This is a genomic window from Anabaena sp. UHCC 0204 (assembly GCF_009711975.1).
In the GTDB taxonomy this organism is placed as follows: domain Bacteria; phylum Cyanobacteriota; class Cyanobacteriia; order Cyanobacteriales; family Nostocaceae; genus Dolichospermum.
On sequence record NZ_VIKW01000081.1, the window covers coordinates 1 to 113,687 of the forward strand.

Annotated in this window: 94 protein-coding genes, 1 tRNA gene and 3 pseudogenes; 46 read left to right on the forward strand and 52 right to left on the reverse strand. The window is 37.3% G+C overall.

Annotation, left to right across the window (positions count from 1 at the left end; genetic code table 11):
- The first annotated feature begins 76 nt into the window (after positions 1–76).
- The 5 genes from FJR04_RS24655 to FJR04_RS25985 all read left to right on the forward strand — a co-directional run bounded on the left by FJR04_RS24655 (position 77) and on the right by FJR04_RS25985 (position 4,146).
- Complete coding sequence (locus FJR04_RS24655; RefSeq protein WP_168499819.1) at positions 77–1,768, forward strand: transposase; 1,692 nt, start codon at positions 77–79, stop codon at positions 1,766–1,768.
- 135 nt (positions 1,769–1,903) lie between these two features.
- Positions 1,904–3,055 (forward strand): hypothetical protein, encoded by a 1,152-nt coding sequence (locus tag FJR04_RS24660; RefSeq protein WP_254445402.1) that lies wholly within the window; start codon positions 1,904–1,906, stop codon positions 3,053–3,055.
- 242 nt (positions 3,056–3,297) lie between these two features.
- Positions 3,298–3,588 carry a type II toxin-antitoxin system Phd/YefM family antitoxin gene (locus FJR04_RS24665; RefSeq protein WP_168499821.1) on the forward strand — a complete coding sequence of 97 codons (291 nt, stop codon included), beginning with the start codon at positions 3,298–3,300 and terminating at the stop codon, positions 3,586–3,588.
- Positions 3,572–3,898: a type II toxin-antitoxin system RelE/ParE family toxin gene (locus FJR04_RS24670; protein ID WP_168499823.1), complete on the forward strand. Its 327-nt coding sequence runs from the start codon at positions 3,572–3,574 to the stop codon at positions 3,896–3,898. The genes FJR04_RS24665 and FJR04_RS24670 overlap by 17 nt, the downstream gene beginning before the upstream one ends.
- A gap of 95 nt (positions 3,899–3,993) precedes the next feature.
- Entirely contained in the window at positions 3,994–4,146 is a 153-nt protein-coding gene (locus FJR04_RS25985; RefSeq protein ID WP_217359528.1) for a hypothetical protein, read from the forward strand.
- 52 nt (positions 4,147–4,198) lie between these two features.
- Here FJR04_RS25985 and FJR04_RS26750 read toward each other — a convergent pair whose 3' ends face one another.
- The 8 genes from FJR04_RS26750 to FJR04_RS24715 form a co-directional block, all read right to left on the reverse strand.
- Entirely contained in the window at positions 4,199–6,823 is a 2,625-nt protein-coding gene (locus FJR04_RS26750; protein WP_168499825.1) for a GUN4 domain-containing protein, read from the reverse strand.
- Positions 6,824–6,942: 119 nt separating this feature from the next.
- On the reverse strand, positions 6,943–8,454 hold the full coding sequence (gene trpE / locus FJR04_RS24685; RefSeq protein ID WP_168499827.1) for an anthranilate synthase component I: 1,512 nt from the start codon (positions 8,452–8,454) through the stop codon (positions 6,943–6,945).
- Between the two features lie 125 nt (positions 8,455–8,579).
- Positions 8,580–8,996, reverse strand: a complete 417-nt coding sequence (locus tag FJR04_RS24690) for a photosystem I reaction center subunit II PsaD (RefSeq protein ID WP_168499829.1) — start codon at positions 8,994–8,996, stop codon at positions 8,580–8,582.
- 221 nt (positions 8,997–9,217) lie between these two features.
- On the reverse strand, positions 9,218–9,883 hold the full coding sequence (locus tag FJR04_RS24695; protein ID WP_168499831.1) for a hypothetical protein: 666 nt from the start codon (positions 9,881–9,883) through the stop codon (positions 9,218–9,220).
- Positions 9,884–10,072: 189 nt separating this feature from the next.
- Positions 10,073–10,504, reverse strand: coding sequence for a hypothetical protein (locus FJR04_RS24700; protein ID WP_217359530.1), 432 nt, complete (start codon positions 10,502–10,504; stop codon positions 10,073–10,075).
- 22 nt (positions 10,505–10,526) lie between these two features.
- Positions 10,527–10,799 carry a hypothetical protein gene (locus tag FJR04_RS24705; protein WP_168499833.1) on the reverse strand — a complete coding sequence of 91 codons (273 nt, stop codon included), beginning with the start codon at positions 10,797–10,799 and terminating at the stop codon, positions 10,527–10,529.
- A 141-nt stretch (positions 10,800–10,940) separates the two neighbouring features.
- A complete protein-coding gene (locus tag FJR04_RS24710; protein WP_168499835.1) occupies positions 10,941–11,987 on the reverse strand; it encodes an ABC transporter permease in 1,047 nt (348 codons plus the stop codon).
- Between the two features lie 16 nt (positions 11,988–12,003).
- Positions 12,004–12,522, reverse strand: coding sequence for an adenine phosphoribosyltransferase (locus tag FJR04_RS24715; protein WP_168499837.1), 519 nt, complete (start codon positions 12,520–12,522; stop codon positions 12,004–12,006).
- 295 nt (positions 12,523–12,817) lie between these two features.
- On the opposite strand from FJR04_RS24715, the gene FJR04_RS24720 reads away from it, so the two are divergent.
- Both FJR04_RS24720 and FJR04_RS24725 read left to right on the forward strand, forming a co-directional pair.
- A complete protein-coding gene (locus tag FJR04_RS24720) occupies positions 12,818–13,444 on the forward strand; it encodes a DUF3038 domain-containing protein (RefSeq protein WP_168499839.1) in 627 nt (208 codons plus the stop codon).
- 18 nt (positions 13,445–13,462) lie between these two features.
- Positions 13,463–14,917: a DUF4335 domain-containing protein gene (locus FJR04_RS24725; protein ID WP_168499842.1), complete on the forward strand. Its 1,455-nt coding sequence runs from the start codon at positions 13,463–13,465 to the stop codon at positions 14,915–14,917.
- Positions 14,918–15,018: 101 nt separating this feature from the next.
- Here FJR04_RS24725 and FJR04_RS24730 read toward each other — a convergent pair whose 3' ends face one another.
- The 3 genes from FJR04_RS24730 to FJR04_RS24740 all read right to left on the reverse strand — a co-directional run bounded on the left by FJR04_RS24730 (position 15,019) and on the right by FJR04_RS24740 (position 18,586).
- Complete coding sequence (locus tag FJR04_RS24730; protein ID WP_168499844.1) at positions 15,019–17,289, reverse strand: transglycosylase domain-containing protein; 2,271 nt, start codon at positions 17,287–17,289, stop codon at positions 15,019–15,021.
- A 135-nt stretch (positions 17,290–17,424) separates the two neighbouring features.
- Complete coding sequence (gene lspA / locus FJR04_RS24735) at positions 17,425–17,886, reverse strand: signal peptidase II (protein WP_168499846.1); 462 nt, start codon at positions 17,884–17,886, stop codon at positions 17,425–17,427.
- 112 nt (positions 17,887–17,998) lie between these two features.
- Complete coding sequence (locus tag FJR04_RS24740) at positions 17,999–18,586, reverse strand: biotin transporter BioY (protein WP_168499848.1); 588 nt, start codon at positions 18,584–18,586, stop codon at positions 17,999–18,001.
- Between the two features lie 315 nt (positions 18,587–18,901).
- Between FJR04_RS24740 and pstS the strand changes: the two genes are divergently transcribed.
- From pstS to pstB, 4 genes are all read left to right on the forward strand, one after another.
- On the forward strand, positions 18,902–20,062 hold the full coding sequence (gene pstS / locus FJR04_RS24745) for a phosphate ABC transporter substrate-binding protein PstS (protein ID WP_168499850.1): 1,161 nt from the start codon (positions 18,902–18,904) through the stop codon (positions 20,060–20,062).
- 97 nt (positions 20,063–20,159) lie between these two features.
- Positions 20,160–21,113 (forward strand): phosphate ABC transporter permease subunit PstC, encoded by a 954-nt coding sequence (gene pstC / locus FJR04_RS24750; protein WP_168499852.1) that lies wholly within the window; start codon positions 20,160–20,162, stop codon positions 21,111–21,113.
- An 11-nt stretch (positions 21,114–21,124) separates the two neighbouring features.
- Positions 21,125–22,006 (forward strand): phosphate ABC transporter permease PstA, encoded by an 882-nt coding sequence (gene pstA / locus FJR04_RS24755; RefSeq protein WP_168499854.1) that lies wholly within the window; start codon positions 21,125–21,127, stop codon positions 22,004–22,006.
- 52 nt (positions 22,007–22,058) lie between these two features.
- Positions 22,059–22,865 (forward strand): phosphate ABC transporter ATP-binding protein PstB, encoded by an 807-nt coding sequence (pstB, locus tag FJR04_RS24760; protein WP_168499855.1) that lies wholly within the window; start codon positions 22,059–22,061, stop codon positions 22,863–22,865.
- A gap of 14 nt (positions 22,866–22,879) precedes the next feature.
- Here the strand turns inward: pstB and FJR04_RS24765 are convergent.
- The 4 genes from FJR04_RS24765 to FJR04_RS24780 all read right to left on the reverse strand — a co-directional run bounded on the left by FJR04_RS24765 (position 22,880) and on the right by FJR04_RS24780 (position 28,605).
- Positions 22,880–22,950, reverse strand: a tRNA-Gly gene (locus FJR04_RS24765).
- Positions 22,951–23,552: 602 nt separating this feature from the next.
- The gene (locus FJR04_RS26755; RefSeq protein ID WP_168500010.1) at positions 23,553–23,849 is read right to left on the reverse strand and encodes a pentapeptide repeat-containing protein; all 297 of its coding nucleotides are present in this window, start codon (positions 23,847–23,849) and stop codon (positions 23,553–23,555) included.
- A 508-nt stretch (positions 23,850–24,357) separates the two neighbouring features.
- Positions 24,358–27,828 (reverse strand): response regulator, encoded by a 3,471-nt coding sequence (locus FJR04_RS24775; RefSeq protein WP_168499856.1) that lies wholly within the window; start codon positions 27,826–27,828, stop codon positions 24,358–24,360.
- A gap of 627 nt (positions 27,829–28,455) precedes the next feature.
- Positions 28,456–28,605, reverse strand: coding sequence for a hypothetical protein (locus FJR04_RS24780; RefSeq protein ID WP_168499857.1), 150 nt, complete (start codon positions 28,603–28,605; stop codon positions 28,456–28,458).
- A gap of 252 nt (positions 28,606–28,857) precedes the next feature.
- On the opposite strand from FJR04_RS24780, the gene FJR04_RS24785 reads away from it, so the two are divergent.
- The gene (locus tag FJR04_RS24785; RefSeq protein ID WP_174763586.1) at positions 28,858–29,454 is read left to right on the forward strand and encodes a GNAT family N-acetyltransferase; all 597 of its coding nucleotides are present in this window, start codon (positions 28,858–28,860) and stop codon (positions 29,452–29,454) included.
- Positions 29,455–29,845: 391 nt separating this feature from the next.
- A complete protein-coding gene (locus FJR04_RS24790) occupies positions 29,846–30,388 on the forward strand; it encodes a hypothetical protein (RefSeq protein WP_168499858.1) in 543 nt (180 codons plus the stop codon).
- A gap of 43 nt (positions 30,389–30,431) precedes the next feature.
- On the opposite strand, the gene FJR04_RS24795 is transcribed toward FJR04_RS24790, so the two are convergent.
- Together FJR04_RS24795 and FJR04_RS24800 are read right to left on the reverse strand one after the other, a co-directional pair.
- Entirely contained in the window at positions 30,432–31,577 is a 1,146-nt protein-coding gene (locus FJR04_RS24795) for a histidinol-phosphate transaminase (protein ID WP_168500013.1), read from the reverse strand.
- 67 nt (positions 31,578–31,644) lie between these two features.
- On the reverse strand, positions 31,645–32,280 hold the full coding sequence (locus FJR04_RS24800; protein WP_168499859.1) for a YqiA/YcfP family alpha/beta fold hydrolase: 636 nt from the start codon (positions 32,278–32,280) through the stop codon (positions 31,645–31,647).
- A gap of 281 nt (positions 32,281–32,561) precedes the next feature.
- Between FJR04_RS24800 and FJR04_RS24805 the strand changes: the two genes are divergently transcribed.
- Positions 32,562–33,449, forward strand: a complete 888-nt coding sequence (locus tag FJR04_RS24805) for a hypothetical protein (protein WP_168499860.1) — start codon at positions 32,562–32,564, stop codon at positions 33,447–33,449.
- Between the two features lie 122 nt (positions 33,450–33,571).
- On the opposite strand, the gene FJR04_RS24810 is transcribed toward FJR04_RS24805, so the two are convergent.
- Positions 33,572–39,277 carry an alpha-2-macroglobulin gene (locus tag FJR04_RS24810; protein ID WP_168499861.1) on the reverse strand — a complete coding sequence of 1,902 codons (5,706 nt, stop codon included), beginning with the start codon at positions 39,275–39,277 and terminating at the stop codon, positions 33,572–33,574.
- 292 nt (positions 39,278–39,569) lie between these two features.
- On the opposite strand from FJR04_RS24810, the gene pbpC reads away from it, so the two are divergent.
- From pbpC to FJR04_RS24825, 3 genes are all read left to right on the forward strand, one after another.
- Complete coding sequence (gene pbpC, locus FJR04_RS24815; protein WP_168499863.1) at positions 39,570–41,939, forward strand: penicillin-binding protein 1C; 2,370 nt, start codon at positions 39,570–39,572, stop codon at positions 41,937–41,939.
- 102 nt (positions 41,940–42,041) lie between these two features.
- A complete protein-coding gene (locus tag FJR04_RS24820) occupies positions 42,042–42,188 on the forward strand; it encodes a hypothetical protein (RefSeq protein WP_168499865.1) in 147 nt (48 codons plus the stop codon).
- 224 nt (positions 42,189–42,412) lie between these two features.
- Positions 42,413–43,012, forward strand: a complete 600-nt coding sequence (locus tag FJR04_RS24825; protein WP_168499867.1) for an MBL fold metallo-hydrolase — start codon at positions 42,413–42,415, stop codon at positions 43,010–43,012.
- On the opposite strand, the gene FJR04_RS24830 is transcribed toward FJR04_RS24825, so the two are convergent.
- The 4 genes from FJR04_RS24830 to FJR04_RS24845 all read right to left on the reverse strand — a co-directional run bounded on the left by FJR04_RS24830 (position 43,009) and on the right by FJR04_RS24845 (position 50,170).
- Entirely contained in the window at positions 43,009–47,382 is a 4,374-nt protein-coding gene (locus FJR04_RS24830) for a hypothetical protein (protein WP_168499869.1), read from the reverse strand. The genes FJR04_RS24825 and FJR04_RS24830 overlap by 4 nt on opposite strands.
- Before the next feature lie 134 nt (positions 47,383–47,516).
- Complete coding sequence (locus FJR04_RS24835; RefSeq protein WP_168499871.1) at positions 47,517–47,855, reverse strand: hypothetical protein; 339 nt, start codon at positions 47,853–47,855, stop codon at positions 47,517–47,519.
- Between the two features lie 139 nt (positions 47,856–47,994).
- Positions 47,995–48,489, reverse strand: a complete 495-nt coding sequence (msrB, locus tag FJR04_RS24840; RefSeq protein WP_168499873.1) for a peptide-methionine (R)-S-oxide reductase MsrB — start codon at positions 48,487–48,489, stop codon at positions 47,995–47,997.
- Positions 48,490–48,664: 175 nt separating this feature from the next.
- Positions 48,665–50,170, reverse strand: a complete 1,506-nt coding sequence (locus FJR04_RS24845) for an FAD-dependent oxidoreductase (RefSeq protein WP_168499875.1) — start codon at positions 50,168–50,170, stop codon at positions 48,665–48,667.
- A 538-nt stretch (positions 50,171–50,708) separates the two neighbouring features.
- Here FJR04_RS24845 and FJR04_RS24850 point away from each other — a divergent pair.
- The 3 genes from FJR04_RS24850 to FJR04_RS24860 all read left to right on the forward strand — a co-directional run bounded on the left by FJR04_RS24850 (position 50,709) and on the right by FJR04_RS24860 (position 53,037).
- Complete coding sequence (locus tag FJR04_RS24850) at positions 50,709–50,954, forward strand: hypothetical protein (RefSeq protein WP_168499877.1); 246 nt, start codon at positions 50,709–50,711, stop codon at positions 50,952–50,954.
- Between the two features lie 9 nt (positions 50,955–50,963).
- On the forward strand, positions 50,964–52,145 hold the full coding sequence (locus FJR04_RS24855) for an acyl-CoA dehydrogenase family protein (RefSeq protein WP_168499879.1): 1,182 nt from the start codon (positions 50,964–50,966) through the stop codon (positions 52,143–52,145).
- Between the two features lie 118 nt (positions 52,146–52,263).
- Positions 52,264–53,037, forward strand: coding sequence for a class II glutamine amidotransferase (locus tag FJR04_RS24860; protein ID WP_168499880.1), 774 nt, complete (start codon positions 52,264–52,266; stop codon positions 53,035–53,037).
- 19 nt (positions 53,038–53,056) lie between these two features.
- On the opposite strand, the gene FJR04_RS24865 is transcribed toward FJR04_RS24860, so the two are convergent.
- On the reverse strand, positions 53,057–54,232 hold the full coding sequence (locus FJR04_RS24865) for a response regulator (protein WP_168499882.1): 1,176 nt from the start codon (positions 54,230–54,232) through the stop codon (positions 53,057–53,059).
- 626 nt (positions 54,233–54,858) lie between these two features.
- On the opposite strand from FJR04_RS24865, the gene FJR04_RS24870 reads away from it, so the two are divergent.
- From FJR04_RS24870 to cysW, 3 genes are read left to right on the forward strand one after another with little or no spacing between them, the layout of a single operon-like run.
- Positions 54,859–55,968 carry a sulfate ABC transporter substrate-binding protein gene (locus FJR04_RS24870; RefSeq protein WP_168499884.1) on the forward strand — a complete coding sequence of 370 codons (1,110 nt, stop codon included), beginning with the start codon at positions 54,859–54,861 and terminating at the stop codon, positions 55,966–55,968.
- A gap of 56 nt (positions 55,969–56,024) precedes the next feature.
- Positions 56,025–56,894 carry a sulfate ABC transporter permease subunit CysT gene (cysT, locus tag FJR04_RS24875; RefSeq protein WP_168499886.1) on the forward strand — a complete coding sequence of 290 codons (870 nt, stop codon included), beginning with the start codon at positions 56,025–56,027 and terminating at the stop codon, positions 56,892–56,894.
- On the forward strand, positions 56,881–57,720 hold the full coding sequence (cysW, locus tag FJR04_RS24880) for a sulfate ABC transporter permease subunit CysW (RefSeq protein WP_168499889.1): 840 nt from the start codon (positions 56,881–56,883) through the stop codon (positions 57,718–57,720). The genes cysT and cysW overlap by 14 nt, the downstream gene beginning before the upstream one ends.
- A 161-nt stretch (positions 57,721–57,881) precedes the next feature.
- Here cysW and FJR04_RS24885 read toward each other — a convergent pair whose 3' ends face one another.
- From FJR04_RS24885 to petJ, 3 genes are all read right to left on the reverse strand, one after another.
- On the reverse strand, positions 57,882–59,972 hold the full coding sequence (locus FJR04_RS24885) for a TonB-dependent siderophore receptor (protein WP_168499891.1): 2,091 nt from the start codon (positions 59,970–59,972) through the stop codon (positions 57,882–57,884).
- A 279-nt stretch (positions 59,973–60,251) separates the two neighbouring features.
- Positions 60,252–61,175 carry a tetratricopeptide repeat protein gene (locus FJR04_RS24890; protein ID WP_168499893.1) on the reverse strand — a complete coding sequence of 308 codons (924 nt, stop codon included), beginning with the start codon at positions 61,173–61,175 and terminating at the stop codon, positions 60,252–60,254.
- Between the two features lie 89 nt (positions 61,176–61,264).
- Positions 61,265–61,603, reverse strand: a complete 339-nt coding sequence (petJ, locus tag FJR04_RS24895; RefSeq protein ID WP_168499895.1) for a cytochrome c6 PetJ — start codon at positions 61,601–61,603, stop codon at positions 61,265–61,267.
- A gap of 530 nt (positions 61,604–62,133) precedes the next feature.
- Between petJ and FJR04_RS24900 the strand changes: the two genes are divergently transcribed.
- Both FJR04_RS24900 and FJR04_RS24905 read left to right on the forward strand, forming a co-directional pair.
- Entirely contained in the window at positions 62,134–62,907 is a 774-nt protein-coding gene (locus FJR04_RS24900; protein ID WP_168499896.1) for an ArpA protein, read from the forward strand.
- Positions 62,908–63,034: 127 nt separating this feature from the next.
- Positions 63,035–63,778 carry an iron-containing redox enzyme family protein gene (locus tag FJR04_RS24905; protein WP_168499898.1) on the forward strand — a complete coding sequence of 248 codons (744 nt, stop codon included), beginning with the start codon at positions 63,035–63,037 and terminating at the stop codon, positions 63,776–63,778.
- Between the two features lie 233 nt (positions 63,779–64,011).
- On the opposite strand, the gene FJR04_RS24910 is transcribed toward FJR04_RS24905, so the two are convergent.
- Complete coding sequence (locus tag FJR04_RS24910; RefSeq protein WP_168499900.1) at positions 64,012–64,965, reverse strand: DMT family transporter; 954 nt, start codon at positions 64,963–64,965, stop codon at positions 64,012–64,014.
- A gap of 109 nt (positions 64,966–65,074) precedes the next feature.
- On the opposite strand from FJR04_RS24910, the gene FJR04_RS24915 reads away from it, so the two are divergent.
- Positions 65,075–66,169, forward strand: coding sequence for an amidinotransferase (locus FJR04_RS24915; RefSeq protein ID WP_168499902.1), 1,095 nt, complete (start codon positions 65,075–65,077; stop codon positions 66,167–66,169).
- A 108-nt stretch (positions 66,170–66,277) separates the two neighbouring features.
- The gene (locus FJR04_RS24920; RefSeq protein WP_168499904.1) at positions 66,278–66,745 is read left to right on the forward strand and encodes a GNAT family N-acetyltransferase; all 468 of its coding nucleotides are present in this window, start codon (positions 66,278–66,280) and stop codon (positions 66,743–66,745) included.
- Between the two features lie 63 nt (positions 66,746–66,808).
- Here the strand turns inward: FJR04_RS24920 and FJR04_RS24925 are convergent, their stop codons facing one another.
- On the reverse strand, positions 66,809–67,300 hold the full coding sequence (locus tag FJR04_RS24925) for a GNAT family N-acetyltransferase (RefSeq protein WP_168499906.1): 492 nt from the start codon (positions 67,298–67,300) through the stop codon (positions 66,809–66,811).
- A gap of 109 nt (positions 67,301–67,409) precedes the next feature.
- Positions 67,410–68,579, reverse strand: coding sequence for an RpoD/SigA family RNA polymerase sigma factor (locus FJR04_RS24930; RefSeq protein WP_168499908.1), 1,170 nt, complete (start codon positions 68,577–68,579; stop codon positions 67,410–67,412).
- 1,324 nt (positions 68,580–69,903) lie between these two features.
- Between FJR04_RS24930 and priA the strand changes: the two genes are divergently transcribed.
- Entirely contained in the window at positions 69,904–72,372 is a 2,469-nt protein-coding gene (gene priA / locus FJR04_RS24935) for a primosomal protein N' (RefSeq protein ID WP_168499910.1), read from the forward strand.
- A gap of 220 nt (positions 72,373–72,592) precedes the next feature.
- Positions 72,593–72,826 carry a hypothetical protein gene (locus FJR04_RS24940; protein ID WP_168499912.1) on the forward strand — a complete coding sequence of 78 codons (234 nt, stop codon included), beginning with the start codon at positions 72,593–72,595 and terminating at the stop codon, positions 72,824–72,826.
- A gap of 241 nt (positions 72,827–73,067) precedes the next feature.
- Here the strand turns inward: FJR04_RS24940 and FJR04_RS24945 are convergent, their stop codons facing one another.
- The 3 genes and pseudogenes from FJR04_RS24945 to FJR04_RS24955 form a co-directional block, all read right to left on the reverse strand.
- Positions 73,068–73,460: a type II toxin-antitoxin system VapC family toxin gene (locus FJR04_RS24945; RefSeq protein WP_168499914.1), complete on the reverse strand. Its 393-nt coding sequence runs from the start codon at positions 73,458–73,460 to the stop codon at positions 73,068–73,070.
- Positions 73,461–73,524: 64 nt separating this feature from the next.
- Positions 73,525–76,522 (reverse strand): annotated as a pseudogene (locus tag FJR04_RS24950) (Tn3 family transposase).
- A 112-nt stretch (positions 76,523–76,634) separates the two neighbouring features.
- Entirely contained in the window at positions 76,635–77,096 is a 462-nt protein-coding gene (locus FJR04_RS24955; protein WP_168499916.1) for a zinc ribbon domain-containing protein, read from the reverse strand.
- Between the two features lie 88 nt (positions 77,097–77,184).
- Between FJR04_RS24955 and FJR04_RS24960 the strand changes: the two genes are divergently transcribed.
- Positions 77,185–78,078 (forward strand): tyrosine-type recombinase/integrase, encoded by an 894-nt coding sequence (locus tag FJR04_RS24960; protein ID WP_168499919.1) that lies wholly within the window; start codon positions 77,185–77,187, stop codon positions 78,076–78,078.
- A gap of 192 nt (positions 78,079–78,270) precedes the next feature.
- Here the strand turns inward: FJR04_RS24960 and FJR04_RS24965 are convergent, their stop codons facing one another.
- From FJR04_RS24965 to FJR04_RS24990, 5 genes and pseudogenes are all read right to left on the reverse strand, one after another.
- A complete protein-coding gene (locus FJR04_RS24965; protein ID WP_168499921.1) occupies positions 78,271–78,552 on the reverse strand; it encodes a DUF2281 domain-containing protein in 282 nt (93 codons plus the stop codon).
- A 122-nt stretch (positions 78,553–78,674) separates the two neighbouring features.
- Positions 78,675–79,088: pseudogene (locus tag FJR04_RS24975) on the reverse strand (type II toxin-antitoxin system VapC family toxin).
- Positions 79,079–79,348 carry a hypothetical protein gene (locus FJR04_RS24980; RefSeq protein ID WP_168499925.1) on the reverse strand — a complete coding sequence of 90 codons (270 nt, stop codon included), beginning with the start codon at positions 79,346–79,348 and terminating at the stop codon, positions 79,079–79,081. The pseudogene FJR04_RS24975 and the gene FJR04_RS24980 overlap by 10 nt, the downstream one beginning before the upstream one ends.
- 249 nt (positions 79,349–79,597) lie before the next feature.
- Positions 79,598–80,905, reverse strand: coding sequence for a serine/threonine-protein kinase (locus FJR04_RS24985; RefSeq protein ID WP_168499927.1), 1,308 nt, complete (start codon positions 80,903–80,905; stop codon positions 79,598–79,600).
- A 272-nt stretch (positions 80,906–81,177) separates the two neighbouring features.
- The gene (locus tag FJR04_RS24990; protein ID WP_217359535.1) at positions 81,178–82,548 is read right to left on the reverse strand and encodes a DUF697 domain-containing protein; all 1,371 of its coding nucleotides are present in this window, start codon (positions 82,546–82,548) and stop codon (positions 81,178–81,180) included.
- A 328-nt stretch (positions 82,549–82,876) separates the two neighbouring features.
- Between FJR04_RS24990 and FJR04_RS24995 the strand changes: the two genes are divergently transcribed.
- From FJR04_RS24995 to FJR04_RS25030, 8 genes are all read left to right on the forward strand, one after another.
- Positions 82,877–83,935: a PstS family phosphate ABC transporter substrate-binding protein gene (locus FJR04_RS24995; protein ID WP_168499930.1), complete on the forward strand. Its 1,059-nt coding sequence runs from the start codon at positions 82,877–82,879 to the stop codon at positions 83,933–83,935.
- A complete protein-coding gene (gene arsB, locus FJR04_RS25000) occupies positions 83,935–85,095 on the forward strand; it encodes an ACR3 family arsenite efflux transporter (protein ID WP_168499932.1) in 1,161 nt (386 codons plus the stop codon). Before FJR04_RS24995 ends, arsB begins: the two co-directional genes overlap by 1 nt.
- Before the next feature lie 16 nt (positions 85,096–85,111).
- Positions 85,112–85,762: an arsenical resistance protein ArsH gene (gene arsH / locus FJR04_RS25005; RefSeq protein WP_168499942.1), complete on the forward strand. Its 651-nt coding sequence runs from the start codon at positions 85,112–85,114 to the stop codon at positions 85,760–85,762.
- A 137-nt stretch (positions 85,763–85,899) separates the two neighbouring features.
- Complete coding sequence (gene arsC / locus FJR04_RS25010; RefSeq protein WP_174763587.1) at positions 85,900–86,301, forward strand: arsenate reductase, glutathione/glutaredoxin type; 402 nt, start codon at positions 85,900–85,902, stop codon at positions 86,299–86,301.
- Positions 86,302–86,894: 593 nt separating this feature from the next.
- The gene (locus FJR04_RS25015) at positions 86,895–88,526 is read left to right on the forward strand and encodes a sensor histidine kinase (RefSeq protein ID WP_168499944.1); all 1,632 of its coding nucleotides are present in this window, start codon (positions 86,895–86,897) and stop codon (positions 88,524–88,526) included.
- A 376-nt stretch (positions 88,527–88,902) separates the two neighbouring features.
- Complete coding sequence (locus FJR04_RS25020; RefSeq protein ID WP_168499953.1) at positions 88,903–89,691, forward strand: Nif3-like dinuclear metal center hexameric protein; 789 nt, start codon at positions 88,903–88,905, stop codon at positions 89,689–89,691.
- A 286-nt stretch (positions 89,692–89,977) separates the two neighbouring features.
- Positions 89,978–90,193 (forward strand): hypothetical protein, encoded by a 216-nt coding sequence (locus tag FJR04_RS25025; protein ID WP_168500019.1) that lies wholly within the window; start codon positions 89,978–89,980, stop codon positions 90,191–90,193.
- 608 nt (positions 90,194–90,801) lie between these two features.
- Positions 90,802–91,113, forward strand: coding sequence for a DUF6679 family protein (locus tag FJR04_RS25030; protein WP_168499955.1), 312 nt, complete (start codon positions 90,802–90,804; stop codon positions 91,111–91,113).
- Positions 91,114–91,130: 17 nt separating this feature from the next.
- On the opposite strand, the gene FJR04_RS25035 is transcribed toward FJR04_RS25030, so the two are convergent.
- From FJR04_RS25035 to FJR04_RS25045, 3 genes are all read right to left on the reverse strand, one after another.
- Entirely contained in the window at positions 91,131–92,804 is a 1,674-nt protein-coding gene (locus FJR04_RS25035; RefSeq protein WP_168499957.1) for an MBL fold metallo-hydrolase, read from the reverse strand.
- A 437-nt stretch (positions 92,805–93,241) separates the two neighbouring features.
- Entirely contained in the window at positions 93,242–93,754 is a 513-nt protein-coding gene (locus tag FJR04_RS25040; protein ID WP_254445412.1) for a sporulation/spore germination protein, read from the reverse strand.
- Positions 93,755–93,889: 135 nt separating this feature from the next.
- Positions 93,890–94,660 (reverse strand): lipase family protein, encoded by a 771-nt coding sequence (locus FJR04_RS25045; RefSeq protein WP_168499961.1) that lies wholly within the window; start codon positions 94,658–94,660, stop codon positions 93,890–93,892.
- A gap of 222 nt (positions 94,661–94,882) precedes the next feature.
- Here FJR04_RS25045 and FJR04_RS26540 point away from each other — a divergent pair, with 222 nt between their 5' ends.
- On the forward strand, positions 94,883–95,287 hold the full coding sequence (locus tag FJR04_RS26540) for a DUF5684 domain-containing protein (RefSeq protein WP_168499963.1): 405 nt from the start codon (positions 94,883–94,885) through the stop codon (positions 95,285–95,287).
- A gap of 84 nt (positions 95,288–95,371) precedes the next feature.
- Here FJR04_RS26540 and ureG read toward each other — a convergent pair whose 3' ends face one another.
- The 5 genes from ureG to FJR04_RS25075 all read right to left on the reverse strand — a co-directional run bounded on the left by ureG (position 95,372) and on the right by FJR04_RS25075 (position 100,291).
- Positions 95,372–95,968: an urease accessory protein UreG gene (gene ureG / locus FJR04_RS25055; protein ID WP_168499965.1), complete on the reverse strand. Its 597-nt coding sequence runs from the start codon at positions 95,966–95,968 to the stop codon at positions 95,372–95,374.
- A gap of 5 nt (positions 95,969–95,973) precedes the next feature.
- A complete protein-coding gene (locus tag FJR04_RS25060) occupies positions 95,974–96,660 on the reverse strand; it encodes an urease accessory protein UreF (protein WP_168499967.1) in 687 nt (228 codons plus the stop codon).
- Positions 96,638–97,078: an urease accessory protein UreE gene (gene ureE / locus FJR04_RS25065; protein WP_168499968.1), complete on the reverse strand. Its 441-nt coding sequence runs from the start codon at positions 97,076–97,078 to the stop codon at positions 96,638–96,640. The genes FJR04_RS25060 and ureE overlap by 23 nt, the downstream gene beginning before the upstream one ends.
- A 159-nt stretch (positions 97,079–97,237) precedes the next feature.
- Entirely contained in the window at positions 97,238–97,639 is a 402-nt protein-coding gene (locus tag FJR04_RS25070; protein ID WP_168499970.1) for a DUF2267 domain-containing protein, read from the reverse strand.
- 366 nt (positions 97,640–98,005) lie between these two features.
- Positions 98,006–100,291, reverse strand: coding sequence for a serine/threonine-protein kinase (locus FJR04_RS25075; protein WP_168499972.1), 2,286 nt, complete (start codon positions 100,289–100,291; stop codon positions 98,006–98,008).
- Positions 100,292–101,030: 739 nt separating this feature from the next.
- Here FJR04_RS25075 and FJR04_RS25080 point away from each other — a divergent pair.
- The 3 genes from FJR04_RS25080 (at position 101,031) to FJR04_RS25090 (ending at position 104,203) form a co-directional block, all read left to right on the forward strand.
- Positions 101,031–101,552, forward strand: a complete 522-nt coding sequence (locus FJR04_RS25080) for an NYN domain-containing protein (protein WP_104387051.1) — start codon at positions 101,031–101,033, stop codon at positions 101,550–101,552.
- Positions 101,553–101,755: 203 nt separating this feature from the next.
- On the forward strand, positions 101,756–103,348 hold the full coding sequence (locus tag FJR04_RS25085) for a 2-isopropylmalate synthase (protein WP_168499974.1): 1,593 nt from the start codon (positions 101,756–101,758) through the stop codon (positions 103,346–103,348).
- A gap of 192 nt (positions 103,349–103,540) precedes the next feature.
- Positions 103,541–104,203, forward strand: coding sequence for an ester cyclase (locus FJR04_RS25090; protein WP_168499976.1), 663 nt, complete (start codon positions 103,541–103,543; stop codon positions 104,201–104,203).
- A gap of 53 nt (positions 104,204–104,256) precedes the next feature.
- On the opposite strand, the gene FJR04_RS25095 is transcribed toward FJR04_RS25090, so the two are convergent.
- The 3 genes from FJR04_RS25095 to FJR04_RS25105 form a co-directional block, all read right to left on the reverse strand.
- Positions 104,257–104,679, reverse strand: coding sequence for a DUF29 family protein (locus FJR04_RS25095; RefSeq protein ID WP_168499978.1), 423 nt, complete (start codon positions 104,677–104,679; stop codon positions 104,257–104,259).
- Between the two features lie 151 nt (positions 104,680–104,830).
- Complete coding sequence (locus tag FJR04_RS25100) at positions 104,831–105,223, reverse strand: hypothetical protein (protein WP_168499980.1); 393 nt, start codon at positions 105,221–105,223, stop codon at positions 104,831–104,833.
- A gap of 56 nt (positions 105,224–105,279) precedes the next feature.
- Positions 105,280–105,597, reverse strand: coding sequence for a ribbon-helix-helix domain-containing protein (locus tag FJR04_RS25105; protein ID WP_168499982.1), 318 nt, complete (start codon positions 105,595–105,597; stop codon positions 105,280–105,282).
- Between the two features lie 317 nt (positions 105,598–105,914).
- Between FJR04_RS25105 and FJR04_RS25110 the strand changes: the two genes are divergently transcribed.
- On the forward strand, positions 105,915–106,466 hold the full coding sequence (locus FJR04_RS25110; protein WP_168499984.1) for a GNAT family N-acetyltransferase: 552 nt from the start codon (positions 105,915–105,917) through the stop codon (positions 106,464–106,466).
- A 14-nt stretch (positions 106,467–106,480) separates the two neighbouring features.
- Positions 106,481–106,987: a hypothetical protein gene (locus FJR04_RS25115; protein WP_168499986.1), complete on the forward strand. Its 507-nt coding sequence runs from the start codon at positions 106,481–106,483 to the stop codon at positions 106,985–106,987.
- A 78-nt stretch (positions 106,988–107,065) separates the two neighbouring features.
- On the opposite strand, the gene glmU is transcribed toward FJR04_RS25115, so the two are convergent.
- The 3 genes and pseudogenes from glmU to FJR04_RS25130 all read right to left on the reverse strand — a co-directional run bounded on the left by glmU (position 107,066) and on the right by FJR04_RS25130 (position 110,465).
- Positions 107,066–108,421 (reverse strand): bifunctional UDP-N-acetylglucosamine diphosphorylase/glucosamine-1-phosphate N-acetyltransferase GlmU, encoded by a 1,356-nt coding sequence (gene glmU, locus FJR04_RS25120; RefSeq protein ID WP_168499988.1) that lies wholly within the window; start codon positions 108,419–108,421, stop codon positions 107,066–107,068.
- A 153-nt stretch (positions 108,422–108,574) separates the two neighbouring features.
- Positions 108,575–109,144, reverse strand: a pseudogene (locus FJR04_RS25125) (HD-GYP domain-containing protein); the annotation flags it as partial.
- A gap of 433 nt (positions 109,145–109,577) precedes the next feature.
- On the reverse strand, positions 109,578–110,465 hold the full coding sequence (locus FJR04_RS25130) for a tRNA (5-methylaminomethyl-2-thiouridine)(34)-methyltransferase MnmD (RefSeq protein ID WP_168499990.1): 888 nt from the start codon (positions 110,463–110,465) through the stop codon (positions 109,578–109,580).
- 74 nt (positions 110,466–110,539) lie between these two features.
- Between FJR04_RS25130 and FJR04_RS25135 the strand changes: the two genes are divergently transcribed.
- Complete coding sequence (locus FJR04_RS25135) at positions 110,540–111,358, forward strand: sulfurtransferase (protein ID WP_168500023.1); 819 nt, start codon at positions 110,540–110,542, stop codon at positions 111,356–111,358.
- Between the two features lie 123 nt (positions 111,359–111,481).
- Here the strand turns inward: FJR04_RS25135 and FJR04_RS25140 are convergent, their stop codons facing one another.
- Positions 111,482–112,693, reverse strand: coding sequence for a hypothetical protein (locus FJR04_RS25140; RefSeq protein ID WP_217359533.1), 1,212 nt, complete (start codon positions 112,691–112,693; stop codon positions 111,482–111,484).
- A 106-nt stretch (positions 112,694–112,799) separates the two neighbouring features.
- On the opposite strand from FJR04_RS25140, the gene FJR04_RS25145 reads away from it, so the two are divergent.
- Positions 112,800–113,687, forward strand: an 888-nt coding sequence (locus tag FJR04_RS25145) for a FecR family protein (protein WP_168499992.1), incomplete at its 3' end; no start/stop codon positions are given.

Below are 113,687 nucleotides of genomic sequence, written 5' to 3' on the forward strand. Positions count from 1 at the left end.
GTATCGGCTCAATAAGTAGGGGTAACAGAGGAAAATAAGTGCAACGAGGTACACACAGTGTCATAGAATAGGAGACATGAAGCAAAAAAATATTGAGAGTGACAAATCAATATCAGATTTACTGCAAACCATCGAGCCAAAAGGGATTGCAGACGAATCAATGCGTCATACAGTAGAGGTATTACTGAATCTAATAGAGCAATTAGAATTAAAAGTCAAAGGCTTAGAGTCAGAAAATCAACGGTTAAAAGATGAAAACAACCGCTTGAAGGGAGAACAAGGTCAGCCAGACATAAAAGCCAAGAATAAGAAAGGGTTTGAGAATAAGCACTCATCAGAACAAGAAAGAAAAACCCCAAAAAAGCACTCCAAGGGCAGTAAAAATCAAGCCATTAAAATAAACAGAGAAGAAATATTAGAATACCCCCAAGACAAACTACCAGCAGACGCAAAGTTTAAAGGGTATGAAGAAGTAATCGTCCAAGACATCATCCTAACAACCGACAACGTACTATTCCGAAAAGAGAAATACTACTCACCCTTAGAAAAGAAAACCTATTTGGCAGAACTGCCAAGCGGTTATGAAGGAGAATTTGGTCCAGGAATAAAAACCTTAGTTATCAGCTTGTACTACGGGGGCAACATGACCCAAGGCAAGTTGTTAGAATTCTTAGAGGATATTGGTATTTCCATGTCAGCGGGGTATTTATCTAATCTACTGATTAAGAACCACACTGGTTTTGAAAGTGAGAAAACAGAGGTATATTCGGCAGGACTAGAGAGTAGTCCTTGGCAACACTTTGACCAAACTGCTGCCCGCGTTGGTGGGGTCAACCATACCACTAATGTCATCTGTAACCCTTTATATACAGTCTACTTGACAACTCCCAAGAAAGACCGATTGACCGTACTCAAAGGCTTGCAGAATAACAAAGAACTGGAGTTTATTTTCAATCAATTTACATACGAGTTGCTGATAAATTTCCCACTACCAAATAAATATAAAGACGCTCTCCAACTATTACCGCAAGAAACTGTGTTGAACTCCGAACAGTTCCATGCCCTACTGGATACCTATCTACCCAAACTGGGTTCTCAACAACGAACTCGAATCACCGAAGCAGCGGCTATTGCTTTCTATCATCAACAAACTAATTGGCCAGTGGTGCAAACTCTCGTCTGTGATGATGCTCCCCAATTCAAGTTACTAACTGATAATATTGCTTTGTGTTGGGTGCATGAGGGACGACATTATAAGAAATTAAGTCCGTTTATTGCTTGTCACCAAAAGATAATAGAAGAATTTCTGGATGATTTCTGGAATTACTACCGAGACTTACTCGCTTACAAAGATTCTCCCAGTCAACAAACCGCAGAAAAACTCCGGTCTGAGTTTTGGAAACTTTTTTCCCTTCAAAGTGGTTATGAACAGTTGGATGAGCGAAAACAATTAACACGGATGAAAATTTCTGAGTTGCTTTTAGTATTAGAGCATCCTGAATTGCCTTTGCACAATAATCCGGCGGAGTTAGCTGCTAGGACGATGGTGCAACGACGTAATATTAGTTATGCCACTCAAACTATTGAAGGTACTCAAGCTTGGGATACTTTTATGTCTCTTGTTGCTACTACTCGTCAGTTGGGAATTAGTTTTTTTGAATATATCCGTGACCGCATTTCTCAGGTGGGAAATATTCCTTCTTTGGCAACTATTATTCGGGAAAAATCTGCTCTCAATTCTTTTGGTTTGTCATGGATGCCTGAATAACTCTTTCCCCGATATATTGAGGGGATACAAGATAACTTTAGCAAAAATGTCCATTATCTAGAAATACACGCAAATATATCTGAATACGAAAAACAAGAAATTAAAAAATATCAAGAAACCGTTAAAGTCATTTTCATGACAGCTTCAGGAAGTCGCGGTTTATCTTTCCCCAAAGCTAAACATATCTTGGTAGAAATCCCCAAGTTTGAAATTGAGAAAAACCTCATGGAAATAATTCAGGTAATTTATCGAGGAAGGGGAAATGATATCATAGATGATCAAGATAAATACTTAACTTTCTATTTAGCTGAACGTTCAATTTATTATCAGGATAACCCCCAACTTTCTGTACAGGAAAGTGTTTTAAGTTTATTAAATCTTCTCTTAGTTCTCAAAGCATCAATTATGACCAGAATTCAAGGTTATGGGATAATTGGGAGGAAAAAATATATTCTCATTCCCATTGGGGGAAAATCGGTTTTAGCTGCTGGAGAAACCTTTTCTGGTCAAATTGCAAGTTTAATTAACCAACTTAAAAAAGAATATAATATCAACAAAAGTCATAAATTATTAAAACAAGTCTACATGAGTTTAGAAAAACTCATGGGAGATGGTGATTTTGAAGTTGAAAAAAATCACAATACAGCAGCAAGTTATTTAACTATCCGTGAAAATTTCAACAACAAATTTTTAGCTGTAGCGAAAACTTTTGATAAATTACTTGATTTCAAACCATTGGAGTTAGGTTATATTAGTGGTGGTTTATTAATAGTACCCAGTAAAAATATCGAAGAATCATATCAAATGCGATTATTAGATATGCAAAAATATGCAAATGCAGAATTATGGGAAAACCTGAAAAGCATCAGTAGAAATAAAACTTATCCAGAAAGTCTCACTTATGCGGTGAAAAATGCCATAGAATTAGTTGAAAGACTCAGAAATGCAACACCAAAAACGCAGAATTTTATCCAGAAAAGTCAACACACAGATCAATATTATGCTTTACCATTATTTGCATTTATTAGTGGTAAAGTCATGAAAAAATATTTTGAAAATGATCCAGAAGAACCAGAAGATCAACGTTTCAAAGATATTCTCTCTACCTACATCCGTTTATTATATCCTGTCAGTAACATTTTACCAATTGGTCACAATTATCAAGAATTTCCCTTTGTGGTATTTAGAAGTTATAGCTTAGAAGAAATTAGAAACAAAGTTTTTACAGAAAAGTATCTATTGAATTCTCATGAATTAAACGTTCTCAATTTAATTCTTTCTCGATAACCTCAATTAACAAAGAAAATATTTTCGCATTTTAAGAGTTAAGGGTATTGACTGGCATCCCAAAACCTGATAAGCTTAATCTTGATGAGGAAGAACCATCTTTGTCGCATAAGCATATTAAAACATAACAAATTTTAAATATAATTGACATACTTTTGCTTATATACTGATAAGATATCGAAAATTTTGATGCTTGTGTGATAACATTAAATTAGACGCAAATTTAGTGCGGAGTAATTCTCATGATTAATTTAAGTCGAGATATTCAGTCACTCTCAACCTTTAAACGCAATACGAATGAACTGATTAGTCAGATGAAAGAAACTGGAAATCCTATAGTTTTAACAGTTAACGGAAAAGCAGAATTAGTGGTACAAGATGCTGTTGCTTATCAACAATTACTTGATACTTTGGAAAAGTTAGAAACTCTCATCGGTATAAAGAAAGGATTAGAAGACATAGCAACAGGTAACACACAATCTCTAAATCAGTTTATTGAAGAAATGCACCAAAAACATGGAATTTCAGGTTAAATTAACTGGTAATGCCAAACTAGAAATAGAAGCTGCATATCTTTGGCTAAAACAAGATAATCCTGATTATGCGGATCAATGGTTTAGGAATCTAATGGATACTATTGCTACTTTACAAGATAAACCTAATCGTTGTGCTTTCGCTAGGGAAAATGATGATTTTCCTGAAGAAATAAGACAACTTTTATATGGAAAAGGAAGAAATAAATATCGTGTAATTTTTACTGTTGAAGAAGATATTGTCTATATTCTCTATGTTCGTCATAGCGCACAATCTTCAATAACATTCAATCCTCTTGATTTTGAGTAAAAAACTTGGTTTGTGCTTATTTCAGAGTTTATTGGGGAAGGTAGCAGCTAAAATCAGAAAAGCGTAACCACTGGGGAAGCAAGCTATTAGCAGGAATGAAGTTGAAAAGGAAGCCGAATAAAAAAAAGACATCACCAGGACAAATGAGTCTTCCTTGGAATGAGTGGGAAGCAACAGACCCAGAAATTAAGGAAGTAGCTGATAAATTTATCACAGGGGGGAGTGCCTCGACAACCCGGAAACCTTGAAACTTCGTAGGAAAGGCCTTGATAAGAAATGTTTATAGATTGGCTGAAAGCTTTATAGATTACACTTTACAAGTCTCTGCACAAGAGAAGAGAGACTTTTGTCCCGTTTTTGTACGTATCTGACTATATTACCATCTTTCAACAGAATTCGTCTCGTTTTTGCACTCGATGGGGCTGCATGGGGTAGGTGTCCACTAGGCGCTGTTATGCTATAAATTGCGCTTGACCACTTTAATGCGCTGTACATTTTTTCCCAGTCTTTCCCTTGCGCTTCATAGATACGCTTTTGGACACTAAAACCAAAGCGACCATCACTATATTGTACCCAAAGTTGGTCAATCGTGCGGAGGTCAGAACAAGGAAATTTTTCAATAGCATCAACATCTAAGTAGCCTTGACTTTCTCGGTTAGCTACATTGAGCATCATTTTTGCTGTTTCCTCATCAGCCTCACGCCAATTTCCAGCGGCTAAATGTTCTAAAAGTTGTCTGTATTGTTGTGGACATTGGTCTTTGCAAACTCTAATTCCTTCCCCATCATTTCTATTTTCCTGAGTCCAACAAGTAAGATGTTTATTATCATTTGCTGGATACTGTTTTGCTTCTGCTTCTGTTGGTAATCTATAACGAATTAGGTTGTTGTCAAAATTAGAATTTAAACTCAACCAAACACAAAACCTATTAGCAGCTTGAAAACTAATTCTAGTAACAGGTTGAGTAGGAGAAATATTATTGACATCAGCCGGTAAAAAACCTTGTTCAACAGTATTTGTTCCAAAGGTATCTTTGATAAACTCCTGATACTCTGCCCAAGTAATATAACTTTGATCGATTTCTTGGGTTTCATCAATTCTTAATAAGCCATTTAACCTTCTAACTATTTTCACCTGTGCTGCTAGTTGGGCAATTTTCGGATCTGTAGATGACAAACCAGCTTCCAGAATATTTTCTAGTTGGATCTGTGTTTGTGGTTCTACTCTTTTACTTTCTTTCAAACAATCATAAGCTAGAGTTAAGGAAGCAACAGTTGACCTTTGTAAAGCTGCTTGAATCAAACTTGTCGCATCACTTTGAGCAGCATAAAGGCGAATTGTTTCAGCCCACCAAGAATTACCAAAGTTATCAATTAATATTTTTTCTTGCTGCAACTCTTTCACCTCAGCCGCAGCTAAATATTCCTGAAAACTCAAATGAGCAAATTCAAAAATACCTTGTTCTCTTTCAACTATCAAACCACTAACATCTTTAATTTGTTCTAAAAATTCTTCTGGCGTTAGTGTAATATTCACTATTGTTTGTAGTTCACTAGCAATTAAAGTCTCAACTTCTGCTAGTTCAAAAGTGCGAGTTTCCTTTTGCATCAAATCCAGTGCCAAAACTTGCAATACTGATTTATTTTGTTCAGATGTCAGAGGCGCTTTAATTTTCTTAGCTGCTTGTCGTGTTCCCAAAAGTAAATCACAAATTTTCTGATACAGTTCTACTCTGCGTCCTGGTAATGCACTACCGCTATAATGAACAGTAGCAATCATTGTCACCAAAAGCGGATTTGTTGCCATATCAGCAATAGCACGATTATTAATAATCCGCTCAATTAAATCTTCTGCATTTTTCTTAGCTTCCGCCTTTACTGCTTGATTATTTTTGCCAGCGCGACTTCTGATTTCAGTTTGCAGATACCAACTATTAATAAATAGTTTCATCTGTTCTAGAGTGAAGGGTAGAACTTTCAGGATAACTCCTACCTCATCCACAGGCGCACTACTATAACCATAAGGACGAGAAGTAATGATAAAAGCTGTTTGGCGATAAGTTGCCATTTGCTTATTTACCCATTCACTTACCTGCAAACGTTCATGACTATCAGCAACTTCATCCAGTCCATCCAACATTACTAAACATTTGCCATTTTTTAACTGTTGATTAAACCAGTCTATTTGTGGATTGAGTTCAGCAAAAGCAGGTTGCGTTTTCAGGTGATTGGTAATTAATTCTGGCAGAGTAGGAGGTTGTGGACTGGTAATTTCTTCGCGGCTATCGCGCAGATACAATAACACTGGTAATAATTTGGGTGCTTTATATTTGCTATGACCATTTTTGGCATACGTCAAAGTCAAATGCTTTAACAGGGTTGTTTTGCCATATCCTGGGGGAGCAATAACAGCCATACAGCGATAACTGTCTTCTTTAGAAATAGCAGCTAAGAAATTCCAAATTTCTTGATTTTCAGTATGATGAATGGTGTGTTGATTAGAAACCATTGCACCAGAAATATTTTCTAAATTACCTGTTTCAACTTTTAGCGGTACAAAGACATCTTCTAAATCCAACACGGGTAAACCAAATCTAAATCCTTCTGTTTTATAGTCACAATAAATATCAACTAATAACCTTTCATATTTACTCTGAAATCCTGAAATACTTTTAATAACTTTACTCGGTAAATCGTCTACTTGTTTACCAACCCACTGTCCGGTTTGTTCACCTTTCTCCTCTGCCTTTTTTTCTACGGTTTCCATAAATTTGCCGCTAAACTTTACCCAGATAGAAGAAGCAGCGGTGAGAAAGGTAGAAATTCCAGCTTGTGTCCATTGGTGACTAAGGAGAAAATGACCCGTTACACCGATTCCAGTTCCTGTAGGTAGCCATTTAACTAATTCCTGTGTAATATTTCCCATCTACCGGACTCCAATTAAGTATTTATACAAATATAATTAAATACATTTTAATACAAAACTTTGCGTCTTTGCTCCTTTGTGCCTACCCTGCGGGATCTCTAAGAGAGATTGCGCGAAACTCACCTTAAACAACGAATTGCTTCTAATAACCCTCTAGCTTTATTCAGAGTTTCCTCATATTCCTTTTCCGGGTCAGAATCAGCCACCAAACCTGCACCAGCTTGGACAGTCACAGTCTGATTATGTAATACCATAGTTCTAATTGCGATCGCACTATTCAATTGTCCTTCAAAATCATAATACCCATACACACCAGAATACACACCCCGGCGACTCGGTTCTAACTCATTGATAATTTCCATCGCCCTGATTTTAGGCGCACCGCTGACAGTCCCCGCCGGAAAACAAGCTTTGAGTAAATCCCATGCAGTTTTACCAGGTGCTAACTTACCCACCACATTACTAACAATGTGCATAACATGAGAGTAGCGTTCAATCACCATTAATACATCAACCTTAACACTACCGCTGCTGCACACCCGACCCAAATCATTACGTCCTAAATCTACTAACATCACGTGTTCGGCGACTTCCTTGGGGTCTTGAAGTAAATCTTCCGCAAAAGCCGCATCTTCTTGAGTTGTCTTCCCTCTGGGTCTAGTTCCCGCAATGGGACGGACTGTAGCGATAATTTCCCCCTCATCATTGCATTCTGCCTTTACCATAACTTCGGGACTAGAACCGATAATTTGCCAGTCTTGGAAGTTAAAATAAGCCATGTAAGGCGAAGGATTGATTTGCCGCAGAGAACGATATAAGGCGAAGGGATTGCCAGTGTATTCTGTGGATAAGCGTTGAGAAATAACTACTTGGAAAATATCACCAGCTTTGATATGTGCTTTGGCCTTTTCCACACTGGCGCAAAATTCTGGGCGGGTAAAGTTGCTTATATATTCCTCTATTCCCGCTTTTGGCTTGTTTCCAGGGGCTGTCCAGGATAATTTGGTGTTTTCTGGTGATAAGGGCAAAGATAGCTTCTGCACCATTTCCTGAATGCGATCGCTCGCTTTTTGATATGCTACCTCTAACCCGGCTGGATCACGTAAATCTGCATAAGCGATCGCCCAAATTTTCCGTTTTACCTGGTCAAATACCAACAAATGATCTACCTGCATCCATAACCCATCAGGGATATTTCGCTCATCTTGGGCATGAATTGGCACACGCGACTCAATCCAATTTATTAATTCATAGCCCCAAAACCCAAATAAACCGCCAATTCCAGAAGGTAATTCTGGTAATTTTACTGGGTGATAAGGTGCTAAACATTCAGATAAAGTAATAAACGGATCACCTGTAAAAACTTGTTGAGAACCATCTCGATGAGTTTGGGTAGTTTGATCACCCCGTGCTTCCAAAATCCACAAAGGATCACAACCCAATAAACTATAACGTCCTACAGTTTCTCCACCTTCCACCGATTCCAGCAAAAAGCTATAAGGTTGATCTGCACAAACTTTATACCAAGCAGATACAGGTGTATCCAAGTCTGCTATCCATTCTTGGTAAACTGGCACAAAATTACCTTTTATAGCAAGTTTTTGAAACTGGTCGAAATCGGGGAAAATCATAAATAATTAAAAATAGACAATTAAAAATTAAACCGGAGTTTTTGGTAATGGGTAATTGGGCAAAGTTTTGTCTTCCCCATTACCCATTACCTATCACCCATTACCTATCACCCATTACCTAACGATTAAGCATCGTAAGTAGCTTTACCACTGAACTTGATTTGTGCAGGATTAGGGTTTTGACCAATTCTGCGGGGTACGAAACGAACTTGCTCACGACCAGCATTGACCTTTTCAGGGAAGACACCATCAGCAGGGTGAATCATTGAAGTTTCGCCACCAGGGAGAATGCGGTAAATCTTGTAGTCGGTAATTTTAAATTTGCGAAGTTGAGCGCCTAAAGCAATACCATACTCTTTGCGAGCAATGTAAAGTAGGTTTTCGCCTTTTACCATTTTAGCCGCGCCACCAGTGGGCATTTCAAAGACTTGCTCTTTGGGGCTTGTCCAGGTGATAGCGTACTTTTCTTCTACATCAGCTTTTGTGAGTAGACCACCAGTGCTGCCACCAAAGATTGGGGTTTTTCCAGTCAAAGTTGCCATAAACTCTCTCTCAAGGTTTTTACGGCATACTAACATTGGAACTTAACTTATGTTGCGATCGCGTTATAGACTGTAACAGTTTTTAGTGATTGCGTCTAGCATCATATTTCAAAACCATTCCCAAAATATCATCAAGCATCCATTATTTATAGCATATACGCATAATTGTATATACACGAAGTTAGGACAGAATTAATCACAAAACTGATTTTTCTGTTCATCTACTTAAATATTTGATTCCAGAGTTGAGAAATTAACTCATCAAATCCCAAACGGTAAAATAGACTGCGAATACATGTGTGAGGATTAATTGATTCAATATAATATTGAATCATTGTTGGTAACATGATCAAATAATACAGAGATAACGCAAAAATTGCCCCGGCTAGATAAAATAAACTAGCCACAGGATTATCTTGTATATAGTAAAATTGAAATGAGGACTTATTAGCATCATTAATTAAACTATTAATTTGTGATTCTACAGCTTTTAATTTAGGCTTATATTCTTCTTCATGTCCAAAATGAAATCTCCCATTACGAGAATGTAATCTAATTCGATAAGAGACTGTAGTCACGGTTCTATATTCTTCTTTATCTTTTTTACTACTATCTGTAGTGTCTCTCTTCTTCACACGCTCCTTACTGGTACTAACATGAGTGCGTATCGTAGCTCTTTCTAATCCTTGAATGTCTTCTTGCCAAATTCGCTTTTCATATAATATATGTTCTAAAACACAATTAAGACCAATAGATTGAACTCGTTGACAACTAAGATTTTTATCCGCAAACTCAAGCATGGTCACAAACACTGGGAGAATAATTAAGAAGACTAATATAATTGCAGCAATACAATCTATAAAACCTGAACGCAAAGATTTCCACATATATTTTAGCGATCATTAAAGTGAAGGCATTACTTTTTAAGGGAGATTAGAAAATATTAAATACACAATCAAGGAAGTTTAAAACATCCTCTGAGACTCTGCGCCTCTGCGTGAGGTAAAATCATATTCTTACTCAGCAACACCCGCAATTTAAGAATACCTGCCTCACGAGCATGATAACAGCTATACTTATAATATACTTACTTGTCCATCATTGCGAATATAAAGAGAGCGATCGCCTGGATAATTCCGACTATTAGGACGAATTTCTAAAACCAAAGTCCCAAAATTCGGTTTAGATACAACACCTTTTACAAACCTTCCCCCATCATCCCAAAACATGAGGGTAAACTCATCTAAATTTCCCCCCTCCAAGTCAAATTGGAATTTTTCTCCATGCTGTAAAGTCTTTTTTCTCATGACTGGTAACTGTTCTAATCTCACAGCCCCATAACTGCGATTTATAACTTGCACCCGTATATATTGCCCTGGTGTAAACTGAAGTGGAGCAGGACCACAATTAGAAGCACAAGTTTGGGCTAATGTTTCTTGAGAGTTAATTGGTGTTAATAGTAAAGTTGTAGTCAACAATGTGGCAGAAATAGCAAATTTAATATTCATTTTTTGCACCCTGTTGTATTCTTCAAATATTCTTTAAAAACTCAATTTCCGGTAATAAAGGATCATTAACAATCCCCACACCAGCAAAACCCCAACGTTTGAGTAAACCGCCTACCTGTGTACTAGGAACTGATTCTACAGTCAAGCGGCTGGCTAAATCAGCAGCATGGGTATTTAGATAACTCAAAGCCTCAAAATCTTCTTTAAACAATAATAAGTATCCTGATGTCCCATCATCCACACGGGCTGTAAGATATTTACCATCTGTCCTGGAACGGATAATATAATAAACCATTGGCAATTGGTGATTTTATTCTTAATTATTATTATTCTTTTTTCTCCTGTAGGGGCGAAGCATTCGGGCGATTAATTATCGGTTTTTTCCCAAATTTATCTTCCGAATGCTTCGCCCCTACTAATCCTGACTCCTTTTTCCTTAATTCAAATCTTCCAACTTAATTCTTGGATCTGCGGCTTTTAAGATCAAGTCAGCAATTAGATTACCAATAATTAATAATACTGCACTCATTACCAAACTCGCCATCACCAAATATTGATCTTTAGCTAAAACAGCTTGTAGCGTTAACTTTCCTAAACCAGGCCAGTTGAAGAAATTTTCCGTAATAAATGCACCACTCAACAAACCCGCTAATTCAAAACCTAATAAAGTAATTAATGGGTTAATAGCATTTCGCAAAGCATGAATATAAATAACGCGGTTTTCTGGAAGTCCTTTAGCGCGGGCAGTTTGAATATAATCTTGGCGTAAAACATCCAATAATTGACCACGCATAATGCGTTGTAAGCCAGCAAAACTGGTAATACTCAGAGCAATCAATGGTAAAATTGCGTGCCAACCGACATCTATAATTTTACCTAGCCATGTCAGTTCTGAATGATCAATACTAGTCATATTACCCACTGGAAAGAGTGGGGTAGTAATCTGAGCAAAAAATAGCAGAAATAAGACAGTGATAAAACTAGGAACACCTTGACCAGCATAACTAACTATCTGTAAAACCTTGTCAGTAGTACGATTTTGTTTCACAGCAGCGAGAATACCCAAAGGGATAGCGATCGCCCATGTTGTAATTAAAGAAGCGATCGCTAATAATAAAGTAGCTGGTACTCTCTCCCATAACAACGACGATACAGAACGTTGATAAACAAAACTTGTCCCAAAATCACCCCTCGTCACAATTCTCTGTAACCAAAACCCAAACTGTTCTGGCCAAGACTTATCTAAACCAAATTGTTGTCTAATTTCCTCAATGCGTTCCGGCGAAATTTTCGGATTTTGTCGCAAGGTATCAACATAATCTCCCGGAGACAACTTCATAATAAAAAATGACAAAGCAGACGCTAAAAAAATTGTCAACAGCGCCTGCAAAAGCCGTTTGATTACATAAACGAAAGTCTCACTTGTAACTAGCTTCATCAGCCAGTTGCGACTCGTTTCCAATGTCATTTTTGTATTGGTCATTAGTCAATTATATTTCCTAATATTCAACTAGGGAAATAATTGGGACATCAGGTAAATGCTTCCGTCCTTGCAAATCCCGTAGCTCGATGATAAACCCAAACCCAACAAGTTCACAGTCAATCTTCTGTACCAACTTTGCTGTTGCACTTGCAGTTCCACCAGTAGCAATCAAATCATCCACGATCAAAACCTTGCTACCAGGCACTAAAGCATCCTGATGTACTTCTAAGGTATCTGTACCATACTCTAATTGATATTCAATTGAATGAACTGCTGCTGGTAACTTTCCTTTTTTGCGAACAGGAATAAAACCAGCACCTAATTTATAAGCCACAGGCGCACCAAAAATGAATCCCCGCGACTCCATCCCAATAATGTAATCTACCTGAATTTCAATTTCTGAGCATTTTTGTGCTAAAAAGTCAATAGTATAACGCAATCCAGCCGGATCGCTTAACAAAGTAGTGACATCCCGAAATAAAATTCCCGGCTTAGGAAAGTCTGGTATATCACGAATCAGAGACTTTAAATCCATATTTGTGTCACATAAGAAAACAACGGTCAAGAGGCAATAATTTTCCCCAATCCCTGAAAAATCCTACACTATAATGTCATACCCTGGAGACTAGAACTTTTGATTGATCATCTTATTCCCAATCCCCAATCCCTGCTATAGATGAATTAACGCCTGAAAAATTTATGGTATGTGGAAACATTTGGGTAGAAAAACTAAGTAATGTATATAATTGAACTGCCATATCGCGCCAGCGATTAGCAAGTTGGAGGATAATGTTAATAACTTTATTGGAAACGCACAAGGTATTTAGAGAATGAATGTCTCCGCTAGTGTCACACCTTTGAACAGCCAGAATTTTCAGGGAACGCCCATGATTTTGGATACTTTACCAGATCCAGCGATCGCTGGGCAGGTATGTCCACCCAGAACAAGATTGCAAATAGACCTCATGTTATTAGCCATTGAAGCCTTAGAACTGGGCGGTTCTGAAGCATTCTTGTCCTTTGCTGAAGAATTAGACCTCAAAGGCATTATCAAAAATCGGGTAAACTTATGGCGGATGCGAGCCTCTAACCCCATGCGGAGAGCGCATAGTCGTCGCCCCCTAGATATTTTAGAAGCCAAAGCCTTAGTAGTCATCGCTTGCTACATCGCTCGGCGTTTAACAGTTGTCATTCGGCAACTACTCACCATATATCAACAACTGGCAGAAAAACAAATTCCCCCAGAACAAAATTTAAGATTAGCTAATTACCTAGAAAGGTTTAGAGCGCATTTTAAAAGTCGTATGAATTCTCGTCGCTCCGGTGTACTAGCATTAACTTCTGATGAAAAAATAGATGAACTAGCTATAGAGTTATTAGGAAAATTACTATTCTGTACAGGTACAGCGGGAATGCAGCGATACTGGATTTCTCTTTTTGATGGTGAAGTTGAGTAAAGTAAATAAAAATAAATAATGAATATCCAACGTAAGTATAGTTTACCGAATTGTACCCTGCTCCTAGAAGGGTTAAGTGACATGACACGAACTACTAACTTTCAAGAACTGCGTCCAGAACTATCTATATTAGTGAATGCAGAATGCTATTTATCTAGTTACACTCAACCCATAACTGGGGGAAGAGAATTTTTTGAAAGCTTAGTGAGAGCCGTCAGCACTTACGCCCAAGAAGTTTTAAGTAACATTCCCAACCCCGCCCAAAAAAAGGTTGAAAATCAAAATTACGAATCAGAATTAGTAGAATTACAGAAAATTGATAGCAACAGACATAGATTAATTGTTCACTCAGAAGTGACAGGAGAGAACATTGGGGGGAATACCAACCCAGAACAACAGTCAACAATTCAAATAGACTTAAATACAGTCCAATTATTTGATTTAGTTGAAGCCGTAGATCAGTTTTTTGCAGATAGCCAAACTTTACCAGAATTATCACTAGAACTACACCCAGTTACTCGCAGCTATGGTGGTTCAAATCAAGCCCTACTCAAACAAGCAATCCCCGCTACAGTAGGTGTATCCAGCCTAGCTGTAGCAGCCTTGGCCTTTAGTTTAATTCCTGCCCCCCAATTGCGTCCACCTGATACCCAACCAGAGGAACAGTCCAGCACTACCATACCTAGCGTCACACCAGAAGCATCAGCCTCTATTACTCCCACAGCAGCAGCAACCCCCACAAGCACACCTACAGGCACACCTGAAGCAGCAACATCTGTCGCAGTTAAAGATTTAGAAACACTTTTAAAGACAGTTCCAGAAATTACAGATCCATCCCAGTTACGGGCATTAAATCGCCAAGTTTATAATCAAATTCATCCAGTTTGGGAAAATCGCTCCGCACTACCAGAGGATTTAGTTTATCGCTTAGGCGTGGCTGCTGATGGTAGTATCGTGGGTTATAAAGCCGTCAATACAAAAGCCAGCGATGCGATCGCCAAAACACCACTACCTAAACTGCTCTATAATCCTGGCGATCGCACCACTAATGAACCCATTGCTCAATTCAAGGTCGTCTTTACTCAAAAAGGTGTTCTCGAAATTAGTCCTTGGCGAGGATACGCTAAAACACCAGAAGTAATTGGTGCAAAAATCACTGATGCCAGTAAAATCAAAGACCTAAATCAAAAGCTATATAGTACAATTCGTCAAAATTGGAGTGTTACTCCTACCTTTGCCAACGAGTTAAAATATCGGGTAGCAGTGAACAAAGAAGGTGTGATTGCTGACTATGAACCACTTAACCAAGTCGCTTTCGACTATTTCCGGGAAACACCTCTTCCCCAGATGTTCCAGTCGGTTTACGGCTCAAATATAGCTCCACCAGAAAATAAAGAACCCCTGGCACATTTTCAAGTAGTATTCACACCCAAAGGTGAATTAGAAGTTAATCCTTGGAAGGGATACAAATAATTGTCAGTTGTCAGTTGTCAGTAGAAAACATATTCTCCCCTGCTCCCCTGACTCCTGACTCCTGACTGGGCGCAGGCCCTGCGCCCCTACCTCCTCGACTCCTATTTAGCAATTTTCTTCATATAAGTACCCCATAGCTGTGCGGCTTGGGCGCTGCTGCCAGATGTAGGGGAATTATTGTCGTTTCCTAGCCAAATACCAGTGACAAGTTGACGACTGGGAATAAAGCCAATAAACCATAAATCAACATTTTTATCCGTTGTCCCAGTTTTACCTGCTTCCCCTAAACCAATCCTGGCACTGCCACCTGTACCATTAGTAATTACACCTTGCATTAAAGTCGTCATTTGATTAGCAATTTCTGTTTTTAGAACTTTTTTGTTACCATCGGGATCTTGATCAAAGGAATAAATCACACGACAGGTTTGTAAATCTTTGATATCTTTACAGTCACTACTATCTATAATTCTACTGATAGCATGGGGAGGATTCCACACTCCACGGTTGCCGATCGCCCCAAAAGCACCAGTCATTTCTAAAACACTAACTACACTCTGACCTAGTATCAAGCCTGGTACTGCCTCCAGATCAGATTTAACACCCAAACGCTGGGCCATCTCCACTACTTTATTTAAGCCCACATCCTGGGCTACTCTCAAAGCGATGGGATTTTCTGAAAGTGCCAAACCTGCTACGAGATTGAAACTACCACCAGCACCAGCACGACAGGGTTTATACGTAAAGCCTTGCCAGGTTAAAGGACTGCATGAATAACTTCTGAATTGGGAAATACCCCTTTCTAATGCGGCTGCGTAAGCAAAAATTTTAAAAGTAGATCCTGGCTGTCGTTTGGCTTGAACAGCGCGATTAAACTGGCTTTTTCGATAATCATTCCCCCCCACCATGGCCACAATACTCCCCGTTTTCGAGTCGAGAGTTACCATCCCCCCTTGAGAAAAACCAAAGGTTGAGCCAGCTTGAGTTATAGAATTTTTTAACGCGGTTTCAGCTTGACTTTGGATAGTTGGATCTAGTTGAGTTTCAATGATATAGTTACCTTCTCTGGCAGCTTCTGGTCCCAAAATTGATGTCAGTTCTTGAAAGACGTAATCATAAAAATAGGGCGCAATGGTATTGGCTTGTCTCTCGCAGACTTTGGGATTAACTTGGACGGTAGAACGTCGAGCGCGATTGGCTTCTTCTTGGGTGATTTTGCCCATTTCTAGCATTCGCTTAATGACTCGATTCCGGTAATCGGCTGCTCCGAGTTTCCGCGGACCATCCCCACAAAAATCAAAGGCATTGGGAGCAGGTAAAATTCCTACTAAGGTGGCTGCTTCGGCTAGAGTTAATTCTTTGGCTGATTTATTGAAGTAATATTTAGCAGCATCCTCAAAGCCGGAAGTATCTGCACCCAAAAATACCCGATTTAAGTACGTCAGCAAAATATCATCTTTGCTATAAAAGGTTTCTAGTTTGAGGGAGACGACTGCTTCTTTTACTTTCCGTCCGAGAGAGTCTTGACTACCTACATATTCACGGAATAAACTCCGAGCTACTTGTTGAGTAACTGTACTTGCTCCTTGTTGAACATCACCACTACGAGTATTAATCAGTACGGCTCGCAATACACCCAAGGGATCTACCCCAAAGTGCCAATAATAACGACTGTCTTCGGAAGCTATCACAGCAGAAGCTAAGTAGGGACCAAAGTCTGATAACTGTTTCAAATCTATGTGAGCGATATTTCGAGGTTCACGGAGTGGGGTTGAACCATCACGAGCATATATAACTACAGGGGCGCGAGTAGCTGTAGGTAAGGGTCTAACGGTAAATTTCAGCCATTGAACACCTATGGCTAAGGCAACAAGAGCAGTAACACCACCGATGGCCACTACTGAGACGTTAGCAGCTTTTACATACCAGGCTGGTGGATCAATGTATTGGAGACGGACAGAAGCTGCGAGTTCTGGCGGACCCAATGTGATCACATCACCATGGCGCAGTTCTAGCGAATTTATGCGTCTTTTGCCTAGATAAATACCGTTGGTGGAGTTTTCATCCTTGATGGTAAAAACGGGAGTGTGCTGGGTGGAATCCCGTGACAATGAGAGGTGAATTTGGCTGACTACTTGGTTACGGACGACGATATCACAGGATTTAGAGCTACGTCCAAGAATATAGCGATCGCCTAATAACGGATATTCTTCTGCCTGATTCGTCCCTGCATCATGTACTAATAGCTCTGGGACTTTGGCATTAGGCTTGAGCGCCAGTTTGGAAAAATCAACTCTAGCTTGAATGGTATTTACTGCTTGAGTCAGTTGACCAAGTAAGGTTTGTGGCTTTTGAGGAGGTTGGGGGGAACTCATAAACAATTCACAATTCAAAATAGTGCTTACAGCAGGCTACCGCCAACAAAATTCAAATTTTAAAAGGAGCAAGAAGGATGGAAAAATTCAAAATACTATTCACAAGTGAAGAAGTAATGATTTAATTTGGCATTTTTAATTATTTGGTGTTTTTTGCCAGGAGGCAATTAACAGGCAGACAATTCCTATACTAATAAAAGAATCTGCCATATTAAATACGGCAAAGTTAATCAAACGAAAATCCAGAAAGTCAATTACATATCCTAATGCAAATCTATCAATACCATTGCCTATCGCTCCTCCTAAAATCAAACCATAACCCAACTGATCCCAAAAATTTAACAGGGGTCCAAACCATGCAATACTCATTAATACTAAACTGACTCCCAAAGAAAGCCACCTTAACCACTCTACTTTGCCGCTTAATAGACTAAAAGCTGCACCTGTATTAGTAACATAGGTAAAATGAAATATCCCTGGTAGTAATGGCAGTGTTTGTCCCAAGGCGAAAGTTTGGACTACCCAGTATTTTGTCATTTGGTCGAATAAAAATGCTATCAAAGCAACAATCCAGAAAAGGCGATTTTTTATACGCATGATAAATTTGTCAGTTGTCAGTTGTCAGTTGTTCTTTGTTAGTTGTCAGGTGTTCTTTGTCAGTTGTTTTTGATTTGCTACTGACTATTAACTACTGACCAATGACCACTGACTAATAAAACATTATATGTCGTAGCACGTAAGCTATTATGGTGACAGCACAAACAACTACTAGTTGTCCTGGTAGTGCAAAGCAGGAGTATTTGAGGATGGCTTGAATCAGAGATAAATTTTCTGTTCTTGTCCAAGGCAAAACATAACTAATAATTAAATAAGCAATACCGCAGACGTGAACAGTGAACAAACCACAAATACAACTAAAAGCGAGAGTTTCTAGGCGAGGTCTAGCTTTAAAGGCTAAATAACCACAAATCCAAGCTCCGGGAATAAAACCCAGCAAATAGCCAAACTGAGATAGTTTAACATAACCAATACCGCCACCTTCGGCAAATACAGGTAATAGAGTTAATCCCATCACTAAGTAAGCAATTTGTGAGAGCGCCCCAGCATTTTGACCTCCTAAACAACCTACCAGTAGCACTGCACCAATTTGATAGCTGACACCCAATGAAAGGGTTTGAATTCCATGCTGACTCCAATTCCAAGGAGAGGTAACACCATAAGCTTCTAGGAAAGTACCACCCATTGTCAGGAGCAAGCCTATCATAGACCATAGTAGTTGATTCGACGCAGCAAACATTTATTAGGCGCAAGGGAAAAAGCAATAGGGAACAATAATAGCAATAAGTATAGGCGAATTAAGTGGGTAAATAGGGAGTGGGGAACAGGGAGTAAGGGACTTCAAAAAAAAATACCCAATCGCTTTTAGGGCAGGGGGCAGGGAGCAGGGGGCGGAAAAGTCGTTTTGATTGGAGTGAAATTGCGTAATTTATTTTTTTGTGTTCCCTGAGAGAATAGGGCTTTTTTTGTTTCTTAACCTATTGTTTACCTACACAGTTATTCTTTAGGTGTATCTTAGAGACGTTTATATAAAAATTAGCCAAACTTAACAATCATGCTATCACGCCTAACAGCAAGAACAAATAATCGCCTGACAACTTCAATTTCTGTATTGGCGCTGGCAATTAGTTTATCTGCTTGTGGGGAAACTAGCCCAACTAATCCAACTACTAGCGAATCTCCTGTTGGTACTACAACCACTCCTGCTAAGACATTAGACTTAGGAGGTACTGTGGAGTTAATCGGTGCTGGTGCTTCTTTTCCTTCACCACTTTATCAAACTTGGTTTGCGGAATTAAACAAAAAATATCCTAATTTAAAAGTCAATTATCAGTCAGTTGGTAGTGGTGCTGGTGTTGAGCAGTTTACGAAAGGAACCGTAGACTTTGGTGCTAGTGATGTAGCAATGAAGGATGAAGAAATTCAGAAGATCCCCGCAGACAAAGGGGTATTATTACTGCCTGTAACTGCTGGTAGTATTGTCATAACTTATAACTTAGCCGATGTGCCTGAACTTAAACTCCCACGGGAAGTTTATACTGGTATTCTACTGGGTAAAATTACATCTTGGGATGATGCCGCGATCGCTCAAGCTAATCCTGGCGCGAAATTACCAAAAGAGCCAATCAAAGTTATCTATCGTGCAGACGGTAGCGGAACTACAGGTGTTTTCACTAAGCACTTGAGTGCCATTAGTCCAGAATGGAAAACTAAAGTCGGTGAGGGTAAAAGTGTAAAATGGCCTGTAGGTGTTGGTGCTAAGGGTAATGAAGGTGTCACCGCCCAAATTCAACAAACTCCAGGTGCTATTGGTTATGTTGAATATGGCTACGCTAAAGAAAATAAGCTCAATTTTGCGTCTTTAGAAAATAAATCAAAACAATTTGTGGCCGCTACTCCAGAATCGGCAGCGAAAACCTTAGCAGCAGTGACTTTACCGGAAAATCTTCGCGCTTTTATTTCTGATCCAGAAGGTGCGGAATCTTACCCAATTGTTACTTACACTTGGATTCTGGCTTATAAGAAATATGCTGATGCTAACAAAGCTAAGGCAATGGAAGCAACTATTGAGTATGCTTTAACTGATGGACAAAAGTTAGCAACTGAATTAGGGTATGTTCCTTTACCAGCGAATGTAGTTACCAAAGTGGCTGCTGCGGCTGATCAAATCAGTCCTGATTATAAGATTTCTGTTGGCGCTGATACTAGCAAATAAGTGACATCAAGTGACAGGTGACAGGTGACAGGCATTAATTAACCAATCACCAATCACCTATTAATTTTTGCTGATTAAACCTTTACAGTCAGTATTCATGACTACAAATTTTTCAGAAACATCATCGCTAATGAAAAGTCGCTCTGAAATGGATAGAAATCTAGATCGGAGCTTTATTTGGTTAACTCGGATTTTTGCATTAGCGATCGCTGCTACTTTATTATGGATTGCCCTACAAGTTGCCATTGGTGCTTGGCCAGCAATTCAAAAATTCGGGATCGGTTTTCTATTTACAAGTGATTGGAACCCTGTTAACAGTCAATATGGGGTGCTACCTGCGATTTATGGAACTCTGATGAGTTCTTTAATTGGACTACTTTTAGCTATTCCTATTGGTGTAGGAACGGCGATTTTGTTGAGTGAGGATTTTCTCCCCTCTCAAGTCAAGTTAGTTCTAGTATTTTTAGTAGAACTACTGGCCGCTATTCCCAGTGTCGTTTATGGCATCTGGGGAATTTTCGTTTTAGTGCCAATTATCACGAATTTGGGAAAATGGTTACACACCTACTTAGGCTGGATACCATTTTTTAGCTCTCCACCTACAGGTCCAGGAATGTTACCTGCGGGGGTGATATTAGCAATTATGACTTTGCCAATTATCACCGCTATATCCCGTGATGCTTTGATTTCTGTACCCTCTAGTTTGCGTCAAGCTGCCTTGGGAATCGGTGCAACCCGTTGGGAAACTATTTTCCAAATTCTCATTCCTGCTGCTTTTTCTGGGATTGTCAGTGCGGTAATGTTGGCACTTGGTAGAGCAATGGGGGAAACAATGGCTGTGACAATGTTAATAGGTAATGCCAATAACATTAATATCTCCCTCTTAGCACCATCTAATACCATTTCTTCTTTACTGGCTAATCAATTTGCTGAAGCTAATGGATTACAAGTTGCGGCTTTAATGTATGCGGCTTTAGTCCTATTTGCATTGACTCTGATAGTCAATATTTTGGCAGAGTTTGTTGTTGCTAGAGTTCAACGTCTGTATTGATAGGTGAAATTATGACTTCTTATTTTCCGCAAAGAAGCCTGACTCGTTCCTCTTCATCTCCCCGGACGTTGTTTAATACAGCGATGACTGTATTAGCTTTTGTCTGTGGAGCATTGGCACTTGTCCCTTTATTGGCAGTTCTTTCTTATGTAATTATCAAAGGTTTTGGTAGTCTAAGTTTGAATGTTTTGACCCAGTTACCACCTGCTCCTTTTGGGAAAAATGGTGGTTTTGGTAATGCTATTTTGGGAACACTTCTCATGGTAGGGATTGCAGCGATAATGAGCATTCCCTTTGGTGTGATGGCCGCAATTTATTTAACTGAGTTTAGTTCCCACAAAGTCGCTAGATGGATACGTTTTGCTACTAATGTTCTCAGTGGTGTCCCCTCGATTATTGCCGGGGTATTTGCCTATGGGATTGTGGTTTTGACGTTGTTAAAGCTAAACTTAGGCTCTTATTCAGCTTTGGGCGGTGGATTCGCACTAGCAATTTTAATGTTACCGATTATTGTGCGAACTACAGATGAATCTTTGCAGTTAGTATCTCAAGATTTACGTCAAGCTGCGGTGGGATTAGGTGCAACTAATTTTCAAACGGTGACACAGGTGGTACTACCGGCAGCTTTACCGGCTATTGTAACTGGTTCTACTCTAGCGATCGCTCGCGCGGCTGGAGAAACAGCACCATTACTATTTACGGCTCTTTTCTCTTCTTTTTGGCCGGATAGCATCCTCAAACCTACTGCTTCTCTGGCAGTTTTAGTTTACAACTTTGCGATTTCTCCCTTTCAGACTTGGCAATCTCTAGCTTGGGCTGCTTCTTTAATCTTAGTATTGATGGTTTTGATTACTAGTATTATTTCTCGCTGGGCAACTAGAGAAAAGGCTTAGTAATGGCTATTAATTCCAATTAAAACCTATCCAGAACAACTTCCTGACAAATATGGCTACTAACATTAGTACAAACAATGAAACTGAAGCGGTTTTACGGACAGAAAACCTGAATATCTACTATGGCAATTTCTTGGCTGTACAGAATGTTTGGCTAGATATTCCTAAAAATCGAGTTACGGCTTTTATCGGACCATCTGGTTGTGGTAAAAGTACATTGCTGCGATGTTATAATCGTCTGAATGATTTAATTGAATCATTTAGAGCCGAAGGTAAGGTTTATTTCGGCGACAAAAATCTTTATGCACCTGATATTGATCCTGTAGAGGTGCGAAGACGAATTGGTATGGTATTCCAAAGACCAAATCCATTTCCCAAGTCAATTTATGAAAATATTGCTTTTGGGGCAAAAATCAATGGCTTCAAAGGTGATATGAATGAATTGGTAGAAAGAAGTTTGCGACAAGCGGCTTTGTGGGATGAAGTCAAGGATAAATTGCGACAAAGTGGTTTATCTTTATCCGGTGGACAACAACAGCGGTTATGTATTGCCCGGGCGATCGCTGTCCAACCAGAAGTTATATTAATGGATGAACCATGTTCGGCTCTTGATCCTATTTCTACTTTGCGGGTTGAAGAACTAATTCACAAACTTAAAGAGGAATATACTATCGTTATTGTTACTCACAATATGCAGCAAGCATCACGGGTATCCGATAAAACGGCATTTTTTAATGTCAAAACTTCGGAAACTGGTGGACGTAGTGGTTATTTAGTAGAGTACAATTCCACAGAACTAATTTTTAGCGATCCTCAACAGGAGGACACCAAAGCTTACATTAGCGGCAGATTTGGTTAGTTCTGTACAGATAAAGCGGGTGGCGGGAATCGAACCCGCATTATTAGCTTGGAAGGCTAAAGTTTTACCACTAAACTACACCCGCATTTCCAATTGAATCAGTATAACATGGCTTTTATAAAAACGCAAGCATTTATGGAGAATTTATCGGTTGGATTTTGAGACGAATATATAAATTGCTCAAATCTGGTTTTGATCCGTCTTGATTATAAGCAGCGAGAAAGTTTTCCTGTTGAAACATCTGGTTAATTGCTTGCTCATAAATGCTTATTTGGCTGCGGAGTGCGGCTGGTTCAATGGTGAGAACTATCGCTTGTTGAAAGTTGCCATTTTTATCAATTATTAAACTAGCCAGTATATTTGCTGGTTTAATATCTTCTTCGCTGGGAAGAACACTAGGCTCTAATTCCTTTTCTAAGCTACCTTTATATTCAGCCAGAACATCTGGTAAATCATTAGCTCGAAGTTGTTTTTGTTGGATTAATGCAATAACTTCTTCTTTAAAAATAGGATTGACGGTAGCGATCGCACCACCTCTATTAGAAGTTGGAGCAGGTTCTGGGGTAGGATTTACAGAAGGTTCTGTTGTAGGAGTTGGGGATTCAGCGGGAATTTCTTGGGGTAGGGGAGTTCCCTTTCCTAGTCTAACTTCTTGACGACGATTCCAAGGAAGCTCACTTTCTGGAATTATTGGTGTTGTTTGTGGTGTTGGGTTGGTGGGATAAGATTGTTGTCTAACTGGTGGTTTTTCAACTTCAGATTTTTTAACTTCAGGTTTTTCAACTTCAGATTTTTTAACTTCAGGTTTTTCAACTTCGGTTTTTTTAACTTCAGATTTTTCAACTTCGAGTTTTTTAACTTCGGGTTTGATAACTTCGGGTTTGATAACTTCGGTTTTTTTAACTTCGGTTTTTTTAACTTCGAGTTTTTTGATTTCAGGTTTGATAACTTCAGGTTTTTGAGTTTGCTCCTGTTGTTGTAAATTAACCCTAGAAACTATCTCATTATCTTCAATGTTGGGTGTAATAGGAGCTAATTTTGGTGAAGATGAAAAAGAAGATTGTGATTTAATCTTTGGGGTTGTTGGTTGTGGTTTGATTGGAGATTTTGGTTCAACAGCAATCTCGATAAAGTCAATAGGAATAGAACTTTGGTTAGATTGGGGAAACCAAGGCTGGAAATTATCAGACGAACGTATTAACCAAAATACTAACAAGTGAAGAGACACAGAACTAATAGATACAACAATCCATAACCAAGCAGGATCAGTATGTCCTCTGAAACTTTGAGATGTAATTAAACTCTTATTTGAATGATTATTTGTAATCATTAGTATTATGTTATGTCAGGGAACTAGGAATAGGGAAGAAATTTCTTTCTTCTTTCTTCCTCTTGATAGCACAACCTAAACAACCTAAATAAAAATTAAATGTACGTTATCTGAGTCCTTTTCTAGTTACTGACGAATTATTCATAACCTTTTTTTAGAAATTTATTTCACAGGTTCGGGTGTGACCATAAAAGTTAGAACTGTTTCATCTATACCTTTTAATTCTAAGGGACTACCTTTAGTAATTTCTTCTTCTTGTAAATAGTCTGCCACAGCAGCGGAGACTAGGATAGTACCAGGAACAGCGGCAGCTTGCAAGCGGGCAGCAATATTCACACTTGGACCAATGGCTGTATAGTCAGCACGTTCGGCGCTACCAAACATTCCGACAACGGCCGTACCTTGGTGGATACCACAGCGAAATTGTACGCCATCACGTCCATCTGTTTCAAAGATACCTTGCGATCGCCAGCGAAGATTTAATGTCTTCAATGCGCGTTGCATGGCTCTAGCTGTGTTAATGGCACGTCGGACTTGTTCATTGGGTGTCAGGTCTTCTGGCGCTCCATATAAAGCTAAGATAGCATCTCCCATAAATTTATCCACCGTACCGCCATTCTCAAACACAACTTTAGTCATGGCTTCTAAATATTCATTCAATATTTCTGCCACTTTTCGGGATCTGAGGGTATTAGATAGTTGAGTAAAGCCCACAATGTCGCTAAATAGAACTGTCACTAAACGCGGTTCTGGTTGTAAATCTAGTGTCAACGTTCCCGTTGCGGCTTTTCTGACTAATGCTGTGGGTAAAAAGCGTCTGAGTACGGATTCTGTGAGATAGTAGTTTAACTCCAAGGTGCGTTTTTCATTTTCCTTCAAAGCTAAAAGATTCCGTGCTTCGGCCAGGAGTTCTCGATCATTAAAAGGTTTGGCTAAATAAGCATCTGCACCCTTTTCTGTGCCTTGAATCCGGGTTTCCTCATCCACTTTGGCTGTGAGGAGAATAATAGGTATACCTTTTAAATCTTCTTCATTGCGAACCATTTTAATCATTTCCAATCCTGTCACTACGGGCATCATTAAGTCAGTGATAATTAAACTGGGTTTGATGCGTTGTGCAAGAATATATCCTTCATTCCCATTGCGGGCTGTATCTACTTTATAACCATTGCGACGGAGAATATCCGAGACATAGACTCGTAAATCGGGATTATCATCAACAACTAAAATTGAGTGTCCAGTCCCTGGGGCTGTAATACTCATAAGTTGAGCATCTTTAATTTCTGGATTTGCTAATGTGTCTATTGTCTGAGCCAAATCTTCTATATCTAAATCAACTTGTTCTAAATCAGCTAATTCCACACTAGCGCGACTAATATTCAAATCAGCGACAGTATCTAAAATTCTATCTGTAGGTAGGTGAGATGAACCGATCAAAAGCTGTAAGGTAAATGTAGTTCCCTGACCATAAATAGACTCAACTGTGACTTTACCTCCGTGTAATTCTACTAATTCTTTCACGAGGGACAAACCCAAACCACTACCTTCGTAGGTGCGATTTTCTGAACCTTCGGCTTGACGGAATCGTTCAAATAGATAGGGTATTTGTTGGGGAAGAATACCAATCCCTGAATCTTGAACTTGCAAGATACAATTATTCCCTGCTGTAGCTAGTCTAATGGTGATTGTCCCATTTTCAGGGGTAAATTTCATGGCGTTTGACAAAAGGTTATAAATCACTTTGTCAAATTTTTCTATATCTAAATAGACTGTGGGACAGGTAAGCAAATCGGTATTGACTTGGAGTCCCTTTTTCTCGCAGTAAGGACGAAAAGAGTCAACAATTTGGGTAACAAATTCGACCAGATCACAAGGACGGAAACTGGGCTGCATTCTCCCTGCGTCGAGACGTTGTAAATCGAGGAGTTGATTGACTAATCGTAGTAACCGACGGGAATTGCGGAGAGCGATAATACTTTGAGAATGGGATAAGCCTTCACCTGAATTGACTGCGGATTCTAGGGGTCCTTGGATGAGGGTAATGGGAGTCCGGAACTCATGGGAGATATTTTGGAAAAATTCAGTTTTTTGTTTGTCTAGTTCTAGTAAGCGTTCTGCTTGTTCGCGGGTTTTTTGGTATAAGCGCGATTGTTGGACAGCGATCGCGGCTTGGGAAGCGACTGATTTAGCTAATTCAATTTCTGAGGATAGCCATCGTCTAGCTTTGCTACCTTCCCGCAGAGTAATACTACCAATACATTTACCATCAGCTAGTAAAGGGACAACTATGAGCGATCGCACTGGCATTTTCAAAGGTAAATCAAAACCCTGAACATCAGCCGAACAATGGGTAATATCAGCAATTACTACTGGTTCTTCTGTTCGCAATAATTCTTGCAACACCGGATTATCCTGAATTCTCACTTGGGAATCAGGTAATTGATGATGCCAAATATTCGCCAAAGAATGTCCTACAGTATCAGAACTATCATACAAACCTACACAATGAACAAATTCATCCTCCTGAGTCCACAAAGACAACACACAACCATCAACTTGTAAAGCCTGTCCTAACTGTTGAGTAATCGCTGCAAAAATATCTTCGGGATCAAGACTAGAACGAATGGCGCTAGTAATTGTATTAATCAAAGCTTCCCGTTTCGCTAAAGCCCGCACTTGTTCATAAGCATAGGTTTGCGACAAAGCCAAAGCCGCTTGATCTGCCACCACCAAAACCAACTGGATCTCATCTTCTGCCCAAATCCGGACTTGCGATCGCTGATGTAGAGCCAATACCGCCATCAATTTTTGTTGCCAAATCAAAGGAACAACTAAGCTAGAACAAATATTAGCCGCCGCAAAAGCATTAGCCCGACTAATGTTTTCATCATCGCTTTGAATCCGCTCATCATCAGCAACATTATTAATTACCTGTAATTCGCGGGTTTCCCAGACTGTCTGTACCAAAATAGGCAAAGAGATACTTCTTGCTTCTGAAGTCTCCTGTTGGCTATCCTCACCAGAGCTAATCGCTTTTTGGTAAATAAATCCTTCATCTGTCAACTGCTGATCTTGAAAAGGACGTAATAAACAAACATCTACTTCCAAAATATGTCCGACAGTATCAACAATAGTTTGTAAAACTTGCCGATAATTGAGGGCGCTACGAATCGTATTGGTAATGGTATTCAGCAGCGATTCTTGGCGGAGTGTGCGGGTAAGTTCCCTAGTTCTAGCCTTGAGGACATTGTGAGTGTCCATAGCTTGACGAACCACTGCTTTTAGTTCTTCAGATTCCCAGGGTTTAGTTACATATTTGAATACCTTGCCAGAGTTAATAGCATCTACCAAGTCTTCAACATCGGTGTAGCCAGTTAAAATAATGCGAATAATATCTGGATATTGGGTAGCTGTGAGGCTTAAAAATTCTGTACCACTCATCATCGGCATCCGCTGATCGGAAATGATGACTGAGATATCACCCTCTTGAGCCAGTAGTTCCAGCGCCGCCGGTCCAGAATTTGCCCGTAGCACCTTATAGTCACGATAAAAGGTGCGATAAAGCAAGTCAAGGTTGTCGGGTTCATCATCAACAACCAAAATTTTCGGCTTACTGTTTGCTTGTGATATCATGCACCGCTTTGCTGCTGCAATGGCAGTCGGATAAAGAATAAAATGTTCAAGTAGAGAATATGTATGAGTCAGGTAAGCTCAGGTTATTTCGACCAATAACTGACTGTTTGGTTACATGACAAGGGAATTTACCCTTGGGCAGAAATTCCAGGGTTTAACACCCCTAAACTCAGGGATCTTTTTACAGACTGGGATCTGAATTGTTAAGAAAAGTTTTCGGCATGACTGTCTTTGATTTTGAATTGTTTATTTTGGATCTTACTCCCTCACAGTAGTTGCTGATACATAAATTACTATCGGGATGGTGAATACGTGGAATGAAGCTATACATTAAGTTTTCTCATTTCAGCATTTGTACTAGCACTTTTAGGTTAATTGCATTTTTAGTAGATATGGTAGCGTTATGAATAATACATCACTCTGACTTACAGGCAAAGTATACTATTAAACAAATACCTGATTCTAATTTAGCAATCAGAACTAATACTAAAGCAAGTCGTAGTTTTAGGTAACTTTTCCATGAAGAATTGAGTATTTTTATAGGTTCTTCTCCCAGTATCCATTACTCAGTACCTATAGCACCAGTCTCTTTCGTTGCCAATTAGGGTAATTTTTAACTCTAATAGGCTAGGATAATTCATTTAGATAGGTTTTACTACCTTGACGGTAAGTTACCTTAGCTATAACTGTTTGTTTTTTTAACAACACGCTGACAATCCCCAGGTTTTCTGGTAATATATTCGGGTCTTGACCACCAATGCCGTAAGCGAAAATCACTAGCTTTTAGGTAAGTATCGCCAGAGAACCCTGAGCGTAGCCGAAGGGTAAAAGATTTGAGTCTTGGGAATCAGGACTCCTGCCCTTGGAGAAAATGTTAAACCAATAGAACTATGGAGTTCTGGCGGCTATTCCCGATGAATTGGGAAGCTCCGTCCATCTGACTGCGGAGTAGTTCACGATACCATTCAGTTATAACTGGCAAAGATACTGGGAAAATATCTTTTAAATTACATTAATCCCCAACTAGCTTTGAAATCCTGGTTTTTTGATCCAACTCACCCCAAAGCAAGCCCAGAAACTGATACTCTATCTGTTGGGCATCTGCAAATTCGCGTAGCTACACCTGATGATTTGATGATGATTGCCCAAATCGTGACTGAAAGCTTTCACTCCCAAGATGGTTTATGGGGTTGGGCTTTTCCCTTATTTCGTTTGGGTATTTATGAGGATCTCCGCCATCGTCTGAAGTTTCCCTTATCTCATCATGTTTGTTTGGTTGCTGTTGATGCTGATACAGAAGATCATCAAATTGTGGGAACTATAGAAATGGGTGTCAAATTCAGCGATTCTTGGGATTATGTTAGTCAATGTTTTCCTTATCTATCTAATTTAGCTGTTCACCCCAGTTATCGGCGGCAGGGAGTCGCTTCTGGGTTATTGATTCGCTGTGAGCAAATTTCCCAAGAATGGGGATTTCAAGATTTATATCTTCATGTTTTGGAAAGTAATCATCAAGCCCGTCAACTTTATTTTAAGTTGGCATATCGTGTGTATAAAGTCGAATCTCCCTGGAATGCAATTCTCCTAAATCGTTCACGCCAGATATTACTACATAAACACATATAAGTACCTGAGCAAAATTAATTGCATATTTTTGGAACAAATCCCTGTTCCCTATTCCCTGTTCCCTATTCCCTATTCCCTGTTCCCTATTCCCTATTCCCTGTTCCCTATTCCCTGTTCCCTGTTCCCTGTTCCCTCTTAACAGGAATTGGAGAGCGGAAACTTCAACTTTACAAAAACTTTAGATAAAGACTGCTCTAGATTGAGATAAAGCTGGAGTTCATCCCCTAGAATAGGATAATTAAAATAACTGAACAGTGCGTATTTATTCCTAAAATAAATTATACTGTTCAGGATAACGTTGATAAAGGAAAATTCACAATTTCTCAATTCAATAGCAATTTTTGCTTTGAAGAGTACACCTGTAATAATATCGTGAGAAGTTTAACAAAACATGGATAGCGACAAGCGTAGACGCTACCAAACAGCTATGGTATCAAATGACTGCGCTGATAATAGTGTTATTAACCAAATGATCATGCCAGATGGAACTGAGCAATTAGAAAGCTCTGATATTCTAGCACGGCTTCAAACCGGCAAGGTTCTCGTGGTTAATAGTCGAAAAAGAAATGGGTTAATACTCTTTAAACACTACCATGCAGAGTTTGCAGGACCTGGAGCAGTGATTGGTGGAGATTATGATAGTGATTGCCAAGGGACTTTACCCATCGGCAATCTATCTTTATTGACTCCAGAATCTCATCAAGATCGTCAAACCGCTTACTTGATTAGGCGGCAATGGATTCGCTTAATTAAGCAAATCACAGAAAGTCCTGTCGCTCAACAACGAGTCCAAAAAATTCTTGATCAATTTGAAGTATTTTTTCCCGCTGAGATAGTGGCTAATATCCCAGATGAGGCTTTTGCTATGTTGGTGGGTGTGTTACCACAAACAGTAACAATAGTCCGCCGGGTGGGTATTGATCTAGATAATTAGTGTCCAGTAGGTTACAGGGTTGAAAGTCTATTTATTTTACTAATTATTGTACTAAACTAGCTTGTATCCGTTGTAGAGTACGAGAATTTTCTTCGGGTGTACCGATGGTGATTCTTAAACCGTGAGGTAGAAGTCTAATCAGAGTACCCTGGCTTCTAAGTTTTTGGTTAAGACTTGTTAAAACGGCATCTGGTGAATGAGAGTCATTAGTTTTAACACACAGATATATAAAGTTAGTGGCGCTAGGTGTAATTTCTAAGCTGGGGTGTGCTGATAAAGCTGTGATCAGTTTGCTTCTTTCATTGAGGGTTTGGGGAATGGATTCTAGTAAAAGTTGACGATTTTCCAAAGCAATGAGGGCAGCGGCGATGGAAAAGCTGGGAAGATTGTAAGGGAGACGGACTTTTTCTAAAATAGCGATCGCCTGTGGATGAGCGATACAATAACCTACACGCATGGCTGCTAGACGGAAGGCTTTGGAAAAAGTCCGTAAAATTACCCAATTAGGACGTTGTAATAATTCCCCTACTAAGCTAGTTTGACTAAATTCAAAGTAAGCTTCGTCAATAACTACTAAAATTTCTTCTGGTAAACTTTTTAACCAATCTATTTCCGCTGCTGTTAAACAATTGGCGGTGGGGGAATTGGGATGAACGACAAAAACGGCACGAATGGGCGGATTTTGAGTTTGAGTAATGGCAGCTTGGGCGGCGGTTAAATCAGTTTCAAAGTTACTTTTATCTCTACCCACTGTCACCACAGAAATGCCCAAAGTCTGGGCTAAAATTCCGTACATAGAAAAAGTGGGGTTGGCGACTAAGATAGAACCTTCTCTGCCTAGACAAGTGGCAATTAATAGAGAACGAATCAGTTCATCAGAACCACTACCGACGGAAATATTCGCAGCGGTGAAAGTTGAATTTGCCAAGTTTGCAGATTCATTCACATATTGGGCGATCGCATTTTTAAGTGTTTCATGTCCACCATCAGGATAACGATTTGTTTCAATAACTTGCTGATAAGTCCAAGCTAACTTTTCTTTAATTTCCGGTGGTAAATCTAATGGACTTTCATTAGTATCTAAGCGATCAAATTGAGTTGCAACAGGTTCGGCGCTATCACTACCAGGATGAGGTTTATACGCGTTAAGTTGAGATAAATCGGAACGAATAAATTTAAGATTGGTCATTGGTAATGGGTGATTGGTAATGGGTGATTGGTAATTGGGAAAACTTGTCTTTGTTGGCTTTTGCTTTTTACGATAAATGGCAAAATGTGGAAATTGCTTGCCAAATTTCAGGGGTGACATTTCCCAAACCATGATCACTATTGAATTCTATTAATTCTACCCAAGGACGGGTACAGGCGAAATCTCGGCTGGATTGAATGGGGATAACTTCATCATGTTTCCCGTGGAGAATCAAAGTCGGAATGGGGCGTTGTAACAAATTTTCTTGGTATTTCTTAGCATCGGTAACAAAATTGTAACTTAGGGGTAGCAATTGTTTTTGCCCATAATGATATACCATCATATATTTTGTGCGTTGCCATAGGTTTAAACCTATTGTTCCGAATTTTGGCAACCAATGTCCTAAAAACCCAAATGCAGGTGCTAGTAAAATTAGGCGTTGTACTTGTAAATGTTGTTGTGCTAAATGGGCAGATGTCAAACCGCCTAAACTAGAACCTATGAGGGTGACTGGTTGAGAATTTTGGGAAAATTCAGCAGCGACTTGATTTAATTGGCGCGTGATTGTCAAATGAGAAAAATCACCAGCGTTCAAATCGGGAATTTGCATTGATATTTGTAGTTGAGAAAAGCGATCGCTAATATCCTGAGCTTTGCTAGACTGAGGACTAGAAGCAAAACCGTGAAGATAAACATAATTCATAACTTTGTCATTCTCAAAATTGATGAACCTCACTTATCTACGATATCTAATGTTCTTGGGCATATTTGAGATGTAGCTTTGCTTAAGTAGGACTTACGCAAAATATCTCTGAAACCTCTTTTCTATCCCTAACGGGACGCTGCGCGAACGTTCTTTCGTGATTCGTGCATAAGTCTTGTTAAGTATTTTTAATGTTTATTAACAATTCTTGCTACAAACTAAATAGTATTTTCATGTAGAATCAACCTTGGTATAAAATTTCAATTACCAGGTAATTTATCATGAGAAATTGGCAGCACAAATTATTTGCAGGCTTGGTTTGCTGTGCATTGTTAGTTTTTGGATGGCAAAATAAAGTATTAGCTGAAGAAACTACTGGTTATAGTACCCCCATACCAAAGGCGCAAATAGCCCAATTAGAAGTAACTCAAAACGTCTATGATTATCTCTTGCAATATCAACCAGAAACTTATAATTTTCTGACAAAAGCATTAGCAGAAAGTGTTGAAGATGCCAAAGAACCACTAGCAGATGAAGTAGTAAATAATCTTTGGGCTTTATCTCCAAATAATCCCCAAGTTAAATGGAGAGAAAATAATGGCAAAGTAGAATATTTGATGTCAACTTGGAAATATACAAGTAACCCCAATACAGATTGGCCAATCGGTACAAAAAAAGTTTTACCTTATCAAACTTGGTTTACCGCAGCATCACAAGTGAAAGAATTTTGTCAGCAATATCAAGCCATTGATAGCAATATTCCTGATGATATTGAACTTTCATTGCGGTTACAACAGTATTTGGGGTTGATTTTAAATAAATATTCCACTAAAACCCATTTTGTCGAACTATGGGTAAAAGCTGAAGATTTAATTAGACCATGTATTGATGCCGAAATTGACGATTCTAGCTGTAATCTTTTACCTTTACCTGTTCCTGATAGCAGTCCTGTTATCAAGGCAATATACACCAATTCTTACTCCAATGCGAAACAAGAATATTATCCTTGGTCTGGTTTAGGTTACACTTATGATTGGGGTAATTCTCAAAAACCTCATCAAGGTCCGAGTGAGTTTATTATTAACCCTACTCCTGAAAAACCTGTGGAAGTGGAAGTTGTTTCTGTGACACCGACGCAAGAATATTGTCGGAATCAGATTGTGCAGTAAGGTTTTTTTTAATAGCAAATATCTCATTTGTCGGGTGGGTTATGCTACCGCTAACTCACCTTTTTAAACTCTTACTCTCTGTGACTCTGCGTCTCTGCGTGAAAAAAAAGCATACATAAAACTCACTTTTCCAAGATATTTAAAGTAGAATCAGCACTACGTCCAAATTCTTCTGGTGCATATTGAAGATGTACTTCTGCACCAGGCCAAATGAATGTTCCTGGAGTTACAGAACGGACTAAATAATGTAAGCTGTAAACGCCTGGTTCGAGATGATCTGCATAGGAAATTATTCGATCTTTATAGATAGTTTTATATCCTAATTGCCAATTATCGGCTTTTGCTTGTAATGCTGGTGTTGCTGTTTGAAAACTATCATCTACTGCTTCAAAACCTGCGGGTAAGGGGTCTTTAATCACGACATGATCTACAGGATGATCTGTAATTACTTCTAAACCAATATCAAAGACTTGTCCAGGTTGTAAAGTCAAAGGTTTATCAAAAGCATACATTCCGGTTTTTTGGATAACTTTCTCTTCGTTGACTTTACTAATTTCTCGCGTTACTCGTAAACCGTTAAATCTTCCTGGCTGATTTCCTTGTAAACGGTATTTGTAAGCAACTAAATAATGTAATCTGCCTTTTCCAGATTTTTGTAAGAGTAAATCATGATTACGTTGAGGTAATTTATTCATGGGAACATTTACTGCAAAGCTAGGATTTTTATAGCCATTAAAACGGATTTCTCCTAATTTCTGATTTCCTAATTTTACCGTAGTCATAAAATTAGGTAGTGTGGGTTGAAGTTGGCTATATTCGACTAAAGCTGTGAGGGCTTGGGCGTTATTATAACTAGATTCCCATGTTCCATCTCTGCGTAAATTGAGAAGACTTTGCAGTAATTTATCAATGATTTCTGGGTTGCTTTTTTGGTCAATAAATAGCCGTAAAGCTTGGGATTGGGTGGTGGTATTGGAACTCATCCAACTCCAAGTTTTTGGTAAGTTGACAACTGCGGTACGTCCAGTTTCATAGATATTTTTTTGGAACTGTACTCGCATAATTTGGGCTTCATTTTGCCATTCAGGAAATTGATATAAATATCGCGCTAATTTGATTTGAGTGACTAGATCAAAATCATTGCGTTGTTGATAAATATCTGATAAAAAACTATTGCGTTTATCTCCTAATTGTGCTAAGGCAATTAAAGAATTTAGTTGTAGTTGCGATTTACAAAGTTTCTGTTTACAAAAGTCGTATTGTCCAGGGTTAGCGAGAACTTTTTGCAGATAAGTTTTTAGATTAGAGATGATTTTGTTATCAACTAAACCAGGAAAGCTTTGATTAGCTGTAACTAAAGATTCTACAGCATAAGTAGAAACCCAAGGATCTGATTTTTCTTGTTCTGGAAATGCTGCAAAACCACCATCTGCTATTTGCAGTTTTTGTAATTGTGAAATTGCTAATTTTGCTTGTTGTTGAGGATTAAATTCAGTAAATGTCTGATTATATTTTTGGGTGAGAGTTTGCAGATTTGCAGCAATTAATAATTGACTTGCGGCTGGTTCTGCAAATGGTAAATCATTATTTTCTAAAACTTGTTTTGCGGGGGCTTTAATTTCAGGAATTAAGGTACTGGCTAATTGAATATCTAAACCTCCGGCTTCGCGGAAGGTATTTTTATCAATATTGACGGGAATTTTTACTTGTTTTTCACTAACACCAGTTTCAACAACTTGTTCTGTAATTTCTAAAGGTTTGATTTCCAAAGGAACAGTAAAAGCATCCGCGATATTATTTAATTGTGTAGTAAATGTGACTTTACCTTCGCCCACATTACCCGCTACCATTGGGAAACGATAAGCTTGGGTGGCTGATTCGGCTTTTGGTTGTAATGTAGTGGTTTTGGGGTTATTTTCAGCGAAGTTGAGAGAACCGCTAAGTTCACCGTTAATAATCAGATTTCCGGTGTTTGTGGTGGTGTTGGTGACAGATAAACCTGCTAAAATGCGATCGCCTGTGCGGGCAAATTGTGGCAAAATAGCATTAGTTATTAATGGCTTTGTCGTGATAAATGTTGCGTCACTATTCCCAAACCGCAAATTTCCATCTGTAGCTACTACCATTATCCGCCATGTTGTTAAATTATCGGGTAATTTAAAGGTGATTTTCGCCTTACCATGATCATCACTAATTACCGCACCATTGTAATAAGCTAAAGCTTGAAAATCTTGGCGAATACGAGTATTTGCTAAAGCATTTGATAAGCCACCACCATAACCCCAACCTTTAGGTAAACTTGTCGGTAATGGGGTTAATTTAACATCACGACGATTATCACTAAATCGAGTCGCAATTGGTTGTTCTGCATAAACAGTATCTACCAAATTTGGCGGACGATAACCAGTTAATTGTAACACCGCTTCATTCACCACCATGACAGTAAATTGTCCTTTGGTGGGGTTTCCTTGATGATCTTTTAATTCCAATTCTACAGTTTCTTCTTTTCCTGGTTCTAAAGATTTTTCAACTGGGTTAATTTGTACCTTTAAATATTTATCTGCTAAGTCAACTTTAAAATCTGCAAACCCAATTTTGGCTAAATTTTCTAAACTTCCTAGTTTTATTTGATTCAGTGGTTTACCTTGTCTAACTAATACCGCTTGTACTGCTGCATTAGGTAACATTTCTGGAGTAACTGTAAACTGAATTTGGGGCGCACCTCCTTTAATTTTGATTACTTGTTGATAGAGAGGTTTATCTTTAATGACTGCAAAATATAATTCTCCTTCTGGGTAGGGAGATTGAATTAAAGCTGTGGCTGTATCTCCAGGTTTAAATTCTTTTTGATTTAATTTAACTTCTAATTGATCTTTTTCTTCTCCACCCCAAAATACTTGATTTTCTCCTGTTACCCAAATTTGTAAATCTGTGGCTGTAATTTCATCTCTATTATCACTAAAATTAGCGCGAATTCGATATGAACCGGATACACTAGGTTTCAAATTGACTGTTTGGGAAGTATTCTTAGAGGTAATATCTGTTTTCGCAACTGTTTGATATTCAACTTGATTTTGTGGCGTTTTACTACCTTCCACAATTTTAGTAACGCTGCTATATTTCATCTGTTGTAATTCCAGATGTACTCGTTTATTTTCTAGAGGTTTTCCCGTTGCGTCTGTGACAATCAATTCTACAGGAAAATTCTTACCAGCGTTAGCAACAAAATTACTTTTTAAACCAATAATTCGGTTACTGGGTAAAGCAGTAAAACTTTGGGAATTAGCAACCGATAAATTAGAAATATCACTAATTTGCACATCTACCCGATAAGTCATGGGGTAGGGTAAATCTTTAGCTACAGTTACAGTTTGATTACTTTTCCCATTAGGATCTAATTTGGTGTTAGTTTGTAAAACATCATTAGGAACATTGGGACTTTCTTCAGGCCAAAACCATTGTCTCCCAAAACTAAATTCTTCCCAACCTTTGGGGATAAAATTAGTCTGTTGACGAGTGACAAAATATTTGGCTTCTCCCCCTTCCACAGGTGAACCAAATAAGTAATTACTTCCTACCTGCACATCAATTTTGTCATTAATTAATGCAAATTCTTTATTTAGCTGTAAATCAACTTTAAAATTTGGGGGTTTAAATTCTGATATCCGAAACTCTCCAGAAATTTCTTTGCCATTTTTACCTTTAGCTTGAATAGTATAATAGCCTAAAGGCTGATTTTTGGAAATTGGTAACTCTAAAGAAAATGTACTAAATTCGTTAGTCGTTTTTGTTCCTAAATCTGTATTTTGTCCATTCGGACTGACTAAAGTTAATTTATAGTCGGAATTTTTATCTTCTTGAATTTCACCCTTTTCTAAATAATCTGCAAAAGCAGTAAAAGCTGCTTTTTCTCCTGGTTGATATAATTGTCTATCAGAAAATATTGTCCCTCTCGATTCTGGTTTTTCAGCTTCCCAACCAGCATCAATTCCATAACCATAAGCACCACTATATTCTTCAGTTCTCGCAAATGCCCAATCTTGATTTTCACTGGCAATTACTAATAATTGCGGTAGACTAGATTTCAATTTAGGATAACATTGTGTTAATTGATTATTCTCAATGATCAAAATTCCCTTTTCATCAGTTTTTCCGGTTGCACAGGGTACAGGTTGAGGACGAGATTTTTCTGCTAATTTTGATTGATAAATTTCAATATTTGCCCCTTTAACTGGTGAACCATTACTAAGATGATGAACTCGAATTAAACCCGATTCTGGAAACCATTGAGAAAAGACACCTAAATTAGTTAATTGTACCATGCCATAAGTTGTCGGTTCTCTCCACAATTGTTTACCGTCTTCTTGATATTTGTGAGTTCGTGCTTGCACTCCATAGGCTAACATTCCCTGAGTAGTACCTAATTTTTCTTTCAGGGGAACATTGATATTGACTGAATGATTTTGCTTATTCCTAATTTTGAAACTTTGCCATTTAGTAGGTTGGGGTAATAACTCATTAGCAGTATTTGTATAAACTAAATCTGTTGGTTTAACAATGCGATAAGCTGCTTGATATTTTGAATCTGGTAAATTAATGGTATCAATATTAATTTGTAAGTCTTTATCTGTAGGAAAAATATTTAACTCGGAAGGGGCTGAAATATTCCCAGCTATATCACCAGTATCATATTTAATTGTGAGTGGTTTATCTAAATTTTGTCCAAATTTATCTTTGATATTTCTCTCAATATTAATTGTATAAGTAGTAGCTGGTTCTAAAGCATAAGGATTAATGCTGACAATTCTATCTTCTTCGGAAATTTGCAAGACATTATCAATGTTTTTCGGTGCTGGCTTAATTTTAATATTTTCCTTCGCTGAATCTGCTAATAAGACATTATTAAATTCTAACTGGGGACTACCTTTAATAAATCTGCCATAAGTTCCACCTGAATCTGGTTCTCCATAAGGTTTAATTCCCACAAATTTTAAAGGTGAATAAGTCGCCAATTTACTGACAAATTCCTTTTGACTGGGTAAATTTCCATTAGCAGGAAGAATCCCAGGAGAAAATGTTAACCGGTAAGATGTAGCTTTTTCTAACTTTTGTACAGGAGTAAGATCATAAACCCAATTTCGGGCTGAAGCATCAAATTTTGCAAAAGGATCTAAATTATCTGGTGTTTCTTCCTGCGCTAATTTCACATTCAAACCCACACCTTGAGTCTTACCTTGAGGAACTAACAATAAATGCTTACGTACAGAATCTATATCTAATTCTAAATTTGAAGTAAATTGTAAATTTGGTTTTAAATCAATGGGTTCAAATTCCGCATTTTCAATTGGGTTAACTCCTGGTAAATTAGTAATTAAAACAGGTTCTGTATTAAAAGTCCAAGCTAAATCCTCATTTAAACGATGTTTTTTTAAATCTGCTAAACCCGCTTTCAGAGTAACTTGAACTCGCGTCGCTTGCGGTATAGCTTTATCAGCTTGAAAACCTACCATACGGGGAGTTAAAAAGCGAAATTGTCCCGGTAAAGGAGGCCAAATCTCAAATTTAGTTAATAAACTTTGCTGTTGGGGACTATCAAGACTTTCCACAGGAATTAAAGCCTCTTTAAAACGGATACGAATTTGACTAATAGGTTTTGCGTCTCCCAAAGGACTAATTTGTTCTATCCAATCTGGTAACTTTGGCGTTATTAACGACTCAACAATTGGTAACTTTTCCTTCCCTGATTTAATACCAATAAAATTACAACCCGTCATTCCTAATACAAGAGTGACAATAACCAGGAACTTAAAGATTTTTCTAATCATCATATTAAATAAATGCAAAAAATATCAAAAGCAATTAGCTACAGTAAATAAAGCAATCCTAAATAAAACGTAAATATCTCCTTCCTCTGTGTTCTCTGCGCCTCTGCGGTTCGTTAAAAAATCTTATTCCTAGTAGCTTGGATTTCCTTATGTCAACCCAATATTATCAAAACTTTTGTTGGGTTGCGCTGTCACTTAACCCAACCTACTTTTTTCTTACTTGAACCGTATTGGTATATAGATAACTAATCCATTATGACAATTCCCAAAAAAGCATACAATTCTTAACATTGTGATGAATTTACCCACACGACTCCTAAAAACTCTGACTCTTTGCGCCTCCGCGTCTCTGCGTGAGATAAAATCATATAAATTGCAGCTAAAGCGCAACTACAAACTAAATAAAATAATTTTCTCCTTCATATTAATCTGTTTATTAATCCGATTATGTCCTTATTTTGCACCTATTCATAGTATAGATATTGCCCAGCATCAATTAGCAATAGAGTTTACAGATCGTAATGGTTTACCATTAGGAACTATATTAACTACAGATCAAGAAAATACCTCAGTTGTGAAATTAAATCAAGTTTCACCACAATTTATTAATGCAATTTTAGCTGCTGAAGATAGTAACTTTTATCAACATGGGGCGTTAGATTTAAAAGCAATTGTTCGGGCTATTAAAGAAGCAATAGAGAATAGAAAAATTGTTTCTGGTGCGTCCACAATTACCATGCAGTTAGCGAGAATGTTGGACAATTCACCTCGGACAATAACTGCAAAATTAAAAGAGGTTTGGTTATCTTGGCGATTAGTTGCGGGAATGAGTAAAGATGAGATTCTTGCTGCTTATATCAATCGTTTACCAATGGGTGGAAATATTTATGGTGTGGAAGCTGCGGCGCGAATTTACTTTTCTATTCCTGCGAGTGATTTAAACTTAGCCCAAGCTTCTTTCCTAGCAGCAATTCCTAATAATCCCACTTATTTTAATCCTTATCAACATCGAGAAAGATTACAACAAAGACAGAAATATGTTTTAAACAGAATGGTAAAGGAAAAATATATTTCTGATGCTGACGCGCAACAAATATATCAAGAAAAAGTTATATTTCAAACTCGTCAACAGGGAATTATTGCTGCGCCACATTTTTTATTTTGGTTGGCGACAAAAAACAATACACCCAACCTAGAATCATCACCTATTCGCACTACGATAAATCGCCCTTTACAGCAATTTGTAGAAACACAAGTAAAACAAGTAATTGCTTCTTTAAAGGCTAACAATGTTCATGATGCAGCAGCGGTGATAATTGACAACTCCACTGGGGAAGTTTTAAGTTATGTCGGTTCGCCTGATTATTTTAATGAAGTGCAATTAGGACGAAATGACGGAGTACAAGCGTTGCGTCAACCTGGTTCTACCTTAAAGCCTTTTGTGTATGAATTAGCTTTAGAAAAAGGAGTAATTAGTCCTCATAGTATTTTGCCAGATGTGCCTACTCATTATGCAATTCCGGGAGCAAAATTATATAGTCCTACAGATTATACTAACACCTTTCTTGGTCCGGTACGAGTTAGAGTTGCTTTGGCAAATTCTTTAAATATACCTGCGGTAAAGGTATTAGAAAAAGTGGGAGTCGAAACTTTCTTAAATCGGTTGCGTGAGTTGGGCTTTGCACATCTCAATCAAAGTGCTGAATATTACGGTTTGGGTTTGACTTTGGGAAGTGGTGAAGTGAATTTATGGGAACTCGCTAGGGCTTATTTAACTATGGCTAATCTGGGGAAAAGTCAACCATTGGTAACAACATTAAATAGTTCCCCAAGTTCCAATTCTCAAACTTTAGTTTCCCATAATTGGCGATTAATTATTGATATGTTAAGCGATCGCTATGCCCGATCTACAGCTTTTGGTGTAGACTCAGTGTTAAATTTGCCCTTTCCCGTCGCTGTCAAAACTGGTACTTCTTCAAATTATCGTGATACCTGGACAGTCGGCTTTAGCAGTGATTATACTGTAGCTACTTGGGTAGGTAATTTCAACGGTGAACCCATGCGTCAGGTTTCCGGTGTAACAGGGGCTGCACCTTTATGGAACAGAATTATGTTACATCTGCATGAACATCAAGCCCCTGCTGATTTTCCGCCTCTAGAAGGTATGGTAAAATTACCAATCTGCGCTACTACAGGGTTAAAACCTACACCTGATTGTAATTCTGTAGTTCAGGAATATTTCTCTTTCCAAGATCAAATTGCTTATGAAAAATCTACTGATTCCTATTTATCACCTGTGTATGATGAATGGTTAGCAAAACAGCCACAATTGAATTTTAATGCTGATAATTTCCGGATTATATCTCCTCGGAATGGGGATTTATTTCTGCTGTATTCCGGTGGAGAGGGACACCAAAAACTAGAATTTAAAGCCAGTGGAACATTAAATCAGCCTGTGGAATGGTGGCTAAATAATAGGCATTTATCTACACAGTCAAATGATGCGATATTTTGGCATTTACGCCCTGGTAATTGGCAGCTGGAAGCCAGAATTGGTAAGCTACACGACCAAATAAACTTTCAAGTGGAGTTGGGAAATATTCAACCAACAAAGCCAGGGTTTTCTGTAGCAAATCCCACTAAAGTTCCAAAAGTTATAGATTGATAAATTTTTAATACTAAACTCAATCTTTTGTCCGGGATTTTTTCAATCAAAGTTGATAATGAATATAAATGGGGTTGAAAGTTTTAAGGAAGTGAAATAGTCATGAGTAATACAAAAGAACGCAAGTCTGCTAAAAAGAAACAGTCTTTTCCGGCTGTTGATATTGGTACTCCTAAAGTACCCATTCGTAAAACCAAAGCTAAAAATCAACCATCTGAATCTCTCAGTGACTGGGAACACGCTAGTTAATGGCGTTAGGAAGAAGGGCGTTGCTGAATTAGGGTAGGAAATTCAAAAATCAATGATTTCAAACTCTTACTCTCTGTAGACTCTGCGCCTCTGCGTGAAACAAAATCATACTCTTAATCAGCAACACCGGAAGAAGGAATCAGGAGTCAGGAATTTAGGAAGAAGAAAGTTGAATTATTGGTACAGTAGTGATGCTGACAGATAGGTTATGAACCAAAATCACAATGAAATCTCTGCACCGTCCTAATTTATATAGCTGGTCCTGCTTCAATCCCGCCAGAAACATTGATTTTAATGGCTTTGCCTGGATTCGTCCAGAGGGTAATATTTTGATTGATCCAGTGGCTTTATCAAATCATGACTGGAATCACTTGGAATCTTTGGGTGGTGTTGCTTGGATTATTGTGACAAATTCTGATCATCTGCGTTCAGCGAAGGAAATTGCCAATCAAACATACTCAAAAATTGCCGGACCTGCGGGAGAGAAGGAGTATTTTCCAATTGTGTGCGATCGCTGGTTAACTGATGGTGAGGAGTTTGTCCCAGGACTCAAGGTAATCGCAATGCAAGGTTCTAAAACTCCCGGTGAGTTGGCTTTGCTATTGGAGGAAACTACGTTAATTACTGGGGATTTGGTGCGATCGCGTTCAGCCGGTAGCTTGACTATGTTACCAGAGGAAAAGCTGCTAAATCGGGAAGAGGCGATCGCTTCTATTCGTAGATTGGCAGGTTTGGAGAAGGTGGAAGCGGTACTAGTCGGTGATGGTTGGTCTGTTTTTCGGAATGGTAGGGAACGGTTGCAGGAATTGGTGGGGACACTTTAAGAATAAAAATCCCTATATGTTTTTATCTGCTGGAATACTTTATAGTATTCATTCTGTGCTGCAAACGTATCTAGTTGACTTCTATCTCCATTAAACATTCTCTCACCCCAAATTGCCCAAATTAGCTCATTATCTGTTTCTGATAAAAACTTTTCTAATAAATCCATGCGTAAATAGGTAAAATATTGGGTTGTTTTTTTGTCCTCACTGTAGTGAAAGGTTATTGATGCTCGTTTACCATTTTTCTCAAAAAGGTCATAAGTTTGGGGTTGACTACATAAATTTAGGTGCTGTGTAATCTCTTTAGCAGGAGTAGCAACATTTTGACCTGGAGTGATTGAGCTATGATAGCCTTCCCAACTATTATTTCTAACTGGAATTAAGACCTCAAATGTTTCAGGAGATTCAAGTTGTGCTATTTCTTCATCACTTGTTTCTAGTATTTCTAACCCACTTTCTCTAATTGCAGCTTCTAGAACATCTTCATCATTTATATCTAGTAAATGTGCAATACTCTTAATAAATTCTCTCCCTTCTTCTTCAGATATTGGTTGACCATTTCTGAAAAGTCCAAACATAATTTTAAAACTTAACTCAGCATAACCATTTAGAGGATAAGTATCACACCAAGGTATTTCTCCTGCATAGGTATAGTAATCATTTAGAATTTCGGGCAACCATCTACTACCAAAATTCTGATTTTCTAGTCTGTTTAAAAGAGATGCTACTGTTTTAGTATTAACAACTAAGCCTCTGAAAAAAGTAAATCTATCACGCTTTAATTGAGAATCTTCCTGATTGATATAGCCATCTAAGAGAACCCATTTTCCTCGTTCGCCTAACAGTTCATCAATTATTAAATATGGCTGAAAATCTGGATCTTCACCCTGCAAAATCCATTCATGAACAGGTGTATCACGATTTCCTAGCAAGTTTTCTTGAACAAGGTTATTCTCTTGAAGCTTGATTGGAAAACTCGGCTCAATATCCGATAGTGAGGGACGTTTATTATTTTCATAAAGTTCACTACTTTGATTATTTAATAAATGTATATCATCTCTATAGCCTATTAGCTCATAAGCAGCAATCAAGCAGTATTTTCTCCCGTAATGATCTGAATATAGTTCTTTGTCATAAGAAGTTCTCAAGTAATTAAAGTTAACTATTGATTTATCAACCTCACCAAACTTTTCTAAGGAGTAGCCAAGATTGTAAATTCGCCACCAAATATTAGCTTTTGCTTGTAGATATTCTGGAGTTGTTGTATCATATCTCGATATTGGTTGTCCCAACCATCCCATTGGATCATCATCACTAAAACCAAACGGGTAATTGCCATCTCGATACTCTCCTTTATTTTTATCTTCACTTTTACCCCAATCTCGAATACCACCTCCTTTAAGTGGTGGTGTAATTCTTAGCTTTTCTTCTTGGTTTAGCAGATTTGGATGATGAAGTAAACTAATATCAATTGTGCGTCTAGCATAATCACGAGCAAAAATATGTGTCGTAGAATAAGGTGCATTAGGTTGAAACATTTCCTCATATAGCCTGCGACCATATAAGGTAAGAATATCTTCTGCAAAACTAGCATCATTAAAATCGTATTGACGAGCCATAGCTACACCATAGGTAGCAGCGAGCATTCTTTCAGAAACATAAGGATCATTAATTTTTAGCGATTCCAAAACCAAATCTAAAAACTTTCCAGGCTGTCTACGTCCATACCAATACAATGCGTGTGTTGCTTGATCTCTTAATAGTCTTACAGTTGATGTCAATACCCACATGATATATACAGCTAGGAGGTCTAACCGTTTCTCCATGATTTCGGATGAAGATTCTTGATTTTGACAATTTCGTTCAAATTGGGTTATGGTCTTTTCAAATTGTTCGATATTATATCTTATATATTCTGTCCAGCTAATATCTCTGTTTGGCATCTCTAATAATTTAAATTGCTCAGACCAGAATATTGCATTGAACGGGTGGTGAACGTGCGCGATAGTAGAGATTGCTAAATCTAGAAGCCGTACACGGTTATTTAAACAAGTGAATAATTTTGCTACAAGATTGATGCACTCTTGATTTATTTGATTAGGGCTAATTTCAAATAATGCTCTGATAGATAGACCATAGGCTTCTGAATTATCAATTATGTTATGTATATATAAACCTGTTCTTACTGGAATTAAGGCAGCTAAACAACGTCCAATGTCACTGTATAACGGATGCAATTCTTGAAAATCATCATTGAATAATGCCTTAGTAAGCTTTTCAGATTGTACCAGTGATTGAATATCATCACCAGCTTCTTCCATAAGATGCCTAGCAATTAAGTATCCACATAGTAAATCATAAGTGAAATAAACAACTTCTTGATTTTTACCCCAATCACGACAAATTAAAAGACCTTCATCTAAGATTGCTTTCGTCTTCGACTTTTCCCATTTAATCTCACCAAAAGGTTTATCATCATCTATAATTTCAAATAATTTTATAAAATCAATACTACGATTCCTTGAGTTCCAAAGTTCTTTAGCTATCTTAGTTAAAGATTGAATAACTATAACTGTTTTATGATGAAGACCAAGCTTTTTACAAATAACTTGATTACATTGATTCAGATATTCATCAAATACCTCGAATAAAGTTTTCGCTCCAACATAAATATATTTTTCTTGTTGTCTTTTAATGTTTTTACTTTTACAAAATATTTGCAGATATATAGGATGACGAAATTGTTCAAGAGGAATTGCGGTTAAATCTGCTTTGATTTTGTAAAATCTGAAGTATTTTTCAACAACTTCTTCTAGATTGTCCATATCAAAACCGTAAACATATCTAATATTTTTAGGTAAATTATCATCCCAAATTTCTTTTTTATATGTCTTTCGGCAAGTTGTAATAAGAACTACATTTTTGAATTTTCCAATTTCTTGAACTAACCCAGGTAAACCTTGCCAAACTTTTGAAAATGCTCCGTTGTGAGTTGCTTCATTCAAAGCATCAATCACAAGCGGAATCCTTGTCCGGTATGCTTCAGCAGCAGCATCTAGAGCTTGAAGGAAGTCATTCCAGCTATAGATACGTGGAATATCTAAAATTCCCAGTAGTTGTTGTTCTAGAGGCAATTCATTTGTAAAACGACTACCCATCACTAATAAAGCAGGTAAACCAGAATCTAACCGCTCATAACATATATTGCTCACAATATGAGTTTTACCAAAACCTGCATTACCTAGAATATGTACATCTACTTGATTAATAGAATTTATTTGCTCAAATATTTCTGTAAGTGTAGACATTAACCTATATGACAACCATAAAGGCTGAAATGCTGTGTTTCTAGCATCACGGAATATTCTGTCTTTATCTTCCTCTTTTCCAGTATAAGGAAGACTCCAAATATCAAGTTTTTGTTCTAAACTTTGATTTTGTAACTGAGCTTCATATAATCTAGTTTTGATTGCTTGCAAATCTAAGCAACGCACATCATCATATAAATTTGAATACAAAGAATTTTTTACTTTATTTAGCTGCTCAAATACCTGAGATATTAATTCATTTAAAGCAGTACATAAAGTAAGTATTTCCGATTTAATATCGTTCCATGAATTATTTTCAAATTCTTTGATTTTATTTTTATTTTCTAATTTGCTAACATATTCATAATATTCATTTATTTCTATTTGAATTACATCTGTTTTTTTGTCAATATATAAAGCAAAATTTTTATCGCCTATAATTTGATGAATGTCAAAATCAATATCTGTTTCTGTGTGTAATACTGGATTAAATTTATTAACAACACTAGCTAGTTGTTTATCAAATTGAGTACGAAACCATTCAAGATTAAGTTCTAATTCTCCAAAGAAATAATTTTTCTTACCGCTAAATCGTGGTTCACTTAGCCAGTTCTTAAAATCACTAACACCCCAATGAATAATCTCCACTTCCATATTTGCTGGAATTGAGTTTATAAGTATTTCATCAAACCACTGCTGTTCACCCTCTTGATTTTTATTTTTTACAATTTTACTAGGTGTGAAGTTTGTTGGAGTACATAAAAACCATTTCTTCAGCAATGGATGTACATTACAAGCTTTTTTTAAAGAATCTTGGATTGAAGACTTACGATTACTAACTTGGAGACGTAGTTCAGGAAAATAAAACTTTGCTTGCCATCCCCATTGATCACCATTAGGTAAAGTCATGTAAAACTCTACTCCATCTCCACCACCACTATCATCTATTGAAGTAAAGCGTCCTTCGTGACCATACAGACCTTTGGCAATCTGAAAGCATAGCTCCTCAAAGCTTTTAGCCTTGTTATTATCGTATGGCTTTAACTTTGACCAATCAATCATACTTTGACTTTTAGGGTAATAGAGTGTAGAAACTAATATAAGTTTCTACTAGTCTAACTGATAATTTTATGCGAAAATTCACAGAATATGCACTAGGTTAAGCTCAAACATCACAATGTTCAAGCTAAAACCCTTTACAATTCAATCAACTTAAAACCCCAAATTTTCAGAACAGCACCTGCTATTTCTGGATCTACACCATCATAAGCCTCCCATTCGGACTGCGGATCTTTAGGATGTCCCTCACCTACATGGCCTGCAACTTTAATCACCGGAATATTCACTACGTAATCACGTTCCATCCCTTTAGGGATAGCTAATTGGATTCTGCGGCCTACGAACTTCGAGCCACTGGATTTAGCCACAGACTCACGAACTAAACAAATATCACCAGCAGTCCCCCAAGTAGTTTGGTAGGTGTAGAGAAACGAGATATAACTCTCTGGCTTGATGGATCTTTTGAGAACTTGCATTATTTAATCCTTACTTATCCTTTTTTCCAACAATTTCATTTAAATACTACCTGCTATATATAATTTCCTGCTTTTGAGAGAATAAAACAAGGGGTTTGCACCCCTTGTCAGAGTTTAAAAAGTGAACCGTATTAGTAATCTACGCAGGAGTGAACTGTAAAGATACACCATTCATACAGTAGCGGAGACCAGTGGGTTTAGGTCCATCATTGAATACATGGCCTAAATGACCACCACAATTACTACAATGAACTTCCGTCCTCGTCATGAAAAAGGTGCGATCTGTAGTAGTAGCGATCGCTCCCTCAATTGGCTTAAAAAAGCTCGGCCAGCCAGTCCGACTATCAAATTTAGTATCTGAAGTAAACAAAGCCTGTCCACAACCAGCGCAGACATAAGTACCCGGTTCATATACTTTATCGAGAGGACTGGTATGGGATGGTTCTGTACCGTGTTTCCGCAACACCCGAAACTGTTCTGGTGTCAGGATACTCTTCCACTCTTCTTCGGTTTTGGTAACTGCAAACTCTGTATTAGAAAGTGCCATCGTTTCTGAACTCCAATTGATATAGCGGGAAAAAAAAGCTGTACCGACTAAGACGGCACTGATTTGCAAAAAATAGCGTTTGTCCATAATTTATTATTTGCTATTTTTCCCTGACTCGGCCAACCAACTCTGGCAAGTTTCTAAATTCTTCCTTTCCTGTTCCTCTCAGGACTTACGCAAAATATCTCTCAAACCCTATTCCCTTCGTGTTCTTCGTTTCTTCGTGGTTCATTATTCCGTGACTTGTGCGTAAGTCCTACCTCTAAAACTGCTTTAAATCTTTGACTGTTGGACCATGTAGAACTTCACCATTGCAATTAAAACGCGAACCGTGACAAGGACAGTCCCAACTTTTTTCACCACTATTCCAAGCAACAACGCAACCTAAGTGAGAACAAACCGCCGAAACAGCGTGTATTTCTCCTGTTTCATCGCGGTAAGCAGCTACCTTATCACCATGGACAGTGACTATTTTCCCTTCACCAATTGCCACATCTTCTAGGGATTTATTCAATCCCTTGAGACGAGATCCCAGCCAATGAGTACCAACTTGCAAGTTTTGTTTGATACTTTGTGGGCGGAGAAAAGGAGTAGCGCGGGTAGCATCATACAAATCAGCCGCTGGATTTTTAATCCCTAAAATAGAATCTGCAAGTATCATTCCCGCCAGAGTTCCTTTCGTCATCCCCCATAAACTAAACCCAGTTGCTACAAAAGTATGTTTGCTTAAAGGAGTTAATTTTCCTATATAGGGTAGCCGATCAAAAGATACAAAATCCTGAGTAGACCAACGATAGTCAATGGACTCAACACCAAAGCGAGAACGGGCATAATTTTCTAAATCTAAATATTTTTCCTCTGTATTTTCCACTGTTCCCACTTTATGCCCACCACCACCAACCAGCAGCAATAATCCACCATTGACAGGAGTAGTCCGAATAGAATAATATTTTTCTCCTGAACCTATGTACATTCCTTGCGGGGCTTTATCCTTGGCAATCCGCGCATCAATGATATAAGAACGTTTCGGGTAAGTTTTAGCAAAAAATAATCCCTCATCGGTAATAGGAATATTTGTTGCAACTATCACATCTTGTGCTTGAATAATTCCCTGATTGGTAATGACTTGACAAAAATCATTTTCCTTGACTTGTTCCACTCTTGTATTTTCAAATACGTAACTTCCATCACCAGAAATTTGCTTGATTAGATGTAATAGATATTTACGACAATGAAATTGTGCTTGGTGATCAAATTTAACAGCACCAACAATAGGAAAAGGAAGAGAAGTTTCCCGCACAAATGTGGCAGGTAGTCCAATTTTTAGTGCTGCTTCGACTTCTTTTTCAATATCTTGGAGATTATCTTCAGTCTCTGTGAAAGTATAGGCACTTTGACGGCTAAAATCACAGTCAATTTGTTCTTCTGCAACGGTTTTAGCCACAAATTCTATTGCTGCTTGATTTGATTGTGCATATAGACGTGCTTTTTCTTCACCATGATTTTTAATCAAATCGGCATAAATTAATTGATGAAGGGAGGTAAGTTTGGCTGTAGTATGTCCGCTCACACCGGTAGATATTTGTTGCGATTCAATTATAGCCACGGTTTTACCTGCACGTTTCAATAATGTCGCAGCAGTGATCGCCGTAATACCTGCACCGACAATTGCCACATCTACAGATAGATTATTGCTAAGTGCTGGAAAATTGGCTGTGGGTGTGGAGTCAATCCAGTAAGAAATGTGTTTTCCTGATAGACTAGCCATATTTTTCGATCTTTTGATAATAGAGTTGTTCTTGAATAACCAGATGTTTAAACCTAGTTTTGCTTGCTTGATTTATTACTAGCAATTAGTCATTTTCTGATTTTAAAATGTGCGTTTCCCATAAATAAAACTTCTAATTAAATTAGACTTTTAAGCTATAAAATAAAACTATCTCTCGGATAATTTTAATTATCCAATTAGCAGTTATATATTAGCCATAAGGTATAGAACAAAATCGGTTATTACTTACAGCCGGAGTCAAGAGGTAGGGGCGCAGTCCCCGCGCCCAGTCAGGAGTCAGCAGCAAGAAGGAGTAAATTGTCAATTATCAATACCAGACATGATCCGCAAACGCCTTGCCGACTTGAGTAAAATATGTAATACTTCTAAAATAAATTAAAATACGGTATCTCTATGGAGTTATCGGCATTAACATTTCTAAGATTGTATCGGCAATTTTGTATCTCCACTCGATAATGCTACCTGCTTATTACCGGACTACTGATAGTTGAATGCCTACTACAAATTAAAAATTACCATGAGAAAAGAATCTGATTTACTATCTGAGCTATGTGATTTCCTGTATCCTCGCAGTTCATATTATGGTCAGTTTAAACCGGAATATTTAGTTTTTAATGCTAGTCTCCAGGAATTTGCTCAACGGGTAAGCTATATTTGTAACTTACAAACAGGTGGTAAGATATCTCCAGAGGAAGCTTACAAACAAATTCATGGCTTGTGGAAACAATTGAAACAGGCTAAAAAACAACTAGAAATTAAATAAAGATTTTGAATGGGAAATAATTTTGAATTAGAGTCCAAAGATTACTTTATTTTAGCTCAGTCTTTAGCAGAGGAATTTGCCCAAACTGCGATAGAAAGAGATGCTCAAGGAGGTACACCAAAACGAGAGCGCGATCGCTTGCGACAAAGCAATTTACTCAAACTTATCATTCCCAAAGAATATGGGGGAATCGGTGCAAACTGGATTACCACATTCAAAATAATTCGGGAATTTGCCAAGGTTGATAGTTCCTTAGCTCACGTCTTTTCATACCATCAAATCGGCGTAGTTATTCCCCATATTTTTGGCACAACTGAGCAAAAACAACATTACTACCAAGAAACTGCCCAGCATAATTGGTTTTGGTGTAATGCTCTTAATCCTAGAGACAAAAGTGCAACTATTACAACTCAAGAAAATCATTTTTTACTCAATGGTAGTAAAAGCTTTTGTTCTGGTTCTGTAGATTCTGATATTTTACCAATTTCCGCGATTGAGCAAACAACAGGAGAAGTAGTTATCTTAGTAATTCCCAGTCAGCGAACAGGGGTAAAAATTAACGCTGATTGGGATAGTATGGGACAACGCCAAACCGATAGTGGTAACATTAATTTTGACAACGTAATCGTTTATCCCCAGGAAATTATCGGCGTTAGATACAATCAAGATTCTATTTTCACTACTATTCGTTCTTGCCTAACTCAACTCAATTTAGCCAATATCTATTTAGGCATTGCTGAAGGTGCTTTTGCAGCCGCTAAAAACTATACACAAACTTACAAAAAACCTTGGTTAACATCAGAGGTAAAAAGTGTTAGTCAAGATCCTTTTATTCTTCACCACTACGGTACTATGTGGGTAGACTTACAAGGGACAAATGCCTTAATCAACCAAGCCATCGAATTACTACAAGCAGCTTGGGAACAGGAACACAACCTCACCCCAGAACAGAGGGGAGAATGTATGATTGCTGTCAATACTGCTAAAGTCGCGGCCACCAAAGTAGGTTTAGATATTACTAACCGCATTTTTGAAGTTATGGGCGCACGGGCTACCAGTCAAAAATATGGTTTTGACCGTTATTGGCGCAATATGCGGACTTTCACCCTCCATGATCCTGTTGATTATAGACTGCGGGAAATTGGCAAATGGGCGCTAAATGATGAATTTCCCCACACAGGGGCGTATTAAGTAGGCAGGGGAGCAGGGGAGCAGGGGAGCAGGGGAGCAGAAATAAGTTTCCCAATTACCAATCACCAATCACCAATCACCAATCACCAATTACCAATTACCAATTACCAATTAACTAATGTGCCAACTTCTAGGAATGAACTGCAACATACCCACAGACATTTGCTTTTCCTTTGAAGGTTTCTCAGCACGAGGGGGGAAAACAGATGAACATAGCGACGGTTGGGGAATTGCTTTTTTTCAAGGGAAAGGATGTCGGCTTTTTTTAGATGCAGAAGCTTCTATAGATTCGCCAATCGCCGATTTTGTGCGTCAATATCCTATTCATTCTACCCATGTTATCGCTCATATTCGTAAAGCAACTCAAGGTGAAATAGCTTTAGAAAACTGTCATCCTTTCCGTCGGGAACTGTGGGGAAGATATTGGGTATTTGCTCACAATGGTAATTTGCCAGATTTTAATCCAGAAAACAATGGTGTTTTTCAACCAGTGGGTACTACAGACAGCGAAAAAGCATTTTGCTTAATACTTAATAGTATGCGATCGCATTACCCTGAAGGACAACCCTCTCTCAAGGAACTTTATCAGACATTACACATAATTACTAAAGAAATAGCATCTTTCGGTGTTTTCAATTATATACTTTCCGACGGTGAACATTTTTTTACTTATTGTTCAACTAAACTTTGCTACATTATCAGACAAGCGCCCTTTGCTGCTGCTCACTTAATTGATGAAGAGATGACTGTAGATTTTAGTGAATTGACTACATCAAGCGATCGCGTTGCTGTGATTGTGACTACACCCTTAACTGATAACGAAGTTTGGACACAAATTGAACCGGGAGAATTACTAGTATTTCAGGATGGTTTACCCATAAAATACACATAAATTTTTGATCACGAGTCTGCTAATAAGACCAAGCCAAATTTTGTGGAGGCTGTGTTTCATTCCTTTGCAAATACTTGTCCAATATTCCCATTAACCGCTCTTTCTCTACAGGCTTGTTAATAAAATCCGTTGCCCCAAATACCTTAGCCCGAACTCGATCAAACACTCCATCACTACTTGTTAATATAATAATTGGTGTTTTTGTAAAAAAAGAAATATGCCGTAATTGTTCACAAATTTGATAACCATTAACCACTGGCATAATCAAATCCAAAAAAATCAAATCGGGCTTACTTTCAATTAATATAGGTAAAGCCTGTAAAGGATCTTGAATACCAATAAACATCATTCCTTCCGATGTAACCATCTTCTCCAGAATTTTAGACATTTGTAGACTATCATCAATACAAGCAATCAGATAATAGTTATTCTTTTTTCCAGATTTAACTTCAGCTTTTTGCCTAACTTTAATTATTGATAATTCTACATCAGATACTTCGATAAATTCTGCAATTCCTTTATTAATAAAAGGACGTAATGAGTTAGTTACAGCCAAAACATTTTGCTGCATTTTTGCAGCTAAATCCCATAAAGTATGTTTACCATTAATCAACCGTTCAAAGTTTTTATAGACAGTCATATTTACTAATTGTCTCAGCTTTTCTGGTTGCTTTAAAACTGGTGATAAGTGTGGAGAAAAACTTGCTAAACCTGCTTGTGACCAATTCTCCCAGGAATTTTGCATTTCCTGAAGAAACATATTTGTACTTGTAGAACCCAGAATAGCAGTTAAAAGAGTATCTTGAGTAAGTTCCCAACTCAAATTACTAATATTTACCTGTTGTGCTAAATCAAATAACTGTTCCTCAAGGGTTTTTACTACAAAGTCATTAAATTGTGTCTGGGTTATTTCCTGTCTGTGATATAAATTTTCTAGCAGTAAATAATCCCAATAATCTATTAAAATATCTTCGTCTCGGAGGAGGAGTTTATTAATATCAATCTTTGGACAAATTAAAGCTATATTTCTCAGCCAACGTCTATGAGGATGAATCCCTCCTGTAGCCCATACCATTTGTCCAAGGTGATAATAAAAAGCCCACTCATTTCCTGCTGTATCTTTAATATGAAGTTTACCGTTGTATTGCAGTTGAATACATTGATTAAACTCTCTCAATAAAATATCTAAGTTCATAACTATTGATTGAATTACAACTTGATTACGTATATCATTTAATCAATTAAATTTCAGTATTAACTATAGATGAGGTTATTAGTATATCAATACACTGTAGCTAAAAACTATACACAATACTTGTTAGATTTAAATCTAGGTTAAGTATTGATTTTGTAATAATTATACATTTTCTGCTGTAAATTTTCATAAACTGAAATAAATATATCATAATACCCGATTTCTTTGCGAAGTAAGGAATCTGCACTCACAATCTACAGTTTATCTATCAAATATTAGATGTATTGTAAATAACTCTAGGTTATCCTTTTGAAAATTCATGTAATTATCTGTAGATGCTTTTTGACAAGACTTTTTGAAAAAAAGCTGTTATTTTTTCGTGTATTTAAGCGAAATACTTAGTTAAAATCATTACGGTGGCTAACATAAACTTTCTATATAAACACAGAACAGAGATGATTAAATATTGATACTTGCCATTTAGAGGTGTTGTAATTTTCACTGAAACTGGTACAATCTCCATATTCCCTATCGTTAATATGCAGTTTTAACTGGAGTTGATGATCCAGATACCTGTAATAATGCTATTCCCGTCAATTAACTGTAGTTTCACAGGAGGAAAAATCATGAATTTGTGGCAGCGATCGCTCAAAGAACTACAATTTAAGTTCAAAGTAAATTCATTGAAGGGATTTGTATCCTTTTTCCTAATAGGGACGCTATTAAGTGTATCCCTAGCTGCTTGCTCCGGTGCAAACAATAGTAGTTCCTCTGGAACAAATACTGGTACGGGTAAAAAACCAAATGTAGAGTTAACCCTTGTATCTTTTGCTGTCACTAAAGCCGCTCACGCAGCTATTATTCCCAAATTTGTAGAAAAATGGCAACGGGAACAAAACCAAACTGTAATTTTTAAACAAAGCTATGGCGGTTCTGGTACTCAAACTCGTGCTGTTGTTGATGGTTTGCGAGCAGATGTTGTTCATTTAGCACTAGCTTTAGATACCCAAAAGATTGAAAAAGCAGGATTAATTCAACCGGGGTGGGAGAAAAAATTTCCTAATAATAGCATTGTCACTAAGTCTGTAGCAGCTTTAGTAACTCGTGAAGGCAACCCCAAAGGTATCAAAACTTGGGCTGATTTAGCCAAAGACGATGTTAGAGTAATTACCGCAGATCCCAAAACCTCCGGGGTAGCACGTTGGAACTTCATCGCACTTTGGAATTCAGTCATTAAAACTGGTGGAGATGAAACAAAAGCAACTGAGTTTGTGACTAAAGTTTATAAGAACGTTCCTGTGTTAACTAAAGATGCTCGTGAAGCTACAGACGCATTTTTTAAACAAGGACAAGGTGATGCTTTAATCAACTATGAAAACGAAATTGTCTTAGCAGTACAGAAGGGTAAAAAAACTAATTATATTCTCCCTGAAGTAAATATCTCCATTGATAATCCTATTGCTGTTGTTGATAAGAATGTTGAAAAACATGGTAATCGTGAGGTAGTGGAAGCTTTCGTTAAATACTTGTTTACGCCGGAAGCACAACAGGAATTTGCTAAAGTTGGATTTCGTCCTGTAGATGAAACAGTCGCTAAAACTAAAGAATTTGCTGAAAAATATCCGCCAATAAAAAATTTAAGTACGATTCAAGAATTAGGTGGTTGGGATGCGGCTCAGAAAAAGTTCTTTAATGATGGGGCAATTTTTGACCAAATTCAAACTAAGAAAAATTGACAATTGACAATTGACAACTAAGAATTAAGAACTAACAACTGACAACTGACCAAATTATGAGTGTATCTCGTGCTGTTGAAAATAATATTAAACCGCCCATTTGGAAGGTTTTTATAGATAATTTGATTAGCCTTCCTTGGACCTGGCGGATTACTTTGGGATATCTAACTGTAATGTTATTTATTCCCATTGTGGCGATGTTCCTCAAGGCTGGTACATTATCCCCTGGGAAGTTTTGGGAAATTGCGACTAGTGAATTAGCATTGTCAACTTACAATGTTACGTTTGTAACTTCATTATTTGCGGCTTTACTCAATGGTGTATTTGGAACTCTAATTGCTTGGGTATTAGTGCGTTACGATTTTCCTTTCAAACGGATTATTGATGCGACAGTAGATTTACCTTTTGCTTTACCAACTTCGGTAGCAGGTTTAACACTGGCAACAGTTTACAGTGATAATGGTTGGATAGGTTCACTTTTATCACCACTGGGGATTAAGGTATCCTTCACTCGTGCGGGTTTAGGAGTAGCAATGATATTTATATCTTTACCTTTTGTAGTGAGAACTGTACAACCTGTACTTCAGGAAATGGAATCGGAAATTGAAGAAGCTGCTTGGAGTTTAGGTGCTTCCCAATGGCAAACTTTTTGGAAAGTGATTTTACCTCCTTTATTTCCGACAATTTTAACTGGTGTAGCTTTGGGTTTTTCCCGCGCGGTGGGGGAGTATGGTTCAACAGTGATTATTGCTTCTAATACACCGTTTCAAGATTTGATTGCACCTGTGTTAATTTTCCAACGTTTAGAACAGTATGACTATGCTGGTGCAACAGTTATTGGTGTAGTTTTATTAGGAATTTCCTTGGTGATGTTATTAGCAATTAATTTTTTACAAGCTTGGGCGAGAAGATATGACAATAGATAAAGTAAAAAATCCCAGAAAACAAAGTTGGGTCCCCGCAGTTTTAATTGGGATTGCGATCGCCTACTTATTTCTGGTTCAATATATTCCAGCTATTAATGTTTTTTTTGCAGCTTTCAAAAATGGATTTGCACCATTTTTATCTAACTTCACAAAACCGGAATTTCTCCATGCAGCTTGGTTAACTCTATTGCTGGCTGTAATTTCTATACCTATTAATGCAATATTTGGTTTATGTGCGGCTTGGGCGATCGCTCGTCATCAATTCCCCGGACGCACTATAGTTCTCAGTATCATTGATTTGCCCTTTTCTATCTCCCCCGTTGTCGCAGGTTTAATGATTGTCCTCTTGTATGGTAGAGAAGGCTGGTTTGGTCCTTGGCTACAAGAGCATAATATCCAAATCATCTTTGCTTTTCCAGGGATGCTTATGGCTACCGCTTTTGTGAGTATGCCCTTTGTCGCCAGAGAAGTCATTCCCATTTTAGAGGAATTTGGTAAAGATCAGGAAGAAGCAGCTAGGACATTAGGCGCAAACGACTGGCAAACTTTTTGGCGTGTCACTTTACCGAGTATTCGTTGGGGTTTACTCTACGGTTTAATCTTAACTAATGCCAGAGCAATGGGTGAATTTGGTGCAGTTTCTGTAGTATCTGGTAACATTGCAAATAGAACCCAAACTTTACCACTATTTGTAGAAGAAGCTTACAAACAATATGAAACGGAAGCTGCTTTTTCTGCGGCTGTATTGTTAGCATTTCTGGCAGTAATCACCCTGATACTCAAGGAGATTGTAGAACGCAAAACCGAGATTAAGGAAGTTGAGTAAATTGACAATTAACAATTGACAATTGACAATTGACAATTATTAATGGGTAATGGGTAATTGGTGAAAAAAACCGTAGCGACAGCACAACCCAACATTTTTTAGAAATCAAACCCATGATTTGGATGAAAATGTTGGGTTTCCTTGCGTCAACCTAACCTACATTATAAACTAGAAGTTAAACCCACCCGGAAAGTAAAACCAGGGCTATAGATACGATTAACTCGTTCATATTGTTCACCGAGAATATTTTCTAAGTAAAAAGTTAGCCCCAAATTTTTATTTACAGGAATCCGTCCACTAAAATCTAAATTGAAGAAAGACGGCGCAAAATCTGTACTTCTTTCTCCCGGTATATTTCTACTAAAAATAGAACGACGAGAACCACTATTATAAGTAGCATATAAATTAGCTTGCCATCCATTATTTTGATATCCAATACCAGTTTGTAGTAAAGAGTAAGGAATTAAGCCTAACTGTAATCCTTTTTCTGTACCAGTTTTGATTTGAGCATCTGTATAAGTGTAGTTGAGAAAAGTTGACCACTCACGGGCAATTTTTAATTGCAATGCTGCTTCTAAACCATTAGTATCTACTAAACCAATATTTTCCCATTTACCATTAATTACTCCCAAACGATTATCTAAACTATTCCCAAAATAAGTAAATTGTCCTAATAGATTTTGTGACAATTTAACATCTACTCCCGCAGTCCAAGTTGAACCTGTTTCTGGTTTTAAATCGGGGTTAGGATTCCAATTATGAACTGTGTCAAAAACATATAATTGATCTAAACCAGGATTACGCTGCGCCCCCGCCCAACTTCCACGTACTGCGACGGCTGGATTAACAGCATAACGTAAACCAAAACTAGGATTAAAATAACTCCCAAATTGACTATCAAAGTTTTGTCTTACTCCTAAATCTGCTTGCAAAGCATCGTTAATTTTCCAAGTATTGACAGCAAATAAAGCTGTATTAAATACACTTCTATCTTCTTTTTCATTTTTAGCAATTAGGCTAGGATTTGTACTCAAAACATCACCAATTAAATCGGTATTTTTTAAATCTAACCCCCAGCGTAATTGATTATTAGGGGTCATTTTCCATTCATGATCTATCCGAGTTTTGAATTGTTGGGTATCTAAAACTCCGGTTCGGTAAAATGTTGCGCCTGTTGGACCGTATGTACTAAAATAATCGCGGTTGTAACCCAATGTAGTTGTTAAGTTGGAATTTTCTCCTTTACCGAGTCGAGTTTTCCAAGATAAACCAATATTCAAACCATCATGATCTAATCTATCTCGTTGTAAAGGAAAACCAAAATAAATTAAACCCCGCCGACTGCTGAGTGCAGTTACATCTAAATTCAAAGAGTTTTTAGGATCTAAATCTACACCTATACTCCCAAAATAAGTGCTAGTAGCTGTATCTGCATTAGATAAAAATCCCTGAGAATCACGATTTGCTGCACCTACAGGTACACTATACCGATTATCTATAAAAAATCTTTCAAAGCTAAAGTTGTATTTTACATTATTAGCTGAACCACCATAAGTTATCTGTTGATTATTTAAATTCAATGAGCCAAATTCTGCACTAGCATTTAATTTTGGTTTACCATAACCTGCTTTGGTAATGATATTAACAACCCCTCCAAATGCTGAAGAACCATATAAAGAAGAAGCTGTACCGCTATATAATTCGACTCGTTCTATCGCCTCGATAGGAATACTGTTTAAATCAGTTCCACCGTGATAAGTGCTAATATTAGTATTAATTGGTCTACCATTAATCAAAAATACAGATTGATTAATTGATGCACCACGATAATATGTACCTGTGTGAATATCTGCACCATGTCCGACATCATTAATAGCAAAACCGGGCATTCTTTTTAAAACATCTGCAACGCTGGTTGCACCCTGTTTTTGAATTTCTTCTTGTTCAATGACATAAGTGGGAGTAGATTCGGGGAGAATGTCTTTTTCGCCAATCACTTCTATAGAAATATCTGCATCATCTGCATCATTTACAGGAGTTATATCTTCCTCTAATTCAGGTTCTTGCTCAACTTCATTTTCTGCTGGTTGTTGAGTTAATAATTCAGCATTTGTGGCGGGTAATTCAATTTCTTTTAAATTAAGAATATCTGAATTTACTGAATTTTTATCATGTTCATTTTCAGCAGCCAAGACAGGAAATGCTACCAGTAAACCTAGTAAAGACACTGGTAATAAAAAAATTTTATTCATCTTTCTGAACTCACACCCGGTAAAAACAATCACTTATTGGGATTTTCCCTATTAATAGCAATAGTGTCAAAAGACAGGCTGTCATAGTTAAATTAATCAAGGATTAGATACCGGATTTTTTGTATTTACTAAATAAGTAATTCAAGTAGGTGGGGGGAAATTTTATAACTATGTCATTGCGAATATAACGTAGTGAAATATAGCAATTGCAAGGGTTTTGAGGTTTTTACATTTCGTTACATAGTTCGGTTGATTTCAGCCAACCTACTTATGAAAATATTAAAGAGAAGCAATTTCCCAGACTGATGAGATTTCTTTTTGAACACGTTTTAATAAATCTAAGGTTCTTTGATAAGCAAGTATTTGTTTTTGCTGTCCAAAATATACCGATGCTTTTTGGAAATCAGATATGGCTATTTGGTAGTATCCTAAGTTATAGTTTGCTACTCCCCGGTTCACATAAGCCTGAGCATTACTAGGATTTAGCCTAATCACTTGGGAAAAATCACGCTTTGCACAAAAATTATCCCCATTCCTTCCACAAATGCAACCCCGGTTAAAATATGCTCTATCATCATCAGGATTAAAATGAATGGCAAAATGAAAATCATTCATAGCTGCTTCCATATTTTGCAACTCAAAATGCGCTAAACCTCGGTCATTATGTATATCTGCTAATCGTAAAGTATTAGTTGAAGGAACTTTAGTTAATGCGAGATTATAATCAATTATAGCTTGGGAATAATTACCGTCTCCAGCTAAGGCTATACCCCGGTTATAGTAAGCACGGAAATTATCGGGTTTGAGAGCAATTACTTGATTATAATCGGCAATAGCATCTAAGTAATTTCCCTGTCTATATTGTGCTATTCCTCGGTTGAGATAAGCCTCTGTATTATCAGGTGCTAAATTTAGTGCTTGAGTGCAATCAGCGATCGCTTGATGGTAATCTTGAATTTGTAAATATGCTAAACAGCGATTACTATAAGCTGCACTCCAGTCACTTTGCATTTGAATAGCCAAACTAAAATTTTCAATTGCTTTTTGGTAACTTTTTTGGTGCATTTGCTTTACACCCAACTGAAAAAAGTCACTGACTGTAACTTGAGTTTCCGCAAGCAATGATGAGTTTACACTTGGGTCTAAAAAAGCGCAAACAAAAGCTATGATGAAACTGATGATTAATCGCCAGAAATAAGTCATAAACATCTCTTTTGATCATTTCAGCAGTATAAATACTTGGCGGGACAAAAAGCCCCGCACATAGTTAAGTCATCAAATTAGATGTAAACTTACTTCTTCCAGTCTTTATCAGCTTGTTCTAGTACATAAGCAGCTACATCTTCAGCCTGGGATAATTTTAAACGGCCTTGAAAAGCAGGCATAGCATTTTTACCATTAGTAACTTGGGCAATAATAGCTTCTGCTGAGTACATACCGTATTTTTCCAAATCTGCTTTTTTCAGGCTTTTGGCAGCATTAACTAAATTTCTGCCACCCGCATGACAAGAAGCACAATTAGCACTAAATATTTTAGCTCCACTGGCTGCGTCTGCGGCCAAAGCGGGACTACTGAAGGCAAAGGTGAAGATAGCTACGCTTAACAGTAATACTGAGATAATTCTTTTCATCTGGTGTTCTCTCTACAACAATTGTGGAAACTGTGCAAATATCCTTTCTAATTCTGATTTGATCTGGTAGGATTAGTCAAACGACAGGCTGTAAAACTTGGCTTGAATACTCAATTATTCAAGGTCAATTGATTGTGATACAAAGGATCGAGGAAAAATATAAAATTAATATGATCCAATCTTGTGGCATGGGCATACTATGGCTAACGCCACTCTATGCTATCGACAAGCTCAGTACAAGTCCTGCCTGTCCTTGTATTATTGTTCAATAATAATAATATTAGCTAAAACACACAGATAATATTTTTTGTCAAGCGGTAAGTCCTGGTTAATCGTGAACACAAGTAAGGTTGTAAATTGATACTGTGTACGTAAATTATTATATAAATCTAAAGACGATTGTAATAAGCAAGCTATTAATGTTTAAAGCTAATTCTTAATAAATATTTAGAAAATATTTAGAAAATAATGCAACAAGAAAGAACAAATATATGGTATAAATTTCTATGTATATTTACTCACATGGTGAAATGACAAATTTTACAAAAGTGAACGTCTGGGAAGAAGAAATTCAACAAAATATTGCTAATAATTTCTCCGAATCATCTTTAACATTTCTCTCTCACCAGTTTAAGCGTGATGGGTTTCTTAAAGTTCCTCAAATCATGCCTCTCCAGATCCGTCAAGAAATGAAACAAGAGGCTCTAAGATTGTTAGAATTGCACTCTGAACGACGTGATTTAAAACTAGCAACAACGGGAAATACTCCCAGAAATATGAGTGTAGTAACCAGCGAAAACATTGCTGAAAGCAGTGAATTTGTTAATACTATCTATAGATCCGAAGCACTGAAAAATATACTAGAAAAATTGGCTGGTGAACCTTTCTTAGCTTGTCCATCAAAAGATGAAGAATTTTTGATTACCAGACATGAAAAAAGCGGAGATACCCACGGTTGGCACTGGGGAGATTATCGTTATGCGCTAATTTGGATTTTAGAAACTCCACCTATCGAACATGGTGGAATGTTGCAATGTGTTCCTCATACCAGTTGGGATAAAACTAATCCAAGAATTCATGAGTATCTGTGTGAGAATCCTATCAGCACCTATGGTTTTGTTACTAGTGACATTTACTTGTTGAAGTCAGATACAACTCTTCATCGAACAGTTCCCTTAAATCGTGATTCTACACGCATTATGCTCAATATGACTTGGGGATGTCTTGATGATCAGAAAAGAAATCTCAATGAGAATGATCGTTGGTGGGCAGAGAAAGAAGTAGTAGCTGGTAATTACAGCTAAATTTTAGCTGTGTCAGCATGAGATTTGATATTTTTTAAACATCACCTGTCAAAATGTTAGAAAATTGCCAAAAAGCAATGCAAACATCTTCTCAAAAATGTAATCTATCTGTGTAGGAGAACCGAAAATGACAGCTTTACAAGTACAAGAATTTGAGAAAATCCAAGATCCAAATGTTCGTCAACGCTTAGATGTTGATGGCCCAGAGATCAAAGACTATTTGAACGGGAAGATGGAGTATATTCTCAATCACCGCGCAGTCCAACATCCTCTGCTCAATTACTATCGCAAAAACGCATTTACTAAAGAACAAGAAAAGAAATTCTACCTGGAAACTTGGTATTACTTTAAAAACGAACCTTTCTATATTACGAGTATGGCAGTAAATACTCGTGATTATAAAGTATTGAAGGAAATTATCCTCAATGTTTATGATGAAGTGGCTGGAAAAGTAACCCATGAAACTTTGTTTCGTGAACAACTGAATGCTATGGGGATTACTGATGAAGAAATTGCTAATCATCAATGTTTGCCTAGCACTACAGCTATTAATAAAGGTGCAGAAAAACTTTATTGTGAACCCCCAATTGAAAGAAACTTAGGGGCGTTCTATGCTGATGAAACTATGTCAGCAGTATTGTCAACTCAATTCAATGATGCCTTGCTGAATCAAGGATATGACAAGAACGTGAGAAAGCATTGGATAATGCACGTAAATGTAGAAATTAGCCATAGCAATAATGCTTTTAATGCGATCGCACCCTATTTGGTTAATCAAGAGGGACGAGACTTATTTGAAGAAGGCATCAATACATATCTACAACTATTGGAAACCTATTGGGACGGCGTTGATGCCATTGTCAGAGGATAAAAAACTAGTACCGCACGGCGTAAATAAACCAACCATTCTTAATCGCCAAAAAGCTTGCTGAATATTACTTTTGACTTTTGACTTCCGCCTTGCGATACTAGTACCGCAGTGTGGAATTGATAATTAAAAATTAAGAAAGCAGATTCTACAAGCTTTTGGTGAAATTTTTAATAGTTGGTTAACGAAGGAAATAAATTTTTTAAACTAATGCAGGAGAGATAATTTTGGAAAAATTAATTTTTGCTTACATCACCTGATTCAGCAATGTAAATACCCAATAAAACAACGAAAAAAGCGATCCAATTCACGAAACTTAAATATTCTTGAAAAACTATCCATGCCAGAATAGCTGCCATAATTGGTTGTAGTAACATGAATAGAGAAACAAAGCCAGAAGAAAATTGTTTTAGTTGATAGATAAAAATAACAGAAGCAATAACTTGACAGAGAATACTTAAAGAAAATATGTTTAACCAACCTAATAGTGAAGTTGGGAAAACTTGATTTTCAAATATGAGAACAAAAGGTAACAAGAGGAGACTTGAAAGGACACAATACCATAGTGAAATAGTCAACGAAGAAAATTGAGATCGGAGTTTTTCTATAGTTAAAAAATAACCTGCATAAACCACAGCAGATAATAAAGCCCAAGCATCACCTATCAGGTGATTATGAGAAACGTGTAAATCTTGAATTCCAATGGATATTGCTCCACCTACAGCAACAATCATGCCAATGATAAATCTTCGATCAAACTTTTGACCTAAGAATAACCAGCCACCAAGCACAGCAAAAACTGATGGCAAGTTATGAAGAAGATTAGAATTAGCAACGGTAGTTTGAGTTAAAGATAAAGCCCAAGTAACTAAACATATTTCTCCCAACATTACCCCAATTAGGAATATAGCTAAAGTGCTAAAAGTAATTGGTTCTGAATCTTTAGACAATGATGAATTACTATATTGACTTTCCCAGATTATAACTATTCCTTGCCAAAATAGGAATATTACGGCAGCTATTAATTCCCGATTAAAAACCGTAGCATTAGGACCTAGTTCGTCTTCACTCAATCTTGTAAATATAGGATCTAAGGATACGAGTAATACTGCTATCAATAACAAAACTAAATCCAAAATTCCTGGCTTTAATGCTACTTTATCTACTGGCTTCTCAACAACATTAGTCATTATAAAAATTGTATATCTTGATTTCGTGTTTCATAATACCATAATATATGTGAGCAATTCACTTGCATAGCTTCCAGAAATTATACATTGTTCTTAACTTGACATAGATATGGCATTTAATCCGCAATCAACCGCACCAACAACACCCGTTGTCAATTCATTTAACGAATGGGATCTTTTAGAAGAAGTAATTGTTGGCCGATTGGATGGTGCAGTTATACCACCTTGGCATATTACAGTTAAAGCAACAATGCCACAGCGTTATTGGGATGTGTTCCGTACCTATGGTGGTAAATTATTTCCAGAAGAGTTAATTAAAGCTGGAGAAAAAGAACTAGAAGAACTTACCCACATTTTAGAAGCAGAAGGTGTCAAAGTTCGCCGTCCCGACGCGGTAAATTATACTGTTCCTTATGGAACTCCAGACTGGCAAAGTCCTAGTGGTCTTTACGGAGCAATGCCCAGAGATGTGATGATCGTCATTGGGGATAAACTAATTGAAGCTCCCATGCCTTGGCGGTCTAGATATTTTGAAATTAATGCCTATCGTTCACTCATCAAAGAGTATTTTCATGCTGGCGCACAATGGCTTCCCGCACCTAAGCCTGAACTACGCGATGAACTATATAACTATCAATATGAAGAAGCAGACAAAGATGCACTATTTAACTCTTCACTAACTGAATTTGAACCAGTATTTGACGCGGCTGAATTTAGTAGATGTGGTAGAGATATCTTTGTTCAACAAAGTCAAGTAACCAATCAATTTGGGATAGAATGGATGCGGAGATGTTTAGGAGATGAGTACAGAATTCATGAACTCAAATTCAAAGATCAATCTGCCATGCACATTGATGCCACCTTTGTTCCTCTCGCTCCTGGTAAGCTTTTAATCCATCCTTACAAACTTGATAAACTTCCCGATATGTTCCAAAGTTGGGATGTAATCCAAGTTAAAGAATTCGCTCTTCCTGACGATCATCCCCTGTATATGAGTAGTAAGGGAGTAGGGATGAATGTTTTATCAATTGATGAAAATAGAGTGATCGTGGAAAGGCAAGATGAACCCATGATTAAACTATTAAAAAATTGGGGATTTACACCAATTCCTTGTAATTTCCGGAACTTTAATACCTTTGGTGGTTCTTTCCATTGTGCAACTTTAGATATTAGAAGAAAAGGCACACTGCAATCTTATTTTTAGGATTTAAAAAAGCAGGTTTTTCCCCCCTAAGTAATGTAGGGTGGGCAATGCCCACCAATATTTCAAAAATCAAATATTAGTGCTATCAAGTCATAGGAACAGCAAAAAATGGAACAGGAGTTATTAATTCGTAGGGGTGAATTGCAGGATTTAGATATTTTAGTTGAGTTTAATCAAGCTTTAATATATGAAACAGAAAAGAAACAACTCCCCGTCAATGTTATAACTGGGGGTGTAGAAACATTATTAAAAACGCCGAGTTTGGGATTTTATTTATTAGCTGAAAAGAATCATCAGGTTGTTGGTTCATTAATGATCACCACGGAATGGAGCGACTGGCGTAATGGTTTATATTGGTGGATACAAAGTGTATATGTTCACCAAGATTTTCGTCGGCAAGGAATTTTTAGAACCCTTTATAAATTTGTGAAACAACAGGCAGAAAATCCAGGAAATGGGCTGAAAGTCTGCGGATTTAGACTTTATGTTGAGCGTGAAAATACAGTCGCTCAAAAGACTTATCAAGCTCTAGGAATGAAGGAAAGCTATTATCATATTTATGAAGAATTAAAGTAAAGATTAAAGAAAGATTAAAGATCCCCGACTTCTTAGAGAAATCGGGGATCTGATTGATTATTATCAATTATTTGCCAACTTAATTAAATTCTCTTGATTAAGACGACAAATACGCCAATCTTCTATCATCTCTGCTCCCATGCGATAATAAAATTCTTGGGCTGATACATTCCAATCTAAAACATTCCATTCTAAACGTCCACAATCCCTTTCTACAGCTATTTGAGCTACCTTAATTAAAAGTGCTTTGCCAATACCTTGCTGACGATATTCTGGGATAATATAGATATCTTCTAAATAAATTCCAGGCTTGGTCAAATAGCTAGAATAATTATGGAAGAACATGGCAAAACCTACTGCCTGTCCACCAATTTCTGCTAATATTGCCTCTATATATTTTGGTGAGCCAAATAAATGCTGGTGGAGTTTTTCAACGTCGCCAGTCACAGTATGAGATAATTTTTCGTATTCTGCCAATCCCTGAACCAATTCAAATAATACAGCAGAATCACTAGGTTCAACAGCACGGATAATTAAATTAGTATTAGCAGTCATCAGTTATTAATCTATAGTCCACAGTCCATAGTTTATACCGCAGTGGATGATTTTTTTCAAAACTAACAACTGACAACTGACAACTGACAACTAACAACTGACTAATGACTTATACCAACCATCCTTTTAAACGCTTGGCTATGTGAGGACGGCGTAACTTCCGCATAGCTTTACTTTGGATTTGGCGGACTCGTTCGCGGGAAAGGTTAAACATATTCCCCACTTCTTCTAGGGTGCAGGGTTCGCTGCTGGTGAGTCCATAGCGGAGGGAAATGACATCTTTTTCCCGTGGGGTGAGTACGTCTCCTAAGACTTCCCAAATCTCCTGACGCATCATGTTTTCGTTCATTTTTGCTTCTGGAGACTGATTATCTTCATCTTCTAGCAAGTCCATTAACTCTGTGTCTTCTTCTTTACCGACACGGTGGTTCAGGGAAAGGGCTTGACGGCGTAGTTGTTGAAGTTGACGGAGTTGGTGAACTGTAATTTCCAAAGCTTCGGCCATTTCGGCTTCAGAGGGGTTACGAGAAAGTTTTTGTTTGAGTTCCCGTTGGGCTTTTTTTAGTTTATTAAGTTTTTCAACAATATGGATTGGTAAGCGAATAGTTCGGGCATCATTAGCGATCGCTCTTGTAATTGCTTGTCTAATCCACCAATAAGCATAAGTAGAAAATTTATATCCTTTGTCAGGATCAAATTTTTCCGAAGCGCGGTTTAAACCCATTGCTCCTTCCTGAATCAAATCTAGAAAAGGTACGCCACGATTTAGATACCGTTTAGCAATAGATACGACTAATCTCAAGTTGGAGCGAATCATTTTCCGTTTAGCGACTCTACCCTGATATAAGCGGCTTTCTAGTTGTTTTTCCGTCATTTCTAACCGGGAAGCTACTTGATTTTTACTAGGGTGTGTTCCTAGCTCTAATTCCAAGGCTGCTTGTAATTCTTTGACTTCTTCTAAAAATCTCACCCGTCGCGCTAATTCTACTTCTTCATCAGGTTTGAGTAGGGGATAACGCGCCATTTCTTTGAAAAATGCGCCTACAGCATCATCATGTTCCGTCTTATTATATCCCGAAGGACGGGCTGCGCCCATTTCATCGCCATTGCGTTCTTCTGATTCCAAGTTTTCGACAATTGCAGTATCTTCATATACTACTTGATCTAGGCTCTCAAGCGATGGTTCTTCATGATCAGTAATATTCTCTAGTATTTCCATTGCTCCCAATTCAGCAATATTCATAGTTTCCTTTAGGGACGGTTGCTTTGTTTGGTACATAATTTAATGACAACAGCCTGTTTCAGGCTTGGTAGTTTTCCCTTCAGGACAAATACACCCTTATCACTAGCAAAATAATCTCTTTTTGATCATTCCTTTTCGGGAATGGAAATCAGTATTTGTCCATTATTTTTCGTTCTGGCTAGATACAACCTATAATCATTAATGGTTTTAGCACCCACAAAAAACTATCTTTTTCAGAATACCAATAGACATCAATACTTGTCGGTTAAGGGGGAAAAAGGCAGGAGAATAGGAAAATAAAAAACTTTTCCCCTTTATTTTTCAATTTTTACCCGAACTAACTTAACTAATTATCAGGTCTTAACTGATTAGTATTGCAATAGACATATTCTTCATCAAAGAACAGAACAAAAAATAGGGAATAGATAACTAGGAACAGTTTTTCTACTTTTCTTTTCCCTATCCGCCAGTCAAGATACCCCCACGAATATCAGCGATATATTTCCGGTGGAGTCTAAATAAACCCTGCGGTTACTTCCTCTTCCTTCTTTATTCTTTTCTTAATTATCAAATATGTCAAATCCCCCCATACCAACTTTAACAAATATAAAAAAGTAGAGAAAGCACTCTATAGATCCATCCTAAATGATTTGTGAGTAAATCTGTTGTTTGTTGCCTATTGTCTGTTCATCGCCTCCCTAAAGCCACGCTATCTGTCACAAATACAAGAAAAATCCTATATATTAAATTTTTGTGTATTTTTTGCAAAGTTTCTATGTTTCTCCAGTTTAGATGATGGAAGTTATTGAATAAATCATCATTTTGGTACTAAAGTTATTTATCTCTACGAAAATTTACTCAATGATTCAAATTACGAAAATGGTAACTTACAATCCGGATAATATTTATCGTCTCAAAGCATCTCATATTGCCAAAGTATTTAATATCTATCAATGGGTGGAAAAGCTTTGTGTTCTATTTCATAGATCAAACTCTGAATTGATTAATAACATAATTTCCGGGAACAGGAAACAGTAGGAAAAATCTCTGTAATTAAGGGCTGCTGAATACTTACTAATACACAAGGAGATAAGTCCATAAAATATTAAAAATTCTAAAAACCCCTATTTAATCTGATTTTTGGGGTTTAATTTTTAATTTTTAAATTATTTATTACCTGGATGCTAGGAGATAATTTGTTTAGTAGATTACATAAATTAAAGATTATCAAGTATTATGGGTAATTGAAGTATTGTAAAATACTATTTACATCAGGTTAAACCAAAGGATAGAGTTAAGTAAGCTTGGATAATATTAATCAAGTATGTGAGCAAATTATTTGTTTATAAATCGGGAAGTTATGTATAGTAAGAGTGCTAATTTATCTGTTATAGCCGTAGCTGAACCAGGGGGATCATATCAGCCCCAAACTAAGTTATCTCAATGGATTGAAGTGCTGGTAGACTGTCCAGGATGTTCAGACTTATTTACGTATAAAATACCAGAACAGTTATCAATTAAACCAGGAGATATTTTAAGTGTTCCTTTCGGTGCGACACAGGTAGGAGCGATCGCTATTCGCTTATTAACTCAACCAGATATAGATATTCCCTTAGAGAAAATTCGGGAAGTAGAAGATGTCGTCAGTGAGGGGTTTTTTCCTCCTGGTTATTGGAATTTACTTAATCGTGTTGCGTCTTATTACTATACACCTCTAATACAAGTTATTCGCGTCGCTTTACCACCAGGCTTATTAGGGCGATCGCAACGTCGTCTACGCTTAACTCCCTTGGGAAGAAAAAATCTCTCGATTTACATCAGCCCTACAGCCCAGCAAGTAATCGCTCTGTTAGAAAAAACCCCTACAGCAGACTATAGTTATCACTACATTCAACAAAAAGTTAAAGCCGCATATCGGGGAATACGGGAATTAATCAGATTAGGATTAGCAGAAAACTATTTAGAACCGCCAAGACTCACCCAACCTAAATTACAAAAAGCTGTCACCCTCCTGGATAATCCCAATGAAGATTTAACAACCCGTCAAAAAGAAATTGTCGAAGTTCTACGCCGACAAGGCGGAGAAATGTGGCAAAGTGAATTATTGCAACTTTGCAGTACCAGCACTTCTACCCTCAAAGCCTTAGTAGATAAAAGTTATATAGTCATTGAAGACAGGGAAATATTACGCAGAGAACAAGGACCAGTCATGGCTGGGGATCAGGATAAATCCTTGACACCAGCCCAAAATAACGCCTTAGAAACTATTAATTCCTTAACTGGATTTGCTCAAGTATTGTTACATGGAATCACAGGTTCAGGGAAAACAGAAGTATACTTGCAAGCGATCGCTCCCTTAGTAGCCCAAGGAAAATCCGCCCTCGTCTTAGTTCCCGAAATCGGACTTACACCTCAACTCACAGATAGATTCCGCGCTAGATTTGGTCAGAAAGTCCACGTTTATCACAGCGCCCTCTCCGACGGTGAACGTTACGACACTTGGCGACAAATGCTCACAGGAGAACCACAAATCATCATTGGGACCCGCAGCGCCATTTTCGCTCCTTTACCCAACTTAGGCTTAATTATCCTCGACGAAGAACACGACAGCAGCTTTAAACAAGATTCCCCCATTCCCACTTATCACGCCCGTACCGTCGCTCAATGGCGAGCCGAATTAGAACATTGTCCCCTCATTTTAGGTTCAGCAACTCCCTCTTTAGAGAGTTGGGTGAGTGGAAATCAACTATATTTATCATTACCAGAACGGATTAACTCGCGGCCATTACCCCCTGTGGAAATAGTGGATATGCGTCAAGAGTTAAAAGAGGGGAATCGGTCTATTTTTAGTAGAAAGCTGCAAAATGCACTGCAACAATTAGAAGAAAGACAACAACAGGGAATATTATTTATCCACCGCCGTGGACATAGTACATTTGTTTCTTGTCGCAGTTGTGGTTATGTGTTGGAATGTCCCCACTGTGATGTATCCCTCGCGTATCATCACGTGGAAGCGGGAGCGCCGGAATTATTACGCTGTCATTATTGTAATTATGGGCGATCGCATCCTCCCCATTGTCCCGAATGCAGTTCCCCTTATTTAAAGTTTTTCGGAAGTGGTACTCAACGGGTAGCGCAAGAATTAACTAAACAATTTCCCAATTTGAAAATAATTCGCTTTGATAGCGATACCACCCGCACCAAAGGTTCACACCGGAAACTTCTCACCCAATTTGCTAACGGTGAAGCCCATTTATTAGTGGGAACACAAATGTTAACGAAGGGGTTAGATTTACCTCAAGTTACTCTGGTGGGTGTAGTCGCTGCGGATGGATTACTGCACTTATCTGATTATCGCGCCAATGAACGCACATTTCAAACCCTCACCCAAGTTGCAGGAAGAGCAGGAAGAGGGGAAGATCCTGGTAGGGTAATTGTCCAAACCTATACCCCAGAACATCCTGTGATTGAAGCCGTACAAAAGCATGATTATCAATCTTTTTCTGATGCAGAGTTAACAGAAAGACAAACCCTGAATTATCCTCCTTATGGGAGATTAATTTTATTGCGGTTAAGTAGTTTAGATCCCATTCAAGTCCAAAACACAGCCCAAATCATTGCCACCTTTTTAAGCGGTAAAGAAGGATTTGAGATATTAGGACCCGCACCAGCTAGTATATTACGAGTAGCTAACCGTTATCGGTGGCAAATATTACTTAAATTTGCGCCTGACGCATTACCAAATTTACCAGATTGGCCAGAAGTGCGATCGCTTGCTCCCGCTTCTGTCAGTTTAACAATTGACGTAGATCCGATTAATATTATGTAAATTTCTACCTCTTCCCTCTGCGGTTTGATAAATATTCAAATCCAAAGGAACTGTCACAAGAAATACACCATTTTCCTAGCAAAAGAGCAGTGAAAAAACTTCCATCCTTTTGAATAGAACTTAATGCCAATTTGACTATATTATTATTAATATTAGTTGAGATTGCTTCAAAACTAATTTAGCTACAGTCAATGTTTGTTACATAGAAAGATGACAAATTATGAACAACAAATTATTTACTAGCGTATCTATTAAAGAACAAGAAAATACTTGTGGTGGTGTTAATACCACTATTCCTAGTATTCCTGGTATTCCTGGTATTCCTACTATTCCTACTAATCTAACGTCAGCACTAGCATTTCTCAATATTATACCGTTAGATCCTATCGGAAACAACCCCTCGCTACTATTTGCTCCTCCCTTGGGAATTCCTGGTTTCATTAGTTTTCCTTAGTTAATCAGCAAAAATAAAGCCTCTAGAACTAATTCTAGAGGTATTTTATGGTAATTTTAAAAGTCAAAATTTATTGGTTTACCATTAAACTTGCAAACAACCTCTTCGGAAACTGTTGACAAGTTTTCAAGTTTCGGTTATTATTTAAGTATAGTGAAAATCTGTGCGCCCATATATATAGGGTTTTGTTTTCCCAAAGTTATTTTTGTCAGAATCAGGATATCCAGGATGTTTTAATTTATCAAAACCAATCCACAATAGACAGTCCTGAAACTCTGGAAAATTCATTAACATTGTGAGTAATAAGAGTTGCTTGAAGTGCTATAGCTATTCCAGCAATTAAAACATCTATTGAACCAATAGGAGTTCCTTTTTGCTCTAAGTCAGCGCGAATTTTAGCAGCAGCAAAAGCAGCATCTTTATCAAAAGAAACTAAGTTAACCCAGTTTAAAAGTTGCTGAAGTTGTTGAGTTCGTTTTGCGGGTGAATTTGATTTAGCAATTCCCACTTGTAATTCAAAGAGAACAATTGTCGGAATAATAATTTCCTGAGCAGGTATTTTAGCAAAGTTTTGAGCAACTTGTCCTTGACCTTTAAAATAATAAATCAGGGTGTTGGTATCCAAAACATACATTTAGAGACTGGGGTCACCGTGCCAAAACGGGAAAATTGTACGCTAAGGCTGAAAGCTTTATCCATCAAGGATTTGAGCGATACTTATTTTCCTTAACTCGCAAAGGGCGCAAGTTATCAAAGCTGGTTGCCTGCTTCAAATTCCAGACATAATCACCAGTAAGATTGATATGCTCCCAACCCAAAGGTGATAAATGTTGCAAATGCTCTTCAGGAATATCCATACCCTGTTGTTTCAAATGCTCAACAGCCTTTTCTGTGTACACCGTATTCCACACAACAATCGCCGCCACCACCAAATTCAACCCACTAGCCCGATAAAATTGGTCTTCATAAGAGCGATCGCGGACTTCACCCAGACGATTAAAAAACACCGCCCTTTTCAGGGTATGTTTTGCCTCACCCTTGTTTAAACCCGCCGTCGCCCGTCGTCGCCCGTCGTCGTAATTCAGGACTCTGCAACCATTCCAAAGTAAACAAAGTCCGCTCAATTCTCCCCAACTCCCGCAAAGCCAAAGCCAAACGATTCTGGCGAGGATAAGAAGCTAATTTCCGCAACATCAAAGAAGCCGTGACCGTCCCCGTGCGAATCGAACTAGCAAGCCGGAGAATCTCATCCCAAGACTCCTCAATCAACTTCACATTAATCTTGCCACCTAACAAAGGCGACAAAACCTCATCAGCAGAAGTAGACTCAAAAGTATACAACTTCTTATCAGGTAAATCGCGCATTCGTGGGGCAAATCTAAACCCCAGCAGATGGCACATAGCAAACACCTGTTCAGTATAGCCACTAGTATCAGTATAATGCTCCTGAATCTGCAAATCACTCTCGTGATACAGCAAACCATCTAAAACATAACTAGCATCCCTGACCGTTGCATTAATCACCTTGACATGAAAAGGCACATATTGATCAGAAATATGCGTGTAAAAAATCACGCTTCTATCCTTACCATACTTGGCATTAATCTCTTCATTAAAACTGCGGTGTCCACCAGCTTTAAATCGTTGACCATCAGATGAAGAAGTAGTCCCATCACCCCAATAAGTAGCAAAAGGAACTTGTGCCTGGAAATTTACCACCTCTGCCAAAGCCTGAGAATAAGTCTCATCTCGAATATACCAATCAGCCACCCAAGCTAAACGCTCAAAAGACATTCCTTGAGTAGCATCTGCCATGCGCGTTAAACCCAGATTAATCCCATCAGCAAGCAACGCACTCAACAAAACCACCTTATCTTCTACTTCTGTTCCTGAATATAAATGTGTAAAATGTTTAGTAAAATGCGTCCAAGAATCAACTTCCACCAACAAATCAGTCAGCTTAATTCTCGGCAATAAACTAGAGACTTTTCGACTTAATTCATCAACCTCAGTCGGAACAGCATTGCTCAAAGGAGTAATAATTAACCGCTCATCTTCTATTCTGACATCAATCAACTTATCCTCTGCCATTAAATCAGAAACAATCCCTAATTGTGACTTCAATTCCAGTGAACGTTGTTCAATATAGGTAGTGAAATCAGTTGTCACCGCCACAGGTATTGTCTGAGCAAAACGCATTGACTGCCATGAACTATCCGTTAACAGATAATCCTCAAAATCTTGGAACTGACGAGAACCTACTACCCAAATATCCCCAGAACGTAAACCACTGCGTAACTCAGCCAAAGCACACATCTCATAATAGTGCCTGTCAATAGTATCCCCCTTAATTACGTGCTTTAACCAACGCGGTTTAACAAAACTGGTAGGAGTAGATTCCGGTATATTTCTGCGTCCAGATATATTTAATTCTTTAATCACCGCCAAAGCTTCGATAACTGGTAAACTAGCAGTTGTCGCCTTAAATTCAAAGGTCTCCAACAACTTAGGTGTATATCTTCGCAACTGTGAATAACGGTTATCAAGCAGTTCAAGATAATCAAAATCTGCGGGTCTAGCTAACTTTTCAGCTTCAACAACACTATTGATAAACTTCTCCCAATCTAATACCGACTCAATCGCTTGATAAGCATCATCCTCTTCCTCTCTAGCGGCAATTAACGCCTTTCCGACTTGGGCATATAATCTCACCTTTTCATTAATCGCTTTTCCATCATGTTGAAACTTTTCGCCATGCTGATGCTGACTTTTATTAAACAATTTACCCATCATTTTATCGTGCATCCCTATGGCATAATCGACTAATGATGCACTCCATTCAATCAAAAAAGCAACTAAAATGGCATAACGTCTTAATTCATCTAACCTAGATAGGTGAGCAGGTGTAGACTTCGCACCAATTTTAGTGAATTGTAACAGACGATTTTGATGTACTCGTTTCAAACATCCAGAGTCAAGGTGAAGATTGCGAATAAATTCTAGGCGTTCTACAAGCTTTAAAAAGTTTCTAGGATTAGGTATTCCTGGTGGTTGACGCAGCCAAATTAAATCAGTCAGCTTTTTATCAGGCTCTAAAACTAATAGCTTATCCAGGGCTGTTTTTTGTAAGATTGTCAAATTTTGAGTTAATTCTAGACACACTAATTTTTGAGCGCGGTGTCTCACTTCCCACGCCAAACGTTCTACAGTAGAAATAGCTGGAATAATAATTTTACGAAAGCGCATTTCATCAATTAATGCTCCCACAAGTGCCATCCCTTGATCTGAGGAGATGGCAAATGGTAATAACCATTTTGAGAGGAGTTTATATGTAGATATATTAAAAGAATGAAACCCAAAAATATTTTGAATTTCTACTAAATGTTCACGCCGTGTTGTATCTCTTTGTGAATATTCTGTAATGATTGTTGGGTCAATTTTTAATTGGGAAGCAATATAAGAAAGTACAGATTCTGGGACTATTTCTGACAAACTCCAAACCCGACCAGGAAAGCGGAGGTAACACAACTGCACGGCAAAACCCAGACGATTGTGTGGTCTACGACGTTCTTTGATAACTTTGAGTTCATCGTTGCTAAAAGTATAGTAGCGAGCTATATCTCTTGAGGTGATAGAATTGGGAATTTCCGTAAATTGTAGTCGCTGTGCCGGAGATAAAAGTTCACGAGTTGCCAATTAGATTACCTGTGGTTTTGGATTTGATAAATTATTGTGAATAATGAATTAGTGGTTAGTGGTTGTCAAGATTTATCGAACAAAATCAAAATATTAAAATCCCCGCATCTAATTAGTTTGATGAAAGTTTATAGTTTGCCCCACAGTAAGGGCAAAATTTGAATTTTAGTGACATAATTGGTTCATTACAATTAATACAACGGTTTCGTAAAGCTGTACCACAAGCAAAGCAATACTTTGACCGTAAATCAGTCCACATTTGGTCAGGGGTCGTTCCTGGAGTCCAACATTGAGGACAAAATTTAAATGTAGTGATTGTCTCTAGGGGGACTTTTTTGGCTGCCGCATCTAAGTAATCCGGTGGTATCCCCAACGCAGATGCTAAACCGCTTTTAGCTTTTTGATTGAGTCTATTCGTTTGTCCACCTTCTATTTTGCGGATGGTTTGGATGTGTATTTGTGCTTTTAAGCTCAACTCTTTTTGGGTTAAGTTCTGCTGGGTTCGTAACCTGTGGACGTAATCAGCTAGGGCTTCATCCCCTTTGGGAAGCGGATCTTGTTCTGCTACCACCATGAAAATATATCTAAAAATGTATTTATTAATTATATTTTAACATCTACACTTTTAGACAAGAACTTGCTTCTATTCAGGATCTAAAGTGATGATTACTTTAGCTGCTTTAGCCACTGCATTTTTAGAACGTCCCGGATTATCTCAGAATACTCTGCGTTCATATCAGTCTACCTTAATGCCCTTGCTCTGTGAGTACGGCCGATGGTCAATAGAAATCATCAATAGACAAGTTTTGTCGGAATATCTCAATCTTTTAACTGATGTTTCTTATACTACTCATCATCGTCATCAAGCTGTGATTACGGCTTTGTTCAATTTTGCTGTTGATTTGGGATATCTCAAATCTAATCCGGTTGCTGGACTGAGAAGACGTAAGCCGAATCGAGAACAAGGAGAACACGCGAAACTTGAGGCTGTGCGCTATCTTACACTTAACCAATTAAGTATTTTGTATCATGTCATCAAAAAAGATGTGCGGATGTCTGCATTGGTGCGGTTGTTACATAGTAGTGGGGCGAGGATTGCTGAGGTACTGGCTCTAAATTTGGAACAAATTGATTTCAACTCCAGGAATTTTCAGGTTGTGGGCAAGGGGAATAAGCAACGGTGGTGTTTTTACAGTGAAGCGGCGCAAAAGAGTCTAAATCACTACTTAAAGTATTATAGACATCTCAACCATCCTGCCCTGTTTACTGCCCAACAGCCAAAAACTTTGATTGTCTCTCGTCTATCGTACCGGATGGCTCATAAATCCTGGACAAGTTTGATTGGGAATGTTACGGAACTTCAGGGGGTGAGACTTCATGATTTACGGCACACTTTTGCTACAGAACGGGTGGGGCTAATGGGGATTGAGGAACTTAGGGCATTGATGGGACATGAGAGCATTCAGACAACTTTACGGTATCAGAAAGTAACGCCACAACGAGCTGAGGAAGTAGCACACAAGGCGTTTAATAGTCTGCCCAATTTTTGCGAATAATTTTGGTAATTAATTCAGATTTGACAGTCATCATCAATACTTTTAACTGGGGTTAAATTTATGGGGCAGGGAATACATACTACTCTGTACCAAGAGAATGAGGGTAAGCTATCTTCCGGTTGCTTATTATACAAGTATTAGCTAATCAATTTATTTTGGTTCTGAAACCGTTGTCCTGCAATCGTTTCAGCCTTAGCGTACAATTTTCCCGTTTTGGCACGGTGATGCCAGACTCTCCCGCAAGATATCTTGTCCCGCTTCACTACGAATTTCTTCTAAACTAGGAAAGTCATCTTTCCAAGTTCCCGCAAGTGAATAAACGAGTTCTGTCCAAGAAAGATTTGCAGAATCATTGACAATTTGGTTAGGATTTAAATTTTTACTACAGATAAATTCAGCAAAATTCAAAATTTCCTCAGCTTTATCTTGGGGAAGATTTTTCACAAGTGCGTAAATCTGTTCAGCAATGGTCATAATTAATAAGGATTTTCAGGATGTGGATTTTCGTGTTTAGTAGATGATTAACCTGTATTGTGCAGATTTTTATTTGTCAGAATCAGGATATGGGTTTAAAGTATGATGATCAATTATGATTCCTAAATAAAATCTGCTAAACAATTACCTAATTTTAAATTTTCTATATTTTCAAAATCACTATCATAAGTAAATAAAATTAAATTATGTTGAATTGCTGTAGCTGCAATCCAAATATCATTAGTAGGTATAGGTTTTCCTTTCTTTCATAATTGAGAATAAATAAGAGCATAATATTCTGATGTTTTTTCATCTATAGGAAATATTTTTATTCTAGGAGATTCCATAAACTTTTCCAATTCATCACGATTTATTTCTGGTTTATTTCCTAGTGCAAAACCTCCTAATAATTCTCCAAGAATGATGGAATTGATGACAATAATATCTACATTTCCAATTATTGCAACTGCTTCATTTTGATTACGTTTAAAAGCAGTATAAGCATTGGTATCTAATAAGATTGATTTTATTGCCATAATTGTTGATCTATTTCATTAAATTGTTGAGTATTCAGTAAAAATTCAGTTTCATCTTCTTTTGTCCATGTTCCAGCAAGATAATCTAGATCATGGTAAGGATAGGAATTAGAGAAATGTTTTTCTGCTGATTCCATGGTTTCTGAATGTTTCATATTATTTATTTTACCAGTAAATTCTTTTATCCATTGATAAAGGTTATTTAGTTCTTGTTCTGGTATTTTGTCAATTTCTGCTTGAATAAGTTCTTTCATAGTCATAACTTTTACTCCTGTTGGGAATTTATTATATTATATCTGAAATTGTCTGAATCAGGATGTCCAGGATTTTAGGATTTACAGGATTTTATTGAATGATTGTTTTTTTGGGGATCTAAATTATTTAATTCATCTTCTCATTTATCAACATCAATTATCTCAGAAGTCGGGGAGCTTTCATCAGAAAATAAAATCCTGTAAATCCTTAAATCCTGTATATCCTGATTCAGACTTAATAATTTTCTGTAACCTTTAAATGTTACAGTTTACAAGTCTCTGGAAAACAGACCCCCTCCCTATTGCCTCCCCCACCAGAGAACACACAACAACACAAGGCAAGTGTCCTTTTGGTGATGTATTATCATATTTTATACCCTCTTTTATACCCTCTCCCCATCCCACACTTTTGACAAATCTCTTCAAGGTTTCATATTCATAGCTACCAAGCTTCCCACCGACACTCAAATAAGTTTCCTTTTGGACGCTGAAGCCAAATTTTCCTTGACTGTATTTTACCCACAATTGGTCAATTGTGCGGAGGTCTTGGCATGGAAAATCTAAGAGTTCATTACTTGCAAAGAAGTCACCTGACTTTTTACCCACAGCTTTAATCATAACTTCGTAAGTTTCTTTATCTGCTTCTTCCCAGTTCTGTGCTTTGAGTAAATCACGCAGGTTATTGTATTCCATTCCTACTTCTGATTTTAATTGTATTTCTTGCTCATTTTCAATATTAACCAAACCCAAATTTTCCCTAAACTTAAATACTGTTGGAGTCCGGTTTTCCGGTTCTATTTCCATACCCTGCAAAATAGCATCATTCACTCTCTGACTAATACAGGAATTATATTTCTTTGGTTCTACTAAAATGTCAAAAGCTTTACTATTCCTACGGTTTTGCGCGGATACTGGAGCATCTGCCGTGAGGAGATAATATAAAGTTGCGGCTAAAGCGTAAACATCGGTATGATGTCCAAAATTACCTTGGCGCTCATATTGTTCTATAGGTGCATAACCTTCTGTTAAAGCATTTGTCATGCTGTAATTCTCAATATTTCGACTTAGCCCAAAGTCAATTAAAACCGCTTCTTGTTTATTTTTTCGTAAGAGAATATTTTCCGGTTTAATATCGCGGTGTAAACTTCCTTTTATGTGAATATATTCTAGAGCCTGACTAATTTGATCTATATATAATAGTGCTTCTGATTCTGATAATTGTCCTTTATTTTGGACATATTCAGATAAATTTACCCCATCAATATATTCCATCACAATACCAAAAAGTTCACTTTTTTCTTCTTGGATGACTTCATAAACTTTGAGAATATGGGGATGATCAAAACCTTTAATTGTCAAGGCTTCATTTAGAAACTTAACGTGTTGTTCTGTAAAATCTTTCCTCAATTGCATGGTGGGATTTAAGGTTTTAATGGCGTAAAATTTACCCGTCTTGGGTTCTAAAGCTTTGTAAGTGATACCATAACCACCTATACCCAAGGGTTTACCCTCAATGATAAATCTACCGTTATTAATTTTTTGCCCTTTTTGCCAAATAATCATACCTTTTTTAGTAAATACCGCAGAGATTAATTTAAATATATTGTCATAATTATATCATTGCTGAGTATTGGGCGATTAGAAATCGCAACTACACAAACAAAGTCCACACTATGGCTAACGCCACGCTACGCTATCGACAGGCTCAGTGACCACCTGCGTGGACTAAGAAAAAAGTAAGAGTTTGAAACCCATGTTCGCCTTTGGCGTTCCCGAAGGGTAGATGGGTTTTGTCTGTGTAGCCGTGATTTCTAATCGCCAAGGTAAGTAATAAATTAGACTTCCACTGCTTTTGCTTCCGGTAACAACCGCTTCACACCTTGCTTCACAAAATCTTCCAAAACAGCCATTCTTTGATTTTGTTGGAATACAGTTTGCAAAACTTGACGCAGTTTGTCGAGATTTAAAACACTTCCCGATTCTAAAGCAACTTCTTGCTGTTCAAAATATTCAACTAAACTTAATCCCGCTACTCTTGTTAGATAAGCAGCACTAACTCCTTCTACCATTCCTCCAGCGACAAAAGTAGCAACATTAGTTTTCAGAATACCCGTTACAGCCCTGGTAGAAAGTTCCACTAAACCTAATTTCAACATCAAACTTCCCATAGTTCCCGCTACTTGTTGCGCTTGTTCCAAGGAAATCTTCTGTTGATATATATTACCCAAATCCATGACCATTTGAGCAGTAATCGCCGCTGTTGCGAGAATATCTAAAGCAGGTACGGGATTCGCAAAAGCCGCTGCTGCTGCAATCCATTGATATTGTTCTATAAAGGGTGTAGATTTATCCCTTCTCACGTTATTTAAACAATCTTTAGCTTCAGCTTTCAGTAATAATACTTTGCGATTTGTGGTATTACAAACTAGCTGTTCTCCCTGCTGTCGGACAACTTCTCCTAATTGTTGTGTTAATTGCTGGATATCTGGCGTTGGTTGTTCCATCCATTCTTGGAAAGAACCATCTTCTTCATGTTTTCGCACTTTCACAGCTACAGGAGAAGCCGCAGTTGCAACTACATTTGCACCAATGCGCTGTTTTAATGATTGTAAAACTGTAGCGCGTTCATCAGGTTGATATTGATCTTGTTTGTTGAAAACCAGTAATGTCGGCTGTTTTGCGGCTTTTAGTTGTTGTAAAACCTGAAATTCTGAATCTGTTAAATCACCGTTTGTCAGAAATAAGACAAAATCAGATTTCTGCATTTCTGATAAAGTGACAACATCAGCATTTTCACCAATTACGGAAAACAAAGGCGCTGTTTCGGAAAAATGTAAAGACATTCCCGAACTCGTTCCTGCATTTTCTGTAACTTTAATAACCGTACTTTTACCTACTGATTTTCCACCAGTAACGGCAACGGTGATTTCCTTTCTATCTAATTCTAAAGGCAATTTAGCCAGGTTTGCCCGGAGTTTTTCTAAAGCAGGATGACTGGTTGATTCTTGGGCAAGCTGATTAATTATTACTTCGGTTTGAGCGATCGCTTTATCCACAGCCGCTCTATCTACAAACATATCATTTAGCTGTTCACCTAGTTGGGGCTGATTTTTCTTGAATAACCACAAACCCCCACCCACAGCCAACGCACTCAGGAGGCCGAATTCTCCTACCTGAACTATTGAATCATGCCAGCTATCTAACATCCACAAGGAGAACGATAGCCCTAGTCCTCCCACTAATATTGGTCGCTGTAACTTCACAATTGTGATTCTCCACGCGAGGAAAAAGCTTTTACTTTACTTTAGTTCAAAACCTGCTACTCCGTTTGAGGTTGGTGAACAAACGTTTTCTGATGTTGGAGACTAGCAAACGGCTAAAAACATTCTTACTGCCATGTATAAACAACACATCAATTTTTCTTGATTAATTTTTTTATCTCATGGTAGAGTAAGCATTAACATATCAATTTTTTTTGAAATGACAGGTAGATAGGATAAATAGTCTGCTCACTAAATATACAGGTGAAATTCAGTGAAGAAAACAGCAAACAAATTAGTCTTAACCCTGGGAATGTTAGTATTAACAACCAGTTGTACAGCTACATCTAATTCTGGTGATAATGTTCAGCAGCCCAATAAAGCCACAAAAGTTACTAACTCTACCACTGAAACACTCATAAAAGTAGATGGTTCTAGTACCGTATATCCCATTACCCAAGCTGTAGTCAAAGCATATCTTGCCAACCCCGAAAATAAAAGTCAAGTAAAAGTAAGTATTTCCGGGACTGGGGGAGGATTTGAAAAATTTTGTATCGGGGAAATTGACATTAATAACGCCTCTAGACCAATTTCCGAGTCTGAAATGGCAGCTTGTAAAAAAAATGGCATCAGCTATATGGAATTACCCATAGCCTTTGATGCCCTAACTATCGCTGTTAACCCGCAAAACAACTGGGCAAAAGACATCACAGTAGCCGAATTAAAGAAAATCTGGGAACCTGCGGCTGAGGGAAAAATTACAAAATGGAATCAAGTTCGCGCTTCTTGGCCAAACCGTCCTATCAAATTATATGGCGCTGGTGATAAGTCTGGGACATTTGACTATTTTACCGAAGCAATAGTTGGTACAGCCAAAGCCAGCCGCAAAGATTACATAGGTAGCGAAGATGATGAAGTCTTAGTTGCAGGTATTAATAAAGATCCTGATGCTTTGGGTTACTTTGGTTATGCTTACTACGAAGCCAATAAAGATAAATTAAAAGTCGTAGCAGTTAATAACGGGAAAGGTGCTGTTGTACCATCACCAGAAACAGTAGAAAATGCCAAATATCAACCACTTTCTCGACCTCTATTTATATATGTCAATCTGTGGTCTAGTCAAAACAAAACTGTAGTTTACAATTTTGCAGATTTCTACATTAAAAATGCTACAAAAACTGCCAGTTCTGTCGGCTATGTGCCTTTATCAGAGGAAGCTTACAAACTTGATTATGTTCATTTATACCAAGGAAAAGTAGGAACAGTGTTTGCTGGTAAATCGGAGTTTGATCTCACACTTACAGAATTGTTACGCAAACAAAAGGCATTTTAATGAATATCAATAATTCAGAAAATCAAGTCCGAGTCAAAGCTGGAAGTAACTTAAGTTTTTTTGAAAAATATCTCACCGTTTGGGTATTTTTGTGCATCTTAGTAGGAATTGGACTAGGGAGATTATTTCCAGGTATTGCTGTAGCTCTAGACGCTATTAGCATTTATCAAGTATCAATTCCCATTGCTATATGTCTATTTTTTATGATGTATCCCATCATGGTAAAAATAGATTTTACCCAAGCTACTCACGCTCTGCGGACACCCAAACCTGTAATTTTGACTTTGGTGATGAATTGGTTAATTAAACCATTTACAATGGTAGTCTTTGCCCAATTCTTTTTAGGTTGGTTATTTAAACCATTAATTATAGGTTCAGAATTAATTCGTGGCAACGAAGTTAGTTTAGTAAATTCTTACATTGCGGGAGCAATCTTATTAGGAATTGCCCCTTGTACAGCCATGGTTTTAATGTGGGGATATCTGGCTTATGGTAATCAAGGACATACTTTGGTAATGGTAGCAGTTAATTCTCTAGCAATGCTATTTTTATATGCACCTTTAGGAAGATGGTTATTAGCAGCAAATGATTTAACAGTTCCCTGGCAAACAATAGTTTTATCTGTGCTGATTTATGTTGGTTTGCCATTAATAGCAGGAATGTATAGTCGGTATTGGATTTTCAAATATAAAGGTAGAGAATGGTTTGAAAGAGAATTTCTGAAATATCTTTCTCCCATTGCTACTGCTGCTTTACTGATTACTTTAGTTTTGCTGTTTGCCTTTAAGGGAGAACTAATTGTCAAAAATCCTTTACACATTTTATTGATTTCTGTTCCCTTATTTATCCAAACAAATTTCATTTTCTTCATTAGTTATGTAGCAGCATTAAAGCTGAATATATCCTATGAAGATTCAGCCCCAGCAGCTTTAATTGGTGCTAGTAATCATTTTGAAGTGGCGATCGCTACAGCGGTAATGTTATTTGGGTTAAATTCTGGTGCAGCACTAGCAACAGTGGTAGGGGTTTTAATTGAAGTACCAGTTATGTTAATGTTGGTTGAATTTTGTAAACGCACAGCAGCATGGTTTCCGAGAGAACCAGAAAAAGCAACTTTGCGAGATCCTCGTTGTATTCCTGCCTTTAGTGCTGATGATTAGTTAAGAAATAATTGCCATGACAGATTTCAATCATCCCCCCAGAATATTATTTTTATATGGTTCTTTGCGCGAACGTTCTTACAGTCGTTTATTAGCAGAAGAAGCAGCCAGAATCATGCAAAACTTTGGTGCAGAAGTCCGGTTTTTTGACCCTCGTGAATTACCAATTTATGGTAGTGTTAGTGATACTCATCCTAAAGTTCAAGAATTGCGAGAATTGAGTACATGGTCTGAAGGTCAAGTTTGGTCTTCTCCAGAAATGCACGGTAACATTACCGGAATTTTAAAAAATCAAATTGATTGGATTCCTTTGAGTATTGGTGCAGTTAGACCAACCCAAGGAAGGACTTTAGCAGTAATGCAAGTAAGTGGAGGTTCTCAATCTTTCAACGCCGTTAATACAATGCGAATTTTAGGGCGTTGGATGCGAATGTTCACCATTCCTAATCAATCTTCAGTAGCAAAAGCTTATCAAGAATTTCATGAAGATGGAACAATGAAAGATTCTGCTTATCGTGACCGAGTAATTGATGTCATGGAAGAACTATATAAATTTACGTTGCTATTACGTAATCAAGTGGATTATCTCACAGACCGCCATAGTGAACGCAAAGAAAAAGCAGCCCAGGAAAATATTCAAGCCGCAAATAAGGCTTTAAAAGTATGACTTGCAGAATATGTGACTGAAAACCTTATTTTCTGGTAGGGGTAATTCATGAATTACCCCTACTTTGGTTCAATTTTGCGTTCTGATAAGTTTCATAAAACTATTCTTTTGTCAACCAATTTACAACTACAAAAATCATGAAAAGAGTAATGTTTGTTTGCAAAAAAAATTCTCGCCGTTCCCAAATGGCGGAAGGTTTTGCGAAAACTTTAGGAGAAGGTAAAATTGCTGTTGTTAGTTCTGGTTTAGCATCAAGTCATGTAGATCCTATTACTGTCGAAGTTATGGCAGAAATAGGCATTGATATTAGTAATCAAAGTTCTAAATGTTTAAGTGATTTTCATCCTGAAGATTTTGATGCAGTAATTTCTCTGTGTGGTTGTGGAGTCAATTTACCAGAAGTATGGGTATTAAGAGAAGTCTTCGCAGATTGGCAACTTGATGATCCTGAAGGTCACGATATTGATACTTTTCGACGTGTGCGAGATGAAGTTAAGGAAAGAGTGGTTAAATTAATAGAAGATTTAACTCTTGAATAATTACTAATTGGTGATTGGTATTTGGTAAAACTCTTACCTGTCACCTATCCCCTATCTCTTGTTATAGACATTTGATATCATGGCAACTTATATTTATTATATAAACTAATAAATTGTAGTAAAAACCGAAATTATTGACATAGGAAAATAGAGCTATAAATCAAAAATATTAGCTTATTTTCTCAGAGACGTAGCTGATATTTCATAGGATATTTCTCCTAAGCTATCTTTTTTCTGGGATTTAATTTGAGTAACTTTATAGCATTTCAATCTCACAACAGATTCCTCCACTATTTCTGTTGTGATTCTCTCATGTCTTGTTTTTAATTATGAAATTTTCTCTTTCTTTTGTCTTCGTTACAAAGCTCCATGTTCTCACGCCACCCTCCTTTTAATGCTATTTATTATCATTAAGTCTCCCAACCCTTGATTTGCCTTTAGTTACTTTGTGCTATTTAAGGGGCTTGTTTTGATCTGTGACAGTTGGGGCGTGCAATATGGAGTTAATGGTCATGTAGTATTCAGAAAAAGGCATTGTATAATTTAAGTACCAATTCAATAAGTTGCAAATATAATATATATCAAGGTAGAAAATGTATTTATTTAATAAGCTGAAGTTTAGTGCTTCTCAATTAGTAAGTGTGACAGTATTACTAACATTACTATTATTCATACCACAAGTTTGGCTAAACTGGCAAGCATTTTATAACTTCAATAATATTACTAAACAAGAATTTAACCTACAAAGACTAAGCGATGAAATTACTTATTTAGATGAATTATTAACCATGTCAGCTCGTATGAATGCAGCTACAGGTGATATGATGTGGGAAAACCGATATCGTCAATTTGAACCTAAACTTGATGCTACCATTAAAGAAGCTATTAAACTCGCTCCTGAAACATATAAGGATCAGAATGCCCAAAAAGTTGATATTGCTAATCAGCAGTTGGTGGCAATGGAATATCAATCTTTTGATTTAGTTAATAAAAATCAAAAACAGGCTGCACAGCAATTATTATCCAGCAGTAAATACAAAACTCAGAAACAGATTTATGCCGATGGTGTTGCTAAAAGAAACCAGAATATCTCACTGGGGTTAGAAATAAAAGTTGCTCAGTATCGCCAAAAAATGATTTGGGGTATTTTAGGCTCTATTATCAGTTTAACAATACTTATCCCAATATGGCTTTTAGTATTACGTTTATTACAGGAATTTTTAAAAGCTAAAAAAAATGCTCAGGCTGCCTTAGAAGAAACTAATTATATGTTAGAAATGCAAGTCACAGCCAGAACAGAAAAATTAAAACAAAAAAATATTGAATTACAACACACACTACAAAAACTACAACATACTCAAGTACAACTGATTCACACTGAAAAAATGTCTTCCCTTGGTCAATTAGTTGCTGGTGTTGCTCATGAGATTAATAATCCGGTTAATTTTATTTATGGTAACTTGATACACGTTAAGGAATATACTCAAAACTTATTAACTTTGGTTAAGCGATACCATCAAGAATATTCTTATGACAATCCAGAAATAAATATTTTGATTGAGGAAATGGATTTAGATTTTATAATTGATGATCTTGGCAAAATATTATCCTCAATGACAGTTGGCACTGAACGTATCCGTGAAATAGTCTTAAGTTTACGCAATTTTTCGCGTCTTGATGAAGCCGAAATGAAACCAGTTAACATTCATGAAGGAATTGATAGTACACTATTAATTTTGCAATATCTTCTTAAAGGTCAGAAGAAACAGCCGGAAATTAAAATTATTAAAAATTATGAAAATTTGCCTGTCATTGAATGTTATGCAGGAGGATTAAACCAAGTATTTATGAATTTACTCATTAACTCTATTGATGCTTTACGCCAACAAGAAATGGATGCTTATAGAAATGGCAAAGAACACTCAAGTTCAATTATTATCCATACTCAAGTAAAAGATGAAGACAACGTAATTATTAGTATTAAAGATAATGGTATAGGAATTAAAGGAATATTTAGCAATAGATTGTTTGAACCATTTTTTACTACTAAACCTGTAGGCCAAGGTACTGGATTAGGCTTATCTATTAGTTACCAAATTATAGTAGATAAGCATAAGGGCAAGATAGAGTATGTTTCTGAACCTGGAAAGGGAACAGAATTTTTGATTGAGATTCCCATTAAACAGATTAAGCCAGCAGATAATATCTCACATTCCGCAACCTAAACTCTCACAAAGGGAAATTACAGAGAGAAAAAATCCAAGTGAGCATAAAACAACTATATTAAGTAAAATAAATTTCTATTTGTTGGGGATTTAATTTCACAACAAATTTCTCCACTACTTCTATTTTTATTCTCTCATTTCTTGTTTTGTTAACAGTAATTTTTTTTAACTATGAAATTTTCTCTTTCTTTTGTCTTCTTTACCAAACTTGAGTTGCTGACACTTTGTGCCTTTTAATGCTATATATTTTGATTAAGCCTCTTGCTTTTTGCATCTAACTTAGTTCTTGTGTACTATGTCATCAGCTTTTTGTTGATGTGTGACAGTTAGGGTACAGAAAGTGGGTTACATAACCTTGTTTTGAGAATATTAATTAATGAAAGTTGCTGATTTAATTACCTGGTTTGAAGAATGGGCAAATCCTGCTTGGTGCGAAAGCTGGGATAATTGCGGTTGGCAAGTTGAACCCGGTGTTTTGTACACAGAAGCGCGGGTATTGGTATGTTTAACTCCGACTTTAGCCGTTATGCAGGAAGCGATCGCTCTCCATGCTAATCTAATTTTTGCCCATCACCCCCTCATTTTCAACCCCCCCAAATCTTTCCGCACTGGTGAAGCTTTGACGGAAATGGTGCGCTTATCTTTTGCTCATAATATCGGTATTTACAGCGCCCATACTAACTTTGATCAAGTAGAAGATGGAACGGCTGACGTTTTAGCGCAAATTCTCGAACTTGAAGAGGTATCACCCATTATTCCTACCCAAGCAGGTTTAGGTTATGGGCGTGTAGGCATACTCAAAGATAGTTTAAAATTACAAGATTTACTTAATAATATTCAAACGCAATTAAATCCGCCTCAGTTGATTTTTTCCCCCATGGCTGATTTACAGCAGCAAATTTCCAGAGTAGCTGTTTTAGGCGGTTCGGGTGCAGGTTTTATTTCAGCAGTAGTCAAAACTAATGCCCAAGCTTATCTAACTTCTGACTGTAAATTTCATCAATTCCAAGAAAGTCGTGATCGTGGTCTTGTATTAATTGATGCTGGTCATTATGCCACAGAACGTCCAGCGTGCGATCGCTTAGTCCAGAAATTTCAAGTCCTAAACTTAGAGTGGGTGCAGTTGAGTCAGCAAGATGAAGATTTTCGCCAGTTTTTACACTAACGTATCTCCGTCAAGCTTTTACGTAGTTGATAATACTGAAGACCTGGACTAACTTCATCAAGAAAATATAAATTTTTGGGCTATATTTTTGCAAATTTGTATTTTATTTCCAGCAAATAACCGTAAATATCCTGAAGCCAACCAATATTAATCCTATTAGCAGTGATATTGATCACTATATTTAAGTAATGAGAATCACTAGGAACGGCTGGTTTGCATCAATGTATTTCTGGAGTAATTGTTCCACAATAAGAATATCAAATTGCTTCATTAGCCCCTAGTTATGATGATTCGCTCACTAGTTAAATCTGCTTTCCAAACTGGGTGTCTTAGTGTTGAATCCGAGGGTCTAATCCACCAAGTGCTAAAAACCAGGTGTTATCAGCCAAACGATTTGGTAGCTCTTGCAGCCCTTGACGATGAAATCCGTAGTGGTAACATTAAACGCGAAGCATCCGCTCGTCGCCCATTAGAATTTCCCACCCTTTGTAATTCTCGATAAATTTTCTTGATTGCACTCATCCAACCCCGTTAGTTTCAGTTTTCACTTACTTGTACACTCTATAGTGTGAATGATTAAATGTATCCAAATAACCTGACACTGTCTCACAACCTATGTAGAGATATTCCACCAGAACACCTCTACATATAAATTTACATCTTGCGCCATTAACGCCTCGAATATTCAAATTTTTATTCAGAAGATAGGCTGAAGACCCAAATAGCAAAGCGTGGTATGCACTGTTAACACAAGAGTTGCTCATTTTTAAACTCTCGTTGTGTAGCCTACTGCTTGCGGATGATAGTCATGTAGATAGTATCAAATCAGTATCCGTGTTTTGGCGAAATATTCCCACCAGCAGCGCGAGGTAAAAGAAAAATATCTGTATATGTAAACAGTTTGGATAGCCGTTCAACTAATGCGGTAAACTAAAGCTTAAGACCCAAAATTTGACCTAACACTAATGACTAAAAATAAATGGTAAAATTGAGTCACTAAACTTACTGGGTTGTAACCGCGGAATTCACCTCATTAGAGGCTAGTGTTCTTGGCACAAAACCCAAATCTGACAGGTTTAACTACGTTGTATAAAAAGGCAGAAGCACTACATGCTACACCGCAAGATTTATCAACTGTGTTGCGACGGGCGGGAGGTATGTGTTTTTTTGCGGGATCAGCAACGCTGGATAGAGCGGGCCCGCATCATTGATATCGAGGGTGATTTAGTGACTTTACGCTATGAAACCGACGAAGAAGATGAAGTTTGTTCTTGGGAGGAGATGGTTCGTCTCGAAAGCATCGGATCTGTCACTCAAAAATTAGCTTCAGTACAACGCGGTAATGTAGAACCGCTGACAACTGATGACTGTCCAGAAGCAGAACGTATTCATAACCCTTATACTGACCTGAATCCAGAATAAACGCTCCTAAATTAAATTCAAGTTAAGCGTTCAAAAGCAGGACAGTATCCGTCAAGGGTAACTTTGAAATTATACAAGGGGGCAACGGGGTTCAAACACCGTTGCCCTCTTTGGTATCGGCAATTACCACAGCATTCAACATCACTAGAAGTAGGGCGGGGGCTATTTTGGTTTAATAGTTCCCGTGGGGATAAACCCCGTAATACTAAGTCTTCACCCTGCCAGCGGGCTGCTATTAAACCTGTATCAGCAAACTGTCGCCAGCGAGGATCTGCTGTCACTGCATCCGGAAGAGTAATAGTAATAACAGTTCCCAACTCCGTCAACTCACCCTCATAATTAGTTTCAGGGGCAGCCGGTTGTAAAAATGTTTCCCCAATCGGTAATTCTACTAGAGTCCCTGCGGCGGGGGAATGGACATGATAGCGGTTTTGTAATTCTTCTAAACAAGTTAAATCAGCTAGGTAACTAGGAGAACCATGTACAAAAATCACGTGCTGGGGGCGTAAATTATGAATTAGCTGGGTTGTTCCTGGACCATCACTATGTTGTGCTAAAAGATAATTTTCAACTTCTGTTGGTGCTAAATAATTGTGACTAAAGTTGATATCAATTTTTTCGGGTAGAAGAATCAGCCAATTACCTGTATTTGGTTGACAATATTTACTTAAATCGGCGCTGGAATCCGTGAGGACAATACAAGGAGATCTGCCTAAAGTCGCCATATCTTCCGGTTTTAATCGGCGGACACGAGGTTTGATTCTTTCATCCCAAAATAAAGGTTGATGACGGGCAAAATTTTGAACAGAGGCGGGAAGATGAGATAAAAGTTCTAAATAGGCATCGCAACCAGTCGCCACAGCACCATCAACCCAAATATCTATATCTCTACCTGTAAAATGGTGATGGGAACGTAACAACATCAGCAGTTCTTGACCTAAACCTAAAGCTGGTGTTGGTAAAATTACTGAATGGGTTTCATCTGTTCCACTAGGACTGATAGCACGATGAATCCTTTCTGCTAATTGATTTTCTTGGTTACGACGATGAGGATGGCGGGATGTACCATAACTACCTTCAATTAAGAGTACGTCTAAATTTAAACCTCGTAATTCATCCAGTCGCAACCCTTCTACAAAACGGGAATTAGATAGGAAAAAATCACCAGTGTAAAGTAACTTATAATCGCGGTTTGGGGTGTGGTAAGTGAGAAGAATAGCCACCGCACCAGGTAAATGACCTGCGGGAAATAATTCTACGATTAAATTTTCTGTTATTTCTACAGGCGATCGCAATGGTAAAGCCTGACAAAATGAAGGAATTCCTGGTAGTTCTTGTTCTGGCCAATTTAGAGGTAATAACTTTGTTGTCACCTCACTAGCATAAATAGGTAACAACGGAAAAGCTTGATGCAGGGTTAATAAACCCCTAGCATGATCTGCATGAGCATGACTAACTAAAACTAAATCTGCTGGCATAGGTGAATTACCACGTTGTGCCGATTTAGTCAAGTCCTTAGTTATGGATGAAATATTTGTCAACCCAAAATCTAATAAGATCCGGTGTGGACCCATTTTCACCAGTAGACACACCCCTTCATCTTGATGCTGCACACTATAGGGCAGACATTCTAACTCATGAGCTACTTCTGGAGCATCAAAACCAGAATCAATTGAGACATTATCCCTCATCTACTCCTCCCCTCAAACTATTGGCTGAGGAAGTTGGCCTTGGGCTTTGTTTCCTTAGCAAAGTTATGAAAGTTGGAAACCGAACCGGAAACTCCTCTTAATGTGCAGAACCATTCCCATGATAGTTGTCGGAATCATAAAAGCCATTTTTCGTACCAAAAAACAAGCACGAAACCGTAAATATAACAGTTAAACCCACTAAAATCAGCTTAACATCCATTGATTTTTTACCCTTGACTTAAGACCTTATTATCTTAATAGAGTCTTTTTACCTTTGGGCAGAATCACTAGAAAATCTTTACTATGCCTAGATTATCTGTAAATATAGCACTTTTATGGTAAGAGTCAGCGTATATCTGCCAGAGGATCTTTAATGATGCCTGTTAACTCTGCTTTTATCAGCATTTCCCTAGAAATTGACTATATTTATCAGTCCTTTACAGAGCAATATCTTCTCCACGCTCAGTAAAACGGACATCTTTGATTTTCCACTCAGAATTACTAATTAAAGTTTTGCGGACACTACCAAACAAAGCAAACTGCTCACAACTAGAAAGAGAAGATACTTGTCGTTTGGAATCTGGAGAAATACGTACATCTACAGTTGCAACACCATTATTGACATTAACACGATAACCAGCAACACTAAAATCGGCTGTATCTTGTTCCTTAAAGATTTTGCCTATAGACTCATTCATTGGTTCTTGGGCAGAAACATCAGCTTTTTTAGGAATTAGCTGTTGACATTGGTCATCACTTATGTATAGTGTGACATTAGTAGTTTTACCAGAAACAGCCTTAGAATTAGAATCAGTCGAATATCCTTCAGCAGCGGGAGTTGGAGACTTTTCTGGTTCTCCTTGAGGACTTGGACTAATTTTACTATTTGGTGTTGTTTCTAAAGTTGTGTTCTCAGCAGTATTATTAGAATCACAACTGCTAATAGTCATGCAGAATACTACTAAAAGAAAAGATAAAACATATCGGTTGTAATTATACATATAGGAATCCTATTTGATTTTTACAAGAAAATTTATACCCATTTATTCCCTTTTCTCCCTGTTCCCTAACTTGCCTTTATTAGTTTAACTTCTGGAAGAGATTGATGCTTCCTTAAGAAAATCAATATATTTGATAATAGCGTGATTATTAAATCTGGACGAAATAAAGTTCCAACTAAATCTTGAACCTATTCGCAATTCCTGATCTACAGGCTCATATCCTTGCCACCATCTTGGTAATTCTGGTATTAAGTCCATACCATAAATAAAGCGATAGGTATTAGGAACTCTTTGATTATAAGACTCTCTAAAACTTTTATTACCGACCTTTGGCGCTCCAAAAAGATAGGCTTCTATAGAAGATAATTGATTAGCAAAATTGTATTGAATATCTACAGCGCACAAAGTTGCTAAAGCTCCACCTAAACTATGTCCAGTGACAGTTACATTAGTAATATTTTGATCTTTGATATATTTGTGAATTTGTTCTCTCACAGAAAAATAAGCATTAACAAAACCACGGTGCATCAATACACCAGAACTATTTTTATTGTTATATGGATAGACTTTTTCATTTTGATCAATAATTTCTGGATGAATGATTGTTTGATCAAATTCTTTTTGTTTTTGTTTGGTATCAAAATTAGTTTTCCAATCAAAATATGAGTTACTACCGCGAAACACAATAGTAATACCTGATGATTTTGTCAAAATAGCGGTTTGGGTATCGGTGCTATCTTTACTAATGAGAATTTGTTGATCATTACAATCACTAAATGTAAGTTTTGAGAAATCTTGATAAATCTCCTGACAAGAAACTGCACATTTGAAGGCTTTGACGTAATCTACTTTCATAAATACCTCACTCTTGGACAAAATACTGTAAGAATGATTTATTTTATCCTGTATTAATCCAATCGCCTAGTCTCGTACCGCAGTGCAGAATTAAAAATCAAATATAATCCCTAGAGTGTATTTTTATGACAATAAAGCAAATTTTTCCTTAAATTCTTGACCTAACAGTGATTTTCAGGATAGTAAGGTAAAAATGAGTTAGGATTGCTATATAAGGATCAAATGCTTCTACTAAACTATAATTGGCACTTAAACTCTTTTCTGGCTCAGTCCTCGTCAAGCTCTGAGAGTGCTGGAGCAAATATCGTTTTTCTAGTTTTCACTCTGTTTGGCTATTTGTTTAGTTCTTATTGCTTCTACAACATCTACGAAAAATTAGGAGAGGAAAACGCCTGGTTTGCATGGGTCCCAATTCTTAATAATTGGATCATGTACAAAGTTGGTGGTCAGTCTCCTTGGTGGGTTGTAGGACTTTTCATCCCATTAGTTAATATCGTAGCTGCGGTTTTCTTACTAATGGCTTTGATCAAAATTGTAGAAAAACTGGGTAAAAATCCCTGGTTGATTTTGTTAATGATTGTTCCGATAGTTAATTTTGTAATTTTATACAATTTCGCTTTCGGTTAATTTTGAGCTATGACAATGGAGAATAGGAATTAAAATGACTAATTTTTAATTCCTATTCTTGTGAAAAAAATAATATCCATATTACTAATCAATAGCCGCATTAACAAACTGAATGACATCTACTAATCCAGTTTGAGTTTTCAGATTTGTAAAGATAAAGGGTTTATCACCGCGCATTTTTTTGGCATCTCGCTCCATCACATTCAAATCAGCACCTACATAGGGAGCAAGATCGGTTTTATTAATAACTAATAAATCAGATTTAGTAATACCTGGACCACCTTTGCGGGGGATTTTATCACCAGCAGCGACATCAATTACATAAATTGTTAAATCTACTAATTCGGGGCTAAAAGTAGCAGCTAAATTATCACCACCACTTTCTAAAAAGACTAAATCTAAATCTGTAAATCTTTCTTCTAATTGTTCAATTGCGACTAAATTCATGGAAGCATCTTCGCGGATAGCAGTATGGGGACAACCTCCTGTTTCTACACCCAAAATGCGATCGCTTGACAAAGCCTGAGAACGTACTAAAAACTGAGCATCCTCTTGAGTATATATATCATTCGTCACCACTGCTAACTGATATTTTTCCCGTAATCCCTTACATAAAGCATCAACTAAAGCAGTTTTCCCTGAACCCACCGGACCTGCAACTCCTACCCGTAAAGCAGTCATAATTTTTAACTCCTAAATAGCCTAGTATACTGGGTTTCGTGCTGCATACTAGCCAAAGACAAACCCCAACTACAACATCCCAAATCATCATCCTCCATGGTCAGAATTTCCCCGACTGTAGAAGTTAATAAAGGCTGTAAACTCAGTAATAATTCTTGTCCCACAGTTTGTCCGAGAGGAATAAGTTTGATTCCAGCCGTAATTAAATTATTAGCCCAACTATGTAAATAAGCTAATAAAGCAGCTTGAATATTTATATCCCAATGAGAGCAAGCTATAGCAAAAGCGATCGCATAATTACCAGGATAACCTACAGCATTAATTAACGGCAGTATTTCCGGTTCTAGCTTACCTAATAATTGCATGAGCGATCGTCCCATTTGCCAACTAGCAGCCCGTAATTCTTCCGTATCTCTCACCGCTGATAACCATAAATTCCATTGCTTTAAAGCCTCCATATCATCCATTTGTACAGCACTAAAAACCCTGACCATTACTGCTGCATCTAGGCGAATTGAGCCATAAATTAATTCAAATTTTAGCCAATCTTTGAGATTTTCAATATTAGTAATAGTACCACTTTCTACTAACATTTCCAAACCCTCCGAATAGCCATAAGCACCAACAGGTAAAGCCGGACTAGCTAATTGTAAAATCGCCAAAAAATTACTATGAGTGAGAGTGATTTCCATAAGCCCCTAACTCTGGTTGAAAAGGTAAAATTTCCTCTTTAACTTCTAAGCCCAACTGTGTCAACATAGCAGCTAAAACCGGATCTGGAGACAAGCGTAAATAAGTCGAAGTAATTTCTACAGGTACATGACGATTTCCCAAATGATAAGCAGCCCTTAATAATAAGGGAATTTCTGCCACTACAGTTAAAACAGGTTCAGGTTTAGCAATAATTCTCAGATAAATACTTTGAGTTTCATCTGTGAGAATATCACCATCATTTAATACTGTACCTCTCGATAAACGCAAAAAAATATCTTTACCATCTGCTAATGTAAATTTATAACGACTACGACTGCGTTCTTCCGCTGTTAGTGAAATACTTGTACTAACTATAGCATCAGTATTAAATAGTTTCCGTTGAGTAAAAGTTAGCATAATTTCCGAAATAAACTTAAGTCCCTGAGCAAAATATAACACCGGGAAGTGCTGTAATTTTGCACCGATAGCAATTTTAAATCATGGGTAAACACAAATATACCCGATTTCCTGAAGAAATCGGGCATCTTAAATTTTTAACTCGCAACTTTTTCCTAACTAAACAGAAATCCTATCTGTAACTGACATCGTAAACAACTCCTCATAATCATGGGAAAAATAGTTATAAAATTTGCGGAATTTATCAGAAGCAACAGCATTTTGTAAAACAGCAAAAACAGCCCGTACATGAATAATAGAAGTAGTAGGTTCTAAACTTTCTTTTTGACTGATTCGCTCAATAAACTCCTGCAAATGAAAAGATTGAATAGCCTCCGTTTCATTTCCACGTAAATACTCTCTTAACTCTTCAGGTATTTGTGCTGATAAATCTGCTATTTCCTCACTAGGAATAATTTGTGTAAGTACCTCTAAAGTCGCACGAGTAGCTACTTCTGCCTCTTCACGAGATTCTGATTGTGCCAGACTTTGGACATGGGTTATAAACTCGCTATATTCCATTTTTTATCTCCAGTATTCAAATCAATATTTTGGATCATAAATACAATAATTATGAGTCAGAGGCGTTTCTAAATAAAAATATTTATGCTTAATAACCTCTAACTTATAACTAAAAATTGGTTTTGCAATGATAAAATGATAAATTTACCTTAGTTTAGGCTTTAATTAGGAAATTAACTTCATGCTAAAGAAGTAGATAGAACTATATCTATAGTTAGAATACACTTGCCGAAATTTATATAGAACATCTGTAACGCATCCTTGGATGAAGGTGAAAGGTAACAGGGAACAGGTGACAGCAGGAAGAGAGAAATAATTACCCATTACCAATTAATAATTGTCAATTGTCAATTGTCAATTACCAAATCAAGCATCTTCTATCCAAGGTGTAGTATCAGCATCAGCGTCAGCATCAATATCATCATCTGCATAGTTTATTTCTGTCCCCATATTTTCATATTCAGATATGGGAATTTTATTTAAAGCTTCTATCACTTCAAATGCAGAATTATATCGTTGTTTATAATCATCCATGACCATTTTTTTGATAACTTCTGCAAAAGGTTCAGTAACAGTGGCATGATTTAACCAGATTACTTCTCCATTACTATCATGTTTTAATTCGTGGGGAGAAATACCTGTTAAGGCTTTAATACCAATCATACCAATGGCGTAAATGTCGCTATTATATTGAGGACGACCAAAACATTGTTCATTAGGTGCATAACCTTTAGTTCCAATCCCAATTGTAAAAGCTGTTGAATCAAAACTTTCTGTGATTTGAGTGCTGACTTCTTTGACAGCACCAAAATCTATTAATACAACTTTTTGATCTGATTCTCGACGAATAATATTATTGGGTTTAATGTCTCTATGAATTACGCCATTTTCATGGACAAATCTGATAACTTGTAAAAGGTCTTTCAATAGTTTAATAACTAAATTTTCTGGGAGATTTTTACCTAATCCTAATTCTTTGCTGAGGGGATGACCAATTATGTATTCTTGAATTAAATAAAATTCTTGGTCTTCTTCAAAATAAGCGAGAAGTTGGGGAATTTGATTATGTGTTCCTAACCTTTCCAGGGTTTTGGCTTCGGAATTAAATAACCGTCGTGCTAGGACTAAATTTTCCTCTTTAGCGGTAGACGGTTTGAGTTGTTTGACAACACATTGTGGGTGATCTGGACGGTGGATATCTTCAGCAATGTAGGTTTCACTAAATCCACCTGCACCAAGGACTTTAATAATTTGATAACGTCCACTGAGTATTTTACCTTTGACTTCTAAATCTCTTTTTTGAATCAGGTCTTGGAGGTCATTTTGTTGGCTGAGAATTTCCTGAATAATGGGGGATGATTGATATTTTTGAAAAATTGTGACTAATTGTTGTTTGTTAATTTTTTCTTTGATAACTTCCGAACTAAAGTAACCAATTCCGTTTAAGGCGATCGCTATTATTGGTATTGTGGTAGGTAACATTATGTGACTATAAATAAAGCTCCCATAACTAATTCCTCCCCAAGTCATAGCCACAGCCAGACTTAATAAAAGTCTCTTAATCCCATTTCTAGTTCTAGTCACTACCAAACCTGTACTACCTACCAATATCAGCACAAATAAACCATTTAATATGGAATTATTAAAGGCTGGGGCAATGGTTTTATTAGTCATTAAACTAGCGATCGCATTACCATGAATTTCGACCCCAGCCATCCTTTGATTTGCGGACATAGCTACGGGGTGAATATCATGAAGTAACTGGGCTGTAGCCCCAATTATCACAATTTTATCTTGAAAAACTTTTCCCTGTTGTAAATAATTATTCCAGTTTTCTGGGTCGAGAACAGACCAAAAAGAAATGGTTTCAAATGTCCCTTGATTTCCCCAAAAATAAATGCGATCGCCCTTTGGTTGTGGATATTTTACTTGTGCAGATGCTAAAATTGCTTCTGCAAAGGAGGGGATTTTGGTATTGATCAGATCATCCACAGACAAAGACTTGCTAAACTCACCACCTAGTCGGTGAATTTTACCATCTACATCTAAGGGGAAATTTACAGTCCCAATGGATACTGACGCAGTAAGAAACATCCTCTGGGGTTGGGTTAATTGTGTAAATGCTCCTTGATGTGTATCAAAATTTTCGTAAAGTGCCGCTAAAGTTACTTTATTGCCATATTTTTGTAATACTGTCTGTAATTGGCGATCGTCATCTTCACCATAAGTGCTAGGCTTGTCAAAAACTAGATCCAATGCTACTGACTTCGCCCCAGCCTTCATCAACTTAGTGATGACTTGAGCATAAGCTTCTCGCTTGTATGGGAAAGATTTCAGTGGTTCTAGGTAGGCATACTGTTGTGGATCTGATTTATAGTACTGTTCAGGAGTGGAGATGGACTGATCATCAATTGCTAAAATTACAATATCTTCGGGCGGTTTTATTGTCCCCCGCAGTTGAAACCAAGTTGTCACCACTTGATTTTCCATCCATTGCACTCCCGTTCCACCAGACACGCTCAGTAAAGCTGCTATCAATGCGGAAGTACCAGTTAGTAAATGAATCAAACTCACCGCTCGCTGGGACTGCTGTCCTGATTTGCCAACAGAAGCTGATTTTTTAGTTAAGCTAGATATAGGTTCTTGTTCCATATTGTGTTACTGATTAATTTAAGTACAACACTTTTATTTATTCAGAACCCTGTTCGACTCCTAAAAACTTCAAATGTAAGACTTAAATGAGCATCTTATCCGTTTGTCAACTATCCGCTAATTTTCATCTAACTTATATCAGTATATTTGCTGTACAAAACCTCTATAGAAATACATCTCCACCTTTATGTAACTGAACCATCCTCTGTGATTACAGGCAAGGGTAGTTGTAATAAAAATTTATATTCGGAGTCATTGACTTATTAAAACTGATGTCATTGAGTATTCGCCAAATTTTAGGCGTTCATTTAGGATATCCTAGATGCGTATCCTCAATAGTCCTCTCTGTCTTCTGAAGTATTGATAATCATCTCAATTCATCACTAAAGTTGATAAAAAAACTATTGATGGATATCAGCCTATCCTCTACCCAAAATCCTATACTATACCTCTTTAGGAGTAAAATTGAATATTAGACCTCTTGCAGAATCCTGTTACTAGGTCAATTTTGTTGGTAGATTTTGCTCAAAGAACATTTTTATTAAGTACCGGAGGTGAAACAATTTAAATAATTAGGATCTCACTTGGATATTTAGTCCAATTTCTGGCTTTAAAAGAGGTAAGATAATAGCTATACATGATTATCTACTTCATAGATATTAGCAAAATTACCATTTAATAATTGCTATAATCTATTATTCCATCTAGCATTCTTATCTATTATTAGGTGTAAATTTTTATGGGTTCTCCAATGAATCGTCTGTCTATTTTTGTAGACGGAAACAATATGTTCTATGCTCAACAAAAAAATGGCTGGTTTTTTGACCCACGGCGCGTTTTAGAATACTTTAAATACGAACAGTCAGAAACAACATTAATTAATGCTTTCTGGTACACTGGATTAAAAGACCCCCAAGACCAACGCGGCTTCCGAGATGCACTCATCAGTTTAGGATATACAGTCCGCACGAAAATCCTTAAAGAGTATTATGACGATGCTTCTGGTCGTTATTCCCAAAAAGCGAATTTAGATATTGAAATTGTCGTTGATATGTTTAATACAGTAGATCAATATGACAGAGTTGTATTATTCAGCGGGGATGGTGACTTTGAAAGAGCTATCGAACTATTACGCTCAAAAAATACGCATATTACAGTAGTATCAACTGAAGGCATGATTGCCAGGGAGCTACGCAATGCTACTGATAGATATATAGACTTGAACGATATTAGAGACAGAATAGAAAAAACTGACGGTTAATAACCTTAGTATTTATTTATAAATCTCAGAGTGAAAGACTAAAGTTCCTAGTTCAAGCTATTTTATCAAGAAAGAATTTAGGAATTAGGAGTTACCGAGCAGAATCAATTCTATCGGACGAGGATAAAACCACATTTGATTGCTCCTAATTCCCATATTTTCTTTTATTTAGCCCCCTCTCAAAACTAAACAAGGTTAAGCTAATGAGTAAACAAGCCGATAGAATTATCATCTTTGACACAACATTGCGCGACGGAGAACAGTGTCCAGGAGCAACTCTCAACATAGACGAAAAGCTGGTTATTGCCAAACAACTAGCACGTTTAGGAGTAGATATTATTGAGGCTGGATTTGCTTTTGCTAGTCCTGGAGATTTTGAAGCAGTTAGCAAAATTGCCCAAACTGTGGGAACAGAAAATGGTCCAGTGATTTGTAGTTTGGCCAGAGCCAGACATGATGATATCAAAGCCGCAGCAGCAGCTATCAAACCAGCAGCAAAAGGCAGAATTCATACTTTTATTGCCACTTCTGATATTCACCTGCAATATAAGTTAAAAAAGACTAGACCAGAAGTAGTGGCGATCGCTGAAGAAATGGTAGCCTATGCTAAAAGTTTCACCGATGATGTAGAATTTTCTCCAGAAGATGCCGGACGTTCTGATCCAGAATTTTTGTATGAAGTATTGGAAAGAGCGATCGCTGCTGGTGCAACAACTGTTAATATTCCTGATACCGTAGGATACACTACCCCCAGCGAATTTGGCGGCATTATTAAAGGCATTACTGAAAATGTCCCCAACATTGACAAAGCCATTATTTCCGTTCACGGCCATAATGATTTAGGTTTAGCAGTTGCTAACTTTTTAGAAGCTGTGAAAAACGGCGCTCGTCAATTAGAATGTACCATTAATGGCATTGGTGAAAGAGCCGGAAATGCAGCTTTAGAAGAGTTAGTCATGGCTCTGCACGTCCGCAGACAATATTTTAATCCCTTCTTGGGACGTTCTGAAAATTCAGAAGCATCACTCACCAATATTGACACCAAACAAATCTATAAAACCTCCCGTTTAGTTTCCAATTTAACGGGAATGTTGGTGCAACCAAATAAAGCCATTGTCGGTGCAAATGCTTTTGCTCATGAGTCTGGAATTCACCAAGATGGGGTATTGAAAAACAAACTCACTTATGAAATAATGGATGCCCAATTGATTGGTTTATCCGACAATCAAATAGTATTGGGTAAACATTCCGGTAGAAATGCTTTTCGGACTCGCTTGAAAGAATTAGGCTTTGAACTATCAGAAACCGAATTGAATAAAGCCTTTGTTAAATTCAAAGACGTAGCTGATAAAAAGAAAGAAATCTCTGATTGGGATTTGGAAGCGATCGTGAACGACGAAATCCAACAAGCACCAGATTTGTTCCGAGTGGAGTTAGTACAGGTTTCCTGTGGTAGCAACGCTAAACCAACCGCTACTGTGACTCTTCGCACACCTGATGGTGAAGAATTAACTGATGCAGCCATTGGTACAGGTCCTGTAGATGCAGTGTACAAAGCTATCAATCGGGTAGTAAATGTACCGAATGAGTTGATCGAGTTTTCTGTACAATCTGTCACCGGCGGAATTGATGCTTTGGGAGAAGTGACAATTCGCCTACGTCATGAATCCCGTTTATTTTCAGGTCATGCAGCCAATACTGACATTATTGTAGCATCGGCGCAAGCTTACGTGAATGCCCTGAATAGATTGTTTTCATCTTTACAGCAAGAAGTAAAGGAAGAAGTCACAGCATAAAAGGTGTAAATAGTTTTTGAACTTTTCAAACCACATTAATGTGGTTTGATTTTTTATGTGTGTTAAGTGGGCTTGCTGATAGCGTGATACTCCTGACTCCTAGCCCTAAGTAAAGATTCTTATCATTTTGATACTCTTATGATTACATAAGCCTTTATGCTAATTAAAGTTGTTTTTAGTACGTAAGCTTAAATGAGTAGCGATAACACTACAGAATTACCTCTTTGGGTGCAAGATAGAGAAAAAGTCCTGACTCATGATCAAGGGGTAGTATGGAGAGAAGGAAATAAACCGGATTATTCCTACACTAATGAATTTCTGCACCAAGAAAGTAAATTCAATCATCCAGAAGGTTCATTAGAAGCGATCGCTCAAAACCTAGTTCGGACATTTGAGATGGAAGCTTCTTATAAACTGAATCCTCAACAGTGGCTTTCTATTGTTGGTGATAAGTTTAGAATGAGCAGCAATGGAGGAGAAAAATATACTGCGGAAGAAGTTGTCAAACAAGGGACTTATAACTTATTTATAGTTGAAAATGAACATTATTGTCCTGCGGCTGAAACCTTTGAATCTTCCTATGAACTATTTCATAATGCTTTTCCCAATGGTTTTTTATGGGAATTAACAGAAGTGCTTTCTGGACCTCCTAATGTCAGCTTTAAATGGCGACATTGGGGGACATTTACAGGTACTTACAAAGAATATGTACCCACAGGAGAAACAATAGAAGTTACAGGTATGAGTATTGCTCGTGTGACTGAAGATTTAAAGATTGAATCTTTAGAGCATTATTTTGATAATAACGCCTTTCTCCAAAAATTAACCGCAGGTGGTTGTCCCTTTCATTCTTAGATAAAATTCAGTTTTCCAGGGTGTGTTAGTAAGTTAACACACCCTGGAATTTGCTAGTGTTGAATTAATTCTAGCGACAGAGATAAAATTTCTTGTTCATTAACCATAGCTGCTAATTCTTCTGTTTCATAACGTCCTTCATAAGCTTCTAACGCCGCTCTTTTTAGTGCTACTTGATATCCTTGTTGAAGAATTTCCATTAATTCTGTTTGATTCAAGTAAACACCACCAGATTTGCGGCGTTTATTAATTTTATTGATTTCCCGTACTGCATTTTCTATGGAAAGTTCCCAAGAACGGGTAGAACGTTTTTCAGCTTTTTGTTTGATTAAATGGATGAGGAGAATTACGCCATAACTATCAATTTTATTGATTTTATCACTGAGGCTCATTTCTTCTAATTCATCCACTAATAGTAATGCTTCATGGATTTTTCCTTGTTGTAAGAGTTGTCTAATTTCCAGTAGTTCTTCCATGTTAAATTTTTCGCTTCATGAAAAACATTTATTTTGGTTTTAGCTAATATTTCTGCTTACTGCTATCTCAATTCTAAACTGAAAACTTTCCCAAAGAAAAACCCCTACATGGGCTAATTTAGTAGGGGTTGTTCACTATTTTTAAATATCTTTAATCATCTTTCTTACCTTTATCCCGTCTTAGCACTCCTAACAGCGTTACTTGTGGTGCGATTACAATCGGAATAATGTCTTTAACAAAACCCCTCACGCTATCGGATTTGTCCAAAGCGATATATGATATTGAAATTAGAGCAACCAAGCTAGATGCAAATATCCCTGTCAGGAAAATAAGTAGTCTGGCTTTGTTGTCTTCATTCTTATGAGCTAACGTAAGTTTGAGGAATGCTTCCTCACTTATTTCTCGTGAAACAGGTTCATCACCTACTGTACTTACTACCACTAACTCATCAGGAAGTAGAGAATTATTTTTATCATCTTGAGTACCAACAGATGTTAGCACTTGGTTAGTAGGTACTTGTTTTGCGATGTTGTTAACAGTCATTTTAAGAACTTTTTCGTAGAGTTTGCTGGGTTACTCTCCCCACCTCTACCCTATCCTTATCTGAAAATCACCTCCCTAATCTTCTCATTGGGTTTTTGAAGCAGAATCTGAGAGCCATTTTTTCTTTCTTTGAGAAAATAGGCTTCAGTCGCTATAGCCTTTCTAAGAGCTTCGCTTTTAGAAACACCTTGCGTTTCCGCTAAGTAGTGCAGTAGCTCGGCAGCTTCATCAGTCATTAAAACTGATATTCGCTTTCCAGATGTAGAGTTGGGAGAGTCTTGCACACTAGGGCTTTGGGTTTCTCCTGAAACGACTGAATCCTGCCCTGTGTCTAATTTTTTGCCTTTTGGCGTATAGTTTGTTGCAATTTTCATGTCCTTACCTTTGTTTTATGTGTGATAAAACTGCCTTATTTATAATGGCAGTTCATGTTCATACTACCCATTATATGCCATTTTTATGTTTTTGTGCTGCACAAAATAATATTTTTTGCATATCAAATTAATATTAAGGTATGTAGTAGATATGTCGATTAGACACATTTATGAGAGATTAATCCAAAAAGAGTATTTTTATTGTAAGTAGAAACTTATTGAATCTAGTACAAATGAAAATATCTATTATTATGCACTATACGAAACCCATTCAGCGATAAACTCAACTTATATAAAAATTCAGACAGGGTTTATTAGTGCAGCTACAAATTCAATTAAATCGAGGTACAGACAACTCACCAGTTAACGCCAATCTTGTTGAATTATCTCAAAAGCACATCCATGATTATGAAAACTTATGGCGCGAGGAGTTACGAGTTTTTCAAGCAGAAGATAAGTTTTGGGATTGGTTATTTAAACTGGGATATATTAGCAAACAAGACAACCAAGAAGGCTATGCGCTGGAATGTGAAGATTGTACTCAAGGGTTAATGATGGTGGAAACTCAATTACACGGTTCACGCTCTGCAATTGGGCAAAGATTAGTATATATCCAGTACATTACCTCTGCTCCTTGGAATCGTAAAGAAATACAACGTCCACCACGATACAAAGGTGTAGGGACTGCATTATTGAGATATGCACGACTCAGAAGTGTAGAGTTAGGTTATGGTGGAAGAATTGGACTGCATTCACTTCCAACTGCGGAACGATTTTATGAAAACCAAAATATGCTCAATCTTGGTATTGATGAAGAATACGAGAATCTTACCTACTTTGAATATGGTATGTTACGACTACAAAAATGATGCAAGGAGTAATTATGAATAATAACCAGAATGTAGCTGAAGCTATTGATTTACTTTTTAACCCAGCATCTCTCCAAGCAGCAATTCAAATTGAAGATGAAACCGACTGCGACGTAACAGCAGGATTAGATTGGGGTTTAGCAATTCCCGCTTTATGGCAAAATCCGGGAATGTTTGGAAGAATGACACAGTTGCGCGTATCACTCAACCGAGAACTGCGGTTACTCCTGAAAGAATGGAATTTGGGTATAGGGGAAAAAACAGCCTTAGAAGTAGCACAAAAACGCTTGATTCAAAGACTACAATTACCCCAACCTGTAGCTTTATCAGCACTGCAAGATATTTTAAAACAAGATGAATTATATAATGTTGAAGAATTTATATCTAATCGAGATCTATTAAAGTTGCTTTTAACTATTTTACTATTAGCTAGTGATTGGGAAGAAATAGCTCTAGCTGCTGCAAATTCGGTACGAGAACAGGTAATTTATAAAGTAGGAATTAATCAGATTTCTGCATAAAAATGTATTTCTTCCTTTGCGTCTTTGCTCCTTTGCGCGAAACAAAAAGGGTGCGTTATTAATGCACCCTAAAAAATATTAACTGTCAGTTTTCATCTTCCAACCTGGTTTCACAACTTGACGACTGCGTGCAATTACTAAAGAATCATCAGGGACATCTTCTGTCACCGTTGAACCTGCGGCTATGTAGACATCATTCCCCACAGTAATAGGTGCAACTAAAACACTATTAGAACCAGTTTTGGTGCGATCGCCTATAATTGTTTTATGCTTTTTCACACCGTCATAATTAGCAGTAATTGTTCCCGCACCGACATTTACCTGAGTTCCCGCTGTTGTATCACCCAAATATGAGAGATGTGCTACATTAGTGCGATCGCCTAATTGGGTATTTTTCAACTCTACAAAATTACCAATTCTGCAACCAATACCCACCTCTGCATGACCCCTTAAATGAGCATAAGGTCCAATCCGAGTTTGAGATTGAATAATGCTATCTGTGACTACAGAATATAGAACAGTGACATTTTCACCCAATTCACTATTTTCAATTAAACTTCCTGGACCAATGCGACTACCAGATTTAATCACCGTTTTTCCTCGCAAATGAGTTTGCGGTTCAATAATTACATCTGGTTGTAATTCCACAGTTTCATCAATAGTAATACTTGCAGGATCAATTAACGTCACACCTGCTAACAACCATTTTTCCTTAATCCGTCTTTGCAAAATATCGTTAGCTGTTGCTAATTGCAATCTATCATTAATTCCCAAAATTTCTTGATAATCTTGCACATCTACAGCCATTACCTTCCCCACTTGAGTTACAGCGTCAGTCAGGTAATATTCTTTTTGGGCATTATTAGCTTCTAATTGAGGCAAAAACTTTGCTAAATCTGGCCAACGGAAACAGTAAATACCCGCATTTACTCGATTATTTTCTCTTTGGTTAGGAGTACAATCTTTATCCTCAACCATTTTTTGAACAGTACCATCACTGTTACGAAAAACTCTTCCATAACCTTGGGGATTTGCTAATTGTGCAGAGAGAATAGTACAGGAATTCTCATTTTCTTGGTGAGTTTGTAAAAGGTTTTTCAAAGTTTCCGTCCGCAACAAAGGGACATCACCATTTAAAATCAATAAATCCCCAGTGTAACCTTCTAAATGGGGAAGCAATTGTTGGATAGCATGACCTGTGCCTAATTGTACAGTCTGTTCTACAAACTCCAGTCCATGAATTGAATCCAGCGCGGTTTTTACTTCCTGGGACTGATAACCAACAATCACTAACCTGCGTGAAGGTGAAAGGGGTTCAACACTTTCAATAACGCGCTCAACTAAAGATTTTCCTCCCAAAGAATGTAAAACTTTGGGTAGGTTAGATTTCATTCTTGTTCCTTTTCCTGCTGCGAGAATTGCTACAACAACCATAATTAATTATCAGTGAATTTGCGATAAATGCTTTTTTGAATTGTTCTGTTCAAGGTCAGATCATATCAGTTAATCATCTCAAATAAGAAGAAGACTTTTTATTGTTCACGTGATGTATCCAATTTTCGAGATTTCTTTAACAGACAAAGATTGTTAATATTTTGTTCTGAAATTGTCTGACTGGAGAATAAATTCGGTAAACTTTTCCATCAGTTCCGGATTACGCCAACCAGTATTAGTTTCTTTCCACATCAGTGAAATTGCTAATTCTGATGTCAGCCCTTTTTTATAAGGTCTTGTACTAATCAAAGCATCGTAAATATCAATAATTTGAAATACTTGAACTATATAGGGGATTTCATTTCCTTTAAGTCCGTCAGGATAACCTGAACCATCCCAGCGTTCATGGTGATTGCGAATAATAGGAAGCACACCTTTCGTACTTGCTAATGGCTGACAAATTCTTTCTCCGATCACAACGTGCTGCTTCATAATCTCCCATTCATCTGGGGTAAGTTTTTCCTTTTTCAGCAACACTGTATCAGGAGTCGCTATTTTACCTATATCATGGAGATAAGCACCCCAGGTTATATCTCGAATTTCCACAGGTGAAAGTTGTAGATATTTTCCAAATTCAGAACCCATTTTTACCAGTCTTTCACAGTGATCACCTGTATCAGGATCACGACTACCGATCGCTACAGCAAAAAAAAACAATAGTTGATCAGTACCTTCTAAATTTGGATGATTTTTTAAAACACTCGAAGTTTTATAAACTATAGAATCATAGATATTAGTAGTATTATATTCGATGTCCGAAAATAAAGGTGTTGCTATTTCTCGGATGAGATTTTCTTGATTGTTTGTAGAATCCAAAGACTTTAATTGTTGTTGAAGCACGAAATTACCCCCTAATGATTTGACAACGTGAACTATTTCTGTTGTTAGTTAGCGACAAGATATTATTTAGTTTTGAAACTTTTAGGTATTTTTAATATGATTTGATAATTTGATGATCTTACTTGACGAAACTAAATACTTACTCACGGACTGGGAATCTACATGGAAATTATTACACAAATATTAATTTTAGTAAAGTTTTATCTTTAACAAAACTTTAAAATTGCAATAAATATATATAATGTATCTTTAAATTCTACCTTTTCCATCTTTTGCGCCATTGTGAAGTTGATTCTAGCACGGAGCTTTGTACTTCCTGTTGTCGGCGCTTGAGTATTATTTCCGCACTATCACTTAAGTAAGGATCTCGATAGGGAATAGCTGCACGAGTCAGTAAATGCTCTGCTTCTGCTGGAGAAATACGGGGAAGACTGGGCTGAGTAGAGTTTGCGTCTGTGGGGGGATGTGCTGCTATTGTCCCTGGTGTGCGTCTTCCTACGGGTGAAGTCGAGCCTATAATTAAACCAGCAGATAACAGTGCAGTTCTTACCGCAGCAGCACAAGAATAGGTAGCGAGTGACCCATTTTGATGTAAACATTGTGCTATTTTTTGGATAAACTCCACTGTCCATAACTGGGGACATCTTGGTGGTGAAAAGGGATCAAGAAAAATTGCATCAGCTTGAAAACCTGATTGATGTACCTGGAGAATTGAACTTCTCGCGTCACCAATTAGTAATTTAGCCTGGAGGTGATCTGTTTGGATTTGATGCTCAAAAGCTATTTGAGTTAAAATATCTGGACAATCGTAGTTCCAACTATCAAATAAATGATGGGTAATTGCTGCTTGGGGTACAACTGGATTTAGTTCCAAACCAATAATTTCTACGTGACAACTAGGATTTGCTTCCCAAATGGTTTGTAAAGCCGCTGCTGTGTTGTATCCTAGACCATAACAAACATCTAACAGTTGTACCGTTCCCTTTTTAGCTAAAGTTGCTAATTGAGTAGGGACAGCAAACTTGAATAAACTTTCTTGTTTTGCTCCATAATGGCTATGAAAGGTTTCGTTAAATTCTGGGGAAAAGAACGTAAAAGAGCCATCTTTTGTTTTTTGGGGTGTAAATTTTTCTAAATTGGGCATTTAAGTTAGTAGGGGCGCAGGGACTGCACCCAGTCAAGAGTCAGAAGAAAAAGGAAAAAAATTACCAATTACCAATTATGAATAATCAACTTATTGTTTCTCCACAATGGCTATTTGAAAATCTCAATAATCCTCAAGTTGTGATTGTTGATTGTCGTTTTTCCTTAGCTGATTCACAGTTAGGAAAAAAGCAATATGAAGCTAATCATATACCGGGTGCTTACTATTTAGACTTAAATCAAGATTTATCTAGTCCTGTGGGAGAACATGGAGGAAGACATCCTTTACCAAACATTGCTGAATTAGCGGAAAAATTATCAGCTATTGGGGTAAATTCCCAAAAAACTTTAGTAGTAGCTTATGATGATTCTCGTTTAGCTTTTGCATCTCGTTTATGGTGGTTATTGCGATATTTAGGACATGAACAAGTAGCTGTTTTAGATGGTGGTTTTGACTGTTGGGAAAAAGCAGGTTATTCTGTGACCAAAGTAATTCCTACATCTAGGGGAGGAACATTTATTCCCTATGTACAAAGTGAGAAAGTTGTAGATTTTACTTATGTAAAAACTCATAAAGATAACCCAGATGTAGTTTTGATTGACTCTAGGGAAGGCGATCGCTATCGTGGAGAAAGAGAATCAATTGATAAAGTTGCTGGACATATTCCCGGTGCTGTCAACTATCCTTGGACAGAAGTAACTGATGCGTCTGGGTGCATACTTTCCCACACGGAACAATCTCAACGTTGGCAAAATATAGACACAACCAAAGAAATTTTAGTATATTGTGGTTCTGGTGTCACAGCTTGTGTAAATTTACTTTCTTTAGCTATAGCCGGAATTCCCACAGCTAAACTTTACGCTGGTAGTTGGAGTGATTGGATTAGTTATTAGTTAGTTGTCAGTTGTCAGTTGTCAGTTGTTAGTTGTCAGTTGTTAGTTGTCAGTTGTCAGTTGTCAGTTGTCCACTGTTAGAAGCGTAAACTATTACCAATTACCCATTACCAATTACCAATTTCAAAATTTACCTAATTCAAAATTATAGTTTACACTGAAAAACCAGCTAGAAAAATCAATATTGCTTTGGCTAGAATCACCAAAATTCATACCAGATTGCAGATTTACATTACTTGTTTTAGATATACTGTAATTTAAATTTGCATATAAACGGTGTAATTGATCTTCTCTTTCCCTTTGGGTGAAATCTGATAGATTTAATTTGTAATTAATGCCAACTTGCAAGGGTTTTTGTAAATAGTAATTTAAAGAAACCCAAAAAGAGTTAATTACCCGACTACGACTTTCTGGATCAGAAAAATTAACACTTAATTCATAGATACTATCTAGCATTAACTTCTGGCTGAGAGTATCCCTTCTTCCTAAAGATAGACGCAAAGAATGTTCATTTAAAAAGCGTTCTCCAGATTGGAAAAAATTGTCATTTTGAGCATAGAATAACTGTTGATTATTCCAACTCAGTTCTCCATACATTTTCTGAGATAATTGTTGGTAAATACCTAAATTCAATCTTACTTGATTGTAACTGTATTTTGATTGGTCGAGATAACGAATCAAATTCCCATCAATAGAACCGTTGATATAGGTACTGCTGCTTAGAGGGAAATACGTAGAAGCCAAAGTTAAGCCCGAAAAAACTAAACCATCTTCTATAGGATTATCTTGAGCAGAAAAGATATTACTTGCTTGGAAGTAACCAACACGGGCTTTTAAAGAGCCGATAGGTTTAGATTCAACTGGGGGTATACCTTCTAACGGTTTTGGCCTCACCCGTAAACCCAACTCCTGATTAATATCTGATTCTGGAGGGACTTGGGCTTGCTTTTGTAAATCCTGAATAAGTGGCTCTAGCTGCTGAGATGAATTAATATCAGATTCATTGTATCTTTTCTCTATTGGCTTTGGAGTTTTTGTTGGTAAGTACCTAGATTCTTCTAGCTGTTGCAAATTGCTGAAATCTTGCTTTAGTGTTTCTACTTGTATTTCTGAGTATTTTACTTGATCATCATCAGACTGCTGATTCTCCTCTATATTTGAAAAATATGTTACATTAGATACGGGTTCATCGGGATTTTCCTGATTTTCTAAATTAGTTGCCCAAACTCTATTTTTTCCAAGATCACAGCAGTTTCCAATGAAAGAAACTAATATGATTGAAAAAAATAAGTCTTTACAAACTTGAGGTTTGATTCTGGGGATTATTGCTTGCATCTTAATAAACTAAATTTCACAATTCTTATGAATAAAAGCCGAAAAGTTGGAACTCAACTTCCAACTAAAAGCACAAACTATTTCTAATTAGTGAAAACTCTGAGTTATGTGTACTAAATTTTTACCATATTTTTTGCTAGTTTTATGGACAGGTATCTTTTTACCTTCACCTTTATCTAATCGAGCGATCGCTCTGACTCCTTTAACAAAAGCGGAAATTCAAAAACTTCAAAACATAGTTCAATTTATCCCTAAAGATAACTTAAACAAGCGTCCTGCCCGTAAGTTAGATATTATCACACCTGGGGATAGTGTATCTACTGGTAGATCCTCTCTTGCAGATTTACGTTTTAATGATGGATCTTTGGCACGGTTGGGAGAACAAGCCGTTTTTAAATTTGTGCCAAAACAACGTAATTTTCAGCTATCCAACGGGACTGTATTATTACTGATTACACCGGGACAGGGGCAAACACAGATTAAAACACCAAATGCAGCCGCCGCAATTCGTGGTTCAGCCTTATTTGTGCGTTATAATCCGTTAACAGATACAACTATTGTCGGGGCGCTAACAAATAGCGGGATTGAGGTTTTTAATCAGAAAGCTTCCCAAAATTATGTTTTAGAAGCTGGACAATTAATGGTTGTAGTTGCAGATAAATTTCAGGGATTATACGATTTTGATTTGAGGAACTTTTACGAAACAAGTGATTTAATCAAAGGATTAAATTTAACTAATCAAAGTTCTAATGTGATATCAGATCCAACACTCGCTGGTGTTCAGGCTGAAATAAATGCCGCTTTAGCAATACAGTCACCGATTACTGGACAAGGAGTAATTGAAAACCCATCTTTTTTACGAAATGCCTCTATTGCAGAAAATCGTCCCAATCAGGACTTAATTAGAGGAAATTCACCTGTTAATAATTCTAGAGACAATCTCTCAGTTGAATCTTTTGTGGAACCGGGACAAGTAATATTACAAATCCAGCGA

What these genes read in the sequence shown, in the direction of transcription:
- FJR04_RS24655 (WP_168499819.1), top strand. Translation starts at nt 77, where the DNA reads ATGAAGCAAAAAAATATTGAGAGTGACAAATCAATATCAGATTTACTG.
- FJR04_RS24660 (WP_254445402.1), top strand. Translation starts at nt 1,904, where the DNA reads ATGACAGCTTCAGGAAGTCGCGGTTTATCTTTCCCCAAAGCTAAACAT.
- FJR04_RS24665 (WP_168499821.1), top strand. Translation starts at nt 3,298, where the DNA reads ATGATTAATTTAAGTCGAGATATTCAGTCACTCTCAACCTTTAAACGC.
- FJR04_RS24670 (WP_168499823.1), top strand. Translation starts at nt 3,572, where the DNA reads ATGGAATTTCAGGTTAAATTAACTGGTAATGCCAAACTAGAAATAGAA.
- FJR04_RS25985 (WP_217359528.1), top strand. Translation starts at nt 3,994, where the DNA reads ATGAAGTTGAAAAGGAAGCCGAATAAAAAAAAGACATCACCAGGACAA.
- FJR04_RS26750 (WP_168499825.1), bottom strand. Translation starts at nt 6,823, where the DNA reads ATGGGAAATATTACACAGGAATTAGTTAAATGGCTACCTACAGGAACT.
- trpE (WP_168499827.1), bottom strand. Translation starts at nt 8,454, where the DNA reads ATGATTTTCCCCGATTTCGACCAGTTTCAAAAACTTGCTATAAAAGGT.
- FJR04_RS24690 (WP_168499829.1), bottom strand. Translation starts at nt 8,996, where the DNA reads ATGGCAACTTTGACTGGAAAAACCCCAATCTTTGGTGGCAGCACTGGT.
- FJR04_RS24695 (WP_168499831.1), bottom strand. Translation starts at nt 9,883, where the DNA reads ATGTGGAAATCTTTGCGTTCAGGTTTTATAGATTGTATTGCTGCAATT.
- FJR04_RS24700 (WP_217359530.1), bottom strand. Translation starts at nt 10,504, where the DNA reads ATGAATATTAAATTTGCTATTTCTGCCACATTGTTGACTACAACTTTA.
- FJR04_RS24705 (WP_168499833.1), bottom strand. Translation starts at nt 10,799, where the DNA reads ATGGTTTATTATATTATCCGTTCCAGGACAGATGGTAAATATCTTACA.
- FJR04_RS24710 (WP_168499835.1), bottom strand. Translation starts at nt 11,987, where the DNA reads ATGACCAATACAAAAATGACATTGGAAACGAGTCGCAACTGGCTGATG.
- FJR04_RS24715 (WP_168499837.1), bottom strand. Translation starts at nt 12,522, where the DNA reads ATGGATTTAAAGTCTCTGATTCGTGATATACCAGACTTTCCTAAGCCG.
- FJR04_RS24720 (WP_168499839.1), top strand. Translation starts at nt 12,818, where the DNA reads ATGAATGTCTCCGCTAGTGTCACACCTTTGAACAGCCAGAATTTTCAG.
- FJR04_RS24725 (WP_168499842.1), top strand. Translation starts at nt 13,463, where the DNA reads ATGAATATCCAACGTAAGTATAGTTTACCGAATTGTACCCTGCTCCTA.
- FJR04_RS24730 (WP_168499844.1), bottom strand. Translation starts at nt 17,289, where the DNA reads ATGAGTTCCCCCCAACCTCCTCAAAAGCCACAAACCTTACTTGGTCAA.
- lspA (WP_168499846.1), bottom strand. Translation starts at nt 17,886, where the DNA reads ATGCGTATAAAAAATCGCCTTTTCTGGATTGTTGCTTTGATAGCATTT.
- FJR04_RS24740 (WP_168499848.1), bottom strand. Translation starts at nt 18,586, where the DNA reads ATGTTTGCTGCGTCGAATCAACTACTATGGTCTATGATAGGCTTGCTC.
- pstS (WP_168499850.1), top strand. Translation starts at nt 18,902, where the DNA reads ATGCTATCACGCCTAACAGCAAGAACAAATAATCGCCTGACAACTTCA.
- pstC (WP_168499852.1), top strand. Translation starts at nt 20,160, where the DNA reads ATGACTACAAATTTTTCAGAAACATCATCGCTAATGAAAAGTCGCTCT.
- pstA (WP_168499854.1), top strand. Translation starts at nt 21,125, where the DNA reads ATGACTTCTTATTTTCCGCAAAGAAGCCTGACTCGTTCCTCTTCATCT.
- pstB (WP_168499855.1), top strand. Translation starts at nt 22,059, where the DNA reads ATGGCTACTAACATTAGTACAAACAATGAAACTGAAGCGGTTTTACGG.
- FJR04_RS24775 (WP_168499856.1), bottom strand. Translation starts at nt 27,828, where the DNA reads ATGATATCACAAGCAAACAGTAAGCCGAAAATTTTGGTTGTTGATGAT.
- FJR04_RS24790 (WP_168499858.1), top strand. Translation starts at nt 29,846, where the DNA reads ATGGATAGCGACAAGCGTAGACGCTACCAAACAGCTATGGTATCAAAT.
- FJR04_RS24795 (WP_168500013.1), bottom strand. Translation starts at nt 31,577, where the DNA reads ATGACCAATCTTAAATTTATTCGTTCCGATTTATCTCAACTTAACGCG.
- FJR04_RS24800 (WP_168499859.1), bottom strand. Translation starts at nt 32,280, where the DNA reads ATGAATTATGTTTATCTTCACGGTTTTGCTTCTAGTCCTCAGTCTAGC.
- FJR04_RS24805 (WP_168499860.1), top strand. Translation starts at nt 32,562, where the DNA reads ATGAGAAATTGGCAGCACAAATTATTTGCAGGCTTGGTTTGCTGTGCA.
- FJR04_RS24810 (WP_168499861.1), bottom strand. Translation starts at nt 39,277, where the DNA reads ATGATGATTAGAAAAATCTTTAAGTTCCTGGTTATTGTCACTCTTGTA.
- pbpC (WP_168499863.1), top strand. Translation starts at nt 39,570, where the DNA reads ATGAATTTACCCACACGACTCCTAAAAACTCTGACTCTTTGCGCCTCC.
- FJR04_RS24820 (WP_168499865.1), top strand. Translation starts at nt 42,042, where the DNA reads ATGAGTAATACAAAAGAACGCAAGTCTGCTAAAAAGAAACAGTCTTTT.
- FJR04_RS24825 (WP_168499867.1), top strand. Translation starts at nt 42,413, where the DNA reads ATGAAATCTCTGCACCGTCCTAATTTATATAGCTGGTCCTGCTTCAAT.
- FJR04_RS24830 (WP_168499869.1), bottom strand. Translation starts at nt 47,382, where the DNA reads ATGATTGATTGGTCAAAGTTAAAGCCATACGATAATAACAAGGCTAAA.
- FJR04_RS24835 (WP_168499871.1), bottom strand. Translation starts at nt 47,855, where the DNA reads ATGCAAGTTCTCAAAAGATCCATCAAGCCAGAGAGTTATATCTCGTTT.
- msrB (WP_168499873.1), bottom strand. Translation starts at nt 48,489, where the DNA reads ATGGACAAACGCTATTTTTTGCAAATCAGTGCCGTCTTAGTCGGTACA.
- FJR04_RS24845 (WP_168499875.1), bottom strand. Translation starts at nt 50,170, where the DNA reads ATGGCTAGTCTATCAGGAAAACACATTTCTTACTGGATTGACTCCACA.
- FJR04_RS24850 (WP_168499877.1), top strand. Translation starts at nt 50,709, where the DNA reads ATGAGAAAAGAATCTGATTTACTATCTGAGCTATGTGATTTCCTGTAT.
- FJR04_RS24855 (WP_168499879.1), top strand. Translation starts at nt 50,964, where the DNA reads ATGGGAAATAATTTTGAATTAGAGTCCAAAGATTACTTTATTTTAGCT.
- FJR04_RS24860 (WP_168499880.1), top strand. Translation starts at nt 52,264, where the DNA reads ATGTGCCAACTTCTAGGAATGAACTGCAACATACCCACAGACATTTGC.
- FJR04_RS24865 (WP_168499882.1), bottom strand. Translation starts at nt 54,232, where the DNA reads ATGAACTTAGATATTTTATTGAGAGAGTTTAATCAATGTATTCAACTG.
- FJR04_RS24870 (WP_168499884.1), top strand. Translation starts at nt 54,859, where the DNA reads ATGAATTTGTGGCAGCGATCGCTCAAAGAACTACAATTTAAGTTCAAA.
- cysT (WP_168499886.1), top strand. Translation starts at nt 56,025, where the DNA reads ATGAGTGTATCTCGTGCTGTTGAAAATAATATTAAACCGCCCATTTGG.
- cysW (WP_168499889.1), top strand. Translation starts at nt 56,881, where the DNA reads ATGACAATAGATAAAGTAAAAAATCCCAGAAAACAAAGTTGGGTCCCC.
- FJR04_RS24885 (WP_168499891.1), bottom strand. Translation starts at nt 59,972, where the DNA reads ATGAATAAAATTTTTTTATTACCAGTGTCTTTACTAGGTTTACTGGTA.
- FJR04_RS24890 (WP_168499893.1), bottom strand. Translation starts at nt 61,175, where the DNA reads ATGACTTATTTCTGGCGATTAATCATCAGTTTCATCATAGCTTTTGTT.
- petJ (WP_168499895.1), bottom strand. Translation starts at nt 61,603, where the DNA reads ATGAAAAGAATTATCTCAGTATTACTGTTAAGCGTAGCTATCTTCACC.
- FJR04_RS24900 (WP_168499896.1), top strand. Translation starts at nt 62,134, where the DNA reads ATGACAAATTTTACAAAAGTGAACGTCTGGGAAGAAGAAATTCAACAA.
- FJR04_RS24905 (WP_168499898.1), top strand. Translation starts at nt 63,035, where the DNA reads ATGACAGCTTTACAAGTACAAGAATTTGAGAAAATCCAAGATCCAAAT.
- FJR04_RS24910 (WP_168499900.1), bottom strand. Translation starts at nt 64,965, where the DNA reads ATGACTAATGTTGTTGAGAAGCCAGTAGATAAAGTAGCATTAAAGCCA.
- FJR04_RS24915 (WP_168499902.1), top strand. Translation starts at nt 65,075, where the DNA reads ATGGCATTTAATCCGCAATCAACCGCACCAACAACACCCGTTGTCAAT.
- FJR04_RS24920 (WP_168499904.1), top strand. Translation starts at nt 66,278, where the DNA reads ATGGAACAGGAGTTATTAATTCGTAGGGGTGAATTGCAGGATTTAGAT.
- FJR04_RS24925 (WP_168499906.1), bottom strand. Translation starts at nt 67,300, where the DNA reads ATGACTGCTAATACTAATTTAATTATCCGTGCTGTTGAACCTAGTGAT.
- FJR04_RS24930 (WP_168499908.1), bottom strand. Translation starts at nt 68,579, where the DNA reads ATGTACCAAACAAAGCAACCGTCCCTAAAGGAAACTATGAATATTGCT.
- priA (WP_168499910.1), top strand. Translation starts at nt 69,904, where the DNA reads ATGTATAGTAAGAGTGCTAATTTATCTGTTATAGCCGTAGCTGAACCA.
- FJR04_RS24940 (WP_168499912.1), top strand. Translation starts at nt 72,593, where the DNA reads ATGAACAACAAATTATTTACTAGCGTATCTATTAAAGAACAAGAAAAT.
- FJR04_RS24945 (WP_168499914.1), bottom strand. Translation starts at nt 73,460, where the DNA reads ATGTATGTTTTGGATACCAACACCCTGATTTATTATTTTAAAGGTCAA.
- FJR04_RS24955 (WP_168499916.1), bottom strand. Translation starts at nt 77,096, where the DNA reads ATGGTGGTAGCAGAACAAGATCCGCTTCCCAAAGGGGATGAAGCCCTA.
- FJR04_RS24960 (WP_168499919.1), top strand. Translation starts at nt 77,185, where the DNA reads ATGATTACTTTAGCTGCTTTAGCCACTGCATTTTTAGAACGTCCCGGA.
- FJR04_RS24965 (WP_168499921.1), bottom strand. Translation starts at nt 78,552, where the DNA reads ATGACCATTGCTGAACAGATTTACGCACTTGTGAAAAATCTTCCCCAA.
- FJR04_RS24980 (WP_168499925.1), bottom strand. Translation starts at nt 79,348, where the DNA reads ATGACTATGAAAGAACTTATTCAAGCAGAAATTGACAAAATACCAGAA.
- FJR04_RS24985 (WP_168499927.1), bottom strand. Translation starts at nt 80,905, where the DNA reads ATGATTATTTGGCAAAAAGGGCAAAAAATTAATAACGGTAGATTTATC.
- FJR04_RS24990 (WP_217359535.1), bottom strand. Translation starts at nt 82,548, where the DNA reads ATGTTAGATAGCTGGCATGATTCAATAGTTCAGGTAGGAGAATTCGGC.
- arsB (WP_168499932.1), top strand. Translation starts at nt 83,935, where the DNA reads ATGAATATCAATAATTCAGAAAATCAAGTCCGAGTCAAAGCTGGAAGT.
- arsH (WP_168499942.1), top strand. Translation starts at nt 85,112, where the DNA reads ATGACAGATTTCAATCATCCCCCCAGAATATTATTTTTATATGGTTCT.
- arsC (WP_174763587.1), top strand. Translation starts at nt 85,900, where the DNA reads ATGAAAAGAGTAATGTTTGTTTGCAAAAAAAATTCTCGCCGTTCCCAA.
- FJR04_RS25015 (WP_168499944.1), top strand. Translation starts at nt 86,895, where the DNA reads ATGTATTTATTTAATAAGCTGAAGTTTAGTGCTTCTCAATTAGTAAGT.
- FJR04_RS25020 (WP_168499953.1), top strand. Translation starts at nt 88,903, where the DNA reads ATGAAAGTTGCTGATTTAATTACCTGGTTTGAAGAATGGGCAAATCCT.
- FJR04_RS25025 (WP_168500019.1), top strand. Translation starts at nt 89,978, where the DNA reads ATGATTCGCTCACTAGTTAAATCTGCTTTCCAAACTGGGTGTCTTAGT.
- FJR04_RS25030 (WP_168499955.1), top strand. Translation starts at nt 90,802, where the DNA reads ATGCTACACCGCAAGATTTATCAACTGTGTTGCGACGGGCGGGAGGTA.
- FJR04_RS25035 (WP_168499957.1), bottom strand. Translation starts at nt 92,804, where the DNA reads ATGAGGGATAATGTCTCAATTGATTCTGGTTTTGATGCTCCAGAAGTA.
- FJR04_RS25040 (WP_254445412.1), bottom strand. Translation starts at nt 93,754, where the DNA reads ATGACTATTAGCAGTTGTGATTCTAATAATACTGCTGAGAACACAACT.
- FJR04_RS25045 (WP_168499961.1), bottom strand. Translation starts at nt 94,660, where the DNA reads ATGAAAGTAGATTACGTCAAAGCCTTCAAATGTGCAGTTTCTTGTCAG.
- FJR04_RS26540 (WP_168499963.1), top strand. Translation starts at nt 94,883, where the DNA reads ATGCTTCTACTAAACTATAATTGGCACTTAAACTCTTTTCTGGCTCAG.
- ureG (WP_168499965.1), bottom strand. Translation starts at nt 95,968, where the DNA reads ATGACTGCTTTACGGGTAGGAGTTGCAGGTCCGGTGGGTTCAGGGAAA.
- FJR04_RS25060 (WP_168499967.1), bottom strand. Translation starts at nt 96,660, where the DNA reads ATGGAAATCACTCTCACTCATAGTAATTTTTTGGCGATTTTACAATTA.
- ureE (WP_168499968.1), bottom strand. Translation starts at nt 97,078, where the DNA reads ATGCTAACTTTTACTCAACGGAAACTATTTAATACTGATGCTATAGTT.
- FJR04_RS25070 (WP_168499970.1), bottom strand. Translation starts at nt 97,639, where the DNA reads ATGGAATATAGCGAGTTTATAACCCATGTCCAAAGTCTGGCACAATCA.
- FJR04_RS25075 (WP_168499972.1), bottom strand. Translation starts at nt 100,291, where the DNA reads ATGGAACAAGAACCTATATCTAGCTTAACTAAAAAATCAGCTTCTGTT.
- FJR04_RS25080 (WP_104387051.1), top strand. Translation starts at nt 101,031, where the DNA reads ATGGGTTCTCCAATGAATCGTCTGTCTATTTTTGTAGACGGAAACAAT.
- FJR04_RS25085 (WP_168499974.1), top strand. Translation starts at nt 101,756, where the DNA reads ATGAGTAAACAAGCCGATAGAATTATCATCTTTGACACAACATTGCGC.
- FJR04_RS25090 (WP_168499976.1), top strand. Translation starts at nt 103,541, where the DNA reads ATGAGTAGCGATAACACTACAGAATTACCTCTTTGGGTGCAAGATAGA.
- FJR04_RS25095 (WP_168499978.1), bottom strand. Translation starts at nt 104,679, where the DNA reads ATGGAAGAACTACTGGAAATTAGACAACTCTTACAACAAGGAAAAATC.
- FJR04_RS25100 (WP_168499980.1), bottom strand. Translation starts at nt 105,223, where the DNA reads ATGACTGTTAACAACATCGCAAAACAAGTACCTACTAACCAAGTGCTA.
- FJR04_RS25105 (WP_168499982.1), bottom strand. Translation starts at nt 105,597, where the DNA reads ATGAAAATTGCAACAAACTATACGCCAAAAGGCAAAAAATTAGACACA.
- FJR04_RS25115 (WP_168499986.1), top strand. Translation starts at nt 106,481, where the DNA reads ATGAATAATAACCAGAATGTAGCTGAAGCTATTGATTTACTTTTTAAC.
- glmU (WP_168499988.1), bottom strand. Translation starts at nt 108,421, where the DNA reads ATGGTTGTTGTAGCAATTCTCGCAGCAGGAAAAGGAACAAGAATGAAA.
- FJR04_RS25130 (WP_168499990.1), bottom strand. Translation starts at nt 110,465, where the DNA reads ATGCCCAATTTAGAAAAATTTACACCCCAAAAAACAAAAGATGGCTCT.
- FJR04_RS25140 (WP_217359533.1), bottom strand. Translation starts at nt 112,693, where the DNA reads ATGCAAGCAATAATCCCCAGAATCAAACCTCAAGTTTGTAAAGACTTA.